General features: G+C 70.7%; 107 protein-coding genes (2 of these 107 running past the window's edge). 46 read left to right on the plus strand and 61 right to left on the minus strand.

What is annotated here, in order from left to right; all coding sequences use genetic code 11:
- From murC to mraZ, 11 genes are all read right to left on the minus strand, one after another.
- Window positions 1-450 carry the start of a UDP-N-acetylmuramate--L-alanine ligase gene (gene murC, locus AB0M01_RS18585; protein ID WP_363670909.1) on the minus strand. The gene continues 990 nt to the left of window position 1, outside the view, so 450 of the gene's 1,440 nt are visible here — the first part of the coding sequence; its start codon is at window positions 448-450; its stop codon lies beyond the left edge, outside the window.
- A complete protein-coding gene (gene murG, locus AB0M01_RS18590) occupies window positions 447-1,535 on the minus strand; it encodes an undecaprenyldiphospho-muramoylpentapeptide beta-N-acetylglucosaminyltransferase (protein ID WP_363670911.1) in 1,089 nt (362 codons plus the stop codon). Before murG ends, murC begins: the two co-directional genes overlap by 4 nt.
- 5 nt (window positions 1,536-1,540) lie before the next feature.
- Window positions 1,541-2,830: a putative lipid II flippase FtsW gene (gene ftsW, locus AB0M01_RS18595; RefSeq protein WP_363670913.1), complete on the minus strand. Its 1,290-nt coding sequence runs from the start codon at window positions 2,828-2,830 to the stop codon at window positions 1,541-1,543.
- A 16-nt stretch (window positions 2,831-2,846) separates the two neighbouring features.
- A complete protein-coding gene (gene murD / locus AB0M01_RS18600) occupies window positions 2,847-4,283 on the minus strand; it encodes a UDP-N-acetylmuramoyl-L-alanine--D-glutamate ligase (protein WP_363670915.1) in 1,437 nt (478 codons plus the stop codon).
- Window positions 4,283-5,359 (minus strand): phospho-N-acetylmuramoyl-pentapeptide-transferase, encoded by a 1,077-nt coding sequence (mraY, locus tag AB0M01_RS18605; protein ID WP_363670917.1) that lies wholly within the window; start codon window positions 5,357-5,359, stop codon window positions 4,283-4,285. The genes murD and mraY overlap by 1 nt, the downstream gene beginning before the upstream one ends.
- Window positions 5,356-6,750 (minus strand): UDP-N-acetylmuramoyl-tripeptide--D-alanyl-D-alanine ligase, encoded by a 1,395-nt coding sequence (gene murF, locus AB0M01_RS18610; protein WP_363670919.1) that lies wholly within the window; start codon window positions 6,748-6,750, stop codon window positions 5,356-5,358. The genes mraY and murF overlap by 4 nt, the downstream gene beginning before the upstream one ends.
- A complete protein-coding gene (locus AB0M01_RS18615) occupies window positions 6,747-8,273 on the minus strand; it encodes a UDP-N-acetylmuramoyl-L-alanyl-D-glutamate--2,6-diaminopimelate ligase (protein ID WP_363670921.1) in 1,527 nt (508 codons plus the stop codon). The genes murF and AB0M01_RS18615 overlap by 4 nt, the downstream gene beginning before the upstream one ends.
- Before the next feature lie 53 nt (window positions 8,274-8,326).
- Window positions 8,327-10,246, minus strand: coding sequence for a penicillin-binding protein 2 (locus AB0M01_RS18620; RefSeq protein WP_363670923.1), 1,920 nt, complete (start codon window positions 10,244-10,246; stop codon window positions 8,327-8,329).
- Window positions 10,247-10,505: 259 nt separating this feature from the next.
- Entirely contained in the window at window positions 10,506-11,123 is a 618-nt protein-coding gene (locus AB0M01_RS18625) for a hypothetical protein (RefSeq protein WP_363670925.1), read from the minus strand.
- A complete protein-coding gene (gene rsmH / locus AB0M01_RS18630; RefSeq protein ID WP_363670927.1) occupies window positions 11,123-12,097 on the minus strand; it encodes a 16S rRNA (cytosine(1402)-N(4))-methyltransferase RsmH in 975 nt (324 codons plus the stop codon). The genes AB0M01_RS18625 and rsmH overlap by 1 nt, the downstream gene beginning before the upstream one ends.
- A 324-nt stretch (window positions 12,098-12,421) precedes the next feature.
- Entirely contained in the window at window positions 12,422-12,853 is a 432-nt protein-coding gene (gene mraZ, locus AB0M01_RS18635) for a division/cell wall cluster transcriptional repressor MraZ (protein ID WP_344169507.1), read from the minus strand.
- Between the two features lie 325 nt (window positions 12,854-13,178).
- On the opposite strand from mraZ, the gene AB0M01_RS18640 reads away from it, so the two are divergent.
- The 3 genes from AB0M01_RS18640 to AB0M01_RS18650 are packed head-to-tail and all read left to right on the plus strand — an operon-like array spanning window position 13,179 to window position 17,783.
- The gene (locus AB0M01_RS18640) at window positions 13,179-14,132 is read left to right on the plus strand and encodes a MoxR family ATPase (RefSeq protein ID WP_363671588.1); all 954 of its coding nucleotides are present in this window, start codon (window positions 13,179-13,181) and stop codon (window positions 14,130-14,132) included.
- Window positions 14,133-14,136: 4 nt separating this feature from the next.
- Window positions 14,137-15,423 carry a DUF58 domain-containing protein gene (locus AB0M01_RS18645; protein ID WP_363670929.1) on the plus strand — a complete coding sequence of 429 codons (1,287 nt, stop codon included), beginning with the start codon at window positions 14,137-14,139 and terminating at the stop codon, window positions 15,421-15,423.
- Entirely contained in the window at window positions 15,420-17,783 is a 2,364-nt protein-coding gene (locus tag AB0M01_RS18650) for a DUF3488 and transglutaminase-like domain-containing protein (protein WP_363670931.1), read from the plus strand. Before AB0M01_RS18645 ends, AB0M01_RS18650 begins: the two co-directional genes overlap by 4 nt.
- 129 nt (window positions 17,784-17,912) lie before the next feature.
- On the opposite strand, the gene AB0M01_RS18655 is transcribed toward AB0M01_RS18650, so the two are convergent.
- Together AB0M01_RS18655 and AB0M01_RS18660 are read right to left on the minus strand one after the other, a co-directional pair.
- Entirely contained in the window at window positions 17,913-18,389 is a 477-nt protein-coding gene (locus AB0M01_RS18655; protein WP_363670934.1) for a DUF6458 family protein, read from the minus strand.
- Window positions 18,390-18,530: 141 nt separating this feature from the next.
- Entirely contained in the window at window positions 18,531-19,004 is a 474-nt protein-coding gene (locus tag AB0M01_RS18660; RefSeq protein ID WP_363670936.1) for a DUF3040 domain-containing protein, read from the minus strand.
- A gap of 192 nt (window positions 19,005-19,196) precedes the next feature.
- On the opposite strand from AB0M01_RS18660, the gene AB0M01_RS18665 reads away from it, so the two are divergent.
- The 3 genes from AB0M01_RS18665 to AB0M01_RS18675 are packed head-to-tail and all read left to right on the plus strand — an operon-like array spanning window position 19,197 to window position 21,832.
- Window positions 19,197-20,405 carry a cytochrome P450 gene (locus AB0M01_RS18665; RefSeq protein WP_363670938.1) on the plus strand — a complete coding sequence of 403 codons (1,209 nt, stop codon included), beginning with the start codon at window positions 19,197-19,199 and terminating at the stop codon, window positions 20,403-20,405.
- Window positions 20,406-20,422: 17 nt separating this feature from the next.
- Window positions 20,423-21,625: a cytochrome P450 gene (locus tag AB0M01_RS18670; protein WP_363670940.1), complete on the plus strand. Its 1,203-nt coding sequence runs from the start codon at window positions 20,423-20,425 to the stop codon at window positions 21,623-21,625.
- 12 nt (window positions 21,626-21,637) lie between these two features.
- Window positions 21,638-21,832 (plus strand): ferredoxin, encoded by a 195-nt coding sequence (locus AB0M01_RS18675; protein WP_363670942.1) that lies wholly within the window; start codon window positions 21,638-21,640, stop codon window positions 21,830-21,832.
- A 286-nt stretch (window positions 21,833-22,118) separates the two neighbouring features.
- On the opposite strand, the gene AB0M01_RS18680 is transcribed toward AB0M01_RS18675, so the two are convergent.
- The 3 genes from AB0M01_RS18680 to AB0M01_RS18690 form a co-directional block, all read right to left on the minus strand.
- Window positions 22,119-22,865, minus strand: a complete 747-nt coding sequence (locus AB0M01_RS18680; protein ID WP_363670944.1) for a methyltransferase domain-containing protein — start codon at window positions 22,863-22,865, stop codon at window positions 22,119-22,121.
- A gap of 2,151 nt (window positions 22,866-25,016) precedes the next feature.
- Window positions 25,017-25,490, minus strand: coding sequence for an SAV_6107 family HEPN domain-containing protein (locus AB0M01_RS18685; protein ID WP_363670946.1), 474 nt, complete (start codon window positions 25,488-25,490; stop codon window positions 25,017-25,019).
- Between the two features lie 109 nt (window positions 25,491-25,599).
- Complete coding sequence (locus AB0M01_RS18690; protein ID WP_363670948.1) at window positions 25,600-26,079, minus strand: DUF6504 family protein; 480 nt, start codon at window positions 26,077-26,079, stop codon at window positions 25,600-25,602.
- A gap of 358 nt (window positions 26,080-26,437) precedes the next feature.
- Here AB0M01_RS18690 and AB0M01_RS18695 point away from each other — a divergent pair, with 358 nt between their 5' ends.
- From AB0M01_RS18695 to AB0M01_RS18705, 3 genes are read left to right on the plus strand one after another with little or no spacing between them, the layout of a single operon-like run.
- On the plus strand, window positions 26,438-27,016 hold the full coding sequence (locus AB0M01_RS18695; RefSeq protein ID WP_363670950.1) for a DM13 domain-containing protein: 579 nt from the start codon (window positions 26,438-26,440) through the stop codon (window positions 27,014-27,016).
- Window positions 27,017-27,053: 37 nt separating this feature from the next.
- Complete coding sequence (locus tag AB0M01_RS18700) at window positions 27,054-28,079, plus strand: DUF4037 domain-containing protein (RefSeq protein WP_363670952.1); 1,026 nt, start codon at window positions 27,054-27,056, stop codon at window positions 28,077-28,079.
- Between the two features lie 10 nt (window positions 28,080-28,089).
- Window positions 28,090-28,560: a YbaK/EbsC family protein gene (locus AB0M01_RS18705; RefSeq protein WP_363670954.1), complete on the plus strand. Its 471-nt coding sequence runs from the start codon at window positions 28,090-28,092 to the stop codon at window positions 28,558-28,560.
- Here the strand turns inward: AB0M01_RS18705 and AB0M01_RS18710 are convergent.
- On the minus strand, window positions 28,557-29,282 hold the full coding sequence (locus AB0M01_RS18710; RefSeq protein WP_363670956.1) for a hypothetical protein: 726 nt from the start codon (window positions 29,280-29,282) through the stop codon (window positions 28,557-28,559). The genes AB0M01_RS18705 and AB0M01_RS18710 overlap by 4 nt on opposite strands.
- Window positions 29,283-29,289: 7 nt before the next feature.
- Entirely contained in the window at window positions 29,290-31,203 is a 1,914-nt protein-coding gene (locus AB0M01_RS18715) for a peptidoglycan recognition family protein (protein ID WP_363670958.1), read from the minus strand.
- A 147-nt stretch (window positions 31,204-31,350) separates the two neighbouring features.
- Between AB0M01_RS18715 and AB0M01_RS18720 the strand changes: the two genes are divergently transcribed.
- From AB0M01_RS18720 to AB0M01_RS18745, 6 genes are all read left to right on the plus strand, one after another.
- Window positions 31,351-31,962, plus strand: a complete 612-nt coding sequence (locus tag AB0M01_RS18720; RefSeq protein ID WP_363670960.1) for a DUF4126 domain-containing protein — start codon at window positions 31,351-31,353, stop codon at window positions 31,960-31,962.
- A complete protein-coding gene (locus AB0M01_RS18725; protein WP_363670962.1) occupies window positions 31,962-33,269 on the plus strand; it encodes an NAD(P)/FAD-dependent oxidoreductase in 1,308 nt (435 codons plus the stop codon). The genes AB0M01_RS18720 and AB0M01_RS18725 overlap by 1 nt, the downstream gene beginning before the upstream one ends.
- Before the next feature lie 108 nt (window positions 33,270-33,377).
- Window positions 33,378-35,597 carry a UvrD-helicase domain-containing protein gene (locus tag AB0M01_RS18730; protein ID WP_363670964.1) on the plus strand — a complete coding sequence of 740 codons (2,220 nt, stop codon included), beginning with the start codon at window positions 33,378-33,380 and terminating at the stop codon, window positions 35,595-35,597.
- 19 nt (window positions 35,598-35,616) lie between these two features.
- Complete coding sequence (locus AB0M01_RS18735) at window positions 35,617-37,056, plus strand: alpha/beta hydrolase (RefSeq protein ID WP_363670966.1); 1,440 nt, start codon at window positions 35,617-35,619, stop codon at window positions 37,054-37,056.
- Window positions 37,057-37,080: 24 nt separating this feature from the next.
- A complete protein-coding gene (locus AB0M01_RS18740; protein ID WP_363670968.1) occupies window positions 37,081-38,100 on the plus strand; it encodes a LacI family DNA-binding transcriptional regulator in 1,020 nt (339 codons plus the stop codon).
- Between the two features lie 84 nt (window positions 38,101-38,184).
- Complete coding sequence (locus tag AB0M01_RS18745; RefSeq protein ID WP_363670970.1) at window positions 38,185-39,420, plus strand: MFS transporter; 1,236 nt, start codon at window positions 38,185-38,187, stop codon at window positions 39,418-39,420.
- Here the strand turns inward: AB0M01_RS18745 and AB0M01_RS18750 are convergent.
- A complete protein-coding gene (locus AB0M01_RS18750; RefSeq protein WP_363670972.1) occupies window positions 39,399-39,929 on the minus strand; it encodes a histidine phosphatase family protein in 531 nt (176 codons plus the stop codon). The genes AB0M01_RS18745 and AB0M01_RS18750 overlap by 22 nt on opposite strands.
- 54 nt (window positions 39,930-39,983) lie before the next feature.
- Entirely contained in the window at window positions 39,984-40,901 is a 918-nt protein-coding gene (metF, locus tag AB0M01_RS18755) for a methylenetetrahydrofolate reductase [NAD(P)H] (protein WP_363670974.1), read from the minus strand.
- 55 nt (window positions 40,902-40,956) lie between these two features.
- Between metF and AB0M01_RS18760 the strand changes: the two genes are divergently transcribed.
- Entirely contained in the window at window positions 40,957-42,027 is a 1,071-nt protein-coding gene (locus AB0M01_RS18760) for a polyprenyl synthetase family protein (protein ID WP_363670976.1), read from the plus strand.
- Between the two features lie 4 nt (window positions 42,028-42,031).
- On the opposite strand, the gene AB0M01_RS18765 is transcribed toward AB0M01_RS18760, so the two are convergent.
- The gene (locus AB0M01_RS18765) at window positions 42,032-42,454 is read right to left on the minus strand and encodes a helix-turn-helix domain-containing protein (RefSeq protein WP_363670978.1); all 423 of its coding nucleotides are present in this window, start codon (window positions 42,452-42,454) and stop codon (window positions 42,032-42,034) included.
- Window positions 42,455-42,515: 61 nt separating this feature from the next.
- Between AB0M01_RS18765 and AB0M01_RS18770 the strand changes: the two genes are divergently transcribed.
- Genes AB0M01_RS18770 through AB0M01_RS18780 form a run of 3 tightly spaced genes read left to right on the plus strand, consistent with a single transcriptional unit; the run spans window position 42,516 to window position 44,377 of the window.
- Window positions 42,516-43,328 (plus strand): alpha/beta fold hydrolase, encoded by an 813-nt coding sequence (locus AB0M01_RS18770; RefSeq protein ID WP_363670980.1) that lies wholly within the window; start codon window positions 42,516-42,518, stop codon window positions 43,326-43,328.
- Window positions 43,325-43,663 carry a DUF4180 domain-containing protein gene (locus AB0M01_RS18775; RefSeq protein WP_363670982.1) on the plus strand — a complete coding sequence of 113 codons (339 nt, stop codon included), beginning with the start codon at window positions 43,325-43,327 and terminating at the stop codon, window positions 43,661-43,663. The genes AB0M01_RS18770 and AB0M01_RS18775 overlap by 4 nt, the downstream gene beginning before the upstream one ends.
- Before the next feature lie 9 nt (window positions 43,664-43,672).
- Entirely contained in the window at window positions 43,673-44,377 is a 705-nt protein-coding gene (locus AB0M01_RS18780) for a DUF2071 domain-containing protein (protein ID WP_363670984.1), read from the plus strand.
- On the opposite strand, the gene AB0M01_RS18785 is transcribed toward AB0M01_RS18780, so the two are convergent.
- The 3 genes from AB0M01_RS18785 to thiE are packed head-to-tail and all read right to left on the minus strand — an operon-like array spanning window position 44,374 to window position 45,903.
- Window positions 44,374-44,802, minus strand: coding sequence for a barstar family protein (locus AB0M01_RS18785; protein ID WP_363670986.1), 429 nt, complete (start codon window positions 44,800-44,802; stop codon window positions 44,374-44,376). The two genes, AB0M01_RS18780 and AB0M01_RS18785, sit on opposite strands and share 4 nt — an antisense overlap.
- Window positions 44,799-45,227: a ribonuclease domain-containing protein gene (locus tag AB0M01_RS18790; protein ID WP_363670988.1), complete on the minus strand. Its 429-nt coding sequence runs from the start codon at window positions 45,225-45,227 to the stop codon at window positions 44,799-44,801. The genes AB0M01_RS18785 and AB0M01_RS18790 overlap by 4 nt, the downstream gene beginning before the upstream one ends.
- Window positions 45,228-45,243: 16 nt before the next feature.
- Complete coding sequence (thiE, locus tag AB0M01_RS18795) at window positions 45,244-45,903, minus strand: thiamine phosphate synthase (RefSeq protein WP_363670990.1); 660 nt, start codon at window positions 45,901-45,903, stop codon at window positions 45,244-45,246.
- Between the two features lie 43 nt (window positions 45,904-45,946).
- Between thiE and thiO the strand changes: the two genes are divergently transcribed.
- The 5 genes from thiO (at window position 45,947) to pknB (ending at window position 51,505) form a co-directional block, all read left to right on the plus strand.
- On the plus strand, window positions 45,947-47,134 hold the full coding sequence (gene thiO / locus AB0M01_RS18800; protein WP_363670993.1) for a glycine oxidase ThiO: 1,188 nt from the start codon (window positions 45,947-45,949) through the stop codon (window positions 47,132-47,134).
- Window positions 47,131-47,343 carry a sulfur carrier protein ThiS gene (gene thiS, locus AB0M01_RS18805; protein WP_363670995.1) on the plus strand — a complete coding sequence of 71 codons (213 nt, stop codon included), beginning with the start codon at window positions 47,131-47,133 and terminating at the stop codon, window positions 47,341-47,343. Before thiO ends, thiS begins: the two co-directional genes overlap by 4 nt.
- A 9-nt stretch (window positions 47,344-47,352) precedes the next feature.
- Window positions 47,353-48,129 (plus strand): thiazole synthase, encoded by a 777-nt coding sequence (locus tag AB0M01_RS18810; protein WP_363670997.1) that lies wholly within the window; start codon window positions 47,353-47,355, stop codon window positions 48,127-48,129.
- A gap of 208 nt (window positions 48,130-48,337) precedes the next feature.
- Entirely contained in the window at window positions 48,338-49,348 is a 1,011-nt protein-coding gene (locus tag AB0M01_RS18815) for a LysM peptidoglycan-binding domain-containing protein (protein WP_363670999.1), read from the plus strand.
- 126 nt (window positions 49,349-49,474) lie between these two features.
- Window positions 49,475-51,505, plus strand: coding sequence for a Stk1 family PASTA domain-containing Ser/Thr kinase (gene pknB, locus AB0M01_RS18820; RefSeq protein ID WP_363671001.1), 2,031 nt, complete (start codon window positions 49,475-49,477; stop codon window positions 51,503-51,505).
- A gap of 3 nt (window positions 51,506-51,508) precedes the next feature.
- Here pknB and AB0M01_RS18825 read toward each other — a convergent pair whose 3' ends face one another.
- The 5 genes from AB0M01_RS18825 to AB0M01_RS18845 form a co-directional block, all read right to left on the minus strand.
- On the minus strand, window positions 51,509-52,393 hold the full coding sequence (locus tag AB0M01_RS18825; protein ID WP_363671003.1) for an RNA polymerase sigma-70 factor: 885 nt from the start codon (window positions 52,391-52,393) through the stop codon (window positions 51,509-51,511).
- A gap of 14 nt (window positions 52,394-52,407) precedes the next feature.
- Window positions 52,408-53,568, minus strand: a complete 1,161-nt coding sequence (locus AB0M01_RS18830) for an FAD-dependent oxidoreductase (RefSeq protein ID WP_363671005.1) — start codon at window positions 53,566-53,568, stop codon at window positions 52,408-52,410.
- Between the two features lie 85 nt (window positions 53,569-53,653).
- Complete coding sequence (locus AB0M01_RS18835; protein WP_363671007.1) at window positions 53,654-54,382, minus strand: alpha/beta hydrolase; 729 nt, start codon at window positions 54,380-54,382, stop codon at window positions 53,654-53,656.
- Window positions 54,382-55,200: a VOC family protein gene (locus AB0M01_RS18840; RefSeq protein ID WP_363671009.1), complete on the minus strand. Its 819-nt coding sequence runs from the start codon at window positions 55,198-55,200 to the stop codon at window positions 54,382-54,384. The genes AB0M01_RS18835 and AB0M01_RS18840 overlap by 1 nt, the downstream gene beginning before the upstream one ends.
- Window positions 55,197-55,526: a metalloregulator ArsR/SmtB family transcription factor gene (locus AB0M01_RS18845; RefSeq protein WP_363671011.1), complete on the minus strand. Its 330-nt coding sequence runs from the start codon at window positions 55,524-55,526 to the stop codon at window positions 55,197-55,199. The genes AB0M01_RS18840 and AB0M01_RS18845 overlap by 4 nt, the downstream gene beginning before the upstream one ends.
- Window positions 55,527-55,602: 76 nt before the next feature.
- Between AB0M01_RS18845 and AB0M01_RS18850 the strand changes: the two genes are divergently transcribed.
- Both AB0M01_RS18850 and AB0M01_RS18855 read left to right on the plus strand, forming a co-directional pair.
- On the plus strand, window positions 55,603-56,484 hold the full coding sequence (locus AB0M01_RS18850; protein ID WP_363671013.1) for a DMT family transporter: 882 nt from the start codon (window positions 55,603-55,605) through the stop codon (window positions 56,482-56,484).
- 8 nt (window positions 56,485-56,492) lie between these two features.
- Window positions 56,493-57,710, plus strand: a complete 1,218-nt coding sequence (locus AB0M01_RS18855) for a glucoamylase (RefSeq protein WP_363671015.1) — start codon at window positions 56,493-56,495, stop codon at window positions 57,708-57,710.
- On the opposite strand, the gene AB0M01_RS18860 is transcribed toward AB0M01_RS18855, so the two are convergent.
- Both AB0M01_RS18860 and AB0M01_RS18865 read right to left on the minus strand, forming a co-directional pair.
- On the minus strand, window positions 57,707-58,777 hold the full coding sequence (locus AB0M01_RS18860) for a glycoside hydrolase family 172 protein (protein WP_363671017.1): 1,071 nt from the start codon (window positions 58,775-58,777) through the stop codon (window positions 57,707-57,709). The genes AB0M01_RS18855 and AB0M01_RS18860 overlap by 4 nt on opposite strands.
- A gap of 74 nt (window positions 58,778-58,851) precedes the next feature.
- Window positions 58,852-59,427 (minus strand): hypothetical protein, encoded by a 576-nt coding sequence (locus AB0M01_RS18865; RefSeq protein ID WP_363671019.1) that lies wholly within the window; start codon window positions 59,425-59,427, stop codon window positions 58,852-58,854.
- A gap of 138 nt (window positions 59,428-59,565) precedes the next feature.
- Between AB0M01_RS18865 and AB0M01_RS18870 the strand changes: the two genes are divergently transcribed.
- Window positions 59,566-62,667 (plus strand): DPP IV N-terminal domain-containing protein, encoded by a 3,102-nt coding sequence (locus tag AB0M01_RS18870; RefSeq protein ID WP_363671021.1) that lies wholly within the window; start codon window positions 59,566-59,568, stop codon window positions 62,665-62,667.
- Here the strand turns inward: AB0M01_RS18870 and AB0M01_RS18875 are convergent.
- The 6 genes from AB0M01_RS18875 to AB0M01_RS18900 form a co-directional block, all read right to left on the minus strand.
- A complete protein-coding gene (locus AB0M01_RS18875; protein WP_363671023.1) occupies window positions 62,664-63,641 on the minus strand; it encodes a ribose-phosphate pyrophosphokinase in 978 nt (325 codons plus the stop codon). The two genes, AB0M01_RS18870 and AB0M01_RS18875, sit on opposite strands and share 4 nt — an antisense overlap.
- 58 nt (window positions 63,642-63,699) lie before the next feature.
- Window positions 63,700-64,593, minus strand: coding sequence for a hypothetical protein (locus AB0M01_RS18880; RefSeq protein WP_363671024.1), 894 nt, complete (start codon window positions 64,591-64,593; stop codon window positions 63,700-63,702).
- Between the two features lie 106 nt (window positions 64,594-64,699).
- Window positions 64,700-65,722: a GntG family PLP-dependent aldolase gene (locus AB0M01_RS18885; RefSeq protein WP_363671027.1), complete on the minus strand. Its 1,023-nt coding sequence runs from the start codon at window positions 65,720-65,722 to the stop codon at window positions 64,700-64,702.
- Window positions 65,723-65,736: 14 nt separating this feature from the next.
- On the minus strand, window positions 65,737-67,110 hold the full coding sequence (locus tag AB0M01_RS18890; protein WP_363671029.1) for a class II 3-deoxy-7-phosphoheptulonate synthase: 1,374 nt from the start codon (window positions 67,108-67,110) through the stop codon (window positions 65,737-65,739).
- Between the two features lie 43 nt (window positions 67,111-67,153).
- On the minus strand, window positions 67,154-67,546 hold the full coding sequence (locus tag AB0M01_RS18895; protein WP_363671031.1) for a DUF2237 domain-containing protein: 393 nt from the start codon (window positions 67,544-67,546) through the stop codon (window positions 67,154-67,156).
- Between the two features lie 198 nt (window positions 67,547-67,744).
- Window positions 67,745-68,506 carry a lysophospholipid acyltransferase family protein gene (locus AB0M01_RS18900; RefSeq protein WP_363671590.1) on the minus strand — a complete coding sequence of 254 codons (762 nt, stop codon included), beginning with the start codon at window positions 68,504-68,506 and terminating at the stop codon, window positions 67,745-67,747.
- A gap of 268 nt (window positions 68,507-68,774) precedes the next feature.
- On the opposite strand from AB0M01_RS18900, the gene AB0M01_RS18905 reads away from it, so the two are divergent.
- The 4 genes from AB0M01_RS18905 to AB0M01_RS18920 all read left to right on the plus strand — a co-directional run bounded on the left by AB0M01_RS18905 (window position 68,775) and on the right by AB0M01_RS18920 (window position 72,136).
- Window positions 68,775-69,539: an alpha/beta fold hydrolase gene (locus AB0M01_RS18905; protein WP_363671033.1), complete on the plus strand. Its 765-nt coding sequence runs from the start codon at window positions 68,775-68,777 to the stop codon at window positions 69,537-69,539.
- Window positions 69,532-70,350, plus strand: coding sequence for a hypothetical protein (locus AB0M01_RS18910; protein WP_363671035.1), 819 nt, complete (start codon window positions 69,532-69,534; stop codon window positions 70,348-70,350). The genes AB0M01_RS18905 and AB0M01_RS18910 overlap by 8 nt, the downstream gene beginning before the upstream one ends.
- An 89-nt stretch (window positions 70,351-70,439) precedes the next feature.
- The gene (locus AB0M01_RS18915) at window positions 70,440-71,669 is read left to right on the plus strand and encodes a TIGR00300 family protein (protein WP_363671037.1); all 1,230 of its coding nucleotides are present in this window, start codon (window positions 70,440-70,442) and stop codon (window positions 71,667-71,669) included.
- A gap of 56 nt (window positions 71,670-71,725) precedes the next feature.
- Window positions 71,726-72,136 (plus strand): nuclear transport factor 2 family protein, encoded by a 411-nt coding sequence (locus AB0M01_RS18920; RefSeq protein WP_363671039.1) that lies wholly within the window; start codon window positions 71,726-71,728, stop codon window positions 72,134-72,136.
- Between the two features lie 35 nt (window positions 72,137-72,171).
- Here the strand turns inward: AB0M01_RS18920 and AB0M01_RS18925 are convergent, their stop codons facing one another.
- A complete protein-coding gene (locus AB0M01_RS18925; RefSeq protein WP_363671041.1) occupies window positions 72,172-72,801 on the minus strand; it encodes a DUF6000 family protein in 630 nt (209 codons plus the stop codon).
- 59 nt (window positions 72,802-72,860) lie between these two features.
- Between AB0M01_RS18925 and AB0M01_RS18930 the strand changes: the two genes are divergently transcribed.
- The gene (locus tag AB0M01_RS18930) at window positions 72,861-73,610 is read left to right on the plus strand and encodes an enoyl-CoA hydratase-related protein (protein ID WP_363671043.1); all 750 of its coding nucleotides are present in this window, start codon (window positions 72,861-72,863) and stop codon (window positions 73,608-73,610) included.
- Between the two features lie 3 nt (window positions 73,611-73,613).
- On the opposite strand, the gene AB0M01_RS18935 is transcribed toward AB0M01_RS18930, so the two are convergent.
- From AB0M01_RS18935 to AB0M01_RS18965, 7 genes are all read right to left on the minus strand, one after another.
- Entirely contained in the window at window positions 73,614-74,375 is a 762-nt protein-coding gene (locus AB0M01_RS18935; protein WP_363671045.1) for an SDR family oxidoreductase, read from the minus strand.
- 80 nt (window positions 74,376-74,455) lie between these two features.
- The gene (locus AB0M01_RS18940; RefSeq protein ID WP_363671047.1) at window positions 74,456-75,187 is read right to left on the minus strand and encodes an endonuclease/exonuclease/phosphatase family protein; all 732 of its coding nucleotides are present in this window, start codon (window positions 75,185-75,187) and stop codon (window positions 74,456-74,458) included.
- Between the two features lie 22 nt (window positions 75,188-75,209).
- Window positions 75,210-76,376, minus strand: a complete 1,167-nt coding sequence (locus AB0M01_RS18945) for an ROK family glucokinase (RefSeq protein WP_363671049.1) — start codon at window positions 76,374-76,376, stop codon at window positions 75,210-75,212.
- Window positions 76,377-76,464: 88 nt separating this feature from the next.
- A complete protein-coding gene (locus tag AB0M01_RS18950; RefSeq protein WP_363671051.1) occupies window positions 76,465-77,424 on the minus strand; it encodes an ROK family glucokinase in 960 nt (319 codons plus the stop codon).
- Window positions 77,415-77,930, minus strand: coding sequence for a hypothetical protein (locus AB0M01_RS18955; protein ID WP_363671053.1), 516 nt, complete (start codon window positions 77,928-77,930; stop codon window positions 77,415-77,417). The genes AB0M01_RS18950 and AB0M01_RS18955 overlap by 10 nt, the downstream gene beginning before the upstream one ends.
- A complete protein-coding gene (locus AB0M01_RS18960; RefSeq protein WP_363671055.1) occupies window positions 77,927-79,189 on the minus strand; it encodes an ArsA family ATPase in 1,263 nt (420 codons plus the stop codon). The genes AB0M01_RS18955 and AB0M01_RS18960 overlap by 4 nt, the downstream gene beginning before the upstream one ends.
- A 4-nt stretch (window positions 79,190-79,193) precedes the next feature.
- A complete protein-coding gene (locus tag AB0M01_RS18965) occupies window positions 79,194-80,111 on the minus strand; it encodes an SRPBCC family protein (protein WP_363671057.1) in 918 nt (305 codons plus the stop codon).
- A 111-nt stretch (window positions 80,112-80,222) separates the two neighbouring features.
- Here AB0M01_RS18965 and AB0M01_RS18970 point away from each other — a divergent pair, with 111 nt between their 5' ends.
- Window positions 80,223-82,013, plus strand: a complete 1,791-nt coding sequence (locus tag AB0M01_RS18970; RefSeq protein WP_363671059.1) for an AMP-dependent synthetase/ligase — start codon at window positions 80,223-80,225, stop codon at window positions 82,011-82,013.
- A gap of 403 nt (window positions 82,014-82,416) precedes the next feature.
- Here the strand turns inward: AB0M01_RS18970 and AB0M01_RS18975 are convergent, their stop codons facing one another.
- Window positions 82,417-82,968, minus strand: a complete 552-nt coding sequence (locus AB0M01_RS18975) for an isochorismatase family protein (RefSeq protein WP_363671061.1) — start codon at window positions 82,966-82,968, stop codon at window positions 82,417-82,419.
- Window positions 82,969-83,113: 145 nt separating this feature from the next.
- On the opposite strand from AB0M01_RS18975, the gene AB0M01_RS18980 reads away from it, so the two are divergent.
- Together AB0M01_RS18980 and AB0M01_RS18985 are read left to right on the plus strand one after the other, a co-directional pair.
- Window positions 83,114-83,743 (plus strand): dihydrofolate reductase family protein, encoded by a 630-nt coding sequence (locus tag AB0M01_RS18980; RefSeq protein ID WP_363671063.1) that lies wholly within the window; start codon window positions 83,114-83,116, stop codon window positions 83,741-83,743.
- 88 nt (window positions 83,744-83,831) lie between these two features.
- The gene (locus AB0M01_RS18985) at window positions 83,832-84,257 is read left to right on the plus strand and encodes a VOC family protein (protein WP_363671065.1); all 426 of its coding nucleotides are present in this window, start codon (window positions 83,832-83,834) and stop codon (window positions 84,255-84,257) included.
- Between the two features lie 2,656 nt (window positions 84,258-86,913).
- On the opposite strand, the gene AB0M01_RS18990 is transcribed toward AB0M01_RS18985, so the two are convergent.
- Window positions 86,914-87,510, minus strand: a complete 597-nt coding sequence (locus tag AB0M01_RS18990; protein WP_363671067.1) for a hypothetical protein — start codon at window positions 87,508-87,510, stop codon at window positions 86,914-86,916.
- A gap of 41 nt (window positions 87,511-87,551) precedes the next feature.
- On the minus strand, window positions 87,552-88,520 hold the full coding sequence (locus AB0M01_RS18995) for an RNA polymerase subunit sigma-70 (protein ID WP_363671069.1): 969 nt from the start codon (window positions 88,518-88,520) through the stop codon (window positions 87,552-87,554).
- A gap of 108 nt (window positions 88,521-88,628) precedes the next feature.
- Between AB0M01_RS18995 and AB0M01_RS19000 the strand changes: the two genes are divergently transcribed.
- Window positions 88,629-88,988: a nuclear transport factor 2 family protein gene (locus AB0M01_RS19000; RefSeq protein ID WP_363671071.1), complete on the plus strand. Its 360-nt coding sequence runs from the start codon at window positions 88,629-88,631 to the stop codon at window positions 88,986-88,988.
- The gene (locus AB0M01_RS19005; RefSeq protein ID WP_363671073.1) at window positions 88,978-89,316 is read left to right on the plus strand and encodes a hypothetical protein; all 339 of its coding nucleotides are present in this window, start codon (window positions 88,978-88,980) and stop codon (window positions 89,314-89,316) included. Before AB0M01_RS19000 ends, AB0M01_RS19005 begins: the two co-directional genes overlap by 11 nt.
- Window positions 89,317-89,406: 90 nt before the next feature.
- Here the strand turns inward: AB0M01_RS19005 and AB0M01_RS19010 are convergent, their stop codons facing one another.
- The 5 genes from AB0M01_RS19010 to AB0M01_RS19030 are packed head-to-tail and all read right to left on the minus strand — an operon-like array spanning window position 89,407 to window position 94,503.
- Window positions 89,407-89,961, minus strand: coding sequence for a cysteine hydrolase family protein (locus AB0M01_RS19010; protein ID WP_363671075.1), 555 nt, complete (start codon window positions 89,959-89,961; stop codon window positions 89,407-89,409).
- Between the two features lie 41 nt (window positions 89,962-90,002).
- Window positions 90,003-90,899, minus strand: a complete 897-nt coding sequence (locus AB0M01_RS19015) for a carbohydrate ABC transporter permease (RefSeq protein WP_363671077.1) — start codon at window positions 90,897-90,899, stop codon at window positions 90,003-90,005.
- 3 nt (window positions 90,900-90,902) lie between these two features.
- On the minus strand, window positions 90,903-91,958 hold the full coding sequence (locus AB0M01_RS19020; RefSeq protein ID WP_363671079.1) for a sugar ABC transporter permease: 1,056 nt from the start codon (window positions 91,956-91,958) through the stop codon (window positions 90,903-90,905).
- Window positions 91,959-91,966: 8 nt separating this feature from the next.
- Window positions 91,967-93,229 (minus strand): extracellular solute-binding protein, encoded by a 1,263-nt coding sequence (locus AB0M01_RS19025; protein ID WP_363671081.1) that lies wholly within the window; start codon window positions 93,227-93,229, stop codon window positions 91,967-91,969.
- Window positions 93,226-94,503: a hypothetical protein gene (locus tag AB0M01_RS19030; protein ID WP_363671083.1), complete on the minus strand. Its 1,278-nt coding sequence runs from the start codon at window positions 94,501-94,503 to the stop codon at window positions 93,226-93,228. Before AB0M01_RS19030 ends, AB0M01_RS19025 begins: the two co-directional genes overlap by 4 nt.
- 134 nt (window positions 94,504-94,637) lie before the next feature.
- On the opposite strand from AB0M01_RS19030, the gene AB0M01_RS19035 reads away from it, so the two are divergent.
- The 4 genes from AB0M01_RS19035 to AB0M01_RS19050 all read left to right on the plus strand — a co-directional run bounded on the left by AB0M01_RS19035 (window position 94,638) and on the right by AB0M01_RS19050 (window position 98,752).
- Window positions 94,638-96,410: a glycoside hydrolase family 36 protein gene (locus tag AB0M01_RS19035; protein ID WP_363671085.1), complete on the plus strand. Its 1,773-nt coding sequence runs from the start codon at window positions 94,638-94,640 to the stop codon at window positions 96,408-96,410.
- A 50-nt stretch (window positions 96,411-96,460) separates the two neighbouring features.
- Entirely contained in the window at window positions 96,461-97,483 is a 1,023-nt protein-coding gene (locus AB0M01_RS19040) for a LacI family DNA-binding transcriptional regulator (RefSeq protein ID WP_363671087.1), read from the plus strand.
- A gap of 70 nt (window positions 97,484-97,553) precedes the next feature.
- On the plus strand, window positions 97,554-98,204 hold the full coding sequence (locus tag AB0M01_RS19045) for a LysE family translocator (protein ID WP_363671089.1): 651 nt from the start codon (window positions 97,554-97,556) through the stop codon (window positions 98,202-98,204).
- Window positions 98,205-98,218: 14 nt separating this feature from the next.
- On the plus strand, window positions 98,219-98,752 hold the full coding sequence (locus tag AB0M01_RS19050) for an AAA family ATPase (RefSeq protein ID WP_363671091.1): 534 nt from the start codon (window positions 98,219-98,221) through the stop codon (window positions 98,750-98,752).
- On the opposite strand, the gene AB0M01_RS19055 is transcribed toward AB0M01_RS19050, so the two are convergent.
- Window positions 98,697-99,935: an MFS transporter gene (locus AB0M01_RS19055; protein ID WP_363671093.1), complete on the minus strand. Its 1,239-nt coding sequence runs from the start codon at window positions 99,933-99,935 to the stop codon at window positions 98,697-98,699. The two genes, AB0M01_RS19050 and AB0M01_RS19055, sit on opposite strands and share 56 nt — an antisense overlap.
- Window positions 99,936-99,993: 58 nt before the next feature.
- Here AB0M01_RS19055 and AB0M01_RS19060 point away from each other — a divergent pair, with 58 nt between their 5' ends.
- Genes AB0M01_RS19060 through AB0M01_RS19075 form a run of 4 tightly spaced genes read left to right on the plus strand, consistent with a single transcriptional unit; the run spans window position 99,994 to window position 104,043 of the window.
- Window positions 99,994-100,971: a DUF5937 family protein gene (locus AB0M01_RS19060; protein ID WP_363671095.1), complete on the plus strand. Its 978-nt coding sequence runs from the start codon at window positions 99,994-99,996 to the stop codon at window positions 100,969-100,971.
- Window positions 100,972-100,980: 9 nt separating this feature from the next.
- Window positions 100,981-101,622 (plus strand): hypothetical protein, encoded by a 642-nt coding sequence (locus AB0M01_RS19065; RefSeq protein ID WP_363671097.1) that lies wholly within the window; start codon window positions 100,981-100,983, stop codon window positions 101,620-101,622.
- A 55-nt stretch (window positions 101,623-101,677) separates the two neighbouring features.
- Window positions 101,678-102,652 carry a DMT family transporter gene (locus AB0M01_RS19070; protein ID WP_363671099.1) on the plus strand — a complete coding sequence of 325 codons (975 nt, stop codon included), beginning with the start codon at window positions 101,678-101,680 and terminating at the stop codon, window positions 102,650-102,652.
- 5 nt (window positions 102,653-102,657) lie between these two features.
- Window positions 102,658-104,043 (plus strand): carboxylesterase family protein, encoded by a 1,386-nt coding sequence (locus AB0M01_RS19075; protein WP_363671101.1) that lies wholly within the window; start codon window positions 102,658-102,660, stop codon window positions 104,041-104,043.
- Here AB0M01_RS19075 and AB0M01_RS19080 read toward each other — a convergent pair.
- The 7 genes from AB0M01_RS19080 to AB0M01_RS19110 all read right to left on the minus strand — a co-directional run bounded on the left by AB0M01_RS19080 (window position 104,040) and on the right by AB0M01_RS19110 (window position 112,430).
- Window positions 104,040-105,191 (minus strand): alanine--tRNA ligase-related protein, encoded by a 1,152-nt coding sequence (locus AB0M01_RS19080; protein WP_363671103.1) that lies wholly within the window; start codon window positions 105,189-105,191, stop codon window positions 104,040-104,042. The genes AB0M01_RS19075 and AB0M01_RS19080 overlap by 4 nt on opposite strands.
- 184 nt (window positions 105,192-105,375) lie before the next feature.
- On the minus strand, window positions 105,376-106,482 hold the full coding sequence (locus AB0M01_RS19085; protein WP_363671105.1) for a glycosyltransferase family 4 protein: 1,107 nt from the start codon (window positions 106,480-106,482) through the stop codon (window positions 105,376-105,378).
- Window positions 106,479-107,711, minus strand: coding sequence for a M48 family metallopeptidase (locus tag AB0M01_RS19090; RefSeq protein ID WP_363671107.1), 1,233 nt, complete (start codon window positions 107,709-107,711; stop codon window positions 106,479-106,481). The genes AB0M01_RS19085 and AB0M01_RS19090 overlap by 4 nt, the downstream gene beginning before the upstream one ends.
- Window positions 107,704-109,275, minus strand: a complete 1,572-nt coding sequence (locus tag AB0M01_RS19095) for a hypothetical protein (protein ID WP_363671109.1) — start codon at window positions 109,273-109,275, stop codon at window positions 107,704-107,706. The genes AB0M01_RS19090 and AB0M01_RS19095 overlap by 8 nt, the downstream gene beginning before the upstream one ends.
- 144 nt (window positions 109,276-109,419) lie before the next feature.
- Window positions 109,420-110,478, minus strand: coding sequence for an NlpC/P60 family protein (locus tag AB0M01_RS19100; protein ID WP_363671111.1), 1,059 nt, complete (start codon window positions 110,476-110,478; stop codon window positions 109,420-109,422).
- 278 nt (window positions 110,479-110,756) lie between these two features.
- Complete coding sequence (locus AB0M01_RS19105) at window positions 110,757-110,999, minus strand: hypothetical protein (protein ID WP_363671113.1); 243 nt, start codon at window positions 110,997-110,999, stop codon at window positions 110,757-110,759.
- 123 nt (window positions 111,000-111,122) lie between these two features.
- Complete coding sequence (locus AB0M01_RS19110) at window positions 111,123-112,430, minus strand: NYN domain-containing protein (RefSeq protein ID WP_363671115.1); 1,308 nt, start codon at window positions 112,428-112,430, stop codon at window positions 111,123-111,125.
- Window positions 112,431-112,604: 174 nt separating this feature from the next.
- Here AB0M01_RS19110 and AB0M01_RS19115 point away from each other — a divergent pair, with 174 nt between their 5' ends.
- Window positions 112,605-112,961: the 5' end (the start) of a DEDD exonuclease domain-containing protein gene (locus AB0M01_RS19115; protein ID WP_363671117.1), read on the plus strand. The gene runs 1,455 nt beyond the window's last position; 357 of the gene's 1,812 nt are visible here — the first part of the coding sequence; its start codon is at window positions 112,605-112,607; its stop codon lies off the right edge, out of view.

Below are 112,961 nucleotides of genomic sequence, written 5' to 3' on the forward strand. Positions count from 1 at the left end.
CCCGCCGATCGCGTACGACGGGTCCGCCGCGCAGTGCTGCAGCGCGACGGTGAGCATCGACGTCGTGGTGGTCTTGCCGTGCGTCCCGGCGACGGCGACCGTGCGCCGCCCGACCATCACCGAGGCGAGCGCGGCCGCCCGCGGCAGGATCGGGATCCCGGCCGCGCGGGCCGCGACGACCTCGGGGTTCGTCTCCCGGATCGCGGTCGAGACCACGACGGTGTCGACGGCGGCGACGTGCTCGGCGGCGTGGCCGACCCAGCAGGTGGCGCCGAGGGCGCGCAGCGCGGCGAGCACCTTGCCGTCCTTGGCGTCGGAGCCGGAGACCTCGATGCCGCGCGAGGCCATGATGCGGGCGATGCCGGACATCCCGGCGCCGCCGATGCCGACGAAGTGCACGCGGCCCAGCTTCTCGGCCGGCAGGAGAGTGTCAGGTGCGGTGACGATCACGAGGCCGACCTCACCACATCGAGCACGATCTGCGCCAACCGGTCGTCGGCGTCGGTGCGGATGACTCCCTGCGCGGCTGCGGACATGGCTGTCAGACGCGCCCGGTCGTGCAGAAGTCGCGGCACGGTCGCGCGGACCCAGTCGGGGGTGACGTCGGCGTTGTCGACGATCAGGCCGCCGCCCGCATCGACCACGGGCTTGGCGTTCAGCCGCTGCTCACCGTTACCGTGCGGCAGCGGAACGTAGATCGCCGGCAGTCCGACCCCGGAGACCTCGGTGACCGTGTTCGACCCCGAGCGGCAGACCACCAGGTCGGCGGCCGCGTAGGCGAGGTCCATCCGGTCGACGTACGAGAGCACGCGGTACGGCAACGGGCCGGTCTGGGCGACCTCGAGGGTGTTCTTCGGGCCGATCGCGTGCAGAACCTGTACGCCGGCCGCCTGCAGGTCCGCGGCCGCGCCGGCGAAGGCGTTGTTCAGCTGCTGCGCACCCTGCGAGCCGCCGGTGACGAACAGCGTCGGCGCCGCCGGGTCGAGCCCGAAGAACGCCTGCGCCTCGGCGCGCTGCGCGGCCCGGTCCATCGTCGAGATGGCCCGGCGGATCGGCAGGCCGACGTACTGGGCGTGCGGGAGGTCGGTGCCGGGGAACGAGGTGATCACGTTCTCGGTGCAGTACCGGGCCGCGAACTTGTTCGCGATGCCGGGGACCGCGTTGCCCTCGTGCACGACGATCGGCGTCTTGCGGCGCCAGGCCGCGACGTACGCCGGGGTGGACACGTAGCCGCCGAAGCCGACGAGCACGTCGGCCTTGGCCTCGTCGAGCACCTTGCGGGCGGCGCTGACGGAGTTCAGCATCTTGCCCGGTACGGCGAACAGCGCCGGCGTGGGCTTGCGCGGCAGCGGGACCGGCGGGATCAGCTCGAGCCGGTACCCGGCCTCGGGCACCACCCGGGTCTCCAGCCCGCGCTCGGTCCCCAGGGCGAGGATCTCGACGGTCGGGTCGATCCGGCGCAACGCGTCGGCGGTCGCGATCAGGGGTGAGGTGTGGCCGGCGGTTCCCCCACCGGCCAGAACGATGCTCGGCACAGCTTTCAACGCTCCCGCGTGTTCTCACGGCCGCTCGGGCCAGGTGTGCGCCGCGTCGACATCCACCCGAGCAGTGGCCGCCGGTGCTCCTTGAGGGCGGCCTGCGCGCCGGGCTCGGCCTTCGCGAAGGACAGCAGCATGCCGATCGCGATCAGCGTCGGCAGCAGTGCGGACCCACCGTACGACAAAAGCGGGAGCGGGATCCCCACGATCGGTAGCAGACCGATCACGGCCCCGAGGTTGACCAGCGTCTGGGCCATGATCCAGACCGTGATCCCGGCCGCGCAGTAGCGGATGAACGGCTCGGTGGACCGGGTCGCGATCCGGATCCCGGCGTAGGCCAGGGTCAGGAACAGCGCGAGCACGGTCAGCGAGCCGATCAGCCCGAGCTCCTCACCGATCACCGCGAAGATGAAGTCGGTGTGCGCCTCGGGCAGGTTGCCCCACTTCTGCCGGCTGTTGCCGATCCCGACGCCCCACCAGCCGCCGGTGGAGAGCGCGTACAGGCCGTGGTAGGCCTGCCAGCCGACGTCGGTCGGGTCGGCGAACGGGTTCATGAAGTTGGTCAGGCGGTCCATCCGGTGCTTCGCGGTGGTGACGAAGTACGCCGCGATCACACCGACCACCGCGATCGCGGTGACGAACAGCCGGGTCGGCGCGCCGACCACCCAGATCAGCCCGATCATGATCGCCATCAGCACCAGCGACGTGCCGAGGTCGCGCTGGCCGACGATCAGCGCGATCACCAGGCCGCAGACCGGCGCCATCGGGATCAGCAGGTGCTTCCACTGGGTGAGCAGCTTCTGCTTGCGCGCGTACAGGTCGGCGCACCACATCACCAGCGCCAGCTTGGCGAACTCGCTCGGCTGGATCTGCAGCGGACCGCCGAAGGACAGCCAGTTCGTGTTGCCGTTGACGTTCTTGCCCAGGCCCGGCACGTAGGTCAGCACCAGCAGGAACGTCGAGCCCAGCAGGGCGACGTACGCGAGCATCCGGAAGTGCCGCGGTGTCATCCGCGAGGCGACGTACGCCATCGGCAGACCGACGCCGACCCAGATCAGCTGGCGGTAGAAGATCGTGTAGCTGTTCCCGTTCGTACGCAGCGACAGCACGCTCGAAGCCGACAGGACCATCAGCAGCCCGAGCACCATCAGCAGACCGGTCGCGCCGAGCACCAGGTGGTACGACGTGAGCGGGCGGTCCAGGATGTTCCGGACAGCGGCCAGGAAGGCACTGCCGGTCCCGCCACCGCGCTCGGGCGACTTCTGCTCCGGCCGGTCCATGATCGACGTCATGCGATCACCTCAGGCCTCAGTGGCCCAGGCGGTTCACGGCTTCGGTGAAAGCGTCCCCGCGGGCTCCGTAGTTGGCGAACATGTCCCACGAAGCGCAGCCCGGCGCCAGCAGCACGGTGTCACCCACCTGTGCGAGCTTGGTCGCCTCCCCCACCACGGTCTCCATGGTTCCAGTGTCCGTTGACTCGACCACGATCACCGGGACCTCAGGCGCGTGTCGGGCAAGTGCTTCGGCGATCACCGCCTTGTCCTGGCCGAGCAGCACGACACCGCGCAACCGCTCGCGGGCCGCGATCACCAGCTCGTCGAAGGTCGCGCCCTTGGCCTGCCCGCCGGCGATCCAGACCACGTGCTCGTAGGCCAGCAGCGAGGCCTGCGCGGCGTGCGGGTTGGTGGCCTTGGAGTCGTCCACGTAGTTGACCCCGGCAACCTCCGCGACGTGCGCGATCCGGTGCGCGTCCGGCCGGAACCCGCGCAGCCCGTCGCGCACCGCGGTCGCCGGTACGCCGAACGACCGCGCCAGCGCGGCCGCGGCCAGCGCGTTGGCGACGTTGTGCGGCGCCGGCGGGGTGATGTCGGCCAGCGTCGCCAGCTCGAGCGCCGAGGTCGCGCGCTGCTCGACGAACGCGCGGTCGACCAGGTACTCGTCGACCAGCCCGACCATCGACAGGCCCGGCGTCCCGAGGGTGAAGCCGATCGCGCGGCAGCCCTCGATCACGTCGGCGTCCTCGACCAGCTTCTCGGTGACCGGGTCGGCCACGTTGTAGACGCAGGCGACCTGGCAGTTGGTGAAGATCCGGCCCTTGGCGGTGGCGTAGGCGTCCATCGAGCCGTGCCAGTCGACGTGGTCCGGCGCCAGGTTCAGGACGGCGGCCGAGTGCGCCGACATCGAGTCGGTGAAGTGCAGCTGGTAGCTGGACAGCTCGACCGCGATCACGTCGTACGGCTCGGGGTCCATCACGGCCTCGAGCAGCGGGAGCCCGACGTTGCCCGCGGCGACCGCGCGGTGCCCGGCGGCGGTCAGGATCGCGGTCAGCATCTGCACCGTCGTGGTCTTGCCGTTGGTCCCGGTGATGCACAGCCAGGGCGCGGCGTTCGCGGGGTCGCGCAGCCGCCAGGCCAGCTCGATCTCGCTCCAGATCGGTACGCCGCGCTCCGCGGCCGCGGCCAGCAGCGGCGCGTGCGGCGGGATGCCCGGCGAGGTGACCACGACCTCGACGTCGTCCGGCAGCGCCGCCGTACTGCCTGCGCCGAGCCGGATGTCCGCACCGAGCGTGCCGAGGATCTGCTTCTTCTCCTGCAGCGCCTCGGTGTCGCGGTCGTCCAGGACGACGACGTGCTCGGCGCCGGCCTGCAGCAGCGAGTCGGCGCACGCGTAGCCCGCCGTACCGAAGCCCAGGACGACGAACCGCGTGGTCGCCCAGCCGTCGTCGGTGCGTGTGGTGAGACTCATTATCCGGCTACCCATTCCGCGTAGAAGAGGCCGAGACCGGTCGCGACGCAGAGCCCGGAGATGATCCAGAACCGGATCACCACGTTCACCTGCTCCCAGCCGAGCATCTCGAAGTGGTGCTGCAGCGGCGCCATCCGGAACAGGCGTTTGCCGACGCCGCCGGTGCGCTTGGTGATCTTGAACCAGCTGACCTGCAGGATCACCGACGCGGTGATGATGACGAACAGACCGCCGAGCAGCAGCACCAGCAGCTCGGTGCGGGTCATCACGCCGAAGCCGGCCACCGCACCACCCAGCGACAGCGAACCGGTGTCGCCCATGAAGATCTTGGCCGGCGACGCGTTCCACCACAGGAACCCGAACAGCGCGCCGGTCAGCGCGGCCGCGACGACCGCGAGGTCGAGCGGGTCACGCACCTCGTAGCACTTGGCGCCCGGTGCGGTCGCGCAGCTCTGGTTGGACTGCCAGATGCAGATCAGCGTGTAGGCGCCGAAGACCATCATCGACGCGCCGGTGGCCAGACCGTCCAGACCGTCGGCCAGGTTCACGCCGTTGGACATGCCGGCGATCAGCAGCAGGATCCAGATCACCACGAGCACCGGCAGCAGGTGCAGCCACTGGATGTCGCGGATGAACGAGATGAACGGCGACGCCGGGGTCTGGCCGCGCTCGTCGGCGAACTGCAGCGCGAGCACGGCGAAGACCACCGCGACCATCGTCTGGCCGGCCAGTTTCGCCTTGCTGCGCAGGCCGAGGCTGCGCTGGCGGAAGATCTTGATGAAGTCGTCCAGGAAGCCGACCGCGCCCATCCCGGCGAACAGGAACAGCACCAGCAGCGCCGACGCGCTCGGCGGCTTCATGGTCAGCAGCTTCGCCGCGAAGTACCCGACGATGGTGGCGATGATGAAGACGGTGCCGCCCATCGTCGGCGTCCCGCGCTTGGTGTGGTGCGAGGTCGGGCCGTCGTCGCGGATCTCCTGGCCGTAGCCGCGCTTGGAGAGCAGGTTGATCGCCAGCCGCGTGCCGAGCAGCGTGAGCACCATCGAGATGGCCCCCGCGAACAGGATCGAGATCACTGCGCGGCCTCCTGCAGGAGAGCGTCGGCCAGGCTGCGCAGGTTCGACGCCTTCGACGACTTCACCAGGACGACGTCACCGCTGCGCAGCTCCGCGCGGAGCAGCTCGAGGGCCTCACCGATGGTGTCGAAGTACGCCGACTCGTTGCCCCAGGAGCCTTCCAGCGAAGCCCCCAGATGGATCGGTTTCGCGCCCGGGCCGACCGCCACCAGGCGGTTCACGTCCAGCCGTACGGCGAGCCGCCCGACCGCGTCGTGCTCGGTCGAGGACGTGTCGCCGAGCTCCAGCATCTCGCCGAGCACCGCCCAGGTCCGTGCCTCGCGGGCCCGCCCGATCGCGACCAGTGCCTTCAGCGCGGCCCGGACCGAGTCGGGGTTGGCGTTGTACGCGTCGTTGATGACCGTGACGCCGTCCGGCCGCTCGGTCACCTCCATCCGCGCCTGCGAGACCCGCGCCGCGCTGTTCAGGCCGTCGGCGACCTGCTCGGGGGTCAGCCCGACGGCCAGCGCCGCGGTCGCGGCGGCCAGCGCGTTGGCGACGTTGTGCTCGCCGATCAGCTGCAGCTGCACCGGGTGGCTCTCGCCGTCCGCGTGCAGCAGGAAGTGCGGCCGGCCCTCGCCGTCGACCTTCACGTCGCTCGCGCGGACGTCGGCGTCCGGCGCCTCGCCGAAGGTGCGCACGGTCTGCTCGGTGCGCGGCCGCATCCCGGCGACCCGCGGGTCGTCGGCGTTCAGCACCGCCGTACCGCCGGCCACGACGTTGTCGATCATCTCGCCCTTGGCCTGCGCGATCGCGTCCTGGCTGCCGAACTCGCCGATGTGGGAGTGCCCGACGTTCAGCACCATCCCGACCTTCGGCGGCGTGATCCGGCACAGGTAGTTGATGTCGCCGACGTGCCGCGCGCCCATCTCGGCGACCAGGAACCGGGTCTCCTGATCGGCCTGCAGCGCGGTGAACGGGTGCCCGATCTCGTTGTTGAACGAGCCGACCGGCGCCACCGTCGGCCCGTACGGCGCGACCAGCTGCGCGATCAGGTCCTTGGTGCTGGTCTTGCCCTGGGAGCCGGTCAGGCCGATCACGGTCAGGTCGGGCAGCTGCGCCACGACGTACCGGGCCAGCTCGCCGAGCGCGACCTGGGTGTTCGCGACCACGATGCACGGACAGCCCTCGACCGGCCGCGTGGTCAGCGAGACCGTCACACCCGCTTCGGTCACGGCCGGCACGAAGTCGTGGCCGTCGGCGCGTTCACCGGGCAGCGCCACGAACAGACCGCCCGGGACCACCTCGCGCGAGTCCTTCGCGACCGCGCCGTCGACGACGGCCGCGGCCTCGACGCCGACGAGCTCACCGCCCACGGCCGTTGCGATGTCACCGCACCTGACAGGGATCACCGGGTCTCCTCCAACAACTCACGTACGGTCTGCCGGTCGTCGAACGGGTGGATCACGCCGCCGACGTCCTGGCCTGTCTCGTGGCCCTTGCCCAGCACGACCACGGTGTCGCCCGGGCCGGCCAGCTCGATCGCGGTCCGGATCGCCTGCCGCCGGTCGCCGACCTCACGCAGGTCCACGTCCGGTACGGCGGCCTGTGCGCCCTCGACGGCGGCGGCCCGGATCGCCGCCGGGTCCTCGCTGCGCGGGTTGTCGTCGGTGACGATCACCGCGTCGGCCGCGCGCGCGGCGGCGGCACCCATCGCCGGGCGCTTCCACGGGTCGCGGTCGCCGCCGCAGCCGACCACGGCGTACAGGCGGCCCTTGGTCGCGCCGCGGGCGGCGCGCAGCGCCAGCTCGACCGCGTCGGGCGTGTGCGCGAAGTCGACGATCACCTGCAGGCCGTCGCGGACGAAGGTCTCCATCCGCCCGGGCACGCGGGCGTCCTTGAGACCGGCCGCGATCTCGGCCGCCGGTACGCCGACCTGCCGCAGCATCGCGACCGCGAGCAGCGCGTTGGCGACGTTGAAGTCACCGGGCAGTACGATCTCGATCGTCAGCTCCTCGCCGGGGCCGCGGATGTCGATCACCGTGGAACCGTGCTCGGACTGGTGCGTCGCCGCGACCGTCCAGTCGGCGTCGCGGGTCGTGGCCACGGTGACCAGGGGGACGACGGTCTGCTTGGCCAGCCGGCGGCCGTACTCGTCGTCGATGTTCACCACGGCCAGGTCGCAGCGCTCGGGCGTGAACAGCGAGGCCTTCGCGGCGAAGTACTCCTCGAAGGTCTTGTGGAAGTCGAGGTGGTCCTGGCTCAGGTTGGTGAACCCGGCGACCGCGTACCGGGCGCCGTCGACCCGGCCCTTGGCCAGCGCGTGGCTGGAGACCTCCATCGCGCACCAGCCGACGTGCTCCTCGCGCATCACCGCGAACAGCGCCTGGAGATCGGTCGCCTCCGGCGTGGTCATCGCGCTCTTCACGACCTGGTCGCCGATCCGGGTCTCGATCGTGCCGACCAGCGCGGCCGGGCCGAGCCGGCGCAGCACCGAGTCGAGCAGGAAGCTCGTCGTGGTCTTGCCGTTGGTGCCGGTGATCCCGAGCAGGCGCAGCTCGCTGGTCGGTTCGCCGTACACCTTGGAGGCGACGGCGCCGAGCACCGCGCGCGGGTCGGGGACGACGAGCAGCGGCAGGCCGGCGGTCAGCGCCCGCTCGACGCCTGCGCGGTCGGTCAGTACGGCGACCGCACCGCCGGCCTGGGCGCCGGCGACGAAGGCCGCGCCGTGCGTCGCGGCGCCCGGCAGGGCGGCGTACAGGTCACCGGGGCGGATCGAGCGGGAGTCGAGCGAGACACCGGTGACGGCGACGTCAGCGGCGCCGGCCGGGACCTCCGCTCCGGCTGTTCGCGCGAGCTCGGAGAGGGCTACTGGTACGACGTGCCGCGGCCTGATCGCGGCTACAGCGCCGCCTGCGGCGGTAGGGGTGGACACGGCCCCAGAGGCTACCGTTCCGGGGCGTGTGACACCTACCTGACCCTGCGTGATCACCAGGTCAGCGGTACGTGGGGCTGCTTCGCACCGGTCGGCGGGACCGCGTACTTCTGCAGCGCGTAGCTCATCACGTCTCGGAACACCGGACCTCCCTGGAACCCACCGCCCCGCCCGTTGGTGGGGTCCTGCAGTACGACGTACGTAACGAAGCGCGGGTTGTCGGCGGGGGCGAATCCGGCGAAAGACGTCGCCCACTTGCGGTAGCAGCCGCAGGCCGAGTCGACCTCCTGCGCCGTACCGGTCTTGCCCGCGACCCGGTAGCCGGCGATCGCCGCGAGCGGCGCCGTACCGCCCTTGCCGGTGACCGCTTCCATCATCGTCGTGACCTGCTTGGCCGCGGACTCGCTGACCACGCGGCGCGGTGCGGCGGTCTGGTTGGGCGTCGCGTTGCCGTCGGCGTCGATCCAGTTCCGGATCAGCTTCGGCGGCATGTAGACCCCGCCGTTGGCCACCGCGTTCACCGCGGCGGCCATCTGGACGGCGTTGGCCGACAGGCCCTGGCCGAACGCGACGTTCGACCGGGTCAGCTCGCTCCACTCGTCACCCGGCGGCATCAGGCCGCGGCTCTCGCCCGGGAACCCGATCCCGGTCGGCTCGCCGAAGCCGAAGTCCTTCAGGTAGTGCACGAAGTCGCCGACCGGCATCTGCTGGGCGGCCATGATGGTGCCGACGTTGGAGGACTTCGCGACCACACCGGCCATCGTCAGGTTCAGCACGCCGTGGTCGAAGGCGTCCTTGATCGACCGGCGCTGCACCGTGTACGAGCCCGGGACCTGCAGCTTGGTGTCCAGCGAGATCAGCCCGGCGTCGGCCAGCGCCGCCATCGTGACGACCTTCTGCACGCTGCCCGGCTCGTAGACCTGCTCCAGCGCGCGGTTCTTCAGCGCGCCGGCCTTGACCGGCTTGTTCGGGTCGAAGCTCGGGTAGTTGGCCATCACCAGGATCTCGCCGGTCTTCACGTCGAAGGTGACGACCGAGCCGGAGCTCGCCTTGTACTGCTTGACCGCCTGCTCGATCCGGCGCTCGGCGAACCACTGCAGGTCGGCGTCCAGGGTGAGCTGCGCCGAGACGCCCGGCTTCGGCTCCTCGACGGTGTGGTCGGCGTTCGGGATCTTGTTGCCGCGCGCGTCCACCTCGTACATCGCCTTGCCGTCCTGACCGGACAGCTTGCCGTTCAGGCCGTACTCGAGCCCGGCCAGACCCTTGCCCTCGGCACCGACGATGCCGACCACGTTGGCGGCGATGGTGCCGTTGGGGTGGCTGCGGACCGGGTCGGCCTCGGTGTAGAGACCGGCCAGCATCGGCTTCTTCTGCTCCTCGGGCAGCGCCTTGTTCTGCTCCTTGATCGCCTTGTTGCGTTCCTTGATCTCGTCGGTGATCTGGTTCCAGGTCTGCGGGCTGACCTTGTTCGCGAGCACGACGTACCGGCCCTTGCCGGTGAGCTTCTTCATCAGCGTCGCGTAGTCGGTCGTCAGCCGCGGAGCCAGTACGCCGGCCAGCTGGCTGGCGATCTTGCCGGTCTGCGTCGGGTCGGCGGTGATCGCCACCGCGTCCTCGGAGACCGACAGCGGCACGCCGTTGCGGTCGAGGATCGAGCCACGGGAGGCGTGCAGGACGAACGGCTTGGTGTTCTCCTTGGTCGCGGCGAGCGCGTAGCGGTCGGGGTCGACGCCCTGGAGGATGATCAGCCGGCCGGCGAAGAGCGAGAGCACCAGCGCCATCACACCGAAGGTCACCCGCAGCCGGAGCGCGGGGCGCCCAAGCTTCAGCAGCCGTGGCGGCTTCTTGACGCGCGGCTTCTGCGGAGGCCGGCGCTTCTGCGGGGGACGCTTCCGCGGCGCCGCGGTCTTCTTCGCGAGCGGACGCCCGTCGGGCCCGACACGCTTCGGGAGCGGGCGTCCGTCCGGGCCCACCCGGCGTACGCCGTCGGCAGTCTTCCGAGGACGGCTCGCGGCCGTCTTCTTCGCGGCCCGGCGCGGTGGTTCCTGACCCTCGCGACGACGCTGTTCTCTGCGCTTCTGCTCCTCCGGGGAGAGTCTGCGCGGACGCTGCGAACGACCGTCCTCCGCGGACGGGCGACGGGACGACGGAGCCTTGCGGGGCGGGTTGCCCCGGCCCGGTTCACCACCGCGTCGGCGTGGTGGCTCGTCTCCCCGTCGTTCCGTCATCCGATCATCCCCCGGTCGGTGTGTTGGTCCCTGTCGTGCCGGCAGGCGGCTTGGTGCTCGCACCAGGTGTCACGGGCTTGTTGGCCGGTGGGTTCACCTGCTGCTGGTTCTGGTTCGTCTGATTCGTCGTACCGGCCGGCGGTACGACGGGAGGCTTCGGCGTGACGGCCGGCGGCTTCGGCGCGACCGGCAGCCCGGGGCCGAACATCTGCGCGCCCGTACCCGCCTTGCCCTCGGCCGGTACGCCGAGCACGCGCCCGTCGGACAGCCGCAGGAAGACCGGGTTCGGGTTCGGCACCATGCCCATCCGCAGCGACCGGTCGGCCAGGTTCTGCGGCGACTCGAGCGTGCGGACCTGCCGCTCCAGCTGCTCCTGCTGGTCGCGCAGCTGGTCGGCCTGCTGGTTGAGCGCCGTCACCTCGAACGTGCCGCGCTGCAGCTCGGTGTTGAGCAGCAGCAGGCCGACCAGGCCGGCCGCGAGCAGCGACACCACGAAGATGACGAACGGCATCCGCGGCGGCCGGAACGGCGCGCCGTAGACGATCCGGAGCTTCGGCTCCTGCTTCTTGACCGGAGCCGCCGGCGTGACCCGTGCCTTCGACGGGCTGAACACAGTACTCATCAAGCCACCAGCCCTTTCGCTCGGACCCTCGTCGCCGCCCGCACCCGGGCCGACGCCGCCCGCGGGTTCTGCGCCACTTCGTCGTCGGTCGGCCGCTCGGCCCCTCGGGTGAGCAGCTTCAGGTACGGCTCGTGCCCGGCCGGGATCACCGGCAGGTCGTCCGGTACGTCGGACCTGGTGCCCGCCGCCAGCGTCTGCTTGGTGATCCGGTCCTCGAGCGAGTGGTAGCTCATCACCACGATCCGCCCGTGCAGCGCGAGCGCCGCGACCGCGGCCGGCAGCGCGCGGCGCAGCACGTCGAGCTCGCCGTTCACCTCGATCCGCAGCGCCTGGAAGGTCCGCTTCGCGGGGTGTCCCCCGGTCCGCCGGGCGGCCTGCGGGATCGCGTCGCGGACCAGCTCGGACAACCGGGCGCTGTTCGTGAACGGCTCGGCCTCGCGGGCCCGGACGATCCGGTCGGCGATCTTGCGGGAGAACTTCTCCTCGCCGTACTGGAACAGGATCCGGGCCAGGTCGGCCGCGCTGTAGGTGTTCAGGATGTCGGCGGCCGTGGTCGGCGCGGTGGAGTCCATCCGCATGTCCAGCGGCGCGTCCTGGGCGTAGGCGAATCCGCGGTCGGCCTCGTCGAGCTGCATCGAGGAGACGCCGAGGTCGAACAGGATCCCGTCGATCGCGGGCACGCCGAGGTCGTCGAGGACGCGCGGCAGCTCGTCGTACACGGCGTGCACGAAGGTGGTGCGGTCGGCGTACGGCGCGAGCCGCTCGCCGGCCAGCCGCAGCGCGGCCGGGTCGCGGTCGAGCCCGATCAGCCGGGCCTGCGGGCAGCGCTGCAGGAAGGCTTCGGAGTGCCCGCCGAGGCCGAGGGTCGCGTCGACGAAGACGGAACCGGCCTCCTGCAGGGACGGCTCGAGCAGCGCGACGACGCGGTCGAGCATGACGGGGACGTGGCGCTGCGACGGCATGGGTTCGGTCATGGCGTCAGCCACCCGTTCCCTGCGTCGCGTTCAGCACCATCTCGACCCTCCTGTAGCCGCGGGAGCGACCCTGCCCCCGCGGGTTCTGTGTACTGCGGTGTTGCGGTGTGGGGGCGGTTGGAACGTCGGGTGGAGGAAAGTGGAGGAGATTCGAAACGTCCGGTCAGATCGCGGGTTCGCCTCCCGGGGAAGTACCTGCTGCCTTGGCGCCGGGGAAGTGGCGCCAACACCCAGGTCGGAAGTCGGACCCGTGATCTCACCGGACGTTCGGTGTGCTCCTCTATCCAGTTTGTGCAGCCCAGTTGTGCAGCCTTGCGGTGCTGCTCAGAAGATCCCGGGCAGTACCTCCTCGGACAGGTCGGCGAACGCCTGCTCCTGCTCCGCGGAGTACCGGTTCCAGTTCTCCGTGTTCCAGATCTCCACCCTGTTCATCGCCCCGATGACGACGCAGTCGCGATCCAGTCCTGCGTAATCGCGCAGCATCGGCGGGATGGTGACCCGGCCCTGCTTGTCCGGCACCTCGTTGGAGGCTCCGGCGAACAGCATCCGCAGGTAGTCCCGGGCACCTTTGTTGGTGATCGGAGCCTGTTTCAGCTGCTCGGTCAGTTGTACGAACTCGGCCTCGGGCCACACGGACAGCGATCGCTCCTGCCCGCGGGTGATCACCAGACCCTCGGAGAGTTCGTCGCGGAACTTCGCCGGCAGGAACAACCGACCCTTGTCGTCGAGCTTGGGGAAGTGCGTCCCGAGGAACACGCTCCACCTCCCCGTTGCGGACTCTCCGTCTCAGGTCGAGCTGATTTCCACCAAATCAGTACCACTGCGCTCCACCTTACTCCACTTTGCCCCACCGTCAACCAAATCTGCCCCGTTTCGCTCCTCTCGTAGGCTGGGTGGGAAAGATCGAGCCGAAGTGGTGATGACGCCGCGACGCGCGGTGAGCATTACTTTCATCGGTGCCGAAACGGGCGGTAACGAAATCCGCGCAGGGCTAGGCCCGACCCCGGGCCCGGGTCAGAATGAGTCGGCCAACAACCAATGGGGAGGACTCAGGGTGAGCACCACCGCGACCAGCTCGGCCATGGACTTCGACGAGCTGACTCAGGTGGCGGGACGGGTCCGCCAAGCCATCGAGACAGTGATCGAAGGCAAACCCGATGTCGTCGAGACAGCCGTCACCGTGCTGCTCGCCGAAGGACATCTACTGATCGAGGACGTACCGGGCGTCGGCAAGACGATGCTGGCCAAGGCGCTGGCCCGGTCGATCGACTGCACCGTGCGCCGGATCCAGTTCACACCCGACCTGCTGCCGTCGGACATCACCGGCGTGTCGGTGTTCAACCAGGAGGTCCGCGACTTCGAGTTCAAGCCCGGCGCGGTGTTCGCGAACATCGTGGTCGGCGACGAGATCAACCGCGCCTCCCCGAAGACCCAGGCCGCGCTGCTGGAGTCGATGGAGGAGCGGCAGGTCACCGTCGACACCACGACGTACCAGCTCGAGGCGCCGTTCATGGTGATCGCGACGCAGAACCCGATCGAGATGGAGGGCACCTATCCCCTGCCCGAGGCGCAGCGCGACCGCTTCATGGCGCGCGTCTCGATGGGGTACCCGGAGCCGGCCGCCGAGCTGCGGATGCTCGACGGGCACTCGGCCACCGACCCGCTGAACAACCTGCAGCCGGTGACCGACAGCCAGCAGGTGCTGCGGCTGGTCAAGACGGTGCAGTCGGTGCACGTGTCGGAGTCCGTCAAGGAGTACGCCGTCGCCCTCGTCGGCGCGACCCGTCGTTCGCAGGAGCTGCGCCTGGGCGCCAGCCCGCGCGCCACGCTGCACCTGATCCGCGCGGCCCGCGCGGCGGCGGCGCTGGACTCGCGGGAGTTCGTCCTGCCCGACGACCTGCAGGAGCTCGCCGTACCGGTGCTCGCGCACCGGGTGCTGCCGGCCGCCGAGGCGCATCTCGGTGGGCGGGGCGCGTCCGACATCATCACCGGGCTGGTCGCCTCCGTGCCGCTGCCCCGCGCTCGCCGGGACTGAGGCCATGAGGCAGGCACTGCGCGGACTCACCACCCGGGGGCGGGCGTTCGTCGCTGCCGGGATCACCGCGTCGCTGTGCGCTCTGCTCCTCGGCCAGAAGGACCTGCTGCGGGTCGGCATCCTCCTGGTCGCGCTGCCGGTGGTGGCCGCTCTGGTGGTCGGCCGCACCAGGCTGCGTCTGCAGGTCCGCCGCAGCCTGGCCCCGGCCCAGGTCTCGGTCGGTACGCCGGCCACGGTCGAGCTCGCCCTGAGCAACGAGGGCCGCATGCCCGCGGGCCTGCTGCTGCTCGAGGACCGGATCCCGTACGTGCTCGGCCACCGGCCGCGCTTCGTCGTGGACCGGGTCAGCCCGAACTGGAAGCGCACCGTCACCTACCCGGTGAAGTCGGACGTCCGCGGCCTGTTCCAGGTCGGGCCACTGATGCTGACCGTCGCGGACCCGTTCGGCCTGGTCGAGACGAGCCGGACGTTCGCGCGCAGTCAGTACTTACTGGTGACGCCTCGGGTGCACAAGCTGCCCGAGGTCCGGCTCGGCTCGGACCGCGCGGGCTCCGGCGAGAACCGGCCGCGCGCGATCGCGTCGGCCGGCGAGGAGGACGCCACCGTTCGCGAGTACCGCGACGGCGACGACCTGCGCCGGGTGCACTGGCGCTCGACGGCGCGCCGCGGCTCGCTGATGGTGCGCCGCGAGGAGCAGCCCTGGCAGAGCCGGTGCGCGATCTTCCTCGACGCCCGCACCATTTCGCACCACGGGCACGGCCCGTCGTCCAGCCTCGAGTGGTCGGTCAGCGCCGCTGCATCGATCGGCGCCGACCGGATCCGCCGCGGCTACGTCACCACCCTGCTCGGCGGGCCGACCACGCTGTCGGCGATCAGCCACCGCAGCTCCACCGCCGTACACCAGCCGCTCACCACGCAGCAGCTGCTCACCGAGTGCGCCACGGTCGAGGAGCACAAGCACGCCGAGATCGGGCCGCTGCTCACGGTCGACCGGCACATCCAGGAGCCGAGCCTCGCGATCGCGATCGTCGGCGCCTGCACCAGCGACGACATCACCGCGCTGAACCGCTGGCGGACCGGCCAGGCGACCGGCGTCGCGCTGCTGCTCGACGCGGTCAGCTGGGCGGTCGGTGTCGAAGGCACCGAGAAGGCGAACCGCCTCAACGCCGCCACCGACGCCACCGAGCACGAGCTGCGCCGCAACGGATGGCGCGTCGCCCGCGTCCGTCGGGGTGACCCACTACCTACTGTCTGGTCGAGCCTCGGCCTGAGGAGCGGAAGGATCGCATGACAGGGCACGTGAGGATCTCGCTCGCCGCCTGGGGAGCGACCGTGCTGGGCGCGCTGGTGCTAACCCCGGTGTTCTCGGGGCCGTTCCTGTTCATCAGCGCGTTCCTGTGCGGCATCGTCACCGGGACCGGCATCCTGCTGCAGAACCTGCGCACCCCGCGGTTCGTCGTACCGGTGGTGCAGCTGATGGTGCTGGTCGAGCTGCTGTCGCTGATCTTCCTGCGGGACACGCTGAAGTTCGGCCTGGTGCCGTGGCGGGAGACGGCGCTCGCGTTCAACCAGCAGATGGTGAACGCGATGGACGCGATCAACCGCTTCAGCGCACCGCTGCCGCCGGACGACCACCTGACGCTGTTCGCGGCGTCGGTGATCGCGGCGACCGGGCTGCTGATCCACCTGATCGCCGTACAGCTGCGGCAAGCCGCGTGGGCCGGGCTGCTGCTGCTCACCATGTACACGGTGCCGGCCGCGACCGTGCACGGCGGGCTGCCCGCGCTGCTCTTCATCCCGCCGGCCGTCGGCTACATCATCCTGCTGGCCGCGGAAGGCCGGACCAGGCTGAGCCGCTGGGGCCGCCGGATCTCCGGCGTCTCGCACCTGGACGCGTCCGAACCGATCGAGGCCTCCGCGCTCGGCCAGGCCGGCCGCCGGATCGGCCTGAGCGTGATCGCGCTCGCGGCCCTGCTGCCCGCGCTGCTGCCGGCGCTGCCCGAAGGCGTCATCGGCAACGGCCTGGCCGGCGGCGGCAGCGGCACCGGGATCGGCGCGGCGATCTCGCCGACCGACCCGATGCTCGACATGGGCAAGAACCTCAAGCGCGGCGACAACGTGACCGCGCTGACCTACTCCGGCGGCCCGGCCGGCGGGACCTACCTGCGGCTGACCGCGCTCGACATGTTCGACGGCAACACCTGGCGGATCTCGCCGCGGTCCGAGGGCGTGAAGATCACCGACGACGACCTGAGTACGCCGCAGGGCTTCAACGGCGATCTCAGCAAGGTGCCGACCAGCGACATGAAGATCGAGGTCAGCCGGAACCTGCGCTCGGCGTTCGCCCCGGTGCCGTACCCGCTGCGCTCGATCTCGCTGAAGGACCGCTGGCGCTACGAGCCGTCCTCGCTGGACGTCGTCTCCAGCAACGGCGGCGGTGGCGTCGCCGGCAAGAACTACCGGCTCAAGGCGTACCAGTTGCCGCTCACCCCGGAGCTGCTGCAGGCCACGCCGCCCGGCGCCGAGCCGGACCAGTACACGAGCCAGGTCCCGACCCGGAACATGGACGGCATCCGCGAGCTGACCAACAAGGTTGTCGCGGACGCCGGCGCCAACCGCTTCCAGCAGGCGGTCGCGCTGCAGAACTTCTTCCGCGGCGGCGACTTCACCTACAGCACCGACACCGACAACAAGAGCGGCATGACCGCACTGCGCCGGTTCCTGCTCACCGACCGGACCGGGTACTGCGAGCAGTTCGCGACCGGGATGGCACTGATGGCGCGGGTGCTCGGGATCCCGTCCCGCGTCGGCATCGGCTTCCTGCCCGGCCAGGCCGGCAAGAACGGGCAGTACGTCGTACGGATGCACGACATGCACGCCTGGCCGGAGCTGTACTTCCAGGGCCTCGGCTGGGTCCGCTTCGAGCCGACCCCGTCGGCCCGGGTCGCGACCACTCCGAGCTGGACCGCCCCGGCCGCGCCGCTGCCGTCGACGCCCACCACCGCGCCGACCACCGCACCGACCACGCCGGGCGCGTCCACCGACCCCGAGTTCGAGCGCCCCGGCGACCGGAACCTGCCCGACGACAACGGCCTGATCCCGGTCGAGTCCGGCAACTGGTTCAGCAACGGCGGCGGTAAGGCGATCGGCATCGGCGTCTTGGTGGTGTTCGTGCTCGGCGTCCCGTGGCTGATCCGGACCCTGACGCGCCGGCGACGTTTCGCTCGGGTGCCTGGGCGGGCGAGCGTGGAGGGCCTGTGGGCGGAAGTCCGCGACACCGCCCGCGACGTCGGCCTCGACTGGTCGGACACGTCGACCCCACGCCAGCTCGGCGAATGGATGGCGACGAAGCTCCCGGAGTCCGTGCATCCGGAGGCTCACCGCTTGGCGCGCGGCTTGGAGGCCGTCCGGTACGCGGGGCTGGAGGACACCGCGGTGGATCTCCGCGCGGAGGCTTCGAGTGTCCGCAAGGCCCTCTGGTCACAGGCCAAGCTGCCGCGCCGCTGGAGGGCTCGACTTCTGCCGCCGTCGTGGCGCTGGTACTTGAACCGCGGCAGTACAGAGGCGTCGGACTTGCTGGACGAGTTCGACCTGCTGCTGGCGAGGATCCGCACGACGCTGACTCCGCGCCGGAGCCGACACGCAGATTGACGGAGGAGCAACAAGCCCCGGCGGCCGCGCGCCGGGGTAGCCGGCTGGGTCCGGGGGCGCCGCCCTCCCCTCCCTCACCACCACAAGAACCCCCGGGCCACCTGGTCCGGGGGTTCTGTCTGTGGTGGTTCAGTTACTCCGTCGGCGCGGCTGCTCCGGCAGGCCGCTGGCTGTGGGATCGAGTTCTACTGTGCGATCCCCCGCCGGCTCTTCCGCCGGCGGCTTGTCGACCGCCTGGACCGGGTCGAAGCGCTCACCGGCGCCCGACTCCACCGGCTGCGGCGTCATCGGCTGCGGGCGAGCTTTCGCCACCTTCTTCGGCGCCCGCCCCTCCGGCCGGTGCTCGATCCGCGTCTGGTGCTGGTCGTGCTCGTGGCTCGCCTCGACCGTCCGGTACTGCTCCTCGACGGCCGGGTCGATCGCGTCGGTCGGCACCCGGCGCCGGTCGTTGGTGATCTTGTACGACAACCAGATCCCGGCCGCGCCGGCCAGCATGATCACCACCCCGACCACGGTCAGGTTGACCGCCCCGGCTTCGTCGTCCCGGATCCCGAAGGCAAGGATCGCCCCGACGGCGATCAGGAAGATCCCGACTCCGATGCTCATGTTCGACTCCCAACGCCGCCCGTGAACCACTGACGGCCCACCGGTACCCACAGTGACCGGCGGTGATGTATCAGGAGACAAACCAGAAACCACACCCGGCGCGCGGCGCGGGTGTGGTCGCAGAGGTGGGTCAGCGCAGCGTCAGAGATCCTCGTCGCGCCGTCGTCGCCAGCGGTCTTCCATCCGCTCCATGAAGCTGCCGGACGAGTCGTGTCTGGTCCGGTGCTTCTTGGGCGACGGCGGGGGCGGCGGCATGTCGTCTCCGTCACCGGCGTTGCTGATCCGCTTCATGCTCAGCGCCGCGACGTACAGACAGGCCACCATCACCACGAAACCGATGACACCGATGATGGTGTTGGGGATGATCGCACCGGCCATCAGAACCACGATGCCCAGCACGAACCCGACGCCGGCCAGTACTGCCCGGCGCTTGTAGTAAGCGCGCACATTGGTCCCTCGCATGGCGGAGACGAACTTCGGGTCTTCCGCTGCCAGGGCGCGTTCGAGCTGCTCGAACTGGCGCTGCTCTTCTTCCGAGAGGGGCACCGTCGATCCCTCCATGGTGAGCGCGATCTCGATAGGCCGAGTCCAGTCTAGGCCGCCGGTGCGGTCCACGAAACCCTGACCGCCTGTCCCGCGCGTCACGGTCCCGCAACCGCGGCCGCCGGCCGGCCTCTGGAACTCGTTTCCACCCTACTCCGGCCCGCGCTTTAAGTCAGGCGCTTGACTTAAACAACGGTTCGACGGAGGCTGTACAGGCAGGCACGATCCCGTCACCAGCAGTGACTTTCCACCGAAGGGAACCCGATGCAGCAGACCGCCCCCGTCCCGGCGTACCCGATGCCCAAGGCAACTGGTTGTCCGTTCGACCCACCGCCGGAGCTGAAGGCGCTGCAGACCGGCGAGCGGCTGTCGCGGGTGACGCTGTGGGACGGGAGCACGGCCTGGCTGGTCACCCACTTCGCCGACCAGCGCACACTGCTCGCCGACGACCGGGTCAGCGCCGACCGGAACCACGACGGCTACCCGATCCTGCAGCCGAACACCCCGAAGGCCGGCAGCCCGGTCGGCTTCATCTCGATGGACGACCCCGAGCACTCCCGGCTGCGCCGGATGGTGACCGCGCCGTTCATGATCAAACGCGTCCGTGCGATGGAGCCCGGCGTGCAGCAGATCGTCGACTCGTTGATCGACGAGCTGCTCGCGGGCCCGCAGCCCGCCGACCTGGTCGAGGCCTTCGCCCTCCCGGTGCCGTCGCTGGTGATCTGCCAGCTCCTCGGCGTCCCGTACGCCGACCATGACTTCTTCCAGGTGAACAGCAAGGCGCTGATCCGGATCGAGACCCCGCTCGAGGAGCGGATGGCCGCGCGGCAGCGCCTCACGGCGTACCTGGACGATCTCGTCGGCCGCAAGGTCGCCGAACCGGGCGACGACGTACTGACCGATCTCGCCGCGCGCGTCACCGCGGGCGAGCTGACCCGCGAGGACGCCGCCGGGATCGGCGTACTGCTGCTCGTCGCCGGCCACGAGACCACCGCGAACATGATTGCCCTCGGCACCCTCGCCCTGCTGGAGAATCCTGCGCAGTTCGCCGTACTGCGGGACTCCGACGACCCCGCGGTGGTGAACAGCGCCGTCGAGGAGCTGCTCCGCTACCTGAACATCACCCACCGCGGCCTGACCCGGGTCGCGCTTGCCGACATCGAGATCGGCGGGCAGACGATCCGGGCCGGCGAGGGCCTGATCTTCCCCAACGACATCGCCAACCGCGACCCGGAGGTCTTCGCCGACCCCGACGTGCTCGACCTCGAACGCGACGCGAAGCGCCATGTCGCCTTCGGCTTCGGCGTCCACCAGTGCCTCGGCCAGCCGCTGGCCCGGATGGAGCTCCGGGTCGTCTACAGCACCCTGTACCGCCGCATCCCGACGCTGCGCGCCGCCGTACCGCTCGACCAGATCGACTTCAAGCACGACGCGATCGTGTACGGCGTGCACGCGCTGCCGGTCGTGTGGTGAACCCGGAGAGGACGCCCATGACGACCACGCCCCCGGCGTACCCGATGCCCAAGGCAACGGGTTGCCCCTTCGACCCGCCGCCGGAACTGAAGTCCCTGCAAGCCGAGGACCGGCTGGCCAAGGTGGAGATCTGGGACGGCAGCACCCCCTGGCTGGTCACCCGCTTCGCCGACCAGCGCGCCCTGCTCGCCGACCCGCGGCTCAGCGCCGACAGCACCCACCCGGGCTATCCCGACAGCATCCCGAACGTCACGCGTGACCGCGACAGCTTCGCGTTCATCCAGATGGACGACCCCGAGCACGCCCGGCTGCGCCGGATGGTCACCGCGCCGTTCATGATCAAACGCGTCCGCGCGATGCAGCCCGGCGTGCAGCAGATCGTCGACTCGTTGATCGACCAGATGCTCGCCGGCCCCCGCCCCGCCGACCTGGTCGAGGCGCTCGCCCTTCCGGTGCCGTCCCTGGTGATCTGCCAGCTCCTCGGCGTCCCGTACGCCGACCACGACTTCTTCCAGGAGACCAGCCGGATGCTCATCCGCCTGGAAACTCCACCTGCCGAACGTAAGGCCGCCGCGGATCAACTGATCGACTACCTGGACGACCTGATCGGCCAGAAGCTCGCCGTACCGGCGGACGACGTACTGACTGAACTGGCCGACCGGGTCCGCTCCGGCGACCTGACCCGCCGCGAAGCCGCCGGCACCGGCATCCTCCTGCTCGTCGCAGGCCACGAGACCACCGCCAACATGATTGCCCTAGGCACCTTGGCGCTGATGGAGCACCCCGCTCAGTTCGCCGTACTCCGCGACACCGACGACCCGAAGGTCGTAGCCCGAGCCGTGGAAGAACTCCTCCGCTACCTGAACATCACCCACCGGGGCCGCCGCCGCGTCGCCACCGAGACCTTCGAGTACGCCGGCCACACCATCCAGGCCGGCGACGGCCTGATCTTCCCCAACGACATCGCCAACCGCGACCCCGAAACCTTCGACTCCCCCGACACTCTCGACCTCACCCGAGACGCCCGCCGCCACGTCGCCTTCGGCTTCGGCGTCCACCAGTGCCTCGGCCAGCCCCTGGCCCGGATGGAGCTGCAGGTCGTCTACAGCACCCTCTACCGCCGCATCCCCACCCTCCGATCCGCCGTCCCCCTAGACCAGATCCCTTTCAAACACGACGCCCAGATCTACGGCGTCTACTCCCTCCCCGTCACCTGGTAAGGACACTCCCCCATGAAGGTCACCGTCGACCAGTCCACCTGCATAGCCTCCGGCCAGTGCGTCCTCACCACCCCCGAAGTCTTCGACCAGCGAGACGACGACGGCATCGTCGTCCTCGTCACCGCCGATCCACCCAACTCCCTGACCGGCGAAGTCCACGAAGCAGCAGCCCTGTGCCCCGCCCGAGCCATCCAGGTCGCCGACTAGCCGTGTACCCGGACGTGCATCACTCACCAACACTCTCGCCTGGGCATCCCGCACGCTCAGTCTCACCAGGGAGCAGCCGCCAACCACCTGTTACTGAGTGCTGCACGTCCGCTCTCCCGTAAGCCCGCACCCGAGATCTCGCGCCGCTTTCCCTTCCCACGGCGTGAGGCCCTCAGCCCCGCGACACCCACCACTGATCAACCACCCACGCAGAGCCCTCTGCACTGTCGTCCACGCTCACCGTGCGCGGGCAATCACCAGTTGATCAGTGGTGCACGTCGACCTGTCAGCGAGTCGCGAGGATGTGCAATTGCGGCGCCAGAGCCCGGAACGCCGGGTGCTGGCTCGCGGCTCGCTCCAGGTCGGCGAGCGCCTCGGCGGCGCCGGCTTCGGAGTCGACGATCGCGGCGGGAACGAGGTCTGTGAAGGTGCGGACGCCATGGACCGTGTGCACCATGAACCCGGCTTCAGCGAGCTGCGCGACGATCGCGGCTTCGTCGAACCGCCGCGGCATCGGGTCAGCGGCACCCCACCGCCCGTCGGGGTCCTGCAGCGCCGCCCGAGCCTCAGTGAGGTGACCCGCGAGCGCCCGCGCCAGCACAACGGCGTTCCGCTGGGCGACCAGGAGACTGAGTACGCCGCCATCACGCAGTACGGAAGCCATCGCCTGCAGCGCCTGCGCCGGGTCGTCGACCACCTCGAGCACACCGTGGCAGAGCACAGCATCAGCAGTCGCCTTGCCAGCAACCTCGGGAAGCTCAGCGGCGTCACCCTGCACTCCATGGACGAGCTCGCTGACCCCCTCATCCGACGCCCGCCGCTCAAGCGACGCCAGCGCGTCAGGACTCGGGTCAACCACCGTCACCCGATGCCCCTCAACCGCCAGCGGTACGGCGAACCCGCCGGTCCCACCGCCGAGGTCCACGATGTCGAGCCCGGCCGTCGGGTCGATCCGGGTCCGCCCAGCAAGCGCAACCCGCAGCGCCTCGGCAACCAGCGCCGTCCGCAACGAACGCCGACGTCGGTCGACCATCAGACACCCCTCCAACCAATCCCACACACCTGACCCGCCCACGAGCGAACCGCAGACGCAGCCCAACCCTACTTCCCAACCACTCCCCTCCCCCGCACCGCCCAGATCCCGCTGGCCGCGGGTCGAGAAGAAGCGGCAGGGTCGGGAGAGCAACAGCTGAAGCTCGACGAACAGGTGCGAGCCACGGGCTGCGCTGGGCCGACCGAGCGGTAGCAGGGCGCGGCGCGAGGCCGGCATCCGCCGAGGCGAGCGAGTACGCCGGCGGTGCATGCGGCCCGGCGTACGGCGAGTGGTGCGAGGCCGGCCAGTACGGCGAACGGCGCGCCGAGGACGGGCGAGCCTGCAGGTCGCGAGCGGCGGATGGGATCAGGCCAAGGAGCGCGCCGGGCGAGGCGAGGCCGGCACACGGCGGCGGTCGCGGATGGCATGAGGGTGCGCGAGGCAAGCGGCCCGGCAGCGCACGCGGTGCGGCGGGGCAGCTGCCGCCGACCCCACGAGGCGGGTGGGCCGACCAGGCAGCGAGGCGGATGGCGTGCAGCACGCGGTACGGACGATGGCGCGAGACCGGGCTATGCGACGGGTGGCGTGGGGCTAAGCGGTAAGGCGGGGTGCTGCGCGGCAGCTGCCGCCGGCCACACGAGGCGGGTGCGGTGACCAGGCAGCGAGGCGGATCGAGCGAGGCCGCGGTGCGCGGAGGACGAGGGCCGGGCGGGTGCGGCAGGTGGGTTAGGTCGGCGCACGAGGACGGCGTACAGGCGCATCAGTCGCACAGCACAGCCCGTACGGCGGCCGCTGCGAGGCCAAGCGGATCGGCGGGCGGTACGGCGGCGTGCTGCGAGGCCTAGCGTCCGGCAGGGTGCCGCGACGCGGATGGCAGCTGCCTCCGTCGCGCGACGCCGGTGCGGTGACCAAGCCGCAAGGCGGATGGCGTGAGGCACGCGGTACGGCCGATGGCGCGAGGCAGGGCCGTGAGGTGGATGGCCTGGGCCTAAGCGGTACAGAAGGTCAGGTGAGGCCGGCGTACTGGCGGCGGGACGGCGTACGAGTACGAGGACGGCGAACGGACGCGAACGCCAGGGAGTACGGCGGATGCCGCGGGGCCAACGGGTCCGGCGTGGCGGGCAGGTGGAACGGTTGATGCCGAGCCGCCGACGGCGAGCTGCTGCAGGCCGGTCGCGCGAGGCAGGTGGGGTGACCAGGCGGCGAGGCGGGTGGCGTGCGGCATGCGGAACGGCCCATGGTGCGAGGCTGGGCGGTCGGGCGAATGGCGCGAGGCCGGCACGTGGGGACGGCAAACGGAGGCGTCGGGCGCGCACGGCAGGCGGTACGGCGGGTGGTGTTACGTCAGGTGGTGCGGCTGTCGCATGCGGCCGGCCGATGCGCGGGACGGCGAGCGGGCCGGCGGTCGCGAGCGGCCGATGGCATCAACGCCAAGCAGCACGCTGGGTGAGGCGAGGCGGCACACGGCGAGCGATCGCGCATGGCGAGCGGTACGTCGATGGCGGAGGACAGAGTGGCGAATGGGCAAGTCCAGGTGATGCGGCGAGTGAGCCGAGGCCGGCGAGTGCGCGAGGCATGCGGGGTGAGCCGTGGCCGGAGAGTGTGGCGAAGCAGGCGGTGCGGCGAGGCGGCCTACGGGGACGGCGAGCGGCGCGAACGGCAGGCGGCCTACGGGGACGGCGAGCGGCGCGAACGGCAGGCGGCCCGCGGGGACGGCGAGCGGCGCGAACGGCAGGCGGCCCGCGGGGACGGTGAGCGGGAGCGAACCGCAGGCAGCGCGGCCGCAGGCGCGCGGCCAGGCGGTGCGGCGAGGGATGAGGTCAGACGGGTGCCGCGCGCCGGATGGGGCGGTGGCGAGGGAAACCGAAAGCGGCCGCGGGCCGGGTGGGCAGGTGGCGAGAGCCGAAGGGATGCCGCGGGAGGGGTGAGCTGGGCCGAGGGTGGGCCGTCGCGTAGCGGGATCCTGCGGGAGAGGCGCGCTGGGCCGAAGGTGGGCCGTCGCGTAGGGAGTACGGGCCGATGCCGGCGCCCGGGCGTGCGAAGGACCCCGGTGGATTGGCGGGCCGGGGTCCTTCGGGGGCGGGTGATGAGGCCGCCCGGTTGGGCGGCTTGTGGGGAGGAACGGGGGGCCTCGCCACAAGCCGGGTCGGGTCAGCTGGCTTGCATCCAGGGTTGGGCCAGGACTGACTGGGGGTCGGAGTACTTGGGGAGGGGGGCCTGGGTGGTGATGTGGAGGCTTTCTTCTACGAGGGTGTAGAAGGTTTCGACCTCTCGGATCAGGTCGTCGGCCTCGCGGGTGGTGACGGCTCGTTCCAGGCCTGCTTCGGCGGCGGCTCGTTGGGCGGCTCCGGCGGCGAAGAAGGTGGCCCATTCGGTGAACTCGGGGGCTACTTCGGACAGGAGGACCCAGGCGTTGCGCTGGACGCGGCGGCGGGGGCCGGAGCGGACCGGGCGGGCTCGGACGGCGAGGACCGCGGCGGCCAGGCGGAGGGCTGCCACGTGGGCGGTGGAGTACCGGATCAGGTGGTCGCTGGTGTCGCGGGCCTCGGCCAGGGCGGCGCGGGCGCGGGAGAGGTCTCGGGTCGCCGAGCTGGCGGCGGCCGGGGACACCGGTGAGACGGTCATCGGTGACTCACCCTTTCGACATCGTCGGAGTTCGTGGTGCGGGGGTTGGGCGGCTGCCCCTGGTCGAGGGCCGGCTCGGTGCTGGTCAGGCGGATCAGGCGGGACAGGGTCATGCGGCGCTCACCCGTTCGAGTTGCCAGCGGCCGGAGTTGGGGTCGTGGGCGAGGTCGAAGAGCTCGCGCGGGGCGTGGCGGCCGGCGCCGGCTTCCACGCGGAAGACCGTGCGGCGCGGGCCCCAGTCGGCGTCGAGGACGCCGACGGCGGCGGAGCTGGGTGAGGTCGAGCCGGGCGTGGAGCCGGCCGCTGCAGCGGAGCCGCGGGCAGAGGAGCCAGGGGCCGTGGCGCCACGGGTCGTAGAGCTGTGGGCGACAGAGCTGAGCGGGGCCGTGAAGTGGTCGTGGGGAGCGGACGTTGCGCCGACGCCTTGACCGATGATGCCGCGCTCCCACCAGGCGGCGGTCTCGGTGTGGTGGGACCGGATCGCGCAGACCAGCCAGAGGCGGCCGTGCCAGAGGAACTGTTCCGGGGACTCGATGCCGTCCACGACGCCGGAACGCACCTCAACGGCTTCGTCGAACTCCCACATCATCCATCGCCTCCTGTGCGCCAACGTCTTCGGCCGGGTAGCGGCCCGGTGGGTGGGCGCCGGGTGGGGGTCGAGGTCCACCACGGCGCCCGGCCCACCGGGTCCGCCGGTCACCGATGCGGCCGCAACTCCGCACCGGAGCCGAGCAGCTGTGCCGATCGCCGCGCTGCGGGCTCCCGACGAACCCGGGTCCGAGGCAATCGAACATCTGTTCGAACACTCACAGCGTAGCCTCGCCCGCCGACAACCGTCAACGGGCCGTAAGCCCCGGCGCGTCCCGCTCGGCGCCGCGCCCGGCCAGACTGGAGCCACCCCTCCCGGGGCACCACTCCCCACCGGTCGAGCGAGAGCGAGAACGTCGATGAGGTCCCACCGCAAGGCGATCGGCATCAGCCTGGTCGCCGGAGCAGCGGTCGTCGCGGCGGTGGCGTTGCCGCTCTTCCAGCCGTGGCGGTTGTTCACCGACACGGTCGTGGACGAGGCGCTGCCAGGCGCCGTTCCGAGCACTGCTCCGTCTCTCATGCCCCCATCCTCCAAGGCGCCACCGACAATTTCCGGCGAGCGACCGAGCAGCAGCACGCCGAGCACTCCCACGGCCCTCGGCCGGGGCACCTTCATCACCCACGAGCACGACACGACCGGCACCGTCGCGATCGTCCGGCTCACCGACGGCCGCCGGATCCTGCGCCTGGAGAACCTCAGAACCTCGGACGGCCCCGACCTCGAGGTCTGGCTGAGCGACGCGAAGGTTGTCGAGGGCAAGGCCGGCTGGCACGTGTTCGACGACGGCAAGGCAACGAGTCTTGGCCAGCTCAAAGGCAACCAGGGCAGCCAGAACTACGTCATCCCCGACGACGTCGACCTCACCGACTTCAGCAGCGTCTCGATCTGGTGCAACCGGTTCAATGTCTCGTTCGGCGCCGCCGAGCTGAAAACCTGATGCAGCACAGGGGTTTCGCCTCCTAGGCTCGGGACGCATGACGGCCTTCACCTCCGCGCGCGACCTCAGCCGGAGCTTCCACGACGACGTGGTCCGCCCCCTGCTCACCAGTACGCCGTACGCCGCCGGCCTGCTCGGCTGGGGCTCCGACGTGCTCGGCTACGACACCGCCCGGTCGATGGACCACGGGTGGGGCCCGCGGCTGCAGGTGTTCGTCGACGCCGACCAGGTCGACCAGGTGAAGGCACTGGTCGAGCAGAGCCTCCCGGATGAGTACCAGGGGCACCCGGTGCGCTTCGGGTGGGACACCCAGCAGCCGATCCACCACATCACCGTGACGACCGTCGCTGACTGGCTGATCGACCTGCTGGGCTTCGACGCGAGCCAAGAGATCAGTACGCCGGACTGGTTGGTCACCCCGCAGCAGAAGCTGCTGGGCATCGTCGCAGGCCCCCTGTACGCCGACGACGGCCGGCTGCGACCAGTGCGCGACGCACTCGCCTGGTACCCGCAAGACGTGTGGCTGTGGATGCTGGCCTGCCAGTGGTCGCGGATCGCACAGGAGGAGCCGTTCGTCCAGCGCACGTTCGAGGTGGGTGACGAGCTCGGCTCCCGGGTGCTGACGGCGCGGCTGGTGCGGGACGTGATGCGGCTGGCGCTGCTGCAGGAACGCAAATATGCGCCCTACTCCAAGTGGTTCGGTACGGCATACAGCCGGCTGGGCGGCACGGACGAACTGGACGAGGTGCTGGCCAAGGCGGTCGGGGCGCCACAGCAGGAGGACAGGGAGACAGCGCTGGTTACCGCATATGAGGTGGTGGCCCGCAGGCACAACGCGCTGGGGGTCACCGACCAGGTAGATACCACCGCCCGGCAGTTCCACGAGCGCCCGGCCATGGTGCTCGGAGCAGAGCGCTTCGTCGACGCCTGCCTCAACCAGGTGAAGGACGAGAACCTCCGCAGCCTCCCGCTGGTCGGCTCGGTCGACCAGTTCGCGGACAACACCGACCTGTTGAGCAACCCGGCCGCCTACCGGCGGCTGCGGCACATCTACGAGCAGTAGGGTCGCGAACGTGAGCACTCATCCCAACGTCCAGCGCGTCGCCGACGCCCTGGCGGCGGCCGGGGCGACCGGCGAGATCCGCATCCTCGACGAGGCGGTCCCCACCGCGGCTGCTGCCGCGGCGGAGCTCGGCTGCGAGGTCGGCGCGATCGCCAACAGCCTGATCTTCGACGGCGACGGTACGCCGGTGCTGATCCTCACCTCCGGCGCGCACCGCGTCGACACCGCCAAGCTGGCCGCCGAGCTCGGGCTGACCAAGCTCAAGCGGGCCACGCCGGAGTTCGTCAGGCAACACACCGGGCAGGCGATCGGCGGCGTTGCACCGGTCGGGCACCCGGCGCCGGTGCGGACGCTGGTCGACACCGCGCTCGAGCAGTACGGCGAGGTGTGGGCCGCGGGCGGCATCCCGCACTCGATCTTCCCGACGACGTACGACGAACTGCTGCGCGTCACGCAGGGGACGCCGGTCGTCGTCAACTAACCGCAGGCAGCCGGAATCGCCGACCGCAGAAACCGCCGCGTCAGATCAGCCCGGTGCAAACGCCAGCTGAGCGACCGGTCAACGGCGCCGCCGTACCGGCGATGGTGGATGTCCTGAACCACGGCGGCCGGAGCACCCAAGGCAGGCAGGCGCTGGAGCGCAGCCTGCTTGGTGATCAGCGTGCCGGTGCGCAACGTCGTCTCGGCGCGAGCGAGCGTGACCATCGCGAGATCGACCCAGATATCCCGGAGCCACGGACGGCGCTTACGGGTGACCGGCTGCCAGAAGGTGAGCAGGTCGCGCCGGACGAAGGCCGCCAGCTCCTCGTCGGTCGTTGCTGGGAGCAACGACGAGGGAACAGGCCCGAAGAGCGAGAGGTCACCGAGCGAGAGTTCGCGGCGGGCCACCGGCGAAACCGGGCGGGTGAAATAGCGCTCCTGCGCGAACGTCGGGTGCCGGAGCCTGGCGTCGGCGAGTGAGTCGGCAGGAACGTACGTGCAGTGCAGGCGGCGCCCCACCGGTGAGGTCAGCGGCCGGTGGATCGCCTTGACGGCGGCGGGTTCGACCGGGCCCGAGGTGACACAGACCAGGTCGAGGTCGCTCCGCGACGCGACGAAATCGCCGAGGGCAAGGGAGCCGTGCACCCAGACCGCCTGAGCCGGCAACAACGCGGTGGACGCGACGAAGCCGTCCAGCAACTGCTGAACGGCTTCGTCGGTCATCAGGAGATCAGATCGCCGGACGCAGATCCACGTCCGCGGCCCGCACGTACGCCATCCGGTGCCCGAACCAGATCTGGTAGTACCGGTCCTTCCCGAGCACCTGCACGTGATCCGTCGGCGGCTGCCCGTCGAACGTCGTCGCCCGGTAGTAGTCGGTCTCGATGTTCGCATCGCCGACCGGGTAGGCCTGGCCCGCGAGGATCGAGTACTGCAGCGGCGTCACCGTCTGGTACGGGATGCCCGCCGGGTACGCCGCCTGCTCCGGGTACGCGCGCCCGTAGACCGGCACCGACGTCTTGCCCGCCTTCGGCTTCACCACGAGGCCCGGCTTGGCGAACGCGTCCGGCGCCGACGCCGGGCTCTTGAACCAGGCCAGCGCGCCCAGGTACCAGACCGCCACCCAGTCGCCGGAGCGCTGCGCGACGACGTACTGCGAACCAGCAGCTGCCCGCGCGCCGATGTCGGAGACCTGCGTCGTCGACGCCGAGGAGCCCGGCCGCAGCCCGAGGTCCTTGACCAGCGGCGCCGCGTCGTCCGGCGCCTGGCGCAGGTAGACGAAGTTCGTGCCCTGCGGCGCGCACGTCGTACCGGCTCCGGTGCAGTCGGTCACGACCTGCACGTTGGAGGCGAAACCAGGCTTCACGGTGACGATCGATCCGGCCCGGACGGGGAAGATCTTGTGCCCGTAGATCGGCGCGCCGAGCAGGTCGAAGTAGTGCTCCCAGTCCCAGTACGGTCCCGGGTCCCAGTGCATCCCGGCGACCGTCGACGGGATCGTCCCCGGCACCTGGTCGTGCCCGATGATGTGCGCGCGATCCAGCGGAATGTTGTTCTTCTTCGCCAGGTACTTCACCAGCCGCGCCGAGTTCCGGTAGAGCGCCTCGGTGTACCAGGTCGCGCCCTGGGCCGCGAAGCCCTCGTGCTCGATCCCGATGCTGTGCATGTTCACGTACCAGTTGCCGGCGTGCCAGGCGACGTCGTCGGCCTTCACGTGCTGCCAGGTGTGCCCGTCCGACGAGCGCATCGTGTACTGCCAGCTCACGTACGTCGGGTCCTGCACCAGGTTGAGCGTGCCCTGCCAGCCGCCCTCGGTGTCGTGGATGACGATGTAGTCGATCTTGCCGGTCTTCGGCCGGTTGGCCAGGTCGTGGTTGCCGTAGTCGGTCGCCGCGTCCCCGGTCTTGGCGTACGGCGCCGGCAGCGACTCGCAGGCCAGCCCCGCCGGGCACTCGACCCCGGCCGAGTCCTTCGCACCGGCGGCCAGCTTCAGGCGGGAGAGCTGGCCGCGCTCAGGCGCGGCGGCGACGGCCGGCATCGACACCTGCTGCCCGACGTTGGTCGTCCTGGAAGCGCCCCGGGCGAGGACCGCGTAGACGTCGTCAGCGAACGCGGACGCGCCCACCTTGTTCGTGGCGCCGGAGTAAGACGCCACAGCGGCGTACCACTCAGCAGGAGACGTAGCAGCACCCACCGGAAGCCCCAGCGCCTTCTGGTACGACGCCAGCACCGCAGCACCGCCTGCCACGTTGGCAGCGGCGTCGTTGCGCAGTGCCGCCGGGTCCAGCCCGGTCAGGTCGGAGGCGGTGTACAGCGTGCGCAGCGAGTCACCCTTGGCGAGTTTCTGCCCGGCCGAGCGCTCCACCAGTGCACTGGGGTCGGCAGCGGTCAGGTGCATCGGCCCGTAGCCGCCGGACGTGCTCGACGCGCCCTGGTGGTCGTCCCACCGGGTCTCGGCGTACGAAACGGCCAGCAGGACCGGCTCCGGTACGCCGTACTGCTGCGCGGCCGACTGGAACGCGGCAGCCAGGCCCGGAGCCGGTGTGGACGCGGCGGCCGGAGGGCCGCTGGTCGACACGCCGAGCGCGGCGACAGGCAGCGCCAGCGCGGCCAGTGAGGCGAGTATCTTCGGACGACGACGCATGTTCGTGCTCCCTGATCTGGAAGGCTGGGCGGTCACGCAGACCGGCAACCTGTTCACTCTGGGTCCGGGCCCTGCAGATGTCAACGGTTTACCAAAACTCGCGGCACAAGGTTCGTTACTGACCGCGACCGAGTTCGGAGCCACTGTATGGAAGCGTTGCCGTTGGCCTTCACGTCGGGCTGGGCGAGCGGGATCAACGCCTACGCCTGCGTGCTCGTCCTCGGGCTGCTCGGCCGCTTCGCCGACGTCGACGACGTCCCGACCGCGCTGACCTCCAACGGCGTGCTGATCGCGGCCGGCGCGCTGTTCCTGGTCGAGTTCGTCACCGACAAGATCCCGTACGTCGACTCCGCCTGGGACACCATCTCGACCGTCATCCGGCCCACGGTCGGCGCGATCATCGCCGCCCTGATGGCCGGTCAGGCCAGCAGCCTCGAGCAGGCCTTCGTCGCGACCACCGGCGGCGTCGTCGCCCTGGTCTCGCACCTGGTGAAGTCGAGCCTGCGGCTGGCGATCAACACCTCGCCCGAGCCCGTCACCAACATCGCCGCCTCCTCCGGGGAGGACGTCGCCGTGCTCGGCGTCGTGTCGCTGGCCGCCTTCCACCCGACCGCCGCGCTGATCGTCGCCGCGGTGCTGCTGGTGATCGGCCTGATCGGTGTCTACCTCGCCCTGCGCGCGATCCGCCGCGGGCTGGCCAGGTTCCGGGCCTGGCGCGAACGCCGTACGAATCCAGCGACTGGGAGCAGCACCCTCTGATGTCCCGCGTGATCGTCATCGGGGCCGGCCTCGCCGGTCTCGCCACTGCCGTCCGTCTGGCCAAGCTCGGCCACCAGGTCACCGTCTGCGAGGCCGAGGACCGTCTCGGGGGTGCACTCGGCCGCGTCGAAGCCGACGGCTTCAGCTGGGACGCCGGAGCCGCCAGTACGACGTTGCCGGCCGCGCTGCGCGACCTGTTCCGCAAGTCCGGCCGCCCGATCGAGAGCCTGGTCCAGCTCGACCCGGTGACCACCCCGCGCCGGCACCTGTTCGGCGACGGCTCGGTGCTGGACCTCCCGGTCGGCGACCGCGCGGCCCAGCTGGAGACCTGGACCGACCTGGCCGGTGAGAAGACTGCCCAGGCCTGGACCGGTCTGGTCGACGGCTACGGCGAGACCTGGCAGATCCTCCGCAAGACCTCGCTGGAGCCGCCGCTGATGGACCGGCTGCCGCTGCCTGCGATCCGCGGACTGAAGCCGTGGCAGTCGCTGGACCGCGTCGCCGAGCGGCACCTGGACGACGACCGGGCGCGCGCCGTACTGCGGTACTACGCCACGCAGCAGGGGTCGGAGGCGCGCCTCACACCCGGGTACGTCGGCGTCTGGTCGTACCTGGAGCGCACGTTCGGCCGCTGGACGGTAGCGGGCGGCTTCGCCGCTGTGGCCGACGCGCTGGCCCAGCGGGCAGTCGAGCGCAAGATCGACGTCCGCACCGACGCTGAGGTCGCAGCAGTGTCCAGCAACAACGGTGTGGTGACCGGAGTGCGGCTGGCCGACGGCAGCGAGCTCCCGGCGGAGGTGGTGGTCAGCGACGTCGACCCGCGCGTCCTCTACACCCAGCTGGTCAGCGACCCGGCTGCGAAGAAGCTGCGCAAGCAGGTCGAGAAGACCCACCAGGCGCAGGCGGCGTACGTCGTACACCTCGGTCTGCGTGGACCAGTGCCGGAGCTGCCGTTCGAGACCGTCCTGCACGGTACGCCGACTGTCACGGTTCGTACCGGCGGTACAGCTCCCGCCGGGCACACCGCCTGGTCGGTGCTGGTGCACGGCTACCCCACCGACGACGTGGTGGACCTGCTGGTCGCCCGCGGGCTGCACATCCGGGACAAGGTGGTCAGCCGCCAGACGTCCGCCTCCTGGTGGACCGGTGTCGCCTGGGAGGGCTACAAGACCGCCGCCCGGCGAGCCGGGAACGTGTCGCCGGTCAAGGGCCTGTACTGCGTCGGCGCGGGCGCCCACCCGGGCGGCGGCGTAGCGGCGACGACGCTCGGCGCGGCCATCGTCGCCGACGCCGTCGGTAAGGCGTGATCAGGCAACCTGAGACCTCCCCTGGGGTCGTCCGGATCCGCGCACTAAGATTGATCGTTCATGTGTTCCGTGTCGGGGGTAGCTGCCCCGGCAGTAGAGAGGACCCCGGTGGACCAAACCCCCACGTCACCCGATCCCGAGTCGGTCGAGAGGGCTGAGCTGGAGGCCGAGCAACAGCACGTCGACCGGGTCTACGACCGGGTCGAGGCTGCTTCGGCGTCGGCGTCCCGGATCGCGGTCGAGGGTCACCAGCGGGCCCAGGCGCAGAACGTCGGCCGGGTCCGCGAGGAGGAGCAGACCGGGCTGTACGAGCGCGACGTCCTGGTCTTCGCGGCGGCCCGGCGGATCGCCGAGCTGGACGCCGAGCACGAGGGCCTGGTGTTCGGCCGGCTCGACTCCGACGGCGGCGACGACCAGCCGGCCGCCGAGCGCGCGGCCGACCTGGAGCACCTGTACGTCGGCCGGATCGGCGTCCGCGACGCCGAGTACGAACCGCTGGTGATCGACTGGCGCGCCCCGGCCGCCGAGCCGTTCTACCGCGCCACCTCGACCGACCGGCTGAAGGTGGTCCGGCGCCGCGTGCTGCGCAACAAGGGCGCCAAGATCATCGGCATCGAGGACGACCTGCTGGCCCCCGACCGCGCGCCGGAGGACCTGCCGGTGATGGGCGAGGGTGCGCTGATGGCGTCGCTGTCGCGGGCCCGTGGGCACACGATGCGCGACATCGTGGCGACCATCCAGGCCGAGCAGGACCAGGCGATCCGGGCTCCTGCTCGCGGCGTCACCGTGATCGGCGGCGGGCCGGGGACCGGCAAGACCGTCGTCGCGCTGCACCGGGCGGCGTACCTGCTGTACTCCGACCGGCGCCGCTTCGAGCGCGGCGGCGTGCTCGTGGTCGGGCCGTCGGCGGCGTTCATGGCCTACATCGAGCGGGTGCTGCCGAGCCTCGGCGAGAACACGGTCTCCCTGCGCGCGGTCGGCGAGCTCGTCGACGGCGTCCGGGCGACAGCGATCGACGAGGCCGACGTGGCCGCGATCAAGGGCTCGCTGCGGATGCAGGGGCTGCTCTCGCGGGCGGCCCGGGACCGGGTGCCGAACGCCCCGACCACGCTGCGCGTGTTCGTCGGCGGCGGCACCATCGAGCTGGACGCGAACCAGCTCGACAACGTCCGCCGCAACGCGCTGCGCCGTACTCCGCGCAACCGCGCCGCGTCCGAGGCCCGCAAGGGACTCGTCGCCGCGCTGTGGAGCCGCTTCCCCGAGGACCTGCGCAACGGCCTGTACGCCGACCGCGAGTCGTTCGGCGACCAGGTCACCGACCTCCCGGCGTACCGGACGTTCTTCGCGGCCTGGTGGCCGGTGCTGACGCCGCAGACCGTGCTGCGCTGGCTCGGCGACGCGCGCCGGCTGACCCGCTGGGCGCGGCACGACCTGACCCCGGCCGAGATCGAGACCCTCGCGGCCGGGATCGCCGGCACCGACGAGATCACCGTCGCCGACGTCGCGCTGCTCGACGAGCTCACCCACCTGCTCGGCCGCGCGCCGGTCGCCGAGGCGGGCAAGGACGAGGAGTTCGACTGGCTGGAAGGCCTGTCGGACGGCGTCAACGAGGTGCTCACCACGTCGGAGCGGCGCGCCCGCGCGATCGCGGCGGCCGAGGCCGACGAGCCCGAGGAGTACGCGCACGTGCTCGTCGACGAGGCCCAGGACCTGTCGCCGATGCAGTGGCGGATGGTCACCCGGCGCGGACCGCAGGCGAGCTGGACGATCGTCGGCGACCCGGCGCAGAGCTCCTGGCCGGACCCGGACGAGGCCCGGACCGCGATGGAGACGATGCTGTCGCACCTGCAGCGGCACACGTTCCGGCTGTCCACCAACTACCGGAACTCCGCCGAGATCTACGCGTTCGCCGGTGAGGTGATTCGGCAACAGATCCCGGACGCCGACCTACCGGACGCCGTACGGCGTACTGGTGTCGAGCCGGAGCACCGGATCTTCGACGCCGGCAAGGTCGCCGAGGCCTCGGCCGACGCGGCCGCCGAACTGCTCGACCTGGTCGAGGGCACGGTCGGCGTCATCGTCCCTCCGAAGCTGCGCCCGGCCGTCGACGCGGTCCTTGCCGAGCTCAACGATCCCCGGATCGCGGCGCTCACCCCGCTGGAGTCCAAGGGTCTCGAGTACGACGCGGTGGTGGTGGTCGAACCGGACCGGATCGTGAGCGATACCCTCGGGGGTGTCCGCGCGTTGTACGTCGTACTCACGCGTGCCACCCAGCGGATGATCACCGTCAACAGCACCACCCACTGGCTGCCCGCCCGCGCCTCCTGAACGGAAGGTAGTCGGGCGCTTGAAGAAGGCCGTGGCGATCGTCGTCACTGTTGCGTCTCTGACCGCACTGGTCGCCGGGCTGTCCGGCCCGGCGACCGCGACGACGCTGAAGTGGGGTGAGTGTCCCGAGGGCGTCCCGCGACAAGTTGCCTGTAGCAAGCTTCAGGTGCCACTGGACTACGCGAAGCCGGCCGGGCAGCAGATCACGCTGACGCTGTCGGCGATCGGCAGCCTGAGCGCGAAGCACTTCATGCTGGTCAACCCGGGCGGCCCGGGAGCGTCGGGGCTCGGGACCGAGCAGATGGTCTCCGCGAACCTTCCCGAAGCGGTGGCCGAGCAGTACGCCGTGTTCAGCTTCGATCCGCGCGGCGTCGGGCTCAGCAGTCCCGTCGACTGCGGTGACCTGTCGGACCTGACTCCGCACCCGGCACTCCCCTACCGGCCGGCGAACGCCGCGCAGGAGCAGAAGCGGATCTCGCTGGCCCAGCAGGTCGCGGCGCGCTGCGGCGACAAGGCCAAGAACCTGCTGCCGTACATCACCACCGAGAACGCCGCCCGCGACATGGACCGGATCCGGATCGCACTCGGCCGCGAAAAGATCGACTACCTCGGCTACTCGTACGGCACCAAGCTCGGGGCGACGTACGCGACGCTGTTCCCGCAGCACACCGGGCGGATGATCCTGGACAGCGTCGTCGACCCGATGGTCAGCACCTACCGGACGGCGTACGAACAGAATCCGGCGCTGCAGAAGCGCGCGCAGGCGCTGTTCACGTGGACGGCCGTGCGGGACAGCAAGTACCACCTCGGCAAGACCCGGCTCGCGGTCGCCAACGCCTTCGACGAAGTACACCGGAAGTTGTCGGCCAAGCCCGCGGGCGGCCGCGCCGGCAGCGCCGAGCTGGACGATCTGCTTGCCTCCAGCATGTACATCGACGACTCCTGGGACGGCATCATGCAAGCCGTCGCCGACTACCGCTCCGGCAACCCGGAATCCTTGCTTGCAGCAACCGATCAGCTCGCGTCCCAGTCGGTCGACGTCGGCCAGCTCGCCTACAACTGCATGGACCGCGGCTGGCCCCGCAACTGGCGCCAGTGGCACAACGACACCGCCGCCTCCAACGCCTCCGCTCCCCTCTTCGCCTGGCTCAACACCTGGTACGGCGCGCCCTGCGCGTTCTGGCCGGTCGGCCCGGCCCGCGAGATCCGGATCGGCTCCGTCGAAGTCCCCCCGATCCTGCTGCTCCAGGGCAAGACCGACGCGGCCACCCCCGCGATCGGCGCCCTCCGCATGCGCCAGGCCCTGAACGGCTCACGGCTGCTGGTCGACGGCGGCGGCAACCACGCGTCGTACCTGTTCCAGAAGAACCCGTGCATCGACAAGCGTGCCGAGCAGTACCTGCTCACCGGCGAGCTCCCACCCGACGGGATGTGCCCGGCACCTGCCCCGGCGGAGTGACGGGGTTGTACGGTCTGCTGATCCGTGGCATTCAGGGAGGCAGGCAACGTGAAGCCGACGCTCGACGACATCGCGCGAGCAGCAGGAGTTTCGCGGGCGACCGTCTCCCGGGTGGTGAACGACGTGCCGGGCGTGACCGGCGCGGTGCGGCAGCGCGTCCGTGACGTCATCGCCGAGCTGGGCTACGTGCCGGACGAGACCGCCCGCGCGCTGGCTCGGGGCCGGCAGTCCGCCGTCGACGTCGTCGCGGCGACCCCCGACCCGGCCGGTGTCGGCCAGCTCGGCACGCATCCGTACTACAGCCGCGTGCTGGCCGGCGTCATGGGCGCGCTCGCCGGCCGCGACGTGCAACTGCGCGTGCACGCGGTGACTCCGGACGCCTCCGAGGAGACGGTTGACCGGATCGCACAGCGTGCGTCGGTCGGCATCGTCCTCGCCGACGGCTCGCCGGCCCTCGCCGTACGGTTGCAGCAACAGTGCCGCCGGGTCGTGTCGCTGGTCGCGACCGCGAGATCCGTAGCGGCGATCGAGGCCGAGAACCTGGACGGCGCGTACGCCGCGGTGAAGTACCTGCACCGGCTCGGCCGCCGGCGGATCGCCGAGATCCCTGGTCCAGCTGACGTCTCGTGCGGTGTCGACCGCCGCGCGGGATACCTGAGGGCCGTCGCGGAGCTCGGGCTCGACGACCTCAGCGCCGCCGGTGGGTTCACTCGCGAGGCCGGCCACCGCGCCGCGCACGAACTGCTCGAGCGGTATCCCGACCTCGACGCCCTGTTCGTGGCCTGCGACCTGACCGCCGCGGGAGCCGTCCAGGCGATCACCGAGACCGGCCGCAGCGTCCCGTACGACGTGAGCGTGATCGGCTTCGACGACAGCATCGCCGCGGTCTGCTCGAACCCGCCGCTCAGCACCGTGCGGATGCCCGTCGAGGACATGGCCGCGGCGGCGACCCGGTTGCTGCTGACCGACTCGGTCCGCGCCGGTCATCGCGAGCGCTTCCCGGTCGAGCTGGTCCTGCGCGGCAGTACGACGGAACGCGGCTGACCTCTCCCCGCGTTGCTGGTCCTGAAAGCGCTCTCGCCTCTACGGTTCGAGCCGCACGTGCCCATGACCACGCGGAGGCTCCCCATGACGCTGCCCGAATCGGCTCCGGCCACTGCTGCCGAGGTCTCCGCGCTCCGGCTCACCGCGCGCACTCCGCTCTACCGCGGCGCCACGCTCGCGATGTTCCTCTCCGGCCTCGGCTTCTCCGCCGCCGCGCCGCAGATCGCCTCGTTCCTCGTCAAGGACCTCGGCGCCTCCCTGACGGTCGCCGGCCTGTTCTACCTGACGAACCTCACCGCGCCGATCGCCGGCTACCTCGTCGGCGCCCGCTCCGACCGCACCGGCAGCCGCCTCGGGCTGTTCCGGATCTGCGCCGTCGTCGGCTTCCTCAGCTGGACCGCCGTCGCGTTCTCCACCCAGCTGTGGATGCCGTTCGTGATCAGCGCCGTGGTCGGCGCGTTCGGCGGCGCCGCGATCTCGCAGCTGTTCGCCGCTATCCACGACGAGACCCGGGCGCATCCGACGCCGTACGACGACAGCGTCGTCTCGATCATCCGGATGGCACTGACCGCGGGCTGGGTAGTCGGCCCGGTCGCGGGCGCCTTCCTGGCCGCCCACACCTCGCTCCGGGTGATGCTGTTCGCGACGGCGGTCGCCACGCTCGCGCAGATCGTCCCACTCGGCTTCCTCCAGACGCCGGCCGCCTCGTCGCCCGACCAGCCGGCCGAACCGCACCACCGCCCGAGTCTCCCGGCGATGCTCCCCCTGCTCACGTTCACCGGCCTCTATGTCCTCGTGTACGCCGGCGAGTCGATCAAGTACGCCTACCTACCGATCTACATGGCCGACGAACTGCACTTCCCCGCCGGACTCAGCGGCGCCGTCATCGGTATCCAGCCGCTGGTCGAACTGGCCCTGATGCCCCTGGCCGTCGTCGTCGCCCGCCGGATCGGCATGCTGCGCCTGATGGTCCTAGGCGCCGCGTTCGGCGTCGGAGCGAACCTCTGCTTCGCCCTCACCGGCACCGCCGCCGGCCTCTTCGCCGGCCAAGCCCTGATGGGCGGGGTCTGGGGCATCTTCGCGGCCCTCGGCATCATCGTCGCCCAAAACCTCCTCCCCGGCGCCGTCGCCACCGCCTCAGCGATCTTCCTCAGCTCCACCGCCATCAGCTCAGCCCTCGGCGGAGCCACCGGCGGCCTCGGCGCCGCAGTAGTCGGCCTCCCCCACGTCTTCCTCTTCCCAGCAACCTTCACCCTCCTGGCCACCCTCGGCCTGGCCCTGATGAGCCGATCCGCTGCTCAGCCCCGTGGGATGACGTAGGAGACCAGGTCGCAGTCGTCCGGGGACAGGTCGGACCAGGCGGACGTGTGGTGGAGGATCGTCAGGCCGCTGGTGGGGTACTTCTTGGTGAGCTCGACGCGTTCGGGGCTGGTGCCGGCCAGGGCGAGTTCGTCGGCCAGCCAGGGGATGCCGGGGGCGTGGCCGATGAGGACGACCGTGCGGGCTTCCGGGAGGGCCTCCTGGACGACGTCGAGGAGGCCGTCGGTGTCGGCGTTGTAGATGCGGCGGTCGTACCAGAGGTCGGTGGTGGTGGCGCCGGCCTGGGCGGCGTACTCCCAGGTTTCCTTGGTGCGGATCGACGGGGAGCACAGGACCAGGTCGGCTTCGATGCCTTGGGCAACCAAGTACCGGCCGGCCGCGGCGGCGTCGGCGCGGCCTCGGGGGGCCAGGGGGCGGTCGATGTCGGACATGGTCTCCGGCGGGACGGCCTTCGCGTGCCGCAGGAGTACCAGCGTGCGGTCGATCACCAGGTCACTCGGGTCAGCCATCTGCAAACCCTAGCCCGGCGGGGCGGGCGCGGTCAGCCAGCCGGAGCGCCCGTGTCAGCTGACCGTCGTGCCCTGGAGGTTCAGGAAGACCTGGCGGGTCGCGGTCGAGCGGTTCAACGTGATGAAGTGGATGCCCGGCGCACCACCGTCGAGGAGCTTCTCGCACAGCTCGCTGGCGATCTCGATGCCGACCGCGCGGACATCGGCCGGCTCGTCCTCGACCGCGTGCAGCCGGTCGGTGACCGACGACGGCAGCGCCATACCGGTCAGCTCGGCCATCCGGTGGATCTGCTTGATGTTCGTCACCGGCATGATGCCGGGCAGGATCGGAATGTCACAGCCCAGAGCAGCAGCCCGCTCCACCAGCCGGAAGTAGTCGTCGGCGCCGAAGAACATCTGCGTGATCGCGTAGTCCGCGCCCGCCTTCGCCTTCTCGGCCAGCACTCGCGCGTCGAAGTCGAGGTCGGCGGCCTCGGGGTGCTTGTCCGGGAACGCCGCGACGCCGACGCAGAAGTCGCCCAGCGACCGGACCAGCTCGACCAGCTCGATCGCGTGGTTCAGACCCTCCGGGTGCGCCACCCACGGCTGCCGCGGGCCGCCCTGGGGATCGCCACGCAGCGCCAGCACGTTCCGGATGCCGGCACCGGCGTACGCGCCGATCACCGAGCGCAGTTCGTCGCGCGAGTGCGCGACCGCGGTCAAATGGCCCAGCGGCGTCAGCGACGTGTCCTGCGCGACCCGCTCGGTGACCCGGATCGTGCCGTCACGGGTCGTACCGCCGGCGCCGTACGTGATCGAGACGAACGACGGCCGCAGCTTCTCGATCTCCCGGATCGAACGCCACAGCACCTCTTCCGCCTCCGGAGTCTTCGGTGGGAAGAACTCGAACGAGAAGGAACGGGCGCCCGTCGCGAGCAGTTCGCGGATCGTCGGCGTGCTGCCGGGAAGCGTCGAGGGGTAACCGTTGGCCATCCTCCAAGCCTACCGGGGCGTGGCGTCACGCAGGCGCTGGACTACCCTCCGAGACGTGCATGCCGACGCAGACATCCCGACCGAGATCCAGCGCACGCTGACCGCGTTCCTCGACATCCAGGAGCAGCGGCTGGCCGAGCTCGGCCCCGAGCTGGCCGAGCAGGTCCAGGCCGCGCGGGACGCGACCAGTGGCGGCAAGCGGCTGCGGCCGTCGTTCTGCTACTGGGGCTTCCGGGCCGCCGGCGGTGACCCGGAGCGGCCGATCCTGTCCGCCGCCGCGAGCCTGGAGATGCTGCACGTCAGCGCTCTGGTGCACGACGACGTGATGGACTCCTCCGACACCCGCCGCGGCGCACCGGCCGCGCACAAGCGGTTCGAGGCGCTGCAGCGGGCCCGGGCCGAGGCCAGCGGTGTCGGCGGCGACCCGGTCAGCTTCGGGATCGGCGCCGCGATCCTGCTCGGCGACCTGTGCCTGATCTGGGCCGACGAGATGCTGCACACCTCCGGTTTCGACGCGGCCTCGCTGGCCCGGGCGTCGAAGTTCTTCGACGCGGTCCGGGTCGAGGTGACGGCGGGTCAGTACCTCGACCTGGTCGCGCAGGCCAGTGGCAAGTCCGACCTCGATCTCGCTCTGCGCGTACTGCGGTACAAGGCGGCGACGTACACGGTCGAGCGGCCGCTGCACGTGGGCGCCGCGCTCGGTGGCGCGGACCAGCACCTGATCGACTCGCTGTCGGCGTACGGGCTGCCGCTGGGTGAGGCGTTCCAGCTGCGCGACGACCTGCTCGGGGTGTTCGGCGACCCGACCGTCACCGGCAAGCCGGCCGGGGACGATCTGCGCGAGGGCAAGCGGACCGTGCTGGTCGCGCACGCGGTCGACCACGCGTCGCCGGTGCAGCTGGCCGAGTTCGAGCGGCTGTTCGGGCGGCCGGACCTGGACGACGACGAGATCCAGCTGCTCCGCGAGATCCTCCAGGACAGCCGGTCGGTGCAGGCCTGCGAAGACCTGATCAGCGAGCGCACGGCCGAGGCGATGGAAGCCCTCGACCGCTCCCCCATCCAGGACGAGACCTCCCGCAAGGCGCTCGCCGACCTCGCGATCGCGGCGACGTCCCGGCACCTCTGAGCGGCTACGACGTCGTGACGATCATGTCGATCAGCCGCAGCAGGTCGGCGGTCACGTCGAGGTCGCCGAGCACGATCACCTTCAGGACGCCGCGACTCTCGTCGTAGGCGACCTCGACCCGGAGCCGGCCGATGCCGCCCTGGTTGATCGACGCGGTCACGTACGTCGAGATCCGGTCGGCCGCGGGCCGGTCGACGCCCTCGATCTGGACGATGCTCGACACCTCGGCGTGCCGGGACGCGATCTGACCGGTCGCCGCGGCGACCGGCGTCCCGGTGAACTCCTCGAGGTCCTCGCGGGTGATCCGGTACTGCTTGCCGATCCGGGTCGCCTTCAGCTTGCCGTCGCGCACGTAGTTGCGGATCGTCCGCACGTGCAGCCCCAACTGCTCGGCGACCTGCTCGACCGAGTACAACTCCTGGCGCATCTCGATTCCTTAGAATTCCCTATAAAGTCCGCAATAGGTACTCATAGGGTAGTTTAGGTACATGACCTACCGATCCTCCGTCGGCCAGTCCATCGTGCACGAGCGCTACCGCGCCGAGCTGGCGGACTGGCCGGTTCCCAGCGACCAACGCTTCGTCGACACCCGGCAGGGCCCGACCTTCGTCGTGTCCAGCGGCCCGGCCGAGGCGCCCCCGCTGGTCCTCCTGCACGGCTCCGCCGGTACGACGCTCGACTGGGCGTACGACGTACCGGCCTGGGCCGAGCACTTCCGCGTGCACGCGATCGACGGCATCAGCGAGCCCGGCCTGAGCGCGTCGCCGCGCCCGGCGATCGGCTCCCCGGCGTACGCCGAATGGCTGGACGACGTGCTCGACGCGCTCGACATCGACGAGTTCTCGATCGTCGCGCTGTCGCTCGGTGCCTGGTTCGCGCTCGACTACGCGACCCGTCGGCCGGGGCGAGTCCTGAAGATGACGCTCCTCGCACCCGCCGGGTTCAGCCGCCAGAAGATCCTGCCGCTGCTGCCCGCGCTGGCGGTGCGGCCGTTCGGGACCTGGGGAGTGCGCAAGGCCGTCTCGATGGTGATTGGACCGCTGCCGGCCGGGTTCGACTGGGACAAGGCCGCGTTCCAGCTGCTCGTGCAGACGCACTTCGAGCCGCGGCGGGTGAAGCTGCCGGTCTTCACCGACGAGCAGCTGGAGAAGCTCGACCTGCTGGCGATCGTCGGGAGCAAGGACCACATGCTCGACTCGGCCGGTACGGCACGACGGCTGCCCGGGCGGTCGGTGGTCGTCGAGGGCGCCGGGCACCTGCTGCCGTCGCAGGCCGAGCGGGTGCTGGAGTTCCTGCGATGAGCGTGTTCGTGAACCAGCAGCCGTTGGGCACGCTGCAGGACGCGATCGACCTGATCGGCGACGCGTCGTACCACCATCAGGCGTCGTGGGTCGCGATCCGGGTCGAGGACCTGCCGGCGGCGTTCTTCGTGCTGAGCAGCGGGGTGGCCGGGGAGATCGTGCAGAAGTTCGCGCAGTACGGGATGGGGCTGGCGGTGGTCGGCGACGTCTCGGCGTACGAGGCAAGCAGTACGCCGTTCCGCGACTGGGTGCGGGAGAGCAACCGCGGGTGGCAGCTGTGGTTCGTCGCGGACGTCGAGGCGCTAGCGACGAAGCGGCGGGAGACCGGGCGCTAGATTGCGACCATGATCTCCGCTGACGCACCACCGCTGCCCCGGCCGCGGATCCTGCGGCAGTCGTGGCTGGACCTGACGTTCGTGCACTGGGCGGTCGAGCCGGAGTCGATCGCCCGCTTCTACCCGCCCGGCACGCGGCCGGACACCTTCGAGGGCCGCGCGTACGTCGGGCTGGTGCCGTTCCGGATGGCCCGCACCGGGTTCGCGCGGGGTCCGGCGCTGGTCGGCGATTTCCTGGAGACCAACATCCGGCTCTACTCGATCGACTCGACCGGCCGCCGCGGCGTCGTCTTCCTGTCGCTCGACGCCAACCGCCGCGACGTCGTCGCGATCGCGCGCACGGTCTTCGCCCTCCCCTACCGCTTCGCGAGGATGCAGTACGACGTACGCGACCAAACCCACACCTACACGACCCAAGCCGCCGGCTTCTCCAGCCGCATCACCGCTCGCGTCGGCGCCGCGATGGAGCCCGGCGACCTCGAACACTTCCTCACCGCGCGCTGGGGACTCCACACCCAGCGCGCCGGCCGGACCTGGTACCTGCCGAACGAGCACCCCGCGTGGGAGCTCCGATCGGCCGAGCTGCTCGACCTGGAGGCCGGCAGCCTGCTCACGTCGGTCGGCCTGCGCGACCTGAGCACACGCCCACCGGACCACGTCGCACACAGCTCAGGCGTCCGCTCGTACTTCGGCCTCCCCAGACGGACGCCCTAGACGATCGGCAGGTCGCTGACCAGGTCCGGCACATCCTCGGCCTCGCGCAGGAGCACTCGCAGCTGGCCCGACTCGGTGGCGTCCTCGGCGAAGATCTGCAGCGCGACGTCGACCGTGTCGTGGTCGTGGTCGAGCAGCTGGCGCCAGCCGTCCCAGAGCACGATCTCCGGCTCGCCGGTCGAGCGGTCGCTCAGCGAGTCGGCCAGGGCGTCCCAGTTCCGCCCGAACCAGCGCGGCAGGTCGAACGCCGTCGCGCAGACGTCGAGGAACCCGGCCTTGTCGAGCACCCGCGTCGTGTCGAGCAGCACGAAGCCCCAGCCCGCCGTCCGGACGCCGCGCCCGATCTGCGCGGCGTCGAGCGCGGAGCGCCAGCGGTACACCCCCGGCCGCAGTCCGGCGTCCAGCAAAGCGCGCAGGTCAGTCATCCGTCGGTCCCCCCGTCCGCCGCGACCCGGCGGAACGACTCGTAGTGATCGTCGGTGTAATAACGCTCACCGCCCTTCCCGGTCACGATCCGGCGCGCGCCGCGGTCCTTCTCCCCGGGCGTCTTCACCGTGTACTCGCGGTAGTACCCACGATCCTGCTTGGGCAGGATCTTCTCGAAGTTCCCGAAGGTGACGCCGTCACGGCTGTACGGGAACGGCCCGCCCTTGTCGATCAGCGCGAGCGTGTCCCGGGCCTCCTTGGGCAGGTCGGCGGCGGCGACGAAGGTCAGCCCGCTCTCCGGATCCTTCGAACCGGACGCCGAGGAGCCCGACGCACCGCACCCGAACAGCGACGCGGCCAGCGTGATCACCAGCATCGCGACCACCACCGCCGCGACGATCCGCGCGACCTTCGGGTTGTTCATCAGCGCGCGCTCCGGGTCATCCCGCGCTCCGCAGCCGCCGGACGAACTCGCCGGCCGCGGCGGCCGGGTCGTCGGCCTGCGTGATCGCCCGTACGACGACCACCCGGCGCGCCCCCGCCTCGATCACCTCGTCGAGCCGCTCCAGGTCGATGCCGCCGATCGCGAACCACGGCTTGGTCTGCTGACGGCTGGCGGCGTACGAGACCAGTTCGAGCCCGGCCGCAGTCCGGCCCGGCTTGGTCGGGGTCTCCCAGGTCGGGCCGACGCAGAAGTAGTCCGAGCCGGACTCGGTGACGGCGGCGTTGACCTGGCTGAAGGTGTGCGTGGAGCGGCCGACGATCACCTCCGGGCCGGTGATCGCGCGGGCGTGCGGTACCGGCAGGTCGCGCTGGCCCAGATGCAGGACGTCGGCGCCGGCGGCGTACGCGATGTCGGCGCGGTCGTTGACGGCGAGCAGCTTGCCGTGCCGCTTGCAGGCGTCGGCGAAGACCTCCAGCGCGGCCAGCTCGTCGGCCGCCTCCAGGTCCTTCTGGCGCAGCTGGACGATGTCGACCCCACCGCTCAGCGCGGCGTCGAGGAACTGTTCGAGGTCGCCCTGCTGCGCTCTGGCGTCGGTGCACAGGTAGAGCAGGGCGGCGTCGAGTCGGTCGCGAAGTGGCGCGGTGTGCTCAGTCACAAGGCTAAGCGTGCCATGTGTATACCGTCGTACTGTTAGCTCCATGACAGATTCAGGGTCCGGGGTCGTGCTGATCGGCGGCGGACTGATCGGTCTGTCCACCGCCTGGCGGTTGGCTGCAGACGGTATCCAGGTGACGGTATGTGATCCGACACCCGGCATTCGGACATCTTCGGTCGCGGCCGGGATGCTGGCCCCGGTCACCGAGGTCGAGTACGGCGAGGACGCGCTGCTCGCGCTCAACCTGGCCAGCAACGCCGCCTGGCCGGCGTTCGCGGAGGAGCTGGAGGCTGCGACCGGTCTCCCGGCCGGGCTGCACAAGACCGGCACGCTCTCGGTCGCGTACGACGCCGACGACGCGGCCGCGATCCGCCGCCTCGCCGAGTACCAGCGCCGGCTCGGCCTGGACGTCGAGGAGCTGACCGGCCGCGAGACCCGCAAACGCGAACCCCTGCTGGCCGCGGGCGTCACCGCAGGGGTCTGGGTGCCCAACGACCACTCGGTCAACAACCGGCAGACCGTCGCCGCCCTGCTGCGTGCGGTCGAGCTGTCCGGTGTGCGGCTGATAAAGCGGTCTGTAAGCCGGATACTGTGCGAAGGCTCGAAGGCTGTTGGTGTCGAGCTCGACAACGGCGACCCCCTCCGCGCCGACCAGATCATCGCCGCCGCCGGTCCCTGGACCGCGCAGCTGAACGGCATCCCCGACGAGCTCCGCCCGCCGGTCCGGCCGCTGAAGGGCGAGATCCTCCGCCTCCGCGTCCCCGAGGCGTACCGCCCCGCTCTCCAGCACACCGTACGAGCGACCGCCCGCGGCTTCTCCGTCTACCTGGTCCCCCGACCCGACGGCGAACTGGTCGTCGGCGCCACGACCTCCGAGCTGGGCTACGACACCAGGGTCCTGGCCGGGGGCGTGTTCGCGCTGCTGCGGGACGCGCGGATGGTCCTGCCGATCACCGACGAGCTGGAGCTGGTCGAGTCCGTCGCCGGGCTGCGGCCCGCGACGCCCGACAACGCCCCCGTCCTGGGCGCGTCAGGGCTCGACGGGCTGCTGTGGGCGACCGGCCACTACCGCAACGGCGTACTGCTGACGCCGATCACCGCGCAGGTGATCGCGGAGACCGTTCGGACCGGCGTACTGCCGGAGCTGGCCGAGCCGTTCCTGGCCAGTCGGTTCTCACGGGGCGACCAGGCGCACGGCGCCGCCGCTGCAGTGCCTAAGGTGATGGGGTGAGTGAGGTCATGAACGTGCTGGTGAACGGCTCCGCCGAGCAGATCGACGCCGGGACGACCGTCGCCGACGTGGTGGACCGCTGGGCCCGCAGCCCGATCGGGGTCGCGGTGGCCGTCAACGAAGCGGTGGTCACCAAGACCGAGTGGTCCGGAACGACGCTGACCGAGGGCGACCGGGTGGAGATCGTCACCGCGGTCCAGGGCGGTTGAGGAGACAAGATGAGCGACGACACTCTGGTGATTGCCGGGCTCGAGTTCACGTCCCGGTTGGTGATGGGGACCGGCGGTGCGCCGAGCCTCGAAGTCCTGGAAGAAGCGCTGATCGCGTCGGGCACGCAGCTGACCACGGTCGCGCTGCGGCGGCTCGACCCGAGCCAGCAGGGTTCAGTGCTCGACGTCCTGCGCAAGCACGACATCGCCGTCCTGCCGAACACCGCGGGCTGCTTCACCGCCGGTGAGGCCGTGCTGACCGCGCGGCTAGCCCGCGAGGCGCTGGAGACCGACCTGGTGAAGCTGGAGGTCGTTGCCGACGACCACACCCTGCTGCCGGACCCGGTCGAGCTGCTCGACGCCGCGGAAACCCTTGCGGCGGACGGGTTCCAGGTCTTCGCCTACACCAACGACGACCCGATCCTGGCCCGCCGCCTGGAGCAGGTCGGCTGTGCGGCGGTGATGCCGCTCGGTTCCCCGATCGGCTCCGGGCTCGGGATCCGCAACCCGCACAACATCAGCATGATCGTCGAGGCCGCGAACGTCCCGGTCGTGCTCGACGCCGGGATCGGTACGGCGTCCGACGCGACGCTCGCGATGGAGCTCGGTTGTGACGCTGTGCTACTGGCGACCGCCGTCACCCGGGCCGAGCGGCCGGCCCTGATGGCCGCCGCGATGCGCGACGCGGTGACCGCCGGGCGGAACGCGCTGCGGGCCGGCCGGATCCCGCGCCGGTACCACGCCGCCCAGGCCTCGTCGCCGCTCGAGGGCCGGGCCGCGCTGTAGCCGAAGTCGATGCCCCCGGCACCAGTTGCCGGGGGCATCGGCCTGTCGGCAAACCCCAACCGGCGCGTCGATTGTGAACCACATCCATGTAGTTCAGGCGTCAACTGTAAACATTGCGTAACAGCCGTAACCCGTGCCCCGTCCGTCCCTGTTGTCACATCAGCACCACCACTTACGGTCAAGGGACGTTGACACGGGGAGATGGATGATGACCAACACGAGCGCAACGGCGCCGGAGCCCGAGCACGACGTCCAGCCCGCACCGCGCAGCCGGCGGCGTACCGTCGTCAAGGTCCTCACCGGGATCGCGGTGCCGCTGATCGCGGCCGGCGTGATCACCGCCGGATCGCCCGGGCTCGGCCAGTACAAGGTCAAGCAGGGCGACACGCTGAGTCACATCGCGGCCCGGTACGGGACCACCGTCAAGACCCTGGTCGCCCTCAACGAGCTGCCCGGTAACGGCAACGCGATCTACGCCGGCGAGGTGCTCCAGCTCCCCGGTCAGCCCAAGCAGGCCCCGCGCGAGACGACGGCCGGCCGCGGCCGGGTCAAGTACGTCGTGAAGCGCGGTGACACGATCGGCGGGATCGCTCGCCGGTACCACGTCACCCAGGCCTACCTGCTGTCGGTGAACGGGATGAAGCGCACCGACAAGATCTTCGTCGGCAAGGCGATCCTGGTCCCGGTTCCGGTGCCGAAGGCAACGCCGCCGAAGAAGAAGCGCAACGACACCTTCGCCGGCCGCAAGTACGCCGACCACATCGTCGACGCCGCCGACCGGAACCGGGCCACGCTGAAGAACCGCAAGCTGCCGAACCGCGCGCAGATCCGGTCGATGATCATCGCCACCTCGAAGCGGTACGGCGTCGACCCGGAGCTCGCGCTGGCGATCTCGTGGCAGGAGTCGGGCTGGAAGCAGCGAGTCGTCTCACCGGCCAACGCGGTCGGCGCGATGCAGGTGATCCCGTCCACCGGGCGGTACGCCTCGGGCATCGTCGGCCGCAAGCTCGACCTGCTGAAGCCGCAGGACAACATCACGGCGGGCGTCGTCCTGCTGGAGATGCTGACCGGCGCGGCCAAGCTCGACATCGCGGTCGCCGGTTACTACCAGGGTCTCGGCGGCGTCCGGCGTAACGGCATGTACGCCGACACCAAGCAGTACGTGAAGAGCGTGCTGCAGATCAAGACCCGCCTCGAGAGCGGCTGGAATCCCGCTTGATCCAGGCACCGGAGTGACAGCTCCGGAGGGTGACGGAGAGCGGCCCCGGCGCGGCGGTAAAGCTGCGCCGGGGCCGCTTATTTACACTCTGATTGCAACCAGGCATCGAAGGGCGGCTCACCGCACGTGACGGACGACGTAGACACCCAGGTCGGCGACCGCCTGGTCGGGCGGGTGCTCGACGGGCGGTACCGCGTCGGTGCCCGCGTGGCCAAGGGCGGGATGGCGACCGTCTACGAGGCCCTCGACATGCGGCTGGACCGGGTCGTCGCGCTCAAGGTGATGCACCTCGGGATGGGTGACGACGCCGAGTTCGGCCGCCGGTTCGTGGCCGAGGCGCGGGCCGCCGCGAAGCTGTCGCACCCGAACGTGGTCGCGGTCTTCGACCAGGGCGAGGACGACGGCACGCTGTTCCTGGCGATGGAGTACGTGCCGGGCCGGACGCTGCGCGACGTGATCCGCGAGCACGGCCCGCTGTCGCCCGCCCGCGCGCTCGACCTGCTGATGCCGGTGCTGTCCGCGCTGTCCGCGGCCCACGACGCCGGCATCGTGCACCGCGACATCAAGCCGGAGAACGTGCTGATCTCGCACGACGGCACGGTCAAGGTCGCCGACTTCGGGCTCGCCCGCGCGGTCACCACCACCGGGCAGACCGCGACCCAGGGTCTGCTGATGGGCACGGTCTCGTACCTCGCGCCCGAGCTGGTCACCGACGGGAGCGCGGACGCGCGCTCGGACGTGTACTCCTCGGGCATCCTGCTGTACGAGCTGCTGACCGGCGCCAAGCCGCACACCGGCGAGACGCCGATCCAGGTCGCCTACGCACACGTCCACGCCGACGTCCCGGCGCCGTCGCTGCTCGAGCCGGGCATTCCGCCGTACGTCGACGCGCTGGTCCAGCGGGCGACCGCGCGCGACCGCGACCTGCGTCCGGCCGATGCGCGGGTGCTGAGCCGGCAGGTTCGCCGGGTGCGCAGCGCGCTGGAAGAAGGGCTGCCCGACGATCCCGAGCTGACCGGCGATCTCACGGTCCCGCTGCAGGCGGTCCGCGAGGAGACCGAGTGGGACGACGACGAATACACGCGAGGGAACGGGTACGTCGAGCACACCCCGGTACGCCGGGTGGAGTCGGTCCGGCGGACGATCCCCGGCCTCGGTCGCGACGCCGACCCGCGGCGCGCAGCGGCCGGGCGTCGCCCGGATCCCGCCCGGCGCAACGACACGATCGTCGTGCCGGTGGAGTCCGCCTCCCGCGTTGCCCCGGCCGTCCCCCGCAAGGGTCACGGTCTCGTCGCACTCATCACCGTACTGGCCCTCGCGATCGGCGTCGGGACCGCCGGCTGGTACTACGGCATCCACCGCTACACCGAGACGCCGCTCCTGCTCAACCTGACCTCCGCCGAAGCATCGGCGAAGGCGACCGAGCTCGGACTGACCACCACGATCGCCAACCAGGACTTCTCCGAGTCGGTCCCGCGCGGCCAGGTGATGGGCACCAGCCCCGCGCCCGGTGAGCGGATCCGCAAGGAGGGCGAGGTCGGCCTGACCGTCTCCAAGGGCCCCGAGCGCTACCGCGTCCCGCAGCTGAAGGGCCTCGACGAGGACGCCGCGAAGCGCGCGCTGGACTCGATCAAGCTGGTCACCGGCAAGATCACCACCGACTACAACGAGACCGTGCCGGCCGGGCGGGTGATCACGTTCCTGCCGAAGTTCGACACCGTGATGAAGCCCGGGAACACGGTCAATCTCTGGGTCAGCCTCGGCCGCCGGCCGATCACCGTGCCCGACACCACTGGCAAGCCGATCGCGGACGCGAGCCGGACGCTGCGCAAGGCCGGGTTCGTGGTCGACCGCACCGACGCCTACGACCCGAAGGTACCCGCTGGATCGGTGGTCTCGCAGACGCCGAACAACGGCACCCTGTTCGCCAAGGACAAGGTGCAGGTCGTGGTCTCCAAGGGCCCGCCGCTGGTCGAGGTCCCGAACGTGCGGCGCAAGGGGCTGGCCGAGGCGCAGAAGATCCTCACCGAGGCGGGCTTCAAGGTGAAGGTCGAGCAGGCGCCGTTCCACCTCGGGCTGAACCTGGTCGCCGGCCAGAACCCGGCCGCGGGCAAGCAGGCCCAGCCCGGGACGACGATCATCGTGACGATCGTCTGACCCTCACCCCAACGTCAGCGTGGTCTCCGCGTCCAGCCGGGACAGCTTCTCCGGGTTGCGCACGTAGTACAGCCCGCTGACCAGCGCGTCCTCGATCCGGAACATCATCACGCCGTCCAGCTCGTCGTCGAGCCAGGCCAGCAGCGCCGGCGTCCCGTTGATCACCGTCGGCGTGACGCTGAGCACCGCGTCGACCTTGCCCAGTCCCCCGGTGATCATCCGCATCACCCGATCCGCACCGACGATCGGCCGCAGCGCCGCCTGCTTCACGCCGCCGCCGTCGCCGATCAGCACGATGTCCGGCGCCATCACGTCGAGCAGGCTCTGCAGGTCCCCGGTCGCGATCGCCCGCTGGAACCGGTCCAGCACCACCCGGGTCTGGCTCGCCGACACCGCCTCTCGCGGCCGCCGGGCGTCGACATGCTTGCGCGCCCGGGACGCGATCTGGCGGACCGCGTCCGGCGTCTTGTCGACGGCGGCCGCGATCTCGTCGTACCCGATCCCGAACACCTCGCGCAGCACGAACACCGCGCGCTCGGTCGGCGCGAGCGTCTCCAGCACCAGCATCAGCGCCATCGACAGGCTCTCGGCCAGCTCGACGTCCTCGGCGACGTCCGGTGCCGTCAGCAACGGTTCCGGGAGCCACGGGCCGACGTACGACTCCTTGCGGCGCTTCATCGTGCGCAGCCGGTTCAGCGCCTGCCGGGTGGTGATCCGGACCAGGTACGCGCGCTCGTCGCGGACCTGCTCGAGGTCGACGCCGACCCAGCGCAGCCAGGTCTCCTGCAGCACGTCCTCGGCGTCGGCGGCCGAGCCGAGCATCTCGTACGCGACGGTGAAGAGCAGGTTGCGATGGGCAACGAAACTCTCGGTGGCCGGGTCGGTCATCGGTCGTCCCTCTCTCACACCTGGCTGGCGGCGCGGACCGAGCGCACCAGCTGCGGGCGCTTGCCGTCCTTGGTCCACCACTTCATCACACCGGGGAGTCGTCCCTCGGTCCTGAGCTGCCAGACCGTGCTCCAGCACACCAGCTCCTTGACCAGCGCGCCGAACCGGCCGCGCAGGTGCAGGCTGATCGCGACGTCGTTGCGGTGCGCGAACTGGAAGATCCCGGCGTCACGGCCGAGGCTGATGCACTGACCGGCGAAGCCCACTCCGGCGTCGGCCGGCTGCTTCCCGGCGATCCGGCTCAGCACGGTCTGCGCGGCCTGCGGGCCGAGCTGAACGGCCGACTGGCAGCCCATCCGGAACGGCAGGTCCGACGGCGCCGCCGAGTCACCGGCCGCGACGATCCGGTCGTCGTCGATGCTGGTCAGCGTCTCGTCGGTGATCAGCCGGCCGATCGCGTCGGTGGTCAGGCCGCTGCGCGCAGCCAGATCCGGTACGCCGAACCCGGCGGTCCAGATCGTCAGCGGGCTCGGCAGCTCCCGCCCGTCGGCCAGCCGGACGGCGTCGCGGGTCACCGCGGTCACCGTCGTACCGGGGCCTTCGACAACGTTCACGCCGAGCTTCTCCAGCCGCGCGGCGACCGTACGCCGGCCGCTCGCGTGCAGGTACGGGCCGAGGACGCCCCCGCAGACGAGCGTCACCAGGCACCCCGACTCGGCCAGCTCGGCCGCGGTCTCGATCCCGGCCGGCCCGGCGCCGACGACCGTCACGACCTCCGCACCGTTGACGACCGGGCGCAGCTGCTCGGCCTCCTCCAGTGAGTTGAGCCGGTAGGCGAACTCGAGCCCCGGCACCTGCGTGTCGTCGGTGCCGCTGCCGACGGCGTACACGAGGTAGTCGTAGGAGACAGTCGCTCCCGACGCCAGCGTGACGGTCCGCTCGGCGGGATCGATCCGGTCGGCGGTGTCGACGACGAGCCGGACGCTCTTGCTCAGCACGTGCTCGTAGTCCACGACTGCGTCGTCGGAGCCGCCGACCAGCTGGTGCAGCCGGATCCGCTCGACGAAGGTCGCCCGCGAGTTGATCATCGTCACCGTCACGCCGGCCCGCTTGGTCAGCCGGTTGGCCGCCATCACTCCGGCGTACCCGCCGCCGATCACCACTGCTTCGGTCATCGTCCTGTCTCCGTTCCCTGGTGGGTTCGGCCTTCAGACACCGGCTGCGCGGTGAGTGTGACATCGGGTGAGCTGGATCACGTCCCTAGTGCGCGCTGAGCCAGTCGTTCAGCGTCCGGAGAAAACGCCCGGCCGCCGACCGGTGCAGGTCGTGCCCCGCGCCGTCGAACTCCTCGAACCGCGCGGCGGGCATCGCGTCGGCCATCTCCTGCACCAGCGCGGGCGGGCAGAACACGTCCTCGCTCCCGGCGATCAGCAGCGCCGGGCAGCGGATGTTCGCCGCGTGAGCCCGCGCGACGTCGCCGCCCTGCGCGGCGATTCCTCGCAGCGCGGCCGCCCAGCTTCGGGCCATCGCCCGTGCGTCCTGTACGCCGTACGCCTCCGCCAGGTACGCCGCGAGCGGGAGCAGCGCGGGGACCGGGTCGTCGATCAGCCGTTCCAGCTCGTCGAACGACGGGCCGTTGACCGGCTCGACGATGCGGCCGGCCGCGCCCCAGGTGACGACCGAGAGCGCCCGCGCGGGATCGAGCGCGGCCATCAGCAACGCGACCTCGCCGCCGTCGCTGAAGCCGACGAGGTGGGCCGCGTCGATCTCCAGCTCGTCCAGCAGGGTGAGGAACGCGCGGGTATCCTCGGTGTAGAAGTCGACCGAGTAGTCGCGCGGCTGCGACTTGCCCGATCCGGGGAGGTCGGCTGCGACGACCCGGAAGCCGTCGCTGAGCTCGGCGCGCAGCCGGCCGAACTCGGCGATGCTTCCCGCCCAGCCCGGCAGCAGCAGAACGGCGTCGCCGCGACCGGTCGCTTCGAAATGCATCAGGCCATCGTCGGACGGGCCTGCGCGAACGTCCAGTGGTGCCCTTCGAGATCCAGCACCTCGTACCGCCGGTACCCGTGCTGATGGATCTCGGAGACGATCTTCGCGCCCTGCTCGGTACTGCGAGCGAAGTGCGCATCGAGGTCGTCGACGTACACCCACAGCCCGTGATCAAGCCGCGGAGCACCGCGGTCCTTCTGCTTGAACAGGATCAGCGCCGAGTTCCCGATGTGCAGTTCCAGCCACGGCGCACGCTCACCCTCGGCCGGCACCCGGTCCCACGAGTCGAGGCTGAAGACGTCGCTCAGCCAGCGCGCCGCGGCGGCCGGATCCTCGTAGTACAAGGCCATGCTGATCCGGTCGAGGTCACGGGTGGTCCGCGGCGCGGAGTCGCGGCGGTCGATCCACGCGGGCAGCCAGACGATGACGTTCGGCCACATGTAGAAGGCCTGCTTGCCACCTGGCAGCAGCACCTGCTCGACGGTGACCTTCGTCCCGGCGCCGCTGGCCTCGAACGCGATCGTGGTCTCGGTGTCGTCGACCGAGCTGCGGTAGCCGAGCTTGGCGCCCGGCTCCCAGACCGTGATCCGGCCGAGCTCGAGCGCGTCCTCGACGACACCGCCGGCGCCGGCCTGGTAGATCTCCAGGATCCGGCCGCCGACGCCGGGCTCGATCCGCATCTCGACCGCCCGGGCGGAGTCGAAGAAGTTGATCGGCCCGCGCACCCACCACAGGTCGATCTCGGCCGTGAACACCTCGAACGCGGTCAGCGGGTCGGCGGCGACCTCGACGGTCGCGGAGGCGGACTGTTTCGTCATGACTTCCCCTCGAGGTGCGTCTTGAAGGCGCCCAGATTCTCCTGCCAGTGCGCCTGAACCTGATCGAGCCAAGCCTGTACGGCGACCACCGGCTCCGGCCGCAGCCGGAAGACGCGCACCCGCGCGTCCTCCGCGACCCGTTCGTCGGTCACCAGCCCGGCGGACAGCAGGATCCGCAGGTGCCGGCTCATCGCCGGTGACGAGACGCCGGTCGCGGCGGCCAGTCGCCCGGCCCGCTGCGGGCCTTCGCCGAGCAGCTGGACCACCTGCCGCCGGGTCGGGTCCGCCAGTACTTCGAAGAACCGGTCGACCTGTTCGTTCACCATCTGTTAATAGTTACAGATCTGGTTAACTACTTCAAGGGTTTTGGTCGCCTTGTCAGGTGTCTGATTGACTTCGCTCGTGAATCACCCGCGGATCGCCGTGATCGCCCTGCTCGCGGTCGCCGCCGCCTGGGGATCCACGTTCTTCCTGACCAAGGACCTGCTCGACCGGATGGACGTCGCCGACTACCTGGCGCTGCGCTTCCTGATCGCCGCGGTCGCGCTGATCGCGATCCATCCGCCCGCGATCGCCCGGCTCAGCCGGCTCGACCGCGGCCGCGGTGTCGCGCTCGGCGTCACCTACGGCGTCGCGCAGCTGGTCCAGACCGAGGGCCTGCGGCACACCTCGGCCAGCGTCTCCGGTTTCGTCACCGGCATGTACGTCGTGTTCACGCCGCTGCTGGCCGCGGTCATCCTGCGGCACAAGATCGGCCGCTGGGCCTGGGTCGCGGTCGTGCTCGCGACGATCGGGCTCGGCGTCCTGTCGCTGCGTGACTTCGCGCTCGGCACCGGCGAGCTGCTGACGCTGGCCTCGGCCGGGTTGTACGCGCTGCACATCATCGGCCTCGGCGCCTGGTCGACGTCGTCGAACGCGTTCGGCCTGTCGGCGCTGCAGATGGTGGTGATCACGGTGGTCTGCGCGATCGGCGCGGTCCCCGGTGGGTTCACGCTGCCGTCCGGCGGCGGCGACTGGGTCCGGGTCGTCTACATGGCGCTGATCTCGGGCGCGCTGGCCCTGATCGTCCAGACCTGGGCGCAGGCGCACCTGACGCCGACCCGCGCGGCGATCGCGATGACGATGGAACCGGTGTTCGCGTCGGCGTTCGCCGTACTGTTCGGGTCGGAGAGTGTCACCGCCCGGATGCTGATCGGCGGTGCGCTGGTGATGAGCGCGATGTACCTGGTCGAGCTCGCACCACGTCGCAAGATCGAGGCCGAGGTCCAGCACCTCGCGCAGTAGGGACGGACATGCGGGACGACAGTGCGCGAAGAGTCCGGTGGTTCCCCGCCGGGGTGATCGCCGCGCTGCTCGCTGTCCTGGTCTGCGCCGGAATCTCCAACGTCGACCGCAACCCACAACCGCAGCTCGTCGCCGACGGCATCCCCGGCCGCCCGTTGCCCCCGGCCACCAGTGGGCCGGCGCTCGCCGCCGGTACGCCGTACGCCGATCTGGTCCGGCACGCACTCGCCGACCTGGACGCCCTCACCCTCCCCAACGGCGCGACTCTGGCCGGCAACAACGGCCCCTGGCGCTACGTCTGGCCCCGCGACGCGTCTTTCGTCGCCGCCGCCCGCTGCGCCATCGGCCAGTACGCGCAGGCAAGCAAAATCCTCGGATTCTTGAAGCAGGTACGCCCGAAGACCGGGCGCTGGGAAGCACGCTACTTCGCCGAGACCGGCGGCGTACCGGCCGACGGCCGCGAACCCCAGCTGGACGGCTCCGGATGGGTGCTCTGGGCAACGTGGTTCTGCGGCCGCGACCTCCCGGCGTACTGGCCGATGGTGAAGGAGTCCGCCGACCAGATCGTCGCCGAGCTCGGTGCCGACGGCCTCCCCGCCGCCTCGCCCGACTACTGGGAGCGCACGGAGTCCGAGGTCACTCTCGGCATCGTCGCGCCGCTGCTCACCGGCCTGCGCGCCGGGACGGCGATCGCTCGCGAGCTCGGCCACACCGCCGACGCCGCCCGCTGGCAGACCGCCTTCGACACGTTGTCCAAGGCAACCACCAGGCACTTCGGCCCCGACTACCCGCGCACCCCGGCGCGCGCTGTCAGCGCCCTCGAAGGCATGCGGATCGGCGTCAACGGCGGCGCCGACGCGATCGTCACCGTCCTCGGACCGCCGTTCGCGCCGGCCGACCCGGAGATCGACCGCGCGATCACCCGCACCCAGGACGCGCTGACCCAGCCCAACGGCGGAGTCACCCCCGGCGAGCAGTGGCGCGCCGACGGCGTCGCGTGGACGCCGCAGACCGCGCTCTTCGCCTTGAGCGCCGCCGCCCGCGGCGACCGTCCGACGGCCGAGAGGCTGCTGACCTGGCTCGACACCCACCGCACGCCGAGCGGAGCCCTGCCGGAGAAGGTCAACCGCGACGTCCAGCCGGCCGGCGAAGCACCCCTCGGCTGGACGTCTGCAGTCGTCGTACTGACGGTCGCGGCTCTGGAGAAGCCGCTCCCGATGCCTTAACAGATCTCCATCGCGTCGTGCGTCGGGGCGTCAGGGCGGGCGGTGCTGGTCTTCGTCGAGTAGAAGAACGCGGTCGACGCGATGTCGTCCTGCAGCGGCAGGTACCGCCCACCCGATCGCCAGCCGAGCGCCTGCACGTCCACCTTCAGCGAATCCCGGAAGCGCACCGGGTCGGGCAGGTGGAAGCGGTACATCCCGAACCGCATCTGGCTCGCGTACTGCCCGTCGGGCCGGATCACCTGCGGCATCCCGAGGTACGGCGTACTGAACTCCGTGTAGCCGCCGCGATCGGGCCCGAGGTCGAAGTTCCAGGCGCCGCCGAAGTAGTCCTCGGTGCCGGTGCCGCAGATCGTCGGCCACTCCTCGCCGTCGAGGTAGAACTTGACCTCGCCCTCACCCCACCAGCCCGAGCTGTTCACCCCCCAGGCGATGTACGTCCCGACGTAGTGCCCCGGCCCCTCGACGCCGTCGAGCAGCGTGTGCACGGTCTGCGCGGGCAGCGGGTTGCTCCGCCGCCACTGCGTGTGCAGGTACGCCGACCCCTCGGCGACCTCGCCGAGCCAGTAGTCGACCTGGAAGTAGACGATCACCTTCTCGTCGGAGGTGTTCTCGATCGTCAGCCGCGCCTGCTCCCGGAACGGCATCTCCCAGTAGCAGTTGAAGCCACCGTTCGGGTTCACCGCGACGGGCAGCGAGTTCACCTGCGCGAACTGTCCCCACCCCGAGCAGAAGAAGTCACCGACCGGTGCCTCCACCGCAGGCGCCTCGTCGCCGTCCCAGTACGACCGCAGTACGAGCCGCCGCCAGTTGTCCCGATGCGTCGTCAGCCAGATGTGCGTGATGCACCCGCTCCCGGCGATGTCCGCGAGCGTCGCGGTCTCCCCCGGCCCGATCTCGATCGACGGCGAGACCTTCCACCCCTGCCCGAGATCCCGCGCCGCGTGCGCCCCGGTCCCCTCGGTCCGCCGCCCACCCTGACCCACCTCCCCGGTCGGGTTCTCCGCACTGATCGAGCGGCTCTGAACGTCCACCACGGCACTGATGCCGGCCAGGCTCCCAAGAGTCATACCCGCGACCCTAGGCTCCGCCGACCGGTTTGGAAATCGATTTCTCATCTGGTGGAACGGAAATCTCGCCGGATTCAGCAGGCCCGGACCTTCGCCGTCAGGCCGGCTTCGAAGCTGAGGCAGGCCCAGGGGCGGCCCTTGGTCTTGTCGGCGCGCACGATCAGCGGGTACGCCGTGGCGCCGCGCGCTTCGGGACTCTTCTCGGTGACGAGCGACCCAATCGCGCCGCCGCGGGCCTCGGCGGCGCGCTTCACGTCCTCGACGGTGACGACGCTCTGTGCGTTCTTCACCGCGGCCGCCTCGGCGTCGTCGGCGACCCAGAGGGCGAAGTCGATCTCGGGCGGGGTCGACCAGGTGGTCGAGGTGACCGGGAAGACGAAACCGAACATCAGCATCCCGACCACCGCGATGATGCGCCGCGGGCGGCGTCCGTTCTCGGCGGTCAGCAGGGCGGCGCAGCCCAGCGCAAGGACGAGGGTGAGTCCGCGGACCACCCAGTGCCGGTCGAGCCGGCTGTCGACCGCCAGCGCCGCGCCCAGCGCGACGACGACACAGGCCACCGCGGCCAGCCCGGCCCGGAGCTTGGGCGACACGAGCGCACCAGCCCGGGGAGTCAGGGCCGAGAGCTCGGGGTCGTCGGGAGAACTCATGCCGCCGACGATAGAGCCCGGCCGTTCGTCGCAGCGAATCACCCGTTCGTCGCGGCAACCGGCGTACAGGCTCAACTGATCTGGACACTCCTGGCAGATTCGGCTCCGTCCCACCGCCCCCAGGGATTGGATCCGCCTGTGACCTCCGAAGAACCCGCCCTCTGGAGCATCTCCCGCCGTCGCGCCCTCCAACTCAGCGGCGGCGTGGCCGCGGCCGGCTCGCTCCCGATCGCAGCAACCACCGCCGAAGCCGCCGCGCCCGACCAGCTCGGTGCCGGTCACCACGCCACCCTGACCGAAGGCACCAACCTGATGGCCGCGGTCTCCCCCGACGGCCGTCGCCTCGCGTTCGACCTGGTCACCGCGATCTGGGTCACCCCCGCCGCGGGCGGCCGCGCGACCCGGCTGACCGACGACCTGCAGGACGCGACCCGGCCGCGCTGGTCGCCGGACGGGAAGCGGATCGTCTTCCAGTCCTACCGCGACGGCAACTTCCACCTGTGGACGATCCAGCCCGACGGCCACGGCCTCCGCCAGCTGACGCAGGGCCGCTTCGACCACCGCGAACCGCACTTCACCCCCGACGGCCGCGCGCTCGTCTTCTCCTCCGACCGCGGCGGCAACGGCAGCTACGGCATCCACCGCCTCGATCTCGCGACCGGCGCGATCGTCGCGCTCACCGACGACCCGAGCGAGGAGGCCGAGCCGACCGTCTCCGCCGACGGGCGCAAGCTCGCGTTCACCACCGACACCGCGGCGATCGTCGAGCTCGACCTGACCACCGGCGTACGGCGTACGGTCGTCGCGGCCACAACCGGGACGACGGTGTTCGGCCCGGCGTACGGGCCGAACGGCGAGCTCGCGTACGTGCGGCTGACCGGCCCGGCCTCCGATCTGATGGTCGGCGACCAAGCGGTCACGAACGGGAAGGATGTCTTCGCCGTCCCGCCGTCGTGGTCTACCAGCGGCGAACTGTTCTTCACCGCCGACGGCCACGTGCTAAAGCGACCTGGCACCGTCATCCCGTTCACCGCCGAAGTGCCCGTCACCTCCAAACGCCCGCGCCCGAAGCGCCCCGACCTCGAGTCCACCAAACCCCGCGCGGTACAGGGCATCGCGAGCCCGACGGTCTCCCCCGACGGCCGCTGGCTCAGCTTCCGCGCCCTGAACGCGCTCTGGCTGGCCCGCACCGACGGCTCCGGTACGCCGCGCAAGATCGTTGCCGACGGCTACTTCAACTCCGACCCGGACTTCTCCCCCGACGGCCGCAAGCTGCTCTACGCCAGCGACCGCGACGGCACCGCCGACCTCTGGCTGCACGACCTTGCCCAAGGCACCGACACCAAGCTGTCTTCGTTGCCCGGAGCCCAGACCGCTCCGCGCTTCTCCCCCGACGGCAAGCAGATCGCCTACCAGGACCAGGACGGCGTCGCCTGGATCCTCGACCTCGCCTCGCAGCAGGTGCGGCAAGTCTCGCCGACGCTCTTCCAGCCCGGCCGGGTCAGCTGGTCCGCCGACGGCCGCACGCTCGTGCTCGCCGCGGTGAAGCCGTTCTCGAAGCGCTTCCGCGAGGGCACCAGCCAGCTCCTGTACGTCGACGTCGCCACCACCGCCTTCGAGTACGCCGAACCGATGCCGTTCCGCTCGCTCGCGACCCGCGGCGACGACGGCCCGGTCTTCTCCCCCGACGGCCGCCGGCTCGCCTTCGTCGTCGAGAGCCTGCTGTACGTCGTACCGGTCGACAAGCGCGGCCGCTTCACTGGCAAGCCGCAGGCGGTCACCGACGAGGTCACCGACTCGCCCGTCTGGCAGGACAACCGCACGCTGCTCTACCTGAACAACGGCCGGCTCCGCCGGACCGACGTCACCGGCGCCCGCCCGAGAACGGTCAAGCTCGACCTCACCTGGCAGCGCGCCAAGATCAACCAGCACCTCACCATCCACGCCGGCGCCCTGTGGGACGGCCGCGCGCAACGGCTGCGCGACGACGTCGACGTGATCCTCGACGGCGCCAAGATCGCCGCCGTCCGTCCGCACCGAGGCCGCGCAGACGTCGACGCGTCAGAGCTGACCGTGATGCCCGGCCTGATCGACGCGCACAACCACTGGCACCTGCGCGGCCGGGCCTGGGGTGCGCGGCAGGGCAACCTCTGGCTGGCGTACGGGATCACGAGTACGCGCTCTCCCGGCGACCCGGTCTACCAGATGCAGGAGACTCGGGAAGCGCTCTCTCACGGATCTCTGACCGGCCCCCGGTACTTCGCGACCGGTGAGGCGATCGACGGCTCGCGGGTCTACTACAACTTCATGCGCCCGACGCTGTCGCTGCGCCAACTCGGCCTCGAGCTCGACCGGGTCGAAGGCCTCGGCTACGACCTGGTGAAGACGTACGTCCGGCTCCCGATCGAGTACCAGCGCCGCGCGATCGCGGCCGTGCACCGGCTCGGCCTGCAACTCTCGTCGCACTACCTCTACCCCGCCGAGCACCTCGGCATGGACGGGATGGAGCACACCGGCGCAACGAACCGGCTCGGCTACTCGCACACCGTCAGCCGGCTCGGCCGCGCGTACGCCGACGTCGTCACGCTCTTCACCCGCGCCGGCCTCTCGGTCACGCCGACGCTGTTCAACTCCACGATGGCGCACGTCGACGACCCGTCGCTGCTCACCGATCGCCGGACCACGACGCTCTTCCCGGCCTGGGAGTACGCCGCCCTGCAGAGCGAGGTCAGTACGGCGTCCGGCCCGGCCGGGGTCACCACGCGCGAACTGCTGCGCGGCAACGTCGACATGGTGCTCCGGATCCACCGCGGCGGTGGTCTGGTGATCGCCGGCACCGACGCGCCGCTGGACAACGTCGCGGTGTCGCTGCACGCCAATCTGCGCTCGATGGTCGCGGGCGGCTTCACGCCGTACGAGGCTCTGACGACGGCGACCCGGAACCCGGCCCGCTGGCTCAACCTGGAGGACAAGCTCGCGGTGGTCGCGCCGGGAGCGCAGGCCGACCTGTCGTTCGTCCGGGGCAACCCGCTCGACGACATCCGGCACGCGGCCGACGTCCAGCAGGTGATGGTCGCCGGACGGCTGCACACGGTCGACGAGCTACTCGCGCCGTACGCCGCAACTGCGCGCGTCAGCGCCGGGCCGCAACCGCTGAAGCGCGACCAGGCCCACGCGCACGACAGCGAGTACTGGTGGCACGAGCCCGAATGGCTGCACCGGGCGTGCTGTGAAGGCTAGAAGGGAAGCTTCGGCTGCGGAGGTGCGTGCGTCGGGTCGACCCCGTCGAACAGGCTGCTGACCGATTCGCCGTCGTGGATCCGCTGGATCGCGGCGGCGAACAGCTTCGAGACCGAGCTGACCTGCAGCTCGGGGAAGCCGTCCGGTCGCGGGACCGTGTCGGTGCTGATCACCTCGGTGATCGACGGGTGCGAGCGCAGCCGCTCGACCGCCTTGCCCGCGAACAGGCCGTGCGTGCAGGCGACCGCGGCCTGCGTGCAGCCGAGGTCCTTGAGCCGGTCGAGCAGCTCGATGATCGAGCCGCCGGTGGCGATCTCGTCGTCCAGGATGATCGCCTTCTTGCCGGCCACGTCGCCGACGATCGCGTCGATCACGACGCGGTCGTCGGCGAGCCGCTGCTTGCTCCCGGCCGCGACCGGCAGCCCGAGCAGGCGCGCGAACTGGGTCGCGGTCTTGGCGTTGCCGAGGTCCGGGCTGACCACGACCGTGTTGGTCAGATCAGTGCCGCGGAAGTGATCAGCCAGTACGCCGATCGCCGTCAGGTGGTCGACCGGCACCGAGAAGAACCCGTGCACCTGCGGCGCGTGCAGCGCCATCGTCAGCACCCGGTCGGCCCCGGCCGCGACCAGCAGGTCGGCCACCAGCCGCCCGCCGATCGAGATCCGGGACGCGTCCTTCTTGTCCGACCGCGCGTACGCGTAGTGCGGCATCACCGCGGTGATCTGCTGCGCCGAGGCACCGCGGGCCGCGTCGATCATCAGCAGCAGCTCCATCAGGTGCTCCTGCGTCGGCGGCACCAGCGGCTGCACGATGTAGACGTCGCGCTGCCGGCAGTTCACCTGCAGCTGCACCTGAAGGCAGTCGTTGCTGAACCGGTGGATCTCCACCGGCGACAGCTCGACGCCGAGATCGGCGCAGATCTGCTCGGCAAGACCGGAATGGGCACTCCCGCTGAACACGACGATCTCTCGCACGGCTCTCCCCGAACGCTGTGACCCCGACGGGTGGGAGCTTACCCGCAGCCGCTCCCGGTCACTTGGTGGCGTGCAGCGCCACCGCCTGCCGGGCCCGCTCGAGCGGCGCTTCCCGCTCCGCCCACAGCGACCACGCCCCGCTGTTCCTGACCCGGCCGCGGTAGCTGCCGCTGCGGAGCGACTTCAGTTCGCTGTGGTTGATCGCGTCGGCACCGCGCTCGTCGTACTGGATCTTGTGCTGCGCGTTGACCCCGAGGCCGGACCCCTCGCTCACCGTGTTGTCGTCGAACGACGACACCACCGTCCAGTCCGTCCCCATCGCCGACTTCGACGGCGTCTCGGGGAGATCCTTCAGGAACTGGCTGCCGGCGGTCATCTGAGTGCACTGCCGGTGCTTGTCGTAGGCCACCTTGCACGCTGCGAGCTCCGCCGAGTTGGCGCCGTCGTGCGGTGTGCCGAGCGTGACCACGTCCTCGACGAACAGGTACGGCGGGAAGCCCTCGGTGCCTCGGTGCGTGTGGTAGAGCGCGGACCGGACCACCAGGCCGCCCATCGAGTGAGCCACCACGTCGACCTTCCGGCCGTGCCGGGAGTAGCCGGTGTAGATCCGGTTGGCGAGCGCCTTCGCGATCGTCGTGATCGACGTGTCCCGGTCACCGTTGTACTTGTAGGTGCAGTTGGACCCGCCGGCGTAGTAGCCGAACGTGACGATCCCGCCCCGCCAGCCCTTGTTCTTGAAATGGGTCCGGGCGCTCGACCAGTACGACGCGCAGTCGGTGCCCGGCTTCTCCCCGCTCGGGTCGAACCCGTGGACGAGGAACAGCGTGTTGCTGCTGCCGTTGGACCGGGACGGCACATCCACGGCCGCGGCCGGAGAGGCAGTGAGGACGACACTCGCTGTGGACAGCAGGGCGGTGAGGATCAGGGCGGTTGTTCGCCGGGCTCGTTGCATGGCCGTACCCCTTCGCGGACGGGCACCGGACTGTGCCCCACGGAGGACGCACGCTAGTGAGCGCTCCGATCGAACCGCTGCCCGTACTCCGCCCGTACCGGGGGCGTCAGTGCAGCAGGCCGGCGATGGTCTCGGCGGCCTTGCGGCAGTCCTCGGCCGAGGCGTCCAGGTGCGTGACCACGCGGAGCTGGGTCGCGCCGACGCCGCCGACCAGGACGCCGGCCTCATTCGCGCCCGCGACGACCTCGCCGACCGTGCGGCCGGTGGACGCCAGGTCGGCCACGACGATGTTCGTCTCGACCTGGTCGGGCTTGACCGAGCCGGGCGCGGCGTCGGCGAGGATCTCGGCGATCGCCTTCGCGTTCGCGTGGTCCTCGGCCAGGCGCTCGACGTTGTGCTCGACGGCGTACAGACCGGCTGCCGCGAGCACGCCCGCCTGCCGCCAGCCGGCGCCGAGCCGCTTGCGCCAGACCCGGGCCTCGCGGATCAGCTCGGCCGAGCCGGCAACCACAGAACCGACCGGCGCACCCAGGCCCTTGGACAGGCAGACGCTCACCGCCGCCGCCCGCGACCCGTACGCCGCCATCGGTACGCCGGTGGCGACCGACGCGTTCCACAGCCGGGCGCCGTCCAGGTGCAGCGGCAGCTCAGCCGCGTCGAGCAGGTCCGCCAGCGCGTCGTACGAGTGCTGGATCGAGCCGCCGCCGAAGTTGTGCGTGTTCTCGACCGAGACGGCCGCGGTCTGTACGAAGTACGGGCCGAGGTCGGGCGCGATCAGCTCCTGGATCTGGTCCAGGTCGATCCGGCCGTCCGGGGTGTTCCAGGTCCGGGTGGTGACCCCGCTGACCGCGGCGTGCGCGCCCAGCTCGGCGCGCGCGATGTGCGCCCGCGACTCGCAGAGCACCTCCGAGCCCGGCGGCACCAGCGCGCGGACGCCGAGGATGTTGGCCAGCGAACCGGTCACCACGAACAGCGCCGCCTCGTGCCCGAGCAGGTCCGCGACCCGCTCCTCGAGGGCGCCGATCGTCGGGTCCTCGCCGTACACGTCGTCGCCGACCGGGGCGCTCGTCATCGCCGCCAGCATCCCCGCCGACGGCCGGGTCACGGTGTCGGAACGCAGATCGATCACAGAGGTCTCCAGAGTCAGGCTTGGGCGCCGCGGAGCCGCTCCGCGACCAGGAACGCGAGCTCGAGCGACTGGTGCCGGTTCAGGCGCGGGTCGCAGGCCGTCTCGTACCGGTTCACCAGGTCCTCGGCGACCAGCTCCTCACCGCCGCCCAAACACTCGGTGACATCGTCGCCGGTCAGCTCGACGTGCAGACCACCGGGCCAGGTCCCGACCTGCTCGTGGGCGTCGAAGAAGCCCTGCACCTCGTTGACCACGTCGTCGAAGTTGCGGGTCTTGTAGCCGTTCGGGGTCTCGAAGGTGTTGCCGTGCATCGGGTCGCAGACCCAGGCGATCGGCGAGCCGTGGTCGCGGACCGCCTCCAGCAGCGGCGGCAGCCCGTCGCGGATCTTGCCCGCGCCCATCCGGGTGATGAAGGTCAGCCGGCCCTCGATGCCCTTCGGGTTCAGCTTGTCGATCAGGGCGCGGATGTAGTCCGGCGTCGTGGTCGGGCCGATCTTCACACCCAGCGGGTTCGACAGCGAGGCCAGGAACTCGACGTGCGCGCCGTCCAGCTGCCGGGTCCGCTCGCCGATCCAGAGCAGGTGCCCGGACACGTCGTACGGCTGCTCGGTGCGGGAGTCGATCCGGGTCAGCGCGTGCTCGTACTCGAGGATCAGCGCCTCGTGCGAGGCGTAGAAGTCGACGGTCCTGAACTCGTCCGCGGTCGCACCGCAGGCGCGCATGAACGCGAGCGCGCGCTCGATCTCCGAGGCCAGCCGCTCGTACTTCTGCCCGACCGGCGAGGACCGGACGAAGTCGGTGTTCCAGGCGTGCACCTGGTGCAGGTCGGCGTACCCACCGGTGGTGAACGCGCGGGTCAGGTTCAGCGTCGCGGCGGCGGCGTTGTAGACCCCGCGCAGGCGCTGCGGGTCCGGGATCCGGGCCTCGGAGGTGAACTCCAGGCCGTTCACCGCGTCCCCCCGGTACGTCGGGAGCGTGACGCCGTCGCGGGTCTCCTCGCCGGAGCTGCGCGGCTTGGCGTACTGGCCGGCGATCCGGCCGACCTTCACCACCGGCACGCTGGCGGCGTACTGGAGCACGACCGACATCTGCAGCAGCACCCGGAGCTTGGCCCGGATGTTCTCGGCGGTGACGCCGTCGAACGTCTCGGCGCAGTCGCCGCCCTGGAGCAGGAACGCCTCGCCGCGGGCGACCGCGCCGACCTTGTCGGTCAGGTCGTCGCACTCACCGGCGAACACGAGCGGCGGCAGCGTGCGGAGCTGGCCGATCACCTGCTCGAGCGCTCCCTGGTCCGGCCACTCCGGCTGCTGGAGCGGCTTCAGTCCCCGCAGCTCGTCCAGGCTGGGCACACCCGGCACCACGCCCTCGTTCAACGTCGCGAATTGCATACGCCAACCATATTCGAGGCCCTGTGACGCCTGCGCAGGCGTCTCACCCCAGCGAGCTCAGATCCGGCGGTACGTCGACCGCGTGCGCGCGCAGCACCTCCAGCGGGACCGTCTCCAGCGCCCGCCGGTGCGTCGAGGCCAGTACGACGGGAGCCGCGACACCCGCGTGGTACGCCTGCAGCCAGCGCGCGGCGACCACGCACCAGCGGTCCCCCGGCTTCAGCCCGGCGAAGCCGAGCCCGGGCCGCGGGGTGGTCAGGTCGTTGCCGACCGACTCCTGGTGGGCGAGGAACTCCGCCGTCATCACCGCGCAGACGGTGTGGCTGCCCAGGTCCTCGGGGCCGGTGCTGCAGCAGCCGTCGCGGAAGAACCCGGTCACCGGGTCCAGGCCGCACTCCTCCAGGTCACCACCGAGCACGTTCCGGTCAGTCTCCACACCGGACATCCTCGCTCACCGGAGCACCGGACGGGTGTGTCTGGCAATTCCCGCCGTAGCGAGCAGGTGCTCGGTGCGGTAGCTCGGAGTGCTGGAGGGAAGCCCTCGATGTTTTTCCATCGTGGGCTTTTCTCCAGTGCTCCGAGGTGCCGTGCCGAGTGCCGCGCAGTAGGCGGGAATTGCCAGACACACCCGCGGTCAAGAGGCCTTGGTGTCGTCCAGGCGGGGCTTGAGGTGGTCGTCGATCTTCTCGCCGGCCTTGAGCAGTTCCTTGGCCTTCTCGGCGTACATGTCGACGTACTCCTGGCCGGACAGCTCCATCATCGCGTACATGATCTCGTCGGTGACCGAGCGCAGCACGAACCGGTCGCGCTCCATCCCCTCGTACCGGGAGAAGTCCAGCGGCTCGCCGATCGCGACGCCGGGGCGGACCAGCCGCGGGAAGCGGCGGCCGGGCTCCTTGACCAGCCACTTCGGGATCACCGTGCCGGGCGGGTTCACCTTCTCGGTGTCGATCATCGCGACCGGGATCACCGGGACGCCGGCGACGATCGCCATCCGGGCGACCCCGGTCTTGCCCTTGTAGAGCCGGCCGTCGGGCGAGCGGGTGCCCTCGGGATAGATGCCGAACAGCTCACCCTTGTTCAGGATCTCCAGGCCGGTGTTCAGCGCGGCCAGCGAGGCGCGGCCGCCGGAGCGGTCGATCGGGATCTGGCCGATCGAGCGGAAGAACGTCGCGACCAGCTTGCCCTTCAGGCCGGGGCCGGTGAAGTACTCCGACTTGGCCGGGAAGACGATCTGGCGCGGTACCGCGACCGGCAGGAAGATCGAGTCCGAGAACGCCAGGTGGTTGCTGACCAGCAGCGCCGGGCCGGTCTCCGGGATGTTGTCCAGCCCGGTCACCTTGGGCCGGAACAGCAACCTCGCGAGCGGTGCGACCAGGAACCGCCTGATGAACATGTAGAGCACGTGCTTCCACCTCCACCACTCGGCCAGCTCCAGTGTCCCGCATCGGCAGGCACAGCGCACCCCGCCGGGGAGGACCTTACGTTCCACCTTCCTCCACAAGCAATGTCACCGCCAGGGAATGAGGGGGTTGCGCTCCGTGTTTGTCTGTGGTTACAGACTGGGTCACGTCACCGAACCGACACCCTGGTCGGGGTGGGCGCCGGGCCGGACGGCTGCGACCATTACGACTCAGGCAACACGCGAACCGCTAGGAGCAGCTGTGCCCGTGCAAGCCCACGCGGAGGAGTTCCGCAGCCCCGGCTCCGGCCCGAACGCCGCGACCGGGATCCTGCTCAGTCACGGTTTCACCGGGTCGCCGAGATCGATGCGCCCGTTCGCGGAGCACCTGGCCGCCGAGGGGTTCGGCGTCGCCGTCCCGCGGCTGCCCGGGCACGGCACGCACTGGCGCGAGGCCAACACCACGACCTGGCACGACTGGTACGCCGTACTCGACAACGAGCTGGCCCGGCTGCGCAAGGAGCACGACCGGGTCTTCCTGGTCGGCCTGTCGATGGGCGGCTGCCTGGTGCTGCGGCTGGCCGAGGAGCACGGCGCGGACATCGCCGGGCTGATCCTGGTCAACCCGTCGGTGCAGACCGACGACAAGCGGCTCGCGCTGCTGCCGGTGCTGCAGCGGTTCGTGCCGTCGTTCCCGGGGATCTCGAACGACATCAAGAAGCCCGGCGTCGACGAGGGCGCGTACGACCGGATGCCGCTGCGCGCGCTGCACTCGCTGTCGCAGCTGTGGAAGGTCACCCGCGACGACTTGGCGAAAGTCACGCAGCCGGTGCTGCTGTTCCGCAGTACTGTCGATCACGTCGTCGAACCGAGCTCCGGGCGGACGGTCCTGTCCCGGATCTCGTCCCGCGACGTCACCGAGACCCTGCTCGAGGACAGTTACCACGTGGCCACCCTGGACAACGACGCACCACGCATCTTCGCCGACGCGACCACCTTCGTCCGCCGGGTCACCGCCGATGCGTGACAACGGCCTGACCGCCGCGACCTACACGTCGCTCGGCGGCATCGACCCGCTGGTCACGACGCCGGTCCTGAAAGCACTGGCCGACGCCGGCATCGCGGCGTACTGCTCGCCGCCGGAAGCGGACGAAGTCGCTGCCGCCGACGAGGCCACGACTCCGACCGGCTCGGGAGCAGTGGGTTCGGCGAGCGCCGGCGACGAGGCGACGACGCCGCCGAAGGCGAGTGCGACGGACGCGGGCGAGGACACCCCCTCCCCCTCAGCACCCGCCAAGGCTCAAGTCCCCGCCGGGTTCGAGGAGATCTTCGTCGACTCGGATGCCACCGACAAGGCCCGCGGCGTGATCGACCGCAGCACCGAGGACGCCGAGTGGGCCTCACTCGTCGAGCAGTTCAACGCGCCCTCCGCGCCCGGGCACGACGTGCCGCCGGTCCCCCGGTGGCCCGCCAGCGAGGACGTCGACGAGAACTCCTACGAGCCGCTGATCGACGTACCGGCCGGGCTGGTCGTCGGCGACACCGACGAGGAGCCCCCGAAGGAGCCGCCGCCGCGCCGCTCCGACGACCCGCACGACCACTACGTCCCGCCGGAGCCGGCCCGCGGCCCCAAGCTCGACTGGATCAGCCGGGCCGCCTGGCTCGGGCTGATCGGCGGCCCGCTGCTGCTGATCCTGGCCGCGGTGCTCGACTTCGGCACCGGCCGGATCACGCTGCTCGGCGTCGTCGGATTCATGGCCGGCTTCCTGACCCTGGTGATCCGGATGAACGACCGGCTCCCGCCCGAGGACACCCCGGACGACGGCGCCGTCGTCTGACGCCGTACCAGCCAAACACTGGTCTCTCCGCTCGGCTAGAGTGCGGATCGTCGGACAATCCGACACCCCCGCTGAGGAGGAGGCATCCCGTGCAGGTCACCGAGACGGTCGAGATCACCGGCCACCTGATGGACTCCGGGCTGCTGTCCCGGGTCCTCGACGACATCCGCGGCTACGGCGGCGAGTACACGCTGGACAAGTTCGACCTCGGCTACGACAAGGACGACCCCTCGACGGTCCGGATGACGGTCGGCGCCGAGGACGAGGAGTCCCTGCAGCGGCTGCTGATGCGGATCCAGACCAAGGGCGCGAACCTGGTCAACCCCGGCACCGCCGAGATCACCGAGGTCGAGCAGGACGGCGTCTTCCCCGACGGCTTCTACTCGACCACCAACCTGCCGACCAGCGTCCGCCTCGACGGGCACTGGATCCAGGTCAGCAACCCGGAGATGGACTGCGGTCTGCTGGTCGAGAACGGTACGGTCCGGACCATCCCGATGTCGGAGGTGAAGGCCGGGATGCGGGTCGTCACCAGCGCGCAGGGCGTCAAGGTCGCGCCGCCGATCGTGGCCAGCACCGAAGAGGCGTTCGGCTTCATGGAGTCCGACGTCTCCAGCGAGAAGCCGCAGCGGGTGCTGGTCAAGCAGGTCGCCGACGGGATGCGCGAGGCGAAGGCGAACGGGCAGAAGGTGCTCTGGGTCGGCGGCCCCGGCATCGTGCACACCGGCGCGGCTCCGGCGATGGTCGCGATCGTCGAGGCCGGGTACGTCGACGTCCTGTTCGCCGGCAACGCGCTGGCCACCCACGACATCGAGTCCTCGCTGTACGGGACGTCGCTCGGCGTCGACCTGGCCCGCGGCCGCGGCGTCGAGCACGGCCACGAGCACCACATCCGCGCGATCAACACGATCCGCAAGTCCGGCTCGATCGCGGCCGCCGTCGAGCAGGGCGTGCTGACCTCGGGCGTGATGCACGCGATGGTGAAGAAGGGCGGCACCTACGTGCTGGTCGGGTCGGTCCGCGACGACGGCCCGCTGCCCGACGTCTACACCGACGTCCTGGCCGGGCAGCGCGCGATGCGCGCCGAGCTGGACGGCGTCGGGTACTGCCTGATGGCCGCGACGATGCTGCACTCGGTTGCGACCGGCAACATCCTGCCGGCCGCCATCCCGCTGACCTGCGTGGACATCAACCCGGCGACGGTGACCAAGCTCGCCGACCGCGGGTCGTCGCAGGCGCGCGGGATCGTCACCGACGTCGGCCTGTTCATCGAGCACCTGGCGCGCGAGTTGTCGCCGACCTACGCCGACACCAAGTAGCCCCGCGGCGGCCTATCGTGGGAGCGCTGCCCGTGCTCCCACGAACAGGAGATCCGATGAGCTTCGAGGCGTTCCTGCGCCGGTTCGAGGACGCCAACACCGCCTTCGTGAACGGGGACGTGTCGCTGTGGATGCCGCTGGTGTCGCACAGCGAGCAGACCTCGATCTTCGGCGGCTTCGGCGGCCAAGAGGTCGGCTGGTCCCAGATCAGCGAACGCTACCCGTGGGCGTCCGCGCAGTTCGCCCCGAGCGGCGCGAAGGTGGAGTTCGAGTACCTGGACAAGCACGCCGGCGCCGACACGGCGTACACGGTGGCGATCGAGCGGTGCACTGTGCGGTACGTCGACCGGCCGGGTGAGCACGAGCACGTGCTGCGGACGACGATGATCTTTCGTCGTGAGGGTGAGGACTGGTTGATCGTGCATCGCCACGGGGACCCGCTCGGGCCGACGGCACCGCCCGCCTAGACGTACGGGTACTGCTTGTCCGTCGACTAGCGCCGCTAGGCCTGCAGCATGCGGCGGACGCCCGGGTCGGCACCCGACGCAAGTACGACGTCGAGGCGGATCTCGTCCCTTTCGCCTTCCAGCCACGCACCGACCGAGCCCGGCCAGCGCTCCCACGGACCGTCCTCGCCCAGGAAGCGTGCCGCGTGGTCCGTCCCGAGTTGCTCGTCGAGGTACATCAGCGCGGCCAGCGCCTGCGGTTGGCACTGGGTCCGCCCGCCGTCCTCCGCGGGCCGTATCAGCAAGGCGCGGTCGAGGTACTCGGCAAGAATCCGAGCATCGTCCTCGGTCCCCAGGCTTGCCAGCGCCGAGCAGTAGTCCCATCGAAGCCCGCAGGGTTCGTCGCCGAGAAGCTCACGCTTGATCACGGGCCGCAGGTCAGCCCTCTGCCCAGCGGCGACGAGCCAGGTCGCAGCCACCAGCTCCCGCCAGCATCCCTCCACCATCAGCCGCTCCAGAGCATCCGCCGGGATGCGCCGGCCGTCGTACCGAAGTCGCCACTGGAACCAGCGCTGCCGCCATCTCGGCAGGACGAACGCCGACCTGCCGGAGAGCTTCAGGTAACGCTGCCCCGGGTACACCCAGCGCCGGGCCAGTCTCAGGTGCTCCTTGCCGAACGGCTCCATCTCCGCATTGTGCCGGAGGTTACGGCGTACCGAGTGATCGGCAGGGCAGGATGGCCCGCATGAGCGAACTGGTGCACCTGGAGTCGGCCGACGGGGTTGCGACGATCACGCTGGACTCGCCGCACAACAAGAACGCGTTGTCGCAGCAGCTGACCGGGGAGTTGCTGGAGCGGCTGGAGACGGCCGGGGCGGATGACGCGGTGCGGGTGATCGTGATCCGGTCGGCGCTCGACGTGTTCTGCTCGGGGGCCGACATGGCCGAGGCGACGTCGGTCGGGATGGGGGTCGGCGCGCAGCGGATGGTGGACGTGCAGCGGGCGATCGTCGCGTGCCCGAAGCCGGTCGTCGCGCGGGTCGCGGGTCCGGTGCGGGCGGGTGGGATCGGGATCGTCGCGGCGGCCGACATCAGCATCGCGGGGAACAGTTCGACGTACGCGCTGACCGAGGTGCGGCTCGGGCTGGCCGCGGCGACGATCTCGCTGACCGTGCTCCCCCGGCTGACCGATCGCGCGGCGTCGCTGACCTTCCTGACCGGCGACGGCTTCGACGGGACCGAGGCCGCGCGGCTCGGGCTCGTCTCGCGGGCGGTACCGGACGAGGAGCTGGACGACGCGGTCGGCGCCGTACTCACGTCCCTGCTGAAGGGTGTGCCGCAGGGGTTGCGGGAGACCAAGAAGCTGCTCACCCGTGAGCTGCTCGCCGATATCGATGCCCGAGGCAAGGATCTTGCCGAGCTGTCGGCGAGTCTGTTCGGCTCGGAGCCGGCCCGCGAGGCGATGCTGGCGTTCCTCAACCGGCGCAAGAAGTAGCGCTTACTGCGATCCGCCGTTGCTGTGCAGGAGTTGCGCGTTCATCCAGCCGCCCTGCGGTGAGCACAGGAACGCGACCAGGTCCGCCGTGTCCTTCGGCGTCCCGAGCCGGCCGAGCGGCGTACCGGCGACCAGCTGCTCGCTCAGCTCCGGGCTGATCCAGCCGGTGTCGATCGGGCCGGGGTTGACCACGTTGGCGGTCAGGCCGAGGTGCTTCAGCTCGTGCGCCGCCGCGAGCACGATCCGGTCGAGCGCGCCCTTGCTCGCGCCGTACGGCAGGTTGTGCACGGAGTGGTCGCTGGTCAGCGCGACGATCCGCCCGGTCCCGTACGGCGCGTCGAACTGCTCCGCGAACGCCTTGACCAGCAGCCAGACCGCCCGCGCGTTCACCGCGAAGTGCCGGTCGAAGCTCTCCACCGACGTGTCGAGAATGCTGCTGTCGACGCTCTCCGCGTGCGCCATCACCAGCCCGCGCACCGGCCCGAGCCCGTCCCGCACCGCCGCGATCAGCTCCGAGGGCGCCGCCGGGTCCTGCAGATCGGCCTCCACCGCCAGCACCCGGGCGCCGTGCCCCTCGAGCACCCCCATGATCTCCGCCCGGGCCTCCGCGTCCGGCCCCCACGGCATCCGCGCGTCGTACCCGGTGAGGTAGCTGAAGGCAACATCCCACCCGGTCGCCGCCAGCCGCTCGGCCAGCCCGGCCCCGATCCCGATCCGCCGCCCGACTCCGGTGACCAGTACGACCGGCCGTCTCGTCTCGCTCATCGCCTCATCCTGTCCGGAACGCTGCTGCTCCGGCAACGCAATATCAGCTGCGTCGACGGCCGGTTCCGCGCGCTGCCGGTTCAGGCGCGCGGCGTGAGCTCGACCAGCAGCGGAAGGTGATCCGAGCCGGTCGCCAGGTCGGCCCGGGTGACGCCGTCGATCTCGTCGAGCGGGATCAGGCGGCCGTCGAGCTCGGGTGACAGGTGGGCGCCGTCGATGCGGCGTTCGGGGTTGTCGGAGTGGAAGGTCGGGCCGGCGTCGACGCCGAGGTCGACCAGGCCTTCCTCGGCGAGGCGCTTCCAGACCGGGCCGTCGGGCTCCTCGTTCAGGTCGCCGACGAGCAGGTACGGGAGACCGAAGGAGCGGCAACCCTTGAGGACCTGCTCGACCTCGTGCTCACGGCCGCGGATGTGCAGGCCGAGATGGCAGACGACGAGCGCCAGCGGGGTCTCGCCGAGGACGACCCGCCCACCGACCGCGCCGCCGGGCAGCTGGGTCGCGATCAGCCGGAACCTGCGCCGGACGAACGGACGCCACACCCGCCAGTGCAGCGACTCGACGACTTCGGTGCTCCCGGCAACCAAGATCGCGTTCCGCGCGGCGGCGGCGACGTACGTCATCCCGAACGACGCCGCCATCGCCCGGCGCTTGCGCCGGGTGCCCCACCAGGTCGGAGCCTCCTGCACGAGCGCGACGTCGGGCGCACAGGCTTTCACCACCCGAGCGAGCGCCTCCCGGTCGTCGCCCCACCGATGGACGTTGTAGGAAAGCACCCGCAACGCGGCCGGGGCCCCGGGGGCCGGCTCGGTCATCGCCTCCCCCACGATCCCCGGCTCATGCCTCGGGGTCGCCCTGCAGCTCCGGCGTCTTGTCCAGCTGCAGCTCACCGGGCTTCAGGTCCGGGTCAGCAGCCGCCCGCATGCCCGTACGGCGACTCGCCGACTTCCGGGCCGCCCGCTCCAACCGCGTCGACCGTCCACCCCGCGCGGCCGCGGTCTTCGCCGTCACCGCCGTCGTCTTCACCCGCACCCGGCGCAGCCACGTCGCCTCCTCGCGCGCGAGGTCGGCCGCGCCGACCATCCCCGCCTCCGGCCCGAGCACCGCGCGCACGATCCGCGCCTCCGGCCGGAACCCGCGCCCGGTCAGCGTCCGCTTGAACGCCTCCCGCGCCGGCGCCAGCAGCAGCTCGCCCGCGTCCGACACCCCGCCACCGATCACGAACGTCCCCGGGTCGAGCGCGGCCGCGAGGTTCGCCAGCCCGATCCCCAACCAGCGGCCGACGTCCTCGAGCAGCTCGACCGCGACCGGGTCGCCGTCCTTGGCCAGCTCGGTGACCATCGGCCCGTTGATCTTCCGCGGATCACCCTCGGCGGCCCGCAGCAGGTTGTGCGCCACCGGCGACCCGGACAGCGCCAGCTCGCGCGCCTCGCGGGTCAGCGCGTTCCCCGACGCGTACTGCTCCCAGCACCCGCGGTTGCCGCACTCGCACCGATGCCCACCGGGAACCACCTGCATGTGCCCGAACTCGCCCGCGATCCCGAACTTCCCGCGCTGCAACGCGCCGTCGATCAGGATCGCACCGCCGATCCCGGTCCCGAGCGTGACGCAGACCAGATGGCTCTCGCCCTGCCCGCCACCGAACCGCCACTCCGACCAGGCCGCCGCGTTCGCGTCGTTCTCGACGACGACCGGCAGCCCGAGCCGGCGCTCGACCGCGTCCCGCAGCGGCTCGTGCCGCCAGGCCAGGTGCGGGGCGAACAGCACCGACGAGCGGGTCCCATCGACGAAGCCGGCCGCGCCGATCCCGACCGCGATCACGTCGTGCCGCGACTCCAGGTCGCGGACGATCTCCGCGATCGCGTCCTCGGTCTCGCGCGGGTCCTTGGTCGGGGTGTCGCGCCGCAACCGGTCCAGGATGTTGCCCTCGGGGTCGACCACCCCGGCGGCCACCTTGGTGCCACCGATGTCGATCCCGATCGTCAGCGCCTGTGTCAGAGCCATCGCACGACCTTTCTCGCCGTACCCCCAACAACGTTCACGTCAAGCCAACCACCTGCAGCCAAGTACGCCGTACGGCAAACTACCCGCACTACCGGTTCTCCACCGGGCGGCGGGCCAGGTCCGCGGCACCGCAGATGCCGGCGTCGTTGCCGAGCTCGGCCATCACGATCGTCGGGTGCGGGCGGTTCGCGCGGGCCGGCAGGTTCTTGTCGAAGGCGACCTGCGCCGACTTCAGCAGCAGCTCCTTGGCGGCGCTCACGCCGCCGCCGATCACGATCGTGCTCGGGTCGAACAGGGTCGCGAAGCTCGCCAGCCCCTCCCCCAGCCAGCGGCCGAGGTCGTCCAGCAGCTCGACCGCGCACGGGTCACCACCGGCCGCGGCCTTGGTGATCATCGGGCCGGTCAGCTCGGCCGGGTCGGTGATGCCGATGACGCTCATCATCTGCGCCGCCGCCAGCGAACCGGACTCGGCCTGCGCGCGCCCTTCACGCACCAGCGCGCGGCCCGACGCGTACTGCTCCAGGCAGCCACGCGCTCCACAGCCACAGCGATGCCCACCCGGTACGACGCGCATGTGACCCATCTCGGCCGCGACCCCGTGGGCGCCGCGCAGCATCTCGCCCGCGATCACCACGCCGCCACCGATCCCGGTGCCGACGGTCACGCAGACCATGTGCTCGACGTCCTTCGCCGCGCCGAACGCGAACTCGCCCCAGGCGGCCGCGTTGGCGTCGTTCTCCACCACGACCGGAACGTTCAGCACGTCCTGGACCCGCTTGCCCAGCGGCTCGTCCCGCCAGGCCAGGTTGGGCGCGAACAGCACGGTCGAGCGGTCCGACGAGACGAAGCCCGCGGCCCCGATCCCGACCGCCTCGACGTCGTGCCCGGCGATCAGCTCGGCGGCCGCGTCGCAGATCGCCTGCGCGGTCGCGTCGACGGAGTCGGCCGGGGTGTCACGGTGCGCCCGCGCCCCGATCGTCCCGTCCGGCCCGACCACCCCGGCCGCGATCTTCGTTCCACCGACATCGATCCCAATGGTCAGTCCCATGGTTCGGGGTCCTCACTCACGTCGATCCGGTCCACCCGGGACCGAGCTGGCCGTTCCTCGTCCTGCTCCCCGGCGGCCCGCGACTCTGCGTCCACCTTCGCCTGCCGCGCCGCCTCGGCCGCGGCCTCCATCAGTCCCCGCACCGCTCCCAGCACCCCAGCCGCCGCGGTCGACAGCTGCTCGATGGTCTCCGGACTGGTGGACCGCACCTTGTTGATCACCTGACAGACCGGGCACCACACACACTCGGCGCCGCGCCCGATCCCGTGCGCGTGATCCGCCTCGGCCGCAGACCCGCCCGCCCCCGCGGTGTTATCCGCCTCGGCACTCTCCTGTTTTTCTCCGGCCGCAGCGGCCTCAGCCCGAGCGGCCTCGTCGGCCGCATCCGCGCCGGCCTCAGCCCGAGCAGCTGCACCACCGAAGTCAGCAGCACCAGCAGCACGCAGTACGGCGAACAGCTTGGCGGCCTCTTCCGCGACCGATCCAACCGGTTCGTGCGGTGTCATCGGGTGCCTTCCGGGATCGGGGTCTCGTCGAGCTCCATCTGCAGCTCCTCGGCCAGGTCCTCGACGGGTCGCGGCAGCGGGTCGCGCGGCGCGAAGCGCACCTGCAGCTTCCCGTCGTCGAGCCGCGCACCGGCGACCACCCCGCGCGCCAACGCAGCGGGCAGCGGAATCACCCGCCGGTACGACCCGACCGTGACGATCAGCTCGTCCCCGTGCCGCGCCAGCTCCAGATCAGCGGCCGAGGCCAGCGGCAACGGGAGCGTCAAGATGTACGTGCGCCCGTCGGTGTCGATGTGCCGGTCGACCAGCAGCGACGTCTCGTCCGACGCCCGCGCGAACGGGTCGTCCCCGCCGTACATCTCGACCGCGAAAGCGGCGAGCTCCTCGACGCCGACCGGCTCGCAGGCCCGGTACGGCGACTCCCAGATCGGCAGCGGGCTGAACGAGTCCTGCACGTCCTCGAGGATCCCCCGCTGCGCGGCCACCCACTGGCGCCGCCAGTTGTCCGCGCCCGCCGCCGGGAACACCCGGTTCGCCACGATGCCGTCCACGCGGTACCCGTACAGCGACAGCGTCGTCATCGACCGCCGCGCCTCGGCAACCACCACAGCCTCCGGCGTCAGCACCAGCCGCACCGAAGCATCAGGCCCGGCCAGCAGCGCGCGGATGTCGGCGAGGTCCTTCTGCAACCGGCGCAACGCGTCGAACACGGTGTCGGACGGCATCGGCAGCCCGGACGCCTTGCCGAGCAGCGGCCGGAACGACCGCAGCACCTTGCGTTCGGCGTTCATGATCCGGTCCATGTACCAGCTCAGCGCCTCCGGCAGCGCGAGCAGCCGCAGCGTCTCGGCGGTCGGCGCGCAGTCGACCACGACGACGTCCCAGCGCCCGGACCGGACGTGGTCGCGGACCTCGAGCAGCGCCAGCACCTCCTCGGCGCCCGGCAGCACGGTCAGCTCCTCGGCCTCCATCGGGTCGACCCCGATGACGCTCAGCACCGAGCGCAGGTAGGCCTGGATGTCGCCCCAGGACCGCTCGAAGCGTTTCTGCGCGTCGATCTGCTGGACGAACAGCAGGTCGTCGATCTCGGTCGGCTCGCCGCCGACCTCGGAGTCGAACGCGTCCGACAGCGAGTGCGCGGCGTCGGTCGACAGCACCAGCGTGCGCAGCCCGCGCAGCGCGGCCAGCGTGGCGGTGCCGGCCGCGGACGTGGTCTTGCCCACGCCACCTTTGCCTGTGTACAGCAGAACCCGGGTCACGGAATCAGGACTCGACGCGCTTCTTCAGCCCCTTGAGGGCCGTGTCGATGATGACCTTCTCCGCCTTGCGCTTGAGCATCCCGATCATCGGGATCGCCACATCGACGGCCAGCCGGTAGGTCACCTCGGTGCCGTCGGCGCCGAGGTCGCGCAGCACGTACGCGCCGTCCATGCCCTTGACCATCTTGGCCTGCACCAGCGACCAGGTCACCTCGTTGCGGGACCAGACGTAGTCCAGCGTGTACTCGTCGGAGATCGCACCGGCGTCCACCTTGAACCGGACCTGCTTGGGCCGGCCGGCCTCGTCGGTCGACAGCACCTCGGTCTCCCGCATCGAGTCCGCCCACTCCGGGTAGGCCTCGAAGTCCGCGATCACCGCCATGATCGCTTTCGGGGTCGCGTTCACGACGATGGTCGAGGTGGTCTGCTCTGCCATCGATTCACCTCTCCGCTGCCGGGACGGTCGCCGGTCCGCGTGCAGGTCCTTCTGCGGTACGGCCGGGTGCGGGGCACCGGTGCCCCTCCCGGAGACTATCGCGGGTTCCCAGCCGGACCTGCGCTCGCCCGCGGCGCGGCCCGTCTCGACTTCGTCCTTGAACCGCCAGATCCGCTCGCGGTAGCGCGCGACGTACGACTCCTGCAGCTTCCGCAACCGCCGTACGCCGGTACGCCGTACTGGGTCGACCCGCAGGTACCAGTGCACGACCACACCGTCGCGGACCTGCTCCAGCCACCACTCCGCCGTACCGATCGCGGCCCCCGTGACGGCCCAGCGGACCCCCTCCAGACCGCGCCGCTCGGACGGGGTCAGGACGAGCTCGGGCCACCACTCGCGCCACAGGGTGTCCGAGCCGAGCCGCTGCGCGACGTAGGCTGGATCTGCGACGACCAGGTCGTCGCAACTGATGTCCAGTGAAGGCATGCGCCTGACCTTAGTTCCCTGGGTCACACTGACCTGGCTACTTGTGGGTAAGTGACTGTAACGTGCGCCGGAACCGACCATCCTGGCCGCCGGCACGACAAGGAGACGCGGATGCGTGAGTACACCGTTCCTGCTGTGATCGACCTTCCGACCACGGGCGGACTGGCCGATCAGGTGTGGGCGAACGCGTCCTCGCACCCGGACACCGCCGTGTTCAGCAAGCGGGTCGAGGGCGGCTGGCTGGACATCACCGCCGCGCAGTTCGCCGACCAGGTCGCGGGCGTGGCCAAGGGCCTGATCGCGGCCGGCGTGAAGCACGGCGACCGGGTCGCCCTGCTGAGCGCGACCCGGTACGAGTGGACCCTGCTCGACTACGCGATCTGGAGCATCGGCGCCGCCACCGTGCCGATCTTCGAGACCTCGTCGGCCTCGCAGATCCAGTGGATCCTGACCGACTCCGACGCGGTCGCCGCGATCGTCGAGAACGCCGCCCACGGTGCCGTCGTCGAGTCCGCGCGGGCCGAGGCGCCGTCGCTGGGCGAGGTCTGGCAGATCGAGTCCGGTGCGGTCGACGCGCTGACCGTGCTCGGCCAGGAGATCAGCGACGCCGAGCTCGACAAGCGCCGTACGGCGGTCGTGCCGGGCGACCTGGCGACGCTGATCTACACCTCCGGGACCACCGGCCGCCCGAAGGGCTGCACGGTCAGCCACGCCAACTTCATGGACGAGCTCGGGACGGCGACCAAGATCCTGCCGAGCCTGTTCCGGCTGGACGGCGCGTCGACGCTGCTGTTCCTGCCGCTCGCGCACGTGTTCGCCCGGATCATCCAGGTCGGCTGCGTGATGATGCGGGTCAAGGTCGCGCACACCGCCGACGTGAAGAACCTGGTCGCCGACCTCGGCGAGTTCAGGCCGACGTTCATCCTGAGCGTGCCGCGGGTCTTCGAGAAGGTGTTCAACACCGCCAGCCAGTCCGCGCACGCGGCCGGCAAGGGCAAGATCTTCGACGCCGCCGCGGAGACCGCGATCGCGTACTCGCAGGCGCTCGACAAGGGCGGCCCGGGGCTGGGCCTGAAGGCCAAGCACGCGCTGTTCGACAAGCTGGTCTACGGCAAGCTGCGCAACGTGCTCGGCGGCCGGGTCGACTACGCGGTCTCCGGTGGTGCGCCGCTGGGCGACCGGCTCGGCCACTTCTTCCGCGGGATCGGCGTACCGGTTCTCGAGGGGTACGGGCTGACCGAGACGACGGCTGCCGTGTCGGTGAACCTGCCGGACGACATCCGGATCGGGACCGTCGGGCGCCCGCTGCCCGGTGTGACGGTCGGCGTAGCCGACGACGGCGAACTGCTCTTCAAGGGCGGCCAGGTGATGTCGGGCTACTGGCGCAACGAGGAAGCGACCAAGGCCGCGATCGACGAGGACGGCTGGTTCCACACCGGTGACGTCGGTGAGTTCGACGCCGACGGCTTCATCAGGATCACCGGGCGGAAGAAGGAGATCCTGGTGACGGCCGGCGGCAAGAACGTCGCCCCCGCCGTCCTGGAGGACCGGATCCGCCTGCACCCGCTGGTCAGCCAGTGCATGGTCGTCGGCGACGGCAAGCCGTTCATCGCGGCACTGATCACGATCGACCCCGAGACCCTCCCCGCCTGGGCCGCCAAGCACGGCAAGCCGACCGACCTCGAGTCCCTGTGCACCGACGCCGACCTGATCGCGGAGATCCAGACCGCGGTCGACGACGCCAACACCGCCGTCTCGAAGGCCGAGGGCATCAAGAAGTTCACCATCCTCCCGACCGACTGGACCCAGGAGAACGGCGAGCTGTCACTGAAGCTGTCGATCCGCCGCCACGTGGTGATGAAGAACCACGCGAACGACGTGGAAGCGCTGTACGCGAAGTAGGTCGGATCGGTACGCCGGGCAGACGCTCCGGCCCGTCGTGCAGGCCCGTGCGGCACGCCGGGCAGCGCCGCGCGGAACGTCGGCGCGGCACGTCGGGGTGGGCCTGCGCGGAACGCCTGGCAGGCTGGCGCAGCACGCCGGGCTATGCCGACGCAGCACGTCGGGATAGCACGCCGGGCAACGCGACCCGGCTCGTTGGGTAGGCCCCGCGCGGAACGCCGGACAGCGTCGCCCGGAACGCGGGGTAGCGTCGCGCGGAGCGCCGGCACGGCACGTCGGGGTAAGCCGGCGCGGAACGCCCGGCCAGCCGACGCAGCACGCCGGGGTGAGGCGACGCAGCACGCCGGCAGCTCGGCGTGGACCGCCGGGCCAGGCCCGGCGGAGCACCTCGGGGTGGGGCTGCTCAGCTGAAGTCGGCCTCCGCGGTGGTCGTCGTACCGGCGGTTCGGCCCGGGGCCTGGTGGTTCTCCCAGTACAGGTTGGTGTGGGCGATCACCAGGTCGGGCGTCGGCGCTCCCCACTCCGAGAGGTTCTCGGTGGTGTGGGCGTCGGCGACCAGGGTCGCGTCGTAGCCGCGGACGATCGCGCCGTGCAGCGTGGAACGAATGCATTCGTCGGTCTGCGCGCCGGAGACGATCAGCCGGCCGATGCCGCGCTCGGCGAGGACCGGCTCGAGATCGGTGTCCTCGAAAGAGTCCGGGTACCGCTTGTGGACAACGGCTTCACCGGCGCCCTGCACCAACTCCGGGACGTACTGCCACTCATCGGTGTCGCGCTTCAGGTGCTCACTGCTGTGCTGCACCCAGACCACCTCGACACCGGCCGCCCGCGCCTTGTCCACCAGGGTCGCGATGTTCGCCACGACGCTGTCACGGTCGTGCGCACCCGCCATCACGCCGTTCTGCACGTCGACGACGAGCAGCGCGGTCTTCGGTCGATCGGTCAGTGTCGTCATGCGTCCTCCCGGTGCTGCCGAACTCGATGCCGCGATGCTAGTTCCCGGCACCGACAATTCGGTGTCGATCCTTTATGGGTCCATTCGACGCCAGGGTGAGAGGCGGATCCAGCCCCGGACCGCCGCAACCTCAGGAGCGACCCGGATGCGACTGACACTGCACACCTTCCTCAGCTACGACGGCGTCATGCAGGGCCCGGGCGGCCCCGAGGAAGACGCGAGCAACGGATTCAGCCAGGGCGGCTGGGTCGTCCCGTACGCCGGGGAGGAGTTCGACGAAATCGTCGACAGCTGGTTCGCCGACGCCGCCGCGATCCTGCTCGGGCGTACGACGTACGAGATGTTCGCCGGCTACTGGCCGCGAGTGGCCGACCCGGACCACCTCGTCGCGCGGAAGCTGAACACGCTGCCGAAGTACGTCGCCTCGCGGACGCTGCGCGCTCCCGCGTGGACCGGTACCACGGTCGTCAGCGGCCTCGACGAGATCCGCGCACTGAAGGACCAGCCCGGCGGCGAGCTGCAGGTGCACGGGAGTTGCGGGCTCGCGCACGAGCTGCACCGGGCCGGACTGATCGACGAGTACCGGCTGATCACGTTCCCGATCGCGCTCGGGCAGGGCAAGCGGCTGTTCGCCGACGGCCTGCCGCCGACGGCGTTCACGGTGCGGGAGTCGCGCCTGACCTCGACCGGGCTGACGTACGCCGTACTGACGCCGACCGCCCTCGCCTCCGGCGGGGAGTACGTGATCGTCGACGGGAAATCGGTGATCAGCTGAGATAAGTGCTCATTGGGTGCGCACTTATCGGGCGCAGGATGGGTTCATCGCCGGTGGACGAGCCACCGGGAGACCCAGGGAGACCCCGATGTTCCGAGGATTCGCCACCATCAGCTTCTACGCCGACGACCTCGCCGCCGCGCGCGACTGGTACGCCGAGGTACTCGGGCAGGAGGCCTACTACGCCTTCCCCGAGGCACCGGCCGCACCGGCGTACGTGGAGTTCCGCGTCGGCGACGACGGCGACGAACTCGGCTTCATCGACCGCAAGTACGCCCCACCCGGCGCGTCCAACGCGCCGGGCGGCGCGGTGATGCACTGGCACGTCGACGACCTGCCGGGAACGTTCGAGCGGCTGCTGGCCCTGGGCGCGACGGAGTACCAGCCGATCACCGCCCACGGCAACAGCGACTTCGCCACCGCGTCGGTCGTCGACCCGTTCGGCAACGTGCTCGGGATCATGCACAACCCGCACTACTTGGAGATCGCCGCAGCACGGCAGAACCACCACTGACCGCCCGCCGAGCGCACCATGGCAGACTGCCCGGCCGGAGCACCCAGCCACAACCGCCGCCCACCTGTCTGGCCATCCGATCCCCGCCTGACCGCCTCGCCCCGCCATCGACTCCCACTCGACCACGCACGCCGGCATCCGCGCACACGTCGTCCGCGTCGAGCCACCGGCAGTCTCCGACAGCATCCCCCACCCGACACCCACTCCCGCCCGGCACCACACCGGACCCGCCCACCCAGCCTGGCACCAGCCCCGCCCACCCGGCCCCGTCTCAGACCCGCCCAGCTCCCCCGCCCCACCTCACGGCAGCCACTCCTCCGCGACCACCCAACCTCTGCCGCCCCACCCGGACTGGCTCGCCCTGCCCGCCTGACCGCCCCCTCCCCGACTACCCAGCCTCAAGTCGAGCCGCCGCCCTCGACCGACCCGCCCAGCGATCCCGCCCATCACCACGGCCACCCTCCCTGGGTCCCAGCCTCAAGCCACCCCACCTCTCCCGGCCACCTCATCCCCGCCCGTCTGCTCGCCCCCGCCCCGGGCCGACCCGGCCCGATCGTCGGCAGAACGATGCAACCGGCGGACCTGCACCACTCACCAAGTCCTCGCGCAGGCTCAGCGCGAGCGTGTGGCGAGTCTGCCCAAGCGGCGAACCGCGAGGTTGGTGAGTGGTGCACGTCCGTCCACTCGGCCGCGCTACCGCGGCGACGGCGACCTGCACCACTGATCAACCCGCCACGGAACTGCCTCGGCCCGCTCACCGACGCTCGGTACGGCAGGACGGGGCGAGGTTGATCAGTGGTGGGTGCCGATCGGGAAGTAGCACGTCCTCGCAGCGAGCGTCGGAGGGACGGCGCATCCGGCCGACCTGCAGCACCCACCAAGTCCGCTCCCGGGCACAGGACGAGCGAGCGGCGAGCCTACTCACGCGACGGGCCGCGTGGTTGGTGGGTGGTGCAGATCGGCCTGCTGAGTTGCCCTTGCCGCGAAGGCGACCTGCAGCACTGATCAACCCGCCGGGGCGCGGCCTCGGAGGGCTGACTGACGATCGGTACGGCGGGATGAGGTGGGGTTGATCAGTGGGTGGGTGGCGAGCGGCAGGTCGCATGTCTTGGGCGCGAGCGTCGGCAGGACAGCCCATCCGGCCGACCTGCAGCACCCACCAAGTCCGCTCCCGGGCACGGGGTGAGCGGGCGGTGAGCCTGCTCGGGCGGCGGGCCGCGTGGTTGGTGGGTGGTGCAGGTCGGCGTGCTGAGTCGCCCTTGCCAGCGGAGGCGACATGCAGCACTGATCAACCCGCCGCGGAACGGCCTCGGAGGGCTGACCGACGCTCGGTACGGCAGTGCGGGGTGACGTTGATCAGTGGTGGGTGCCGATCGGGAAGTAGCACGTCCTGGCCGCGAGCGTCGGCAGAACGGCGCATCCGGCGGAGTTGCAGCACTCACCAAGTCCTCGCACGAGCTCGGCGCGAGCGGGCGGTGAGTCTGCCCAAGCGGCGAATCGCGGGGTTAGTGAGTGGTGGAGGTCCGCCTGCTCAGTTGCCCTCTGCGGCTAGGGCGACCTGGAGCACCCACCAAGTCCTCTGCCGGGCACGAGGTGAGCGGGCGATGAGCATGCTCAGGCGGCGCGCCGTGTGGTTGGTGGGTAGTGCACGTCGGCCTGCTGAGTCGCCCTTAGCTGCGAAGGCGACCTGCAGCACTGATCAACCCGCTGTGGGAAGGCCTCGGGCGGCTGAGCCACGCTCGGCGGGGCGGGGCGGGGCGGGGTGGGGTTGATCAGTGGTGGGTGGCGAGCGGGAGGTCGCACGTCTTGGGCTGCGAGCGTCGGCACGCCGCGACCGGCGGAGCCGCAGCACTCACCAAGTCGTCGGGCGGGCTTGGAGGTCAGCGGGTGGTGGGTCGGCCCAAGCGGCGGGTCGCGGGGTTGGTGAGTGGTGGAGGTCCGCCTGTTCGGTTGGTTTCCGCGGTGAGGGCGACCTGCAGCACCCACCAAGTGCTGTCCTGGGCTCGGGGTGAGCGGGCGGTGAGCCTGCTCGGGCGGAGGGTCGCGGGGTTGGTGGTGGTGCAGGTCGGATGCTGCGTTGCGCCGGCTGGGTCCCGGGCGGTTCGTCGTTCGCCCTCGTCTGCGGAGCGACCTGCAGCACTGATCAACCCGCTGTGGGGAGGCCTCGGGTGGCTGGTCGATGCTCGGGGCGGCGGGCGGGATGGGGTTGATGAGTGGTGGGTGGCGAGCGGCAGGTCGCATGTCTTGGGCGCGAGCGTCGGCAGGACAGCGCGTCCGGCGGACCTGCATCACTCACCAGGTCTTCGCGGGGGCTGGGCGCGAGTGGGCGGTGAGCCTGCCCAAGCGGCGAGTCGCGGGGTTGGTGAGTGGTGGAGGTCCGCCTGTTCGGTTGGTTTCCGCGGTGAGGGCGACCTGCAGCACCCACCAAGTGCTGTCCCGGGCTCGGGATGGGCGGGTGGTGAGCCTGGTCGGGCGGCGGGGCGCGGGGTTGGTGGGTGGTGCAGGTCGGGGTGCTGCGTTGCGCCGGCTGGGTCCCGGTTGGTTCGTCGTTCGCGCTCGTCTGTGGAGCGACCTGCAGCGCTGATCAACCCGCTGTGGGAGGCCTCGGGTGGCTGGTTGAGGCTCGGGGTGGCGGGGCGGGGTGGGGTGGGGTTGGTCAGTGGTGAGTGGTGAGTGGGAGGTCTAACGTCTTGAGGATTTGGGCGGCGGTCTCGTCGGGGGTGAGGTGGGTGTTGTCGATTCGGATGTAGGGGTGCTGGGCGAGGAAGTCCTCGGCCTTTGTGCGGGGGCCGCCGGTGTTGAGGGTGTACTGGGCGTCCATGTCCAGCAGGTTGCGTTCGGAGAACTCGACGTTGCGTTTGCTGGCCTTGCGTTCCAGGCGGAACGGGGTTGTGTTGCGGGCGAGGCGTTCGGACCGGTCGGAGTGGAGCTCGACCAGGTGGGTGCGGCCGCCGTGGGACTTGGCGATCTCGGTGTACGACGTGATCAGGGCGATCTCGTCGGGGTCGTTCAGGTCCCAGACGAAGGTGAACACCAGGCCGGGCAGGTGGGACGCGGCGGCCTCCTCGATCACGCGGCGGCGGAACTCCGAGACCAGGCGGTTGAACTGCGGGGTGCCGAACGGGAAGATCTCCAGGATCGGCTCGATCATCGCGTGGTTGTGGAAGAGCGCGAAGCCGGTCCGCTCGCAGACGGCGTGCCCGACCGTCATCTTGCCGACGGCGGCGGGTCCGAAGATGATCACCAGGTCCATGGGGCAAGGGTGCCAGGGTGGGCGGGCTCCGGACGATCGGTTTATTCGAGCGCGGGGTCGAGGAACCTGGTGATCCGGGTGATGCGGTCTTCGGAGATGGTGAGGACGAAGCGGCCGGCGTAGCGGGGTGGGTGGTCGTCGGTGAGGAAGTAGCAGCGGAAGCCGGGCTGGTGGTTGCAGGGGCTCGGGTCGAGGCGGACGCGCGCGCCGCGACGGCCGGCGGCGCTGGCGTGGAGGAAGGCTGCGATAGCTGCTGGGCCCTGGTATTCGTGGGGTGCTGGGGGCATCGCGAGCCAGGCGTCGTCGGTGAGCAGGTCGGTGACGGCTTCGATGTCATCGGCAACGAACGCCTCGGCGAAGCGGCGGGCCACGGCCCACTCGCCCGCGGTGTCGGGGCGCTCCCCGAGGGCCGGCAGTTGAGTGTTCCCGGCGCTACGAGCGAGATCGGCGTCGCGTGGCGATCCCACCGAGGCCCGCGCCCGTTGCAGTGCGCCCTTGATCGCCGTCTGGGTGGTGTCCATCATCTGCGCGACCTCCGCCATCGTGAAGCCGAGGACGTCGACGAGCACCAGCGTCGCGGTCTGGCGGGGTGGGAGGCGTTGCAGCGCGGTGACGAAGGCGAGCTCGACCGTCTCCCGGCGTACGGCGTGGTCCTCGAGCCAGGTGTCGGGGTACGGCTGGAGCCAGGTGATGTCGCCGCGCTGGGTCGGCTCGGGTGGGTCGAAGGGTGGGAGTGGTTCGGTCGGGGGGCGGCGTTTGCCGTCGCGGATCGCGTTCAGGCAGCGGTTGGTGGCGATCCGGTAGAGCCAGGTACGCAGCGACGACCGCTCGGCGAAGCCGCTCAGGCCGGTCCAGGCGGCGAGCAGGATCTCCTGCAGTACGTCGTCCGCATCGGTGACCGAGCCGAGCATTCGGTAGCAGTGCAGGTGGAGCTCACGCGCGTACGGCGCGGTGAGCTCGCCGAAGGCGCGGTCGTCGCCGCCGCGCGCCCGCTCCAGCACCGTCGTCATCACCCCATGGTGGCAGGCGCCGGGGACAATCTTCGGGCGATCGTTCCGATCCGGGTGCGGGCGGTGTCTACCCGGGTATCAGTCGTTTCGACCGGAAGGAACCATCCGATGACCGCACTGGACGTCGCGCTCGCCTACCACCAGGCCTGGACCGGCCACGACTTCGAGGCCGCGATGCAGTACGTCGCCGACGGGATCTTCTGTCAGGCGCCGTCCGGGCCGATCGAGGGGGCGGAGGCGTTTCGTGGGTTCATGGAGCCGTTCTCGAAGATCCTGCTGGAATCGGAGCTGCTGGCGGCGTACGGCGACGAGTCGACGGCGCTGCTGATGTACGGGACGCGGACGGTGCCGGTCGCGGATGCGCCGGCGGCGGAGCTGATCACGGTGGCCGACGGGCGGATCACTCAGCTGCGGATCATCTTCGACCGTCAGCCGTTCACCGAGGCGCGGGCTGCCGATGCGTCCTGAGCGCCGACGGGGGCAGGAGCTGCTCGATCAGCTCGCCGAGGCGTACGACGGGGTGCCGGGGGTTGATCGCGCGGCGATGTTCGGCAGCGAGGCCCTCCGGGTGCTGTCCCGGGGTGAGCCGAAGGTGTTCGCGTTCGTGGGGCGCGAGGGTGAGCTGGTGGTCAAGCTGCCTGGGCCGCGCGTGAAGGAGCTACGCGCGGGCGATGGGCGGGAGGTGCGCGTGGGCAGGAATCCGGCTCGGGAGTGGGTCGGGCTCCCGTACTCGGACGACCCGCAGCGCTGGCGCGACCTGCTGGCCGAGGCCCACGCGTTCGTCGGCGGCGCCTGAAGCGCGGCCGCTCGGCGGCCGGATCAGCGCGCCTGCAGCGCGGCCGCTCGGCGCGCAGGTCAGCCGCGTCTCAAGCGCGGGCGTTCGGGGTCAGCGGCGCTTGAAGTCGACCTCACCTGCCTGCTGAACCAGCTCGACCTCATCTCCCAAAGCCCACTCGGCGACCCGCGAGACCGTGTCGGCGGGGATCGCTTCGCTCAGGCCTGGGCGGGCCGGGATGCCGGTGGTGGCGTGGGCGTTCTGCGGCAGCACAACGCGGTAGCCGCGGTCGAGTGCCGTCCGTGCCGTCGCGCTGACGCACATCTCCGACATCAGGCCGCAGATCGCGACCGCCCCGACGCCGTGGTCGGTGAGGAGTGCGGTCAGCGAGGTCTCGCGGAAGGCGTCGTCGTGGGTTTTGCGGATGACCGTCTCACCGTCGGCGGGCGGGAAGTGCAGCTCCCAACCTGCAGTCCCGGGCGCATCCACCTGGCCGGCATCGCCGTCGTTCTGGATGTGGACGATGAGAGCCCCACTCCCCCGTGCTGCCGTCAGGAGGCCTGCGACGGCCTGTGCCAACTGGTCGGCATTGGGTACGGCGTGTGCCCCGCCCACATGCCCGGCCTGGACGTCGATGATCAGCAGTGCGTCCACAGGTTCCGGCATGCGGCGATCATCGGCGAACCCGCCGCCGCGGTCAACCGGATTCACTTGCCGCCGGTGAACGTGATCCCGTTGGTGATCTGCTTCTGCGCGAGGAAGAAGATCGCCAGGCACGGCAGCGTGATCAGCACCGAGGTTGCCATCAGCAACGGGGTATCGGTGCCGTTGACGGACTGGAAGCCGGCCAGCGCCAGGGGCAGCGTCTTCCACTGGTCGGAGTTGATGTAGATCGCCGGGCCGAGGAAGTTGTTCCAGTAGCCCATGAACAGCAGGATCGAGACCGCGACGACGGCCGGCCGCGCGAGCGGCAGGTAGACGAGCCAGAACATCTTGAACCAGCCGCAGCCGTCGACGACGGCGGCGTCGGCGAGCTCGGCGGGCATCCGGGAGAAGAACTGCCGGAACAGGAAGATGTAGAACGGCGATCCGAAGAACGCGGGCAGGATCAGCGGGTAGAGCGTGTCGATCATGCCCAGGTTGTTGAACAGCATGAACTGCGGCACCATCGTCACCTCCCCCGGCAGCAGCATCGTCGCCAGCACCACCGCGAAGACCAGCCCGGAGAACCGCACCCGCAGCCGCGCGAACGCGAAACCGGCCAGCGCGCAGGAGAACACCGTTCCGACGATCGGGATCAGCGTGGTGAGCACCGAGTTCAGCGCGTACCGCCAGAACGGGAACGACGTGATCGCCCGGGTGTAGTTGTCCCAGAGGAACTCGCTCGGCCAGATGCTCGCGCCCGCGCTGCCGACACCGGCCAGCGAGCGCAGCGAGGTCGCGATCATCCACAGGAACGGATAGACGAACGCCGCCGAGCCCAGCCCCAGTACGACGTACAGGATCACCGTGAGCGGCAGGTTCCGCCGCCAGTACGGGCGGTCCGCGCGCCGGACGCTCGCGGCGGCCTCGGTGCCGCGGCCGGTGTCGACCAGTACGGCCATGGCTCAGCCCCTCCTCAGGCGCGGACGGCGGCGCCGCCCGCCCATCTCGGTCTCGTAGTAGATCGCGAAGGCGCTGCCGCGCAGTGTCACGGCGGTGAGCGCCATGATGATCACGAACAGGATCCAGGCCAGCGCGGACGCGTAGCCCATCCGGAAGTTCTGGAACGCGTTGTCGTACAGGTAGTAGACGAAGAACAGCAGCGAGTCCTTCGGGCCGCCGTTGACGACGAAGCCCTGGGTGAAGATCTGCAGTGCGCCGATGATCCCGGTCAGCACGTTGAACAGGATGATCGGGCTCAGCTGCGGCAGTGTGACGTGCCAGAACAGCCGCAGCCGCCCGGCGCCGTCGAGCGCGGCGGCCTCGTACAGCGTGACCGGCACGTCCTTGAGGCCGGCCAGGTAGATCACCATCGCGCCGCCGACTGTCCACAGGCTCATCAGGATCACCGTCGGCAGCGCCCAGGACGCGTCGTTGAACCAGCCCGGTCCGGTGATCCCGATCTTGCCGAGCGCGTCGTTGACCAGCCCGTACTGCGGGTTGAAGACCCACAGGAACAGCACGATCTGGGCGACCCCGGAGACCAGGCTGGGCAGGTACCAGATGGTCCGGAACAGCCGGATCCCCGGCAGGTCGACGTTCATCAGCAGCGACACCGCGAACGCGAGCGCGGTCTGCAGCGGGACGCTGATCACGGCGTACAGGAGGGTGACCTTGATCGCCTGCCCGACCCGCGGGTCCTGGAAGGCCTCGGAGTAGTTGGCCAGGCCGACGAATTTCGGCGGCGTGATCAGGTCCCACGAGGTCAGGCTGACGAAGATCGAGGACAGCATCGGGCCGACGGTGAAGATCAGGAACCCGATCAGCCAGGGCGAGATGAACAGCCAGAAGGCGATCGTCTTGTCGGCCCGCGGCCACTTCCGCTTCGCCCCGTACGCCGCCAGCCCGATCACGGCGTACAGGACGATCAGCAGGGCCAGGAACGGGACCAGCGGCACCAGGACCGCGGGCACTCCCCAGGACTCCGCGAGCTGGCGGATCCATCCGATGGTCGGGTTCACGGTCTACCTCACTGCTTCAGGGCCGCGGTGCACTTGTCGTTCAGACCGGGCAGGATCTTGGCCACGTCGTCCTTGCCGCTGCCCAGCGGGGTGTAGCTGGTGATGCCCTTGTCGGCGTCACCGGAGATCTGACCCTCGCGCTTCACCGACGGGCTGACCAGACCGGTCTTCAGCGCGGTCGTGAACGCCGCCAGGTTGCGCTCGGCCGGCAGGACCTTCTCCAGCGTCGGCGTCGACTCGGCGATGATCGGTACGCCGAGCGCGGTGTTGCCCTGGATCAGCTGGTCCTGCGCCGTCTTGTTCGTGCTGGCGAACTCGACGAACTTCTTCGCCGTCTCGGCCTTCTTGCCGGTCGCGTTCTTCGCGATCGCGAGGCCGCCGACCTCCATCGGGAACCCCTTGCCGGGGACCGGGACGAGCGTCCAGTTCGGCTTGCTGATCTTGGCGAAGTCGGCGACCGTCCACGGCCCGAAGTCGCTGAAGGTGCCGAGGCGCCCGGCCGCGAACCACTGCGCCTGGTCCTGGCCCTCGATGTCGATCGAGTTCGGCGCGGACCGCTCCTTCTGCAGATCGACGATGTACTGCGCGGTCGCCACGCCCTGGCTGTCGCCGAACGTGCAGGCCGTCGCGTCGGCGTTGTAGAACCCGCCGCCGGCCGCGGTCAGCCAGCCCTTGAACCACATGTTGCTGGTCCCGAAGACGCGGGTCTTGCCGTCGCCGTGGGACAGCTTCTGCGCGATGGTCTTGAACTCGTCGAGGCTGAGCGGCGTGGTCGGGCTCGGCGCGGGCAGTCCGGCGGCCTTGAACGCGTCCAGGTTGACCGCCATCACCTTCGGCTTGGCGGTGAACGGCGTCGCGTAGTACTTGCCCTCGAACTTGAGCGCGTCGGAGATGTTCGGCTGGACGAACTTGCCCGGATCGACCTGCTGCTCGGCGAAGCTCGGCGCGAACCCGGCCAGGCTGGTGTTGCTGATCTCGATCACCGTCGACTGCGTGCCGGCCGCGATCGAGGTCTGCAGCTTCTGCTCGTAGTCGGCCTGGATCCAGTTCGTGGTGACCTTGGTGCCCGGGTTGGCCTGCTCGAACGCGGCGGCGATCGCCTTCAGCGAGGCGGCCTCGGAGTTGGTGCCCCAGAACGAGAAGGTGATGTCACCGTTCTCGTCGGCGGCACCGTTGTTGGCGGCGGGCTGGCTGCCGGTCGCGCACCCGGCGGCGAGCAGCAGCGCGGCGAGTCCGGCTCCGACCGGGAGCAGGCGGTTGCGAAGTGTCATGAGGGGTCCTTCGTCTGAGTGGTCACCCGGACGGTGCCGCCGGGCTCGATGGTGTGGTGGCCGGCCGATCCGACGGTCACCGTGAGCGGCCCCGGTCCGCTGTGCAGGGTGACCTCTGTCGTGTGCCGTCCTTCTTGGGCGATGCGCAAGTCCCAGTCGCCGACCCGGACGTGGTCGGCGGTCAGCCGGCCGATGTCGGCCGGCAGGTGGGAGTCGATGGACAGTGCGGCCGCGGCGGCGTCCGGCCGCAGGCCGAGCAGCCCCGCGACCAGGTGGTGCACCACGGTGAACGAGACCTCGGGGTAGTCGTCGCGGCTGTCGATCAGGTGCCGGATCCAGCGCCACGCCGACTCGTCGCGACCGTGCCGGAAGAACACCTCGGGCAGGTAGCTGAACGCCTCGATGTTCTTCGGCGGGGACAGCTCGAGCTGCTGCTCGACGAAGTCCAGGAACTGTTCGTTGCGGACACCGTCGCCGGTCAGGCCGGTCATCGGCGCGATCCAGCTCGACTCCAGTCCCCAGCCGAAGTCGAGGCCGTGGTCCGCGGTTCGCCCGCGGGCGAAGCGGCCTTGCCCGGCGTCCCACCAGGTCGACAGGAACTCCTGCTGGAGCTTGTTCGCGCGTTCGCCGTACGCCGGTCCGTGGTGCTTGGCGAGCGCGGTCAGTGCGGCGTACTGGAGGCCGATGCCGTCCGCCGCGACGATCAGCGGGTGGTCGGCGTCCTGCTCGTTGTACGTCGCGGAGCCGGCGAAGATGTCACCGGTCCCGGGCGCCTCCGGGACGCCGTCGCCGTCGTGGTCGTGCAGCGCGACGAAGTCGTCGACCGAGCGCAGGTAGTACGCCGCGAGGTCGGGGTCGTCGAGCCAGCGCCGGTCGCCGGTCCAGTCGTACTGCTCCAGCGCCCGCCAGGTCAGGTCGAAGACGGCGGGGATCTCCCGCACGAAGTCGTCGTCGCCGCGGTAGTCGAGAGCGGCGACCGCGCCGTCGAAGTGGAACGCCCAGACCGGGTACCACTTGCGCACCGCGGTGGCGGAGGCGGCGAAGTGGCGCAGCATCGCGAAGTTCTCGGCGTCCAGGCCGAGCAGGTGCGCGCCGCCGGCCTGGTGGCAGACGTCGCGGGAGTAGAACATCGGGCGCGACGGGTAGCCGGCCCAGTACGACGAGAGGTTGCCCTGAGCAACGTCCGTGGTCACCCAGGCCAGCGCCTGGTCGCGGGCCCAGGCGAACGCGTTCTCGACGTACGCGCTGTCCGACGTGACGGTCAGCTCCGGCATCGCGACACCCTTCGACGAATCCGTGTTTAGCGGTAAAATTAGCACGGATCAGATATTCGTCAATACGTGGGAACGCTTCGATTTTACCGCTATAGTCGATGGTCGAGAGTTGCTGACGACGACAGGAGCCGCCGATGTCCGTCCCGCCCCAGGCCTCGTTCGAGGTGCGCTCCCCCGACGGTTCGGTGGTCCGGACCGCCACGGTCTCCGGGGCGGCCACGGTCCGGGAGCTCGATGCCGACGGGGTCCTGCTGGTGGAGGTCGTCGCCGCGGACCTGCGGGTGGAGCCGGTCCGCATCCGCTGGACCTGGCCGGTCGAGGGCGCGGCGACGCTGTGGCAGGCGACCCAGGGGTCGCACCGCAACCTCCCGACCGACTGGGGCTCGCAGCGCGACGTCCGCTCGGTCCGGTCGGCGCCCGTCGCCGCGCTGGTGCGCACCGACGACGTGAGCCCGCTGGTCGTGTCGCTGTCCTCGAGCGTGCGCGGCTGCGACTTCGCCGTCGGCGTGAACGAGGAGACGGCCGAGCAGCTGGTCGAGCTCGTGGTCGACGACGTCGACCAGATCGACGGCGAGCACCGGCTGACCGTCCGGGTCGACCTGCGCGCGCTGCACTTCGCGGCCGCGCTGCGCGGCGTCACCGACGCCTGGACGGCCGAGCTCGGCGACCGGATCACGCCCGTACCCGACGTCGCCCGGACCGCGATGTACTCGACCTGGTACTCCGACCACCAGCACGTGTCGCAGGAGTCGGTCGAGCGGCACGCGCGCACCGGCGCGCAGTACGGGTGCAGTGCGGTGATCGTCGACGACGGCTGGCAGACCGACAACACCCAGCGCGGGTACGCGTACTGCGGCGACTGGGAGCCGACCAGCAGTTCCTTCCCCGACATGGCCGACCACGTCCGGCGCGTGCACGCGCTCGGCGTCGACTACGTGCTGTGGATCGCGCCGCCGCTGATGGGCCGGCACTCGAAGGCCTGGGACCGGTTCAGCGACAAGGCGCTCGGGTTCCTCGACGCGGAGCAGACGACGGTCGCGCTCGATCCCCGGTACGCCGACGTCCGCGAGCACCTGGTCGAGTGCTGCGTGCGGCCGGTCCGCGACTGGGGTGTGGACGGGCTGAAGATCGACTTCATCGACAGCTGGGCCTGGAAGAACCCGCCGCCGGCGCCGGACGGCGACTGCGCGACCGTCGACGAAGGTGTCGAGCTGTTCTTCGCCGCGGTGCGCGACGAGCTGCAGCGGTTGCGGCCGGACCTGCTGATCGAGTTCCGGCAGGACTACGTGAACCCGCGGCTGTGGCAGTACGGGACGTTCCTGCGCGCCGGCGACTGCGCGCTCGACGCGGTCGAGAACCGGGTGCGGACGGTCGACGCGCGCTTGCTGGCAGGCGATCGGGCCGTGCACTCGGACATGCTGATGTGGCACCCGGATGCTTCGGCGGAGGCCGTCGCCGAGCAGTTCATCGGGGTGCTGTTCAGCTCGCCGCAGGTTTCGATGGAGCTCGACGCGTTGTCCGACGAGCACGACCGCGTGGTGCGGTACTGGCTGGGCTTCTTCCGGGATCACGCGGCGACGTTGCTGCAGGGCGAACTGGTGCCCGTACGGCCGGACGCGCGGTACACGCAGGTCGCGGCGATCACCGCGGAAGAGACGATCGTCGCGGTGTACTCGAACCCGGTCGTGCGGCTGGCGGCGCCGACCGACGTACTGGTGCTGGTGAACGGCGGGAACGAGCCGGCCGTGCTGCTCGACGGTGCCGGTGACGGGCCGGTCGAGGTCGTAGTGTCTGACTGTTCCGGCCGCGAGGTGCGGCGCGGGACGTGCGCACCTCCGCGGGGGCTGTGGGCGCTCGACGTACCGGTCGGTGGGGTGGCGCGGATCGAACGCGCCGCCACGGCCTGACGCGCGGCGCGGCGGTGACGCTGGTTGGATGAGTTGACGAAGGGGGCTTGATGGCGACCGAGCGGAAGACCGCGAACCGCCGGACGACCGTGGCCGACGTGGCCCGGAGGGCCGGGGTGTCGGCGATGACGGTGTCCAACGTGGTGAACGCGCCGCACCGGGTCAGCGAGCAGACGGTCGCCGCGGTGCAGGCCGCGATCGCCGAGCTCGGCTACACGCCGAACCACGCCGCCCGCGCGCTGTCGTCCGGCCGCAGCCAGGTGATCGGGCTGCCGCTCTACCTCGACGACGCGGTCGACGAGCAGAACCCGGGGCTCGGTGGATTCCTGCACGGGCTGCTCGGCGGGCTGGTCAAGGCGGCCGCGGTCGACGGGTACGGCGTCCACGTGACGACGCCGACCGAGGGCAAGACCGAGATCGCCCTGTACGAGCAGCTGATCGCGGCGCGTCAGGTGGACGCGATCGTGGTGCTGGAGACGATGCCGCACGATCCGCGGATCGAGTTCCTGTCCACGAAGGGTTTCCCGTTCGTCGCGTTCGGGCGGACCGGCGCGGGGCAGCGGCAGTGCTGGGTCGATGTGGACAACGTCGAGTCGATGGCGGCGATCGGGCGGCACCTGCGCGCGGCCGGGCGGTCGCGGGCGGCGTACCTGGGGACGAAGAGTGAGCTCCCTTGGGTGCATCAGCGCGAGGAGGGGTTCCGGCAGCTGTTCGAGACGCCGTACGCGACGGAGTCGTTTGACGACCTCGACGCGGTCGGTGCTTATGTCGCTGCGGCGATGTCGGGTGCGGATCGGCCGGATGTGTTCGTGGCGGACAACGACGCGTTCGCGGTGGTGGCGATCCGGGCGTTGCAGCGGCTCGGGGTGAAGGTCGGCGAGGACGTCGCGGTCACGGGTTTCAACGACTTCCCGTTCGCGAGCATGCTCGACACCCCGTTGACGACGGCGCGAATTCCGTTGCGGGACATCGCGAACAGCCTGTTCGCGCGGGCGCTGCGCGAGATCGCGAACGAGGCCGATCAGCCTGGGTGCCTGGTGACCGCTCCCCTGGTCGTGCGCGCCAGCGCCTAGAAAATCCGTACGCCGGGGAGCCTCGCGCCTGTTAGTTTCGCCGAGGCACTGACCAGCGGAGGGACGGACGATGATCGTCAGCACGGAAGCACTGATCGGGATCGCACTGATCGAGCTCGGGCTGGTGGTGATGCCCGGGCCGAACATGATCTACCTGGTCTCGCGCTCGGTCGTGCAGGGGCGGCGCGCCGGGCTGATCTCGCTGGCCGGCGTCGGGACCGGCTTCCTGATCTACCTGCTCGCGGCGGCGGCCGGGCTCGCGACGGTGTTCGCGCTGGTGCCGGAGATCTACGTCGGGCTGAAGATCGCCGGGGCGGCGTACCTGCTCTGGCTGGCCTGGAAGGCGCTCCGGCCGGGCGGCAGCTCGGCGTTCACGCCGGACGCTCTGGAGCCTGATCGACCGCGCAAGCTCTTCGGCATGGGCCTGCTGACCTGCCTGCTGAACCCGAAGATCGCGATCCTCTACATCTCGCTGCTCCCGCAGTTCGTCGACCCGTCGCAGGGCCACGTCGGCGCACAGAGCCTGATCCTCGGCCTCACGCAGACCGCGGTCGGCGTCGGCGTGAACGCGATCTTCGTGATCACCGCCGGGTCGGTCGCGGTGTTCTTCAGCCGCAAGCCGCTGTGGGCACGGATCCACCGGTACGTCACCGGTACGGCGCTCGCAGTCTTCGCGGTGAAGCTCGCGACGGATCGGGCCCAGCCGGTCGCTGCGCCCTGATCGAGATGGGGTCTGTGCGTCGAGTGGTGGTGATCGGTGTGGCAGGCTCGGGCAAGTCGACCGTGGCTCGCGCGTTGAGCGCGCGGCTCGGCGTACCGCATGTCGAGCTGGATGCGCTGTTCTGGCAGGCCGGGTGGACGAAGCTGCCCGAGGACGAGTTCGAGGCGCGGGTCGCGGTGGCGACGGCGGCGGACGGATGGGTTGTCGACGGCAACTACTCGGCGCGGGTCCGGGAGATCACCTGGACGGCCGCCGATATGGTGGTCTGGCTGGATCTGCCGCGTGCCGTGGTGATGTGGCAACTGGTGCTGCGGACCGTACGGCGGACACTGAGCGGGGTCGAGTTGTGGAACGGGAATCGTGAGCGGCCGTTGCGGGATCAGCTGAGTCGGGATCCGGCGCGGTCGATCGTGTTGTGGGCCTGGCGGACGTACGCGCCGACCAAGCGGGAGTACGAGCGGCTCAGCGGGGACCCGGCGGTCGCGCGGGTGATCAGGCTGCGGGCGCGGCGGGAGGTTCGGCGGTTCTTGTCTTTCGGGCCAGGGTGAGGACGACCGCTGTGCCGAGGACACCGGCGCAGGCGATGGTGACGTTGGGGGCGACGAAGGTTCCGATCACGCCTGCGAGGGCGATCGTGACGCCCTGGACGGTCATCAGGCCGCTGGTCTGGACGGTGAAGAGGCGACCTCGGTACGCCGGGTCCGCCGCTTCCAGGATCAGTGGGTCGACGGCCTGGTTGAAGGCGTGGCCGCTGCCGGAGACGGCGAGGAGGACGGCGGCCAGCGCGACCGACGGGGTGAGGGCGAAGGCGATCGCGGGGAGTTGTGTTGCCAGGAGCAACGGGATGAGGAGCTTGCGGCGCGTCTGCGGGGTGAGGCGGGTGGCGGCGAGCTCGCCGAGGACGGTACCGGCGGCGTAGCCGGTGAACAGGGCGCCGGCGGCTGAGGCGGCCGCGCCCGTCTGGGCGGCGTACGCGACGGCCAGGCCGTCGGGGACGGCGGAGAACGCGGGGGCTGCCCAGGTGAGGAGCAGCAGGGTGCGGACCTTCGGGGTGGTGAAGAGGTAGCGGAGGCCTTCGCGGGACGCCTGGATTGTGTTGCCGCCGCGGGCGCCGGGGGCTGGAGTCGACGGGGTGCCGAAGCGGATCAGGGCGGCGGAGAGGGCGAAGGTCGCGACGTCGAGGGCGAGCAGCCAGGTCGGGCCGACTGCGGCGACGGCGATCGCGCCGAGGGCGAAGCCGGTGAGGACCGTGGTCTGGCTGATGGTTCGGAGCAGGGATCGGCCGGTCGGGAAGAGGTCGGCCGGGAGGAGTTGGGTGAGGCTGGCTGAGCGGGCGCCGGCGAAGATCGGGGCGATCAGGCCGGTGAGCAGCAGCAGGCCGAGCAGAGCGGCGACGGGGAGGCCGGGGATGAGCATCGCGCCGATGCAGAGCGCGCTGAGCAGGTCGCAGGCAACGAGGAGCGGGCGGGCTGGGAAGCGGTCGGCGATCGAGGAGAGGATCGTGCCACCGAGGGCGTACGGGAGGAACGAGCAGACGAGGACGAGCGCCGAGAGCAGCGGGGAGCCGGTGCGGTCGAAGACGAGGATGGAGAGCGCGACCTGGGCGGCGACGGTGCCGACCATCGAGACGGCGTGCGCGGTGAAGACGGCCCGCAGGCCGGGGATGCGGAGTACGGCGAGGTAGCCGCCCGCGGGGCGGGCAGCGCGTGGTGGATCGGCCTGGGAGGTCACGGGCCGAGCGTGCCCGGCGACGCCGACCGGCGACTAGACTTTCGGGAGTGACCGAAAGATGACTGTCCTGCGCTTCACCCGGGCCGACGCCCTGCGCTGCCGCTTCGGCGTCTCGCCGCTCTGGGAGACCGTCTCCGCGGTCCGCGTTCTGAACGGGAGCAAGCACCGCCCGCTCTACTCCCCCTGGGTCGCCGCCAAGGCCGAAGCGGCCAAGCGGCTCGACCTGCGGATGCTGCGCGCGGTGCAACCGCGCACCGGCTTCACCCCCGACTTCCTGACTCCCCCGCCGAAGGCCTCGCGCGCCCGCTTCGCGACCGAGATCGCGCGTGTCCGGGCGACGCCGCTCGACGTCGTACGGGCCGAGCTGACCAGGTCCCGGGACGAGCTGAACAACCCCGCGGCCCCCGCGATCGACCGGATGCTGACCGACCCGGCCGGAGCCCGCGAGCGCTTCGCCGACCAGATCGAGAACGCCTGGACGACGCTGATCGAGCCCGACTGGCCCACGATCAGCCGCGTGCTTGACGACGACATCGCGCACCGCGGCGAGCAGCTCACCAGCGGCGGACTGGCGAAGCTCTTCGACGACCTGCACCCGACGCTGTCCTGGAACGACGACAGCCTGATCGCCTCTCGCTACCGCGAGCCCGACCACGAGCTGTCCGGCGAGGGCCTCCTCCTGGTCCCCGGTGCGTTCGCCTGGCCGTACCTGGTCGCCATCGTTGCCCCCGGCTACCAGCCGACGCTCGTCTACCCAGCACGCGGCGCAGCCCGCCTCTGGGACGACGCACCCGCAGCACCCGACCCCCTGGCCACTCTTCTCGGCAGAACGAGAGCAACCCTGCTCACAGCGCTGGACCCACCAGCAACGACCAGTGCCCTCGCAGCGCAGTACGGGCTGGCTCTGGCGACCGTCGCCGAGCACCTGAAGGCCCTGTACGCCGCCGGCCTGGTGACGCGCCGCCGTACTGGTCACCAGGTCCACTACCGACGCACCGACGTGGGACAGGCGGTAGTCGACGCCTCTGTCGGATAGAAAGACGGCATGAAGAAGCACATGCGGAGGTGGCCGGCCTCACTGGCGGTGCTGGTCGTGCTTGGCCTGCAGCTGACGGTGCCGGCCGAGGTGCTGCCGATGCCGCGCTGGCTGCTGCCAGCACTCGGTGCTGCGCTGCTGGTGCCACTGGTGTGGGCGAACCCGTTCCACCTGCACCGGGACGAGCCCTGGCTGCGCTGGGTGGAGCTGGTCCTGCTGGCGGTGATCGTGGTGATCAACGGGATCTACCTGGCCGGTCTGATCGCGTACCTGACCTCCGGTGACGCGAACAACGGCATGGTGCTGGTCAAGGCCGCGCTGCTGATCTGGGTGACGAACGTCGTCGCGTTCGCGGTCTGGTACTGGGAGGTCGACCGCGGCGGTCCGTTCGCGCGGGCGCCCGAGCACGAGCACGAGACCGAACGCGCCGACCTGTTGTTCCCGCAGATGACCGCGGACATCCCCGGTTGGGAGAAGTGGCTGCCGGGGTTCACCGACTACCTGTTCGTGGCGTTCACCGCCGCGACCGCGTTCAGCCCGACCGACACGATGCCGCTGTCGGCCCGGGTGAAGGCCCTGATGACGGTTCAGTCGGCGATCTCACTGCTGACCATCGCGGTGGTCGCGGCCCGCGCGGTCAACGTGCTCTGACCACGAACTGAAACACTCTCGACGCGCCTGTAATGGGTGTGCCAGCATTACGCCCATGACACAGGATGCTGCCCGGACGAAGTCGATCGGGCTCGGGTTCGCGCTCTTCTCCGCGGTCACCTTCGGCGGCTCCGGACCGTTCGCGAAGGCGCTGATCGGCGCCGGGATGTCCCCGCAGCAGGCCGCCTGGCTGCGGATCCTGGGCGCCGCCGCGCTGCTCGTCCCGCTGGTGCTGATCTTCCGCGGCGCGGCCGGGCTGCGTGCGGCGCGCGCCTCCTGGCCGCAGCTGGTCCTGTACGGCCTGACCGGCATCGCCGGCTGCCAGACGCTCTTCTTCATCGCCGCCAGCCGGCTGCCGGTCGGCGTCGCGATCCTGCTCGAGTTCTCCGGGCCGGTGCTGGTCGTCGCCTGGCTCAAGTTCGGCCGCAAGGTCGCCGTACCGAAGTCGGCCGCGCTCGGCGTCGGGATCGCGCTGGTCGGCCTCGCGACCGTGGTCGAGATCTGGTCCGGCGTCCAGCTCGACCTGGTCGGTCTGCTCGCCGGGCTCGGCGCGGCCGCGTGCCAGGCGACGTACTTCATCCTGATCGACAAGCTGACCGGCGTCGCCGACCCGCTGGTGATGACGGCCGCGGGCAGCGTGGTCGGCGCGATCCTGCTGACCGCGATCGCGGCGCCCTGGGGCATCCCGTGGAACGCGCTGACCGACACGATCGCGATCGGCGAGCGGTCGGCGCCCGGCTGGGTGTTCGCGGCCTGGCTGATCGTGGTCAGCACCGTGGTCGCCTACCTGGCCGGCGCGGCCGCGGTCCAGCGGCTCTCGGCGGCGATCGGCGGCGCGGTCGCGTACGTCGAGGTGGTCGCGGCGACGCTGTTCGCGTGGATCCTGCTCAACGAGACGCTGACCACCAACCAGATCATCGGCGGCGCGATCGTGCTGCTCGGCGCGTTCGTCGCCCAGTCGTCGGTCGGCAAGGTCGCGCCACTCGAACTGCCGGTCACCGAGGAGGTCCCGGAGTCGGTGCGAGGATAGGCCGCATGGAGCTGACTGTTGAGGGTGGACCGATTCGGGGCGTCACGACCGGCGGAGTGACCGCGTACCTCGGCATCCCGTACGCCGGTACGCCGGTCGGCTACGAAGCGCCGCAACCGGTCGTCGCCTGGGACGGCGTCCGGGACGCGACCGCGTTCGGGCCGACCGCGCCGCAACCGCCGTACGACCCGCCCTTCGACGTGCTGCTGGCGAACCCACTCAGCGACGGCGACGAGACCCTCAACCTGAACGTGTGGACGCCCGGCGGCGAGGGGCGGCCGGTGATGGTCTGGATCCACGGCGGCGCGTTCCGCAACGGGTCGAACAGCATCCCGGCGTACGACGGGAGCGCGTTCGCGCGCGACGGGGTCGTGCTGGTCGGCATCAACTATCGGCTCGGCGTGCAGGGCTTCGGCGTCGTGCCCGACGCACCGAGCAACCGCGGGCTGCTCGACCAGCTCGCGGCGCTGCGCTGGGTGCGCGACAACATCGCCGCGTTCGGCGGCGATCCGGAGCAGGTGACGATCTTCGGGCAGTCGGCCGGCGGGATGAGCGTCGCGACGCTGCTCGCGATGCCCGCGGCGCAGGGGCTGTTCCAGCGGGCGATCGTGCAGAGCGGGTCGGCTGAGGCGGTGGCGCTGGACAGCGACCTCGCGCTGGTGACGGCTGAGGTGGCCAAGCGGCTCGGCGTACCGGCTACTGCTGCTGGGCTGGCCTCCGTCTCTACCGCCGAGCTGATCGCTGTGCAGCAACAGGTGTCGGCTGAGCTCCGTGCTGCGCCCGACCCGGCCCGGTGGGGTGTGACGACGGTGCAGGCGGGTGGCGGCATCATGCCGCTGTTCCCGGCGATCGACGGGGAGCTGGTCCACCAGCAGCCGCTGGCAGCAATCGCTGCTGGTGCTGCGGCGGGTGTGGAGGTGATGGCTGGCGCTACGCGGCACGAGTTCAACCTGTTCACCGTGCCGACTGGAATCGCTGCTGGGATCACTGCTGAGGCCCTGCCTGTGCTGCTCGCTCGGGCTGGGCTGGACCCGGCGCTGGCGTCGGAGTACACCGGGACGCCTGGCGAGATCTTCACCGCGATCAGCAGCGACCGGGCGATCGCGCAGCCGACAGTGCGGCTTGCTGAGGCGCAGCAGGCGGCTGGCGGTACGGCGTACGTGTATGAGTTCGGCTGGGAGTCGCCGCTGGAGGGGCTGCGCTCCTGCCACGCGCTGGAGCTGCCGTTCGTGTTCGACACCCTGGCGACCGCCACCTCCCCGCTCTACGGGTCGGAGCCGCCGCAGGAGCTGGCGGACCGGATGCACGCCGCCTGGGTGAGCTTCGCGAAGACCGGGAGCCCGGGCTGGTCGCCGTACGAGCCGACCACCCGGGCTGTCCAGGTCTTCTAGAGCAGAGAGTCCACGAGCTCGCGGGGCAGGCCGTGGGTCTCGTGCAGGTACTCGAAGTCGCTCTCGTCGAGCGGCTTGCGGAAGCGGTCGTGGCTGAGGATGCGGCGGCCGCGGTCGAGCAGGTTGGTGAACCGGATCTCCTCGTCGATCATGATCCGGCGCACCAGCGTGACCAGCTCGCCCTGGTGGAAGTGGTCCAGGGTCTGCTGGAACAGCTCGATCGGCAGGTCCGCCAGCGACCGTGACTCGTCGTCGCGCCACAGGATCGTCAGCACCCGGCGGATGAGCCGGCGCAGCACGTAACCGCGGCCGGTGTTCGACGGGTGCACGCCGTCGCCGACGATCACGATGCTCGACCGGAGGTGGTCGATGACGATCCGCTCGTCGGTCTCGCCGAGCTTCCACAGCTTCGGCACGGTCTGCATCCAGGGCTCGAACAGGCTGGTCTCGTAGACCGACTTCTTGCCCTCGAGCAGCATGGTCAGCCGCTCCAGCCCGAGCCCGGTGTCGATGTTGCGCTGCTCCAGCGGCTCCAGCGAGCCGTCGTCGAGCCGGCGGTAGCGCATCATCACGTGGTTCCACACCTCGACCCAGCGGTCGTCGGTGGTCGGGGTGCCCTCGGGTGAACCCTCGCCGGTCCAGACGAAGATCTCCGAGTCCGGGCCGCACGGACCGGTCGAGCCGTTCGACCACCAGTTCTCGTCACTGGTCAGCTCGATCGGCAGACCCAGCGACTGCCAGGTGCGCAGCGACTCCTGGTCCAGCTCGACCTGCTCGTCGCCGCCGAACACGGTGACGTACAGCTGGCTCGGGTCGATGCCGAAGCGCTCGGTGAGCAGCTCGTAGCCCCAGCGCAGGGTCTGCTCGCTGCCGTAGTCGCCGAGCGACCAGGAGCCCAGCATCTCGAACACGGTCAGGTGGGTCGGGTCGCCCACCTCGTCGAGGTCGGTCGTGCGCAGACATCGCTGCACGCCGACCAGGCGCCGGCCCAGCGGATGTGGATCACCTTCCAGGTACGGCGTGAGCGGGTGCATGCCGGAGGTCGTGAACAGCACCGGGTCGCCCGGGCGCGGGATCAGCGAGGAGCCCGTGGTCGGGATGTGGTCGTGCTCGGTGAAGAAGTCGAGGAAGGTCTTGGTGATCGTCATTTCAGGTCCTTTGGGGTGTGGACCGGAAACGATGCTGGCCTCGGAGACGCAAGAACCGGCGGACCGTTTCCGGTCGCCGGTTCTGGAAGAAGATGTCAGGCAGCGGCAGCCGGAGAGCGGAGAGCTCGTACGGCTGCGGCGAGGCGGGACATCTGATGCATGGACCCAGAGTACACACATTTGCTCAGACGTCGAGCAGGCCCCGGAGCTTCGCTCCGGACTTGGCCCAGGTCCACTCGCTCTCGACCCACTCCCGGCCGGCGCGACCGAATGCTTGCGCGCGGCCCCGATCGGTGAGCAGCTCGACCAGGCGGACCGCGGTCGCGACGGGGTTGTACGGGTCGACCAGGTAGCCGGTCTCGCCGTGCCGGACGGTGTCCGCCGTACCGCCGGAGTCGCCGATCACCACCGGCTTGCCCGTGGCGGAGGCCTCCAGCGTGACGATGCCGAGGGCTTCGGGTTCGAGGCCGAAGCGGCGCGTCCGGGTCGGCATCGCGAAGACGTCCGCGGCGTCGACGTACGGCGGGATGTCCTGCCAGGGCACGGATCCGGTGAAGTGCACGGCATCGCCGAGCGGTTCGGCCAGGGCTTCCAGGCGCTCGCGCTCCGGGCCGCCGCCGACGAGCAGCAGCACAGCATCCGGTACGTCGGCCAGCACCCGCGGCCAGGCTCGGATCAGCGTGTCCTGGCCTTTGCGGGCGATCAGCCGGGAGACGCAGGCGACGACCGGTCGCTCGTCGAGTCGGAGGCTCTTGCGTACCTGCTCTCCCCCACACCCCGGGAAGAAACGAGCCGGATCAACACCTGGAGTGAGTCTCTCGATGGTTGCTTTCGGCGACAGCGCGCGGGCGATGAGCTCCTCGCACCACGCCGAGACCGTGGTGACGACGTCGGCGGTGTCGCCGATCCTGCGCAGGGCCTGGCGGGTCGCCGGCAGGCTCGCCCACCAGGTTTCGTGACCGTGGCTCATGGCAACGATCCTGCGGGCGCCGGCGGCGCGGAGCTGCTGGGACATCAGGCCGAGCGGGGCGGCGGCGCCGAAGAGGACGCGGTCGGCGTCGTACTCGCGCATCAGCTGGATCGCTCGGCGGGTGACTCGGGGCGTCGGGAGCAGCATCTTCGTGCGGTCGCGGACGACCGGGAAGGACAGCGTGCGGTCGTACGTCGTGTCGCCAGGTGTGTGCGACGTGTAGACGACCAAGTCGTCGAGCTCGTCGCAAAGGGACCGCACGAACGTCTCGATCCCGCCCTGGCGCGGCGGAAAGTCGTTGGTGACGACCAGAGTGGTCATTTGACCAACGGCGGCACAGGATCCCCGTGCTCGCTCCCCCACGCGCGCCCCATCGCGATCCGCTCCGGCGGCGTCGGATGGCTCGCGAACATCCAGTACCGCCAGCGGCTCGGCTCGAGGCCCGAGATGTTCGTCACCGACAGCGCGTGCTGCATCTCGACGAAATCCTTCGGATCATTCGTCAGCCGCAGCGAGTGGAAGTCAGCACGTGCCTCGATCCGCCGGCTGACCAAGTTCTGCACCGGCGCCGCGAGCGTCGTACCGGCGACGACCAACGCCAGCAACGCAGCCGTACGCCGCGGATCGGCCATCCGCTCACCGAGCAGGAGCTTGAGCAGCACCACCGCGAACGCAGCCCCGAGCGTCCCGATCAGCGTCCCGTGCAGCACGTCGTCCTCTGCCGCGTGGCCGAGCTCGTGCGCGACCACCAGCCGGACCTGCGCCGGCGTCGCGTCCTTCAGCAGCGTGTCGTACACGACCAGCCGCCGCGTCGACCCGAAACCTGACACGTACGCGTTCAGCGCCGTCGTCCGCTTCGAGGCATCAGCAACGAGCACATCGCGAACCGGTACGCCGTCCTCACGCGCCAGCTGCATGAACGCGTCGCGCTGCGCGCCCGGCGCCATCGAGGTGAAGTCGTTGAACCGCGGCTCGACCAGCACCGGGTACGCGAACGAGACCCCGAGCACAAGCACCGCTCCGGCGATCGCCGCGGGCGCCCACCACCAGGTCCGCCACTTCTTCGCCAACGCGATCAGCCCGAGCGCGATCGCGACCAGCGCGAGCGACATCAGCAGCCAGTTCACCGCGCGGTCGCGTAGCCACAGGCCCCAGCTCTCGGTGGACAGGCCGTAGTCGCGGGTGACCTGCTCGGCCAGCGCGTCGGTCGGGAGCGTGACCAGCGAGGTGATCAGCCCGAGCCCCGCGACCAGCGCCGGTACGGCGAGCCACCAGCGGCGGATGCGCAGTACGTCGTACAGGCGGCGGCCGAGCGGGCTGAAGCCGATCGCGAGCGGGACGAGCACCGACAGCACCCACGAAGTCGTTGACCACGGCAACAAGGCGTGGCGGAACGCCTGCTGGCGGTCGATCTCGGCGCTGGTGAAGTCGAGCGCCGCGTCGGGCTTCGGCAGGTCGATCAGGTGCCACGGCGTGGTGGTGACGATCACCACGACCAGCGCGGCGGCAACCAGGAGACCGGCGATCCAGGGAGCGCGCCGGTCAGACACCGGCGAGCCGCTTGATGTAGTTCTGCCAGTCGGCGACGAACTGCTGCTCGGTGGTGCCCAGCACGGTGCGGAACGCGTCGGCCAGCCCGGTCGGGCTCTTCGACGCGTGCACGGTCCGGTAGAACTTGACCAACTTGCTCTGTCCTTCCCGCTCGGCGATCAGGCGGCACGCCAGCCAGCCCGACTCGTAGGCCTGCGGGAGCTCCGTCGACGACGCGGCGAAGGCCTCCGGCGCCGGCAGCGCCTTCGGGACCTTGCCCGCCCGGATCGCCTTGAACAGCTCCTTCGCCGCGGACTCGTCCTGGACGGAGACAGCGGTGAAGGCGACGTAGTCGGCGAACCCTTCGGCCAACCACAACGGTACCGGCGAGGCGGTGGCGGTCGAGGCGACGTGGGTGGTCTCGTGGGTGAGCACGATCCGCCGGCCCTGCTTGCCGAGCTCGTCGAACAGTTTCGGGTTGGCCACGATCCGGACCGGGGCCCCGACCTGCGGGGTGTCCAGCTCGGCCATCGTGACCGCCGCGATCTGGGTGTAGGTGCCCTGCTGGGCGCCGAGCACGTTCTCCATCTGGGATTGCTTCGACGGCAGGTAGATGACCGCCTTCTGCCGCCAGTTCCGGCCCCAGACCTTGCTGACCGAGTCGACCGCGCGGTCGGTGACCTCGGCGTAGTCGTCGGCGTTGGCCTGTGAGTCCAGGCTGATCACCAGGCTGTGCTCGCTCTTGGCGACGTCGATGCTGCCCAGCGCCCAGATCGGGCGGCGCTGACCGGCCACGAAGCGCTCCGAGAAGGACGCGGCGTACGTCGTACCGTCGCGGGTGACGAAGGTGACCGGGAGCATCTCGCGGGCCGGCTTCGCGTCGTACCCGGTGAGCTGCCAGGAGACCTCGACCTGGGCCAGCCAGGACTGCGTGCCGCCGAGGGCGCGGGTGCGGTCCGGCTCGAGGGCGGCCGGGTCGTCGCTGACGTAGCGCAGCTGGAAGGTCGCCAGCGGGAGCTTGCCGAGGTTGTTGTAGATCGTCCGGGCCTGCTCGTCGAAGGACTTGGCCTGCGGGTCGATCGTGGCCAGGAACTCGGAGCGGTTCTCGGCGCGGACGGCGTCGGCCATCTTCTGCAGGACCGCCTCGCCGGCGACCGCGCGGCGGACGCCCTCGGAGGCCTCGTCGGGGGTCGTGGAGGTCTGGCCGGGATTGGGGGTGCCGGTCGGACCAGTGGTGCTCGCGGGGTCGTCGGCCAGCTGACGGATCCCCGCGAAGGCGGCGACGCCGACCACCCCGACCGCGGCCCCGAGGGCGATCCGCTTGACGAGAGGACGCGGGAGGGGCCAGACGACGCTCTTCCAAGAATTTTGGTCAGGTGCCGACTGCTCCAGGCGAGGAGAACCAACTGGTTCTGTCTTGACCTCACCGACCGGCGCGTCGTCCCACCAACCACCACCGATCGCCGGCTTCTTCTGCCGCGGCGCCGCGTGCTGAGCCGGGATCACCACCGTCGTCTGGTCCGACGGCGCCTTCCGGGGCGGAACGGCAGGCAGCGGCGTCGTCTCGCGCTGGTCGTCGTTCACCTCGGCCCCTTGCTGCTCACCTGCCCCAGTCCGGGGAGTCACTTTAGGCGTCCTCCCCGACAGGAGAACACACCGGTGGTGAAACGACGCGGCTCCGGGGGGCGGGCCCCGGAGCCGTGATCACGAATCTGAACCCGCGCCTGCTCAGCCCGGGCGGACGGCGCCGCTGTACGGCATCACGTTGATGGACTCGGTCTTGACCGGCTTGCCGGGGCGGCTGGCGTGCACCATCCGGCCGTTGCCGATGTACATGCCGACGTGGCTGATCGGGCTGTAGAAGAACACCAGGTCGCCCGGCTGCAGCTGGCTCTTGCTGACCCGGCGGCCCTCGTTGATCTGCTGCTTGGAGGAGTGCGACAGCGAGACGCCGGCGCGGCCCCAGGCCGCCATCGTCAGACCGGAGCAGTCGAACGAGCTCGGGCCGTCGGCGCCCCACACGTACGGGTCGCCGAGCTGGGCCATCGCGTACTCGACCGCGGCGGCGGCGCGGCCGCTGGCCGGGACGTCCGGCAGGTCCTCGTCGTCGTCCATCCGGCCGCTGCGGCTGGTCCGCTGCTCGCGGGCCTCCTCGGCTTCCTTCTCGTTCTCGGCCTCGATCCGGGACCGCTCCTCGTCGCTGAGCTTGCCGAGCACCTTCTCGGCGGCGTCGAGGTTGGTCTGGATCTGCTTCTTCAGGCCGTCCTGCTGGGCCTGGACGGCCTGCAGCGCGGCCAGCTCGGTCTGCTCGCTGGCCTGCAGGTCGGCGAGCTTGCCCTGGGCGGCCTGGAACTTGCGCAGCGCGGAGTTCTGCTGGCCGGCGTACGCCTGGGCGGTGGAGGCCTGGCTGAGGAACTGGTCGGGGTTCGTCGACAGCAGCAGTTGCGCCGTCGTCGTCATCCCGGAGGTCTGGTACCCGGCGACCGCGAGCGAGCCGATCTGCCGCTTCACCGCGTCGACCTGGGTCTGCTGCTTCTTGATACCGGCCTGCAGCGCCTTGACCCGGTCCGTCGACGCCTTGATCTGCCCACGCAGATCGTTGGCGGACTCACCGGCCTGCTCGGCCTTGTGCTGCAGTGTCGCGACCTGGGCCTTCGCCTGCTCCAGCGTCAGCTTGGGGTCCGCGTCCGCGGCTCCCTGGACGAAGAGCACTCCCGCTACGACGGCGGTGCTGGTGATGGCGGCGAGGGCGATACCCCTGGTGCGGTTGATGCGTCCGATGGACACAGCCCGGTCGGTCCCTTCCTCTGCTCGCGCCGTCCCCGTCGACCCGACGCCCGAAGCGACGAACCTACCGCAGCAGGTTCTTCGCCGGCCGGGGGGTCACCCTTCGGCTGGTGCTGCCCGGCCGGTCCGGAAGACCGACACGCTGAGGCAACGAGAGGTAACAGTAGTAACCGATTCGTGACCGGTGCAATTCGCCCCTCGGGTTTGATCCAAAATTAACGTCGGGCAAAGGGTTGCCGACCGTCCCGGTCGCGGTCAGGGCGCGACCGGACCGGCGCTCAGACCGCGTCCGCGGCCGATTCTCCTTCCCCAGCAGCGTTTGGTTCGACGCTGCTGACGGCATGCACCAGCCGCAGCGGCGGCACCAGACCGGACTGGGCCAGTACGTCGAGCGCCGCACGCTCGTCGTCGTCGATCCGCAGCTCGGCGGACCGCTCGGCAGTCAGCCCGAGCACCACCGTGACCACGCAGTCCTGGCAGCCCGGACCTCTCATCACGCACGCGTCGCAGTCGATCAGCACAACGTCCTCCAAAGGGGGAAGCACCCGGACTTGCATCCGGCTGCCAAGGACGCTAAAGAGCCCCACCGACAGTTTCTGATCGGCGGCGGTTCGTGAGGCTGTTCCAGGCGTTGCGGATCGGCTTCAGGGGCGGGCGATCCGGGCGATCAGGCTGATCGCGGACAGCGCGCGGGCGCCGAGCTGGACGATGCTCTCGGCAACCTCCCGGTCCGACGAGACGACCACGATCGGGCGCCCCGGCGGCTCGGCGCGGACCAGTTGCCTGATCACCTCGTCGGCGATCACCCCGGCCGGGCTGAACCGCACCCGTACGCCGCGCGGCGGCGTCAGCTGGACTGGCCCGGACAGCTCCGCGCCGTCGAACACCACCGTCACCTCGACCCGTCGCTGAGCCACCAGCGCGCCGAGCGCGGTGACGAGCCGCTGCCGCTGGGAGTGCAGCGGGGAGTTCGGCCAGACGGTCTTGGTGACGTTGTACCCGTCCACGATCAGGTGGACCTGCGGCAGCGCCAGCAGCTCGTCGAACAGCGCCGGGTCGTCGTCCGGCGCCGTACGGCCGACAGGAGCCGCCGACGGCTCCACACCGGCCACAGTGTCCGCAGGGCGCAGCTCTCCCCCGGGCGGCAACGCCAGCTCACGCCGTAGCCCGCTGGCAGCCTCTACGAGCGTGTCCAGCAGCAGTCTGGTGCGCGTTGACGCCATCTCGCGCTCCTGCCCCGCCGTACGGCGTGCTGCGTGCTCCACAGCCTCCAGCTCGGTCACCCGCGCCCGCAGCTTGCGGACCTCCCGCTCGACCTCAGCACGCGCAGCAGCGACCCGCTCGTCGGCGGTGGTCGCCTCGATCGTCCGCTGCTCGAGCTCGCCCTGCAGACCGCTGATCCGCTGGCGCGCCTCGTTCAGCTTGCGGCGCAGAGTGGTGTTCTCCGACTTCAGGTCGCTCACCTGCTCGCGCAGCCGCTCCCGGACCTGACGGGTCTCCGTACGGGCCTGGTCGAGCTGGTCGGTGAGCCTGGTCACCACCTGGTCGTCCACGGCGGAGGTGTCCGGCTGCACCTGGGCAGCGGCGAGCACCCGGTCCTCCCAGTCGTCCGGGCGGAGCAGGTACGCCAGAGCGGCCGCCTCGACCGGCTCCGCGGCCGGGACCGGCACGCCGTCGGCGATCGCGTCGCCGAGCTCCGGGTGCTCCCGGCGTACCTCGAAGGCGATCAGCCGGCGGAAGTGCTCGTCGGTCGCCAGGATCGGGCCCATCACCGACGCCGACAGCTTGGCCCGCTTCGCCGGGGCGAAGCTGGCGAACCGCCGCAGCGGCGCCGGGACGTCGGTCGCGGGCAGCTGACCGAGAGCCTGGGCGGCGAGAGCGAGAACCCGCTGCCGAACCGGTTCGGGCAAGGCGGTGGTAGCGGAGCCGGCGGCGGTGCCTGCCTCAGTCACCGGTCCGCAGTCCGGCCCGGACGGAGGTCTGGCTCAGCCAGTGACGCGGACCACAGCGGCCCGGCGCACGGCCCGGGATCGCGGTGATCGCTTGAATACGCATACCCGCAGCGTAGTCGGTCGGGCCGCGTGTCAGCGCAGGAATTGTCGGTGCGGGCTTCTAGCGTCGTCGTCATGAGCAGCCCCTCGCCGGATCCCGCCGCTGCCCCGGCGCCCGGACCGCTGGTCGCGATCCGTGGCGTGCAGCCGAGTTTCGACGACCTCGGCACCCCGTTGCGCGACGTCACCTTCTGCGTGGTCGACCTGGAGACCACCGGCGGCGCGCCGGGCGAGTCCGGGATCACCGAGATCGGCGCGGTGAAGGTCCGGGCCGGTGAGCTGGTCGGCGAGTTCCAGACCCTGGTCAACCCGGCCGAGCCGATCCCGCCGTTCATCGCCGTCCTGACCGGGATCACCGACGGGATGGTTGCCTCCTCACCCCGGATCGACTCGGTGCTGCCGGCCTTCCTGGAGTTCGCCCGCGGCTGCGTG

Origin of the sequence: Kribbella sp. NPDC051770, assembly GCF_040681455.1 — a bacterium.
Classification (GTDB): Bacteria; Actinomycetota; Actinomycetes; order Propionibacteriales; family Kribbellaceae; genus Kribbella.

Bases quoted from the DNA above. Each gene is read 5' to 3' on its own strand.
- AB0M01_RS18710 (WP_363670956.1), bottom strand. From the start codon at position 29,282: ATGACCGACGAAGCCGTTCAGCAGTTGCTGGACGGCTTCGTCGCGTCC.
- AB0M01_RS18985 (WP_363671065.1), top strand. From the start codon at position 83,832: ATGTTCCGAGGATTCGCCACCATCAGCTTCTACGCCGACGACCTCGCC.
- murD (WP_363670915.1), bottom strand. From the start codon at position 4,283: ATGAGTCTCACCACACGCACCGACGACGGCTGGGCGACCACGCGGTTC.
- AB0M01_RS18880 (WP_363671024.1), bottom strand. From the start codon at position 64,593: ATGCAACGAGCCCGGCGAACAACCGCCCTGATCCTCACCGCCCTGCTG.
- AB0M01_RS18725 (WP_363670962.1), top strand. From the start codon at position 31,962: ATGTCCCGCGTGATCGTCATCGGGGCCGGCCTCGCCGGTCTCGCCACT.
- AB0M01_RS18980 (WP_363671063.1), top strand. From the start codon at position 83,114: ATGCGACTGACACTGCACACCTTCCTCAGCTACGACGGCGTCATGCAG.
- AB0M01_RS18940 (WP_363671047.1), bottom strand. From the start codon at position 75,187: ATGACCGAGCCGGCCCCCGGGGCCCCGGCCGCGTTGCGGGTGCTTTCC.
- AB0M01_RS19060 (WP_363671095.1), top strand. From the start codon at position 99,994: ATGACTGTCCTGCGCTTCACCCGGGCCGACGCCCTGCGCTGCCGCTTC.
- AB0M01_RS18720 (WP_363670960.1), top strand. From the start codon at position 31,351: ATGGAAGCGTTGCCGTTGGCCTTCACGTCGGGCTGGGCGAGCGGGATC.
- AB0M01_RS19025 (WP_363671081.1), bottom strand. From the start codon at position 93,229: ATGACACTTCGCAACCGCCTGCTCCCGGTCGGAGCCGGACTCGCCGCG.
- AB0M01_RS19005 (WP_363671073.1), top strand. From the start codon at position 88,978: ATGCGTCCTGAGCGCCGACGGGGGCAGGAGCTGCTCGATCAGCTCGCC.
- AB0M01_RS18700 (WP_363670952.1), top strand. From the start codon at position 27,054: ATGACGGCCTTCACCTCCGCGCGCGACCTCAGCCGGAGCTTCCACGAC.
- AB0M01_RS18810 (WP_363670997.1), top strand. From the start codon at position 47,353: ATGAGCGACGACACTCTGGTGATTGCCGGGCTCGAGTTCACGTCCCGG.
- AB0M01_RS19010 (WP_363671075.1), bottom strand. From the start codon at position 89,961: ATGCCGGAACCTGTGGACGCACTGCTGATCATCGACGTCCAGGCCGGG.
- AB0M01_RS18900 (WP_363671590.1), bottom strand. From the start codon at position 68,506: ATGTTCATCAGGCGGTTCCTGGTCGCACCGCTCGCGAGGTTGCTGTTC.
- AB0M01_RS18815 (WP_363670999.1), top strand. From the start codon at position 48,338: ATGACCAACACGAGCGCAACGGCGCCGGAGCCCGAGCACGACGTCCAG.
- AB0M01_RS18890 (WP_363671029.1), bottom strand. From the start codon at position 67,110: ATGCAATTCGCGACGTTGAACGAGGGCGTGGTGCCGGGTGTGCCCAGC.
- AB0M01_RS18950 (WP_363671051.1), bottom strand. From the start codon at position 77,424: ATGGGACTGACCATTGGGATCGATGTCGGTGGAACGAAGATCGCGGCC.
- AB0M01_RS19030 (WP_363671083.1), bottom strand. From the start codon at position 94,503: ATGCCGGAGCTGACCGTCACGTCGGACAGCGCGTACGTCGAGAACGCG.
- AB0M01_RS18640 (WP_363671588.1), top strand. From the start codon at position 13,179: ATGGACTTCGACGAGCTGACTCAGGTGGCGGGACGGGTCCGCCAAGCC.
- AB0M01_RS18785 (WP_363670986.1), bottom strand. From the start codon at position 44,802: ATGACTGACCTGCGCGCTTTGCTGGACGCCGGACTGCGGCCGGGGGTG.
- AB0M01_RS18920 (WP_363671039.1), top strand. From the start codon at position 71,726: ATGAGCTTCGAGGCGTTCCTGCGCCGGTTCGAGGACGCCAACACCGCC.
- AB0M01_RS18825 (WP_363671003.1), bottom strand. From the start codon at position 52,393: ATGACCGACCCGGCCACCGAGAGTTTCGTTGCCCATCGCAACCTGCTC.
- AB0M01_RS19080 (WP_363671103.1), bottom strand. From the start codon at position 105,191: ATGACGATCACCAAGACCTTCCTCGACTTCTTCACCGAGCACGACCAC.
- thiO (WP_363670993.1), top strand. From the start codon at position 45,947: ATGACAGATTCAGGGTCCGGGGTCGTGCTGATCGGCGGCGGACTGATC.
- AB0M01_RS19015 (WP_363671077.1), bottom strand. From the start codon at position 90,899: ATGGCCGTACTGGTCGACACCGGCCGCGGCACCGAGGCCGCCGCGAGC.
- AB0M01_RS18685 (WP_363670946.1), bottom strand. From the start codon at position 25,490: ATGACCGTCTCACCGGTGTCCCCGGCCGCCGCCAGCTCGGCGACCCGA.
- AB0M01_RS19070 (WP_363671099.1), top strand. From the start codon at position 101,678: ATGACACAGGATGCTGCCCGGACGAAGTCGATCGGGCTCGGGTTCGCG.
- AB0M01_RS18790 (WP_363670988.1), bottom strand. From the start codon at position 45,227: ATGAACAACCCGAAGGTCGCGCGGATCGTCGCGGCGGTGGTGGTCGCG.
- AB0M01_RS18845 (WP_363671011.1), bottom strand. From the start codon at position 55,526: ATGGTGAACGAACAGGTCGACCGGTTCTTCGAAGTACTGGCGGACCCG.
- metF (WP_363670974.1), bottom strand. From the start codon at position 40,901: ATGGCCAACGGTTACCCCTCGACGCTTCCCGGCAGCACGCCGACGATC.
- AB0M01_RS18860 (WP_363671017.1), bottom strand. From the start codon at position 58,777: ATGACTCTTGGGAGCCTGGCCGGCATCAGTGCCGTGGTGGACGTTCAG.
- AB0M01_RS18745 (WP_363670970.1), top strand. From the start codon at position 38,185: ATGACGCTGCCCGAATCGGCTCCGGCCACTGCTGCCGAGGTCTCCGCG.
- AB0M01_RS18655 (WP_363670934.1), bottom strand. From the start codon at position 18,389: ATGAGCATCGGAGTCGGGATCTTCCTGATCGCCGTCGGGGCGATCCTT.
- AB0M01_RS18775 (WP_363670982.1), top strand. From the start codon at position 43,325: ATGAGCGTGTTCGTGAACCAGCAGCCGTTGGGCACGCTGCAGGACGCG.
- AB0M01_RS18840 (WP_363671009.1), bottom strand. From the start codon at position 55,200: ATGACGAAACAGTCCGCCTCCGCGACCGTCGAGGTCGCCGCCGACCCG.
- AB0M01_RS19085 (WP_363671105.1), bottom strand. From the start codon at position 106,482: ATGACCACTCTGGTCGTCACCAACGACTTTCCGCCGCGCCAGGGCGGG.
- AB0M01_RS19000 (WP_363671071.1), top strand. From the start codon at position 88,629: ATGACCGCACTGGACGTCGCGCTCGCCTACCACCAGGCCTGGACCGGC.
- AB0M01_RS19040 (WP_363671087.1), top strand. From the start codon at position 96,461: ATGGCGACCGAGCGGAAGACCGCGAACCGCCGGACGACCGTGGCCGAC.
- AB0M01_RS18695 (WP_363670950.1), top strand. From the start codon at position 26,438: ATGAGGTCCCACCGCAAGGCGATCGGCATCAGCCTGGTCGCCGGAGCA.
- AB0M01_RS18865 (WP_363671019.1), bottom strand. From the start codon at position 59,427: ATGAGTTCTCCCGACGACCCCGAGCTCTCGGCCCTGACTCCCCGGGCT.
- AB0M01_RS18990 (WP_363671067.1), bottom strand. From the start codon at position 87,510: ATGGACCTGGTGATCATCTTCGGACCCGCCGCCGTCGGCAAGATGACG.
- AB0M01_RS18995 (WP_363671069.1), bottom strand. From the start codon at position 88,520: ATGACGACGGTGCTGGAGCGGGCGCGCGGCGGCGACGACCGCGCCTTC.
- AB0M01_RS18910 (WP_363671035.1), top strand. From the start codon at position 69,532: ATGCGTGACAACGGCCTGACCGCCGCGACCTACACGTCGCTCGGCGGC.
- AB0M01_RS18855 (WP_363671015.1), top strand. From the start codon at position 56,493: ATGCGGGACGACAGTGCGCGAAGAGTCCGGTGGTTCCCCGCCGGGGTG.
- rsmH (WP_363670927.1), bottom strand. From the start codon at position 12,097: ATGACCGAACCCATGCCGTCGCAGCGCCACGTCCCCGTCATGCTCGAC.
- AB0M01_RS19045 (WP_363671089.1), top strand. From the start codon at position 97,554: ATGATCGTCAGCACGGAAGCACTGATCGGGATCGCACTGATCGAGCTC.
- AB0M01_RS18965 (WP_363671057.1), bottom strand. From the start codon at position 80,111: ATGCCTTCACTGGACATCAGTTGCGACGACCTGGTCGTCGCAGATCCA.
- AB0M01_RS18665 (WP_363670938.1), top strand. From the start codon at position 19,197: ATGCAGCAGACCGCCCCCGTCCCGGCGTACCCGATGCCCAAGGCAACT.
- AB0M01_RS18650 (WP_363670931.1), top strand. From the start codon at position 15,420: ATGACAGGGCACGTGAGGATCTCGCTCGCCGCCTGGGGAGCGACCGTG.
- AB0M01_RS18955 (WP_363671053.1), bottom strand. From the start codon at position 77,930: ATGACACCGCACGAACCGGTTGGATCGGTCGCGGAAGAGGCCGCCAAG.
- AB0M01_RS18830 (WP_363671005.1), bottom strand. From the start codon at position 53,568: ATGACCGAAGCAGTGGTGATCGGCGGCGGGTACGCCGGAGTGATGGCG.
- AB0M01_RS18925 (WP_363671041.1), bottom strand. From the start codon at position 72,801: ATGGAGCCGTTCGGCAAGGAGCACCTGAGACTGGCCCGGCGCTGGGTG.
- AB0M01_RS18945 (WP_363671049.1), bottom strand. From the start codon at position 76,376: ATGGCTCTGACACAGGCGCTGACGATCGGGATCGACATCGGTGGCACC.
- AB0M01_RS18935 (WP_363671045.1), bottom strand. From the start codon at position 74,375: ATGAGCGAGACGAGACGGCCGGTCGTACTGGTCACCGGAGTCGGGCGG.
- AB0M01_RS19075 (WP_363671101.1), top strand. From the start codon at position 102,658: ATGGAGCTGACTGTTGAGGGTGGACCGATTCGGGGCGTCACGACCGGC.
- AB0M01_RS18770 (WP_363670980.1), top strand. From the start codon at position 42,516: ATGACCTACCGATCCTCCGTCGGCCAGTCCATCGTGCACGAGCGCTAC.
- ftsW (WP_363670913.1), bottom strand. From the start codon at position 2,830: ATGACGTCGATCATGGACCGGCCGGAGCAGAAGTCGCCCGAGCGCGGT.
- AB0M01_RS18670 (WP_363670940.1), top strand. From the start codon at position 20,423: ATGACGACCACGCCCCCGGCGTACCCGATGCCCAAGGCAACGGGTTGC.
- AB0M01_RS18625 (WP_363670925.1), bottom strand. From the start codon at position 11,123: ATGAGTACTGTGTTCAGCCCGTCGAAGGCACGGGTCACGCCGGCGGCT.
- AB0M01_RS18780 (WP_363670984.1), top strand. From the start codon at position 43,673: ATGATCTCCGCTGACGCACCACCGCTGCCCCGGCCGCGGATCCTGCGG.
- AB0M01_RS18675 (WP_363670942.1), top strand. From the start codon at position 21,638: ATGAAGGTCACCGTCGACCAGTCCACCTGCATAGCCTCCGGCCAGTGC.
- AB0M01_RS19065 (WP_363671097.1), top strand. From the start codon at position 100,981: ATGAAGAAGCACATGCGGAGGTGGCCGGCCTCACTGGCGGTGCTGGTC.
- AB0M01_RS18835 (WP_363671007.1), bottom strand. From the start codon at position 54,382: ATGCATTTCGAAGCGACCGGTCGCGGCGACGCCGTTCTGCTGCTGCCG.
- AB0M01_RS18690 (WP_363670948.1), bottom strand. From the start codon at position 26,079: ATGATGTGGGAGTTCGACGAAGCCGTTGAGGTGCGTTCCGGCGTCGTG.
- AB0M01_RS18930 (WP_363671043.1), top strand. From the start codon at position 72,861: ATGAGCGAACTGGTGCACCTGGAGTCGGCCGACGGGGTTGCGACGATC.
- AB0M01_RS18715 (WP_363670958.1), bottom strand. From the start codon at position 31,203: ATGCGTCGTCGTCCGAAGATACTCGCCTCACTGGCCGCGCTGGCGCTG.
- AB0M01_RS18645 (WP_363670929.1), top strand. From the start codon at position 14,137: ATGAGGCAGGCACTGCGCGGACTCACCACCCGGGGGCGGGCGTTCGTC.
- AB0M01_RS19035 (WP_363671085.1), top strand. From the start codon at position 94,638: ATGTCCGTCCCGCCCCAGGCCTCGTTCGAGGTGCGCTCCCCCGACGGT.
- AB0M01_RS18975 (WP_363671061.1), bottom strand. From the start codon at position 82,968: ATGACGACACTGACCGATCGACCGAAGACCGCGCTGCTCGTCGTCGAC.
- AB0M01_RS18765 (WP_363670978.1), bottom strand. From the start codon at position 42,454: ATGCGCCAGGAGTTGTACTCGGTCGAGCAGGTCGCCGAGCAGTTGGGG.
- AB0M01_RS18680 (WP_363670944.1), bottom strand. From the start codon at position 22,865: ATGGTCGACCGACGTCGGCGTTCGTTGCGGACGGCGCTGGTTGCCGAG.
- AB0M01_RS18970 (WP_363671059.1), top strand. From the start codon at position 80,223: ATGCGTGAGTACACCGTTCCTGCTGTGATCGACCTTCCGACCACGGGC.
- AB0M01_RS18750 (WP_363670972.1), bottom strand. From the start codon at position 39,929: ATGGCTGACCCGAGTGACCTGGTGATCGACCGCACGCTGGTACTCCTG.